The following is a 114,954-nucleotide window of genomic DNA, read 5'->3' as shown; positions in this document are numbered from 1 at the left end:
CATTCTCCGCCTGTCCGAAGGGTCCGGCAATTCCCGGCCTGATGGGGAAGGTTGAGGCCATCCGGTTCTGCGCGAGGCGCGGCAGCGATATCGGCCCTCGACGTGGGTGAGCCCCGCCTCCGTACGGTGCGGGGCGGGGCTCATGGGGTGGTTGGGGTCAGGCGTGTGTGGTGAGGGCCGGGTGGTCTTTGGTTGTTGTGGGGGTCGGGGTGTGGGGGTTTTGGGCGAGGATTCGGGTGGGGAGGCGGAGGCCCAGGACTCGGGTCAGGGGGAGGAGCGTGAGGACGGCGATGGCCGCGGCCAGGGGGCCCAGGACCGAGGTGGGGGCGAGGGCCAGGGACGCGCCGCCGAGCGCGCCGCCGCCCGCCATGCCGAGGTGCATCGCCGCCGTGTTCAGCGAGACGGCCACGGCCGTGGCGGACGTGGCGCGGGTGACCAGGTAGTGCTGGATGGCCGGGACGAAACCCCAGCCGCCGAGGCCCCAGATCGCCATCAGGACGTACAGCGCCGCCGGTTGGCCCGCCGCGAGAGGCAGCAGCGCCAGCCCCGTCGCGATGAACACGAGCGACACGGCGACGGGCTTCGCCGCACCCCACCGGTCGCTGGCCAGCGCGCTGAGCTGGCTGCCGAGCACCGCGGCGATGCCGTACGTGAGCAGCAGCGCGGTCACCGTGCCGGAGTCCGGGACGCCGGTGCCCTGCAGCAGCGGGACGACGTAGGCGTACGCCGTGTAGTCGGCCACCGAGGTGAGCAGGGAGACCAGCAGCATCCAGCGAATACCCGTGTCCCGCAGGGGAGTCGGGACCGTACGGAAGAAGGAGCGGGAGCCGGTGGGGGACCCGGCACCCTGCTCCCGCGCCGCCTCCGGCGCCTGCTCCGCGCCGCGCTCCCGCGGCAGCGTGCCCGCGACGGCCGCGAAGGACAGCAGCGTGATCGCGGCCACGGCCGCGAACAGCCCGCCGAAGCCCAGCACTTCCTGCAGCGCGAGCCCGGCCGGCGTGCCCACCGCGGTGGACAGGGTGACGCCCGCGGCGACCACTCCGACGGCGCGGCCCTTGCGTTCGGGCGGTGCGAGGTCGGCGACGGCGGCGACCGCGGTCGGCGTGAACAGCCCCGTACTGGCCGCCGCGAGCACCCGCGCGCCCGCGAGCAGCGTGTAGTCCAGCGCGAGCGCGGTGGTCACACTCGCGGCGGTGTAACAGAGCAGCGCCGTACACAACATGGCCCGCCGGCTCATGCGCCGGCCGGCGAGCGCGGTGAGGACGGGGGCGCTGACGGCGTACGCGACGGCCTGCAGGGTGACCAGCTGGCCGGCGCCGGAGACCGAGGTGCCGGTGCGTTCGGCGATGGCGGGCAGCAGGCCGTTCAGCAGGAAGCTGCCGGTGTTGATGACGAAGGCGGCGAAGGCGAGGAGAAGAACCCGTGCGGACAATTGAGCCGCTCCATGCATGACGGGCCACAGCGCGGGTAGGGACAGCGGCGTGCGGTGGGACGTGCTGTTCCCGTGCGCAGGGCAGGACTGGGTGAGGCGGGAAGAGGGCGCATCGCGCCGAAGTGGTGCAAGCGCACCGCGCCGAGGCGATGCAAGCGCACCGCGTCAGAGCGATGCGGCACCATGCCGGCCCGCGGACCGCGCAAGGCTCAAGTGCGGTCCGCCGTACGGGCAGTGCGGGGGAGAGGACGCCGGCTCAACGGAGCGGTGCCGGCAGCCGGTCTGTCAGCGCCTGGACCGGATGCCGCGGAGCGTCCAGGCGGTCAGCGGATCGTGTGTGGACCGGGAAGTCCGGAGAGTCCGTGCGGTCCGGGGAATCCGCGAGGCCTGGCCGGCGTCGCACAGTGCGGTACCTCCGGGACGGCGCATGCCGGTCGCCAGGAAGGGCAGTGAGAGCCGCGGGGGACCGCTGAGGCGCACTGCCCCGATGGACGAGTCACTGCAGAGCAGAGCCTGCAGCGCCGCTGTACGGCGCGGGAAGCTCCGGGGGGTCCGCATGCCCATCAGTCCTCGGGTACACAGGTGATTTCGGCGTGCACGCTAACAGCCGTCGAAAGCCGTACGCACCTCTCTTTGAAGCCCGGCGGATCCTGAAGCCCGGCGGATTGCTGTCACCGCGACCGCCGACGCGAGCCACCGGTGGCTCTCTGAGCAGCAACTCATCACATCGGGTGAAACTTTGGGCGGGTGTTGCGGCCAACAACAGCTGGTTGCCAAGCTGTTGCGCAGTGTCAACCAGAGGGCGGCGACGGGCGGACGGCCAGGCCCCTGTGCTGCATGGGAACTGAAACGGGGAGGGCGCACGTGCCATTCGGTGAGCAGCCCGCATATCTGCGCGTCGCGGGAGACCTGCGGCAGAGGATCGTCGACGGGGATCTCCCGCCGCGCACGCGCCTCCCCTCGCAGGCCCGGATCCGCCAGGAGTACGGCGTCTCGGACACCGTCGCGCTGGAGGCCCGCAAGGTGCTGATGGCGGAGGGCCTGGTCGAGGGCCGCTCCGGTTCCGGTACGTACGTCCGCGAGGTCCCGCTGCCGCGCCGCGTGGTGCGCACCGGATACCGCACGATCGGCGAGTCCACCCCGTTCCGTCAGGAGCAGTCCGACGAGGGAGTGAAGGGCACCTGGGAGTCGCACAGCGAGCAGGAGGCCGCGAGCCCGGCGACGGCCGCGCGGCTGCGGATCGAGCCCGGGGACCGGGTGATGCGGACGCGCTATCTGTACCGGGTGGAGGGTGACCCCTCGATGCTCTCCACCTCCTGGGAGCCGCTCGCCGTCACGGGGCGCACGCCGGTGATGCTGCCCGAGGAGGGGCCGCTGGGCGGCCGGGGCGTGGTGGAGCGGATGGCGGCGATCGACCTGATCGTGGACAACGTCATGGAAGAGGTCGCCTCCCGGCCGGGGCTGGCCGAGGAAACGTTCGCCCTGGGCGGCGTGCCCGGTCACGCGGTCCTCGCCATCACGCGGACCTTCCTCGCGGGCGGCCGGCCTGTGGAGACGGCGGATGTGGTGATCCCCGCGGACCGGTTCCGGATCTCGTACCACCTGCCGGTGAAGTAGCGCCCGCGGCGGTCCCACTCTCTGCGCGGCTCGGGGGAGGCGACCCGAGCCGACGGTCCGTCAGAAAGCGTCCCCACGTGCGCTCCCGTGTCCGAACGCGTGGCCGAAATGCGTGCCCCGTTGTGCCAACTTGAATGCGTTGAGTGAAGGTCGGGCGTACGCTCCGGCATATGCGAAGCATCCGCGGGGACGGGGACGGCAACGCGGTGCTGCCCTGGCACGTGATACGTCAGGACGGTGCCGAGAATCGCTACCGTGTCGGCAGCTACGCCACGCGCACCGAGGCGGAACACGTCGCCGAGCGGCTGGGAAAGAACGGCGACGGCAGTGCCGACAGCTATCTGGTCGAGCGGATGGATGGCGGAGTCGGGCGCCAGAGCTGATCGCGTGCAGAATCGGGTATACGGACGGTAAGTCCGGAATGCCGGAAAGTTCCGGCGAAGCGATACCCGATCAGGGGCGTGGGCGGTGTGAGCACAGGACCCTCCGAGCGCGACCGCGACGGCGGGCAGCCGCCGTACGGGACCGAGCAGTCCGAGCAGGCCCCCCGCTCCTCCCTCCTCGACACCCTGCGTATCGGCATCGTCATGCTCGACGAGACCGGATACATCCTCCTCTGGAGCCCCCTCACCGAGGACCTGCTCGGCTGGCAGGCCGACGAGACCGTGGGCCTTCACTTCCGCGACTTCCTCCCCGACGAGGACCCCGCCGCCGAGGCCGAGCGGAGCCGGGCCATGCGGCAGGACGGCCGCTGGCGCGGCACTCTCCGCATGCGGCACCGCTCGGGGCACTTCGTCGAGGCCGAGGTCCGCGCCTCGCTGCTGCACGACACCGAGCAGCACCCGTTCATTCTGGTCAGCCTCGTCGAGACCAGCAGGGTGCGCGCCGTCGAGCACGATCTCGCCGCGCTGGACGCGCTGTTCGACTCCTCGCCGCTCGGCATCGCGCTCTTCGACACGGAGAAGCGGTTCGTGCGCATCAACGACGCGCTCGCCCGGCTGCACGGGTCGGCTCCCGACGAGCACACCGGCAAGACCGTGTACGAGGTGCTGCCGCGCGACATGGCCGAGGAGGTCTCCCGGTTCCAGTCCGACGTCCTGCGCACCGGACGCCCCGTCGTCGACATGGTCACCGACGCGCCCGACGGCGTCGGCTCCCGCTCCGTCTCGTACGGCAGGCTCACCGACCGCAGCGGCCGGGTGCTCGGCGTCAGCTGCATCATCATGGACGTCACCGAACGCCGTGCGGCGCTGCGGAAGGTGGAGGCCGCGCGCCGGCGGCTCGCCCTGCTCGACGACGTCGGCGTAGCGCTCGGCGACCTCCTCGACGTACGCGCCGTGTCGCAGGCCCTCGCCTCCGCGCTCGTCCCCCGCTTCGCCGACTACTCCGGGGTCCTGCTGTTCGGCAACGTCGCACACGGCGGCGAGCTGTACGAGTACGAACCGCTGCACGGCACACCGCTGCTGCAGCTCGGCTCCGCCGCCCGCTACAGCGGTCCCGCCGTCGACCGGATGCTCTCCCTCGGGCAGCACGTCGTCTACGACCCCGGCTCCTTCATCGGCCGCACCCTCGCCTCCGGCTCGCCCCATCTGGCCGCCTCGCAGCGCGAGTTGCTCGCCGCCACCTACCCCGGCGACCCGAAGGTGCAGGCCGCGCTCGACCTCGGCATCCACTCGCTGGCCGCCGTGCCGCTGCGGGCCGGCGGCGTCGTGCTCGGCCTGCTCGTCATCAGCCGGGCCGGCCGGCGCGACCCCTTCGACCACGAGGACCTCGCGCTGGCCATGGAGATCGCCGACCGGGCCGGCACCTCACTCGACAACGCGCGGCTGTACGGCAGGGAACGCGAGGGCGCCCTCATGCTGCAGCGCAGCCTGCTGCCCCAGCGGGTGCCGCAGCCGCCCGGCGTACGGGTCGCGTACCGCTACGTGCCGAGCAGCAGCGGGGCCGAGGCGGGCGGCGACTGGTTCGACGTCATCCCGCTCGCCGGCGGACGGGTCGCCTTCGTCGTCGGGGACGTCATGGGGCACGGGCTGCGCGCCGCCGCCACGATGGGGCGGCTGCGCACCGCCGTCCGCACCCTCGCGGGGCTCGACCTGCCGCCCGACGAACTCCTGCGCCGCGTCAACGACTTGACGGACGACCTGGCCCCGACGCCGTCCGAACCGGTCATCTCCACGTGCGTGTACGCCGTGTACGACCCCTCCACGCGGCGCTGCGTGCTGTGCAGCGCGGGACACGTACCGCCGGTGCTGCTCACCGAGGACGGTGCGGAGCTGCTCGACCTGCCGGCGGGTGCGCCGCTGGGCGTGGGCGGCGTGCGCTTCGAGACGTACGAGAGGGAGGTGCCGGAGCGCGCCCTCCTGCTGCTCTACACGGACGGGCTGGTCGAACGGCGCGACGAGGACATCACCGACGGCCTGGAACGGCTCCGGGTGCGCCTTCTCTCCTGCGACGGGACCGACCGGCTGGAGGACACCTGCGACCACCTGATCAGCGAACTCGACCAGGCCCCCGACGGCACGACGGACACCGCGGACGATGTGGCGCTGCTGCTCGCCGAGCTCGGCGGACTGCCCGAAGGCAGCGCGGAATCCTGGACGTTCGAAGCGGAACGGATGGCCGTACGGCAGGCCCGCGAAGCCGTACGGGACACCCTGCGCGCATGGCACCTGGAACCGCTGGAGGACACGGCGGTGCTGCTCGTCAGCGAACTGGTCACCAACTCCCTGCGGTACGCGCACGGACCGATCGGCGTCCGGATGGTGCGCGGCAGCTCCCTGCTCGTGGAGATCTCCGACCCGCTGCCCGACCCGCCGCGCGAGCGGAACGCGACGGAGCACGACGAAGGGGGCCGCGGCATCCAGCTCGTCGCCCGCGAGTCCCGCCGCTGGGGTACGCGGCACGGTCCCATGGGCAAGACGGTCTGGTTCGAACTGCCGCTGCCCTGAGGGTTTCCGGGGGTAAGGGGCCTCGGGGAACGGGTTGTGTCGCGAAGCCCGCACGGTGCGTGAGGGGGCTCCGTGAAGGTTCAGAAGCGGTCCGACGGGTTAGGAGAGAAGAGGCACCGCGGACGTGACATCCGAGGTGCCGTGCAGCGGTGTGAGCAAACCGTCCCGCACAGATTTCAGTCGTATCCGACAGAAAGCGTGCAGCGATCGGGAAGAGCATGTTCCGTATAGCTCGTACCTGCGAGACTGCTCTGACCGGGGCACACACCGGTGACGGGAAGGGGAGGCGTTGAGCGATATCCCAGTGGAGGCGGCGGGAAAACCCGACGATGTGCGTCGTGCCCTCGCGCTCCTCAACGCGGCGGGTGCGCGCATCGGCAACAGCCTCGACCTCGAAACCACCGCGCGCGAACTGCTCGACGTCGCGGTGCCGCAGTTCTGCGACCTCGCCTCCGTCGACCTGTACCAGGACGTGCTGGCGGGCGATGAACCCCGGCCCGCGGGCCCCAGCGACGGCAGCGGCGAACTGCGGCGCGTTGCCTTCGCCAGCGCCGTGTCCGAGGCGCCGCCCGCGCTGCCCCGTACGGACGCCGACGCGGGTGACGACGACGAGGAGAACAGCCCCGTCGACGTCGGATCGACCCACTGTTACGCCGCCCAGTCCGCCTGCGCGACCGCCCTGCGCACTGCCCGCGTGCAGCACATCAACGGTCAGGACGGCACCGTGCCCGCCCAGTTCGGCGCGGTCGTCCAGTGCACGCTCGCCGTGCCGATGGTCGCGCGGGACCGGGTGCTGGGGCTCGTCCAGTTCTCCCGTACGAAGGGCAGCGAACCGTTCGGCGAACGGGACGCGGCACTCGCCGCCGAACTCGCCGCGCGCGCCGCGGTCTGTATCGACAACGCCCGGCTCTACCGCCGCGAGCACGAGCGCGCGCTGATACTGCAGCGCAGCCTGCTGCCGCCGGGCGACCCCGAGGCCGCCGGCATGGACATCGCCTGCCGCTACCTGCCGGGCAACCCGGCGACCGAGGTCGGCGGCGACTGGTTCGACGTCATCGAACTGCCCGGACACCGTACGGCGATAGTCGTCGGCGACGTGATGGGGCGCGGGCTGCGCGCCGCCGTCGCGATGGGCGAACTCCGCACGGCCGTCCGTACGTTGGCGCAGACGACCGACATGGAGCCCGCCGAGGTGATGGGCGCCCTCGACGAGATCGCCCGCGGGCTCGGCGGCAGCCCCAGCTCCCAGCGGGGCGGGCGCAACGGCCGCACCGGGCGGCCCGACGGCAGCGTCGACGACCTGTCCGAGGTCTACCTCGCCACCTGCATCTACGCCGTGTACGACCCGGCCTCCCGGCGCTGTACGTTCGCCAACGCGGGCCATCTGCCGCCCGTCCTGGTCGAACCCGACGACAGTGCGCTGCTGTTGGAGGTCCCCAAGGGCGTGCCGCTCGGCGTGGGCGGCGAACCCTTCGAGGAGATCGAGGTCGAGCTGCCGGACGGGGCGATGCTCGCGCTCTACACCGACGGCCTCGTCGAGTCCCGCGACCATCCGCTCGACGAGGGCCTCGACGCCTTCCGGTCCGTACTCACCGAGGCGGACGAGGAGTTGGAGGACGTCGCCGACCGGGTGCTGACCACGCTCAACGTGCACCACGGCGAGGACGACATCGCGCTGCTCGTGGCCCGCGTGCACGGTCTCGAGGAGTCCGCGGTGGGGGACTGGCGGCTGCCGCCCGACCCCCAGTCGGTCGCCCGGGCGCGGGAGCTGGCCCGCGATCAGCTCGCCGAGTGGTCCCTGGACGAACTCGCCGACACCACGGAGCTGTTGGTCAGCGAACTCGTCACGAACGCGCTGCGGCACGGGGAGGGGGAGATCCGGCTGCGGCTGCTGCTGGACCGGTCCGTGGTCTGCGAGGTGTGGGACGCGGGGCTGGTGCAGCCGCGGCGGCGCCGCGCCCACCACACCGACGAGGGCGGCCGCGGGCTCCAGCTCGTCGGCCTGCTGAGCACCGGCTGGGGCAGCCGGCGTACGCCGCGCGGCAAGGCGGTCTGGTGCGAACTCGCCCTCCCGGACGGCGACTCCAAGCCCTCCGACCCCACAGAAGCCCTCCTCAGCCTCTGGTAGCCCCCGGGGCGGGGCGCCGCGCGCTCGCCGCGCGGGCGCGAGCCCCCTCAACCCTTCCCGCCGCAGCGGGGCCGCCCGGCGGTCTGCGCGCGACCCGCGCTGTCACCGCCGGCCATTCCCGCCGGGGGCGCGCGCCGCTGCGGCGGAGGAGAGGGGCGGCCCCCTCACGCTGCGGCGGGGAAGAAGGGTGGCCCCTCATGTCGCGAGGGGAGAAGGGCCGATCCCTCCTGTGCGGGCGGGACCTTATGCCTCGGGGCGGCCCTCCGGGGGCTATTCGCGGCGGCGGATTTTGTTGCCGAGCCAGACCAGGGGGTCGTATTTGCGGTCCGCTGCCCGTTCCTTCATCGGGATCAGGGCGTTGTCCGTGATCTTGATGCCCTCCGGGCAGACCTCCGTGCAGCACTTGGTGATGTTGCAGAAGCCCAGCCCGTGCTCCTCCTGCGCCGTCGTCTTGCGGTCGAGGCCGTCCTCGGCCGCCGCGTCCAGCGGATGCATGTCCAGCTCGGCGACCCGCATGAGGAACCGCGGCCCCGCGAAGGAGGACTTGTTCTCCTCGTGGTCCCGCACCACATGACACGTGTCCTGGCACAGAAAGCACTCGATGCACTTGCGGAACTCCTGCGAGCGCCCCACGTCCTCCTGCTGCATCCGGTACTCACCGGGACCGAGGTCCGGCGGCGGCACGAACGCCGGAACCTCCCGCGCCTTGGTGTAGTTGTAGCCCACGTCCGTCACCAGGTCCCGGATGACCGGGAACGCCCGCAGCGGCGTGACCGTGATGACGTCCGTACGCGAGAACACCGACATCCGCGTCATGCACAGCAGCCGCGGCCTGCCGTTGATCTCCGCACTGCACGAACCGCACTTGCCCGCCTTGCAGTTCCACCGCACCGCGAGGTCCTGCACCTGCGTGGCCTGCAGCCGGTGGATGATGTCGAGGACGACCTCGCCCTCGTTGACCTCGACGGTGAAGTCCTCCAGCCCGCCGCCCTCGATGTCGCCGCGCCACACCCGGAAGTGCGCGTCGTAGCGGCCCGCGTCGGCCGTGCTGTCCGGCGCGCCCCCGCTGACGCTGCCGCCGATGTCCTCGGTGCCGGGGCCCGCGCCGTGGTGTGCTTCCGTACTCACTCGCTCGTCAGCTCCTCGTCCGTCAGGTACTTGACCAGCTCCTCCTTCTCGAAGAGCTGCAACAGGTCGGCGCGGATCGGCGGCATCTCGCGGCGGCGCAGGCTGATCCGCCCGGTGCCGTCGGCCTCGTCGGCGAAGGTGCAGACGAGGTTGGCGCGCCGCCACTCGCGGTCCATCTCCGGACAGTCGTCGCGGGTGTGCCCGCCGCGGGACTCCGTACGGTTCAGCGCGGCCCGTGCCACGCACTCGCTGACCAGCAGCATGTTCCGCAGGTCGATGGCGAGGTGCCAGCCGGGGTTGAACTGCCGGTGCCCCTCGACGCCCGCGCGCCGCGCCCGTACCCGCAGCTCGGCCAGCCGGTCCAGCGCCCGGGACATCTCCTCTTCTCTGCGGATGATGCCGACCAGGTCGTTCATGGCCTGCTGGAGCTCCTGATGGATGCTGTAAGGATTCTCCGCGGGCGCGTCGTCGGGCAACTCCTCGGCGCTGAACGGGCGGAGGGCCTCGGCGGCCGCCGCGTCGATCTGCGCGTCGTCGACGGCCGGCCGTGCCCCGCCGTCCAGCGAGGCCGCGTACCGGGCCGCGTGCAGACCGGCGCGCCGGCCGAACACCAGCAGGTCGGAAAGGGAGTTGCCGCCGAGCCTGTTGGAGCCGTGCATACCGCCGGCGACCTCGCCCGCCGCGTACAGCCCCGGTACGCCGGTGGCCTCGGCGGTGTCCGGGTCGACGTCGACGCCGCCCATCACGTAGTGGCAGGTGGGCCCGACCTCCATCGGCTCCGCCGTGATGTCGACGTCCGCGAGCTCCTTGAACTGGTGGTGCATGGACGGCAGCCGGCGCTTGATGACCTCGGCGGGCATCCGGGAGGACACGTCGAGGAAGACTCCGCCGTGCGGGGTGCCGCGGCCGGCCTTCACCTCGGCGTTGATGGCGCGCGCCACCTCGTCGCGGGGGAGCAGCTCGGGTGGGCGGCGGTGCTTCTCCGGGGTCTCGTACCAGCCGTCCGCCTCCTCCTCGGACTCGGCGTACTTCTCCTTGAAGACGTCCGGGACGTAGTCGAACATGAAGCGTTTGCCCTCGGAGTTGCGCAGCACACCGCCGTCGCCGCGGACCGACTCGGTGACGAGGATGCCCTTCACCGACGGCGGCCAGACCATCCCCGTCGGGTGGAACTGCACGAACTCCATGTTGATCAGGGAGGCGCCGGAGAGCAGCGCGAGCGCATGCCCGTCGCCGGTGTACTCCCACGAATTCGACGTCACCTTGAAGGACTTGCCGATGCCGCCGGTGGCGAGGATGACGGACGGCGCCTCGATGACGAAGAAGCGCCCGCTCTCCCGCTCGTAGCAGAACACGCCGGAGACGCGGCCCGTCTCGTCCTTGAGGATGCGGGTGACGGTGCACTCCTGGAAGACCTTCAGCCGCGACTCGTAGTCCCCGGACTCCTTGAAGTCCTCCTGCTGGAGGGCGACGGTCTTCTGCTGGAGCGTACGGATGAGTTCGAGGCCGGTACGGTCCCCGACGTGCGCGAGGCGCGGATACTCGTGGCCGCCGAAGTTGCGCTGGGAGATCCGCCCGTCGGCCGTACGGTCGAACAGCGCGCCCCAGGTCTCCAGTTCCCACACCCGGTCGGGGGCCTCCATGGCGTGCAGCTCGGCCATCCGCCACTGGTTGAGGAACTTGCCGCCGCGCATCGTGTCGCGGAAGTGGACCTGCCAGTTGTCGCTCTCGTTGGCGTTGCCCATGCTGGCGGCGATGCCGCCCTCGGCCATCACCGTATGGGCCTTGCCGAACAGGGACTTGCAGATCACGGCCGTGCGCAGGCCCTGCTCCCGCGCCTCGATCGCGGCCCGGAGTCCGGCGCCGCCGGCGCCGACCACCACCACGTCCCACTGCTGCCGTTCCACTTGCGTCATTTCTCTGTGTTCCCTCTCAGAACGATGTTCCTTCTCCGCACGGCGTTCGCCCTCACAGCGGCCCGGCCAGGCTGCGACCGGATCCGGCTGCGACCGGATCAGAAGAGCCGTGGGTCGGTGAAGGCCCCGGTCGCCAGCAGATAGACGTAGAAGTCCGCGACGGCCACGCTGATCAGCGAGGCCCAGGCGAGCTGTGCGTGGCGCCCGTTGAGCCGGCCGACGAGGTTCCACATGCGGTAGCGCACGGGGTGCTTGGAGAAGTGCTTGAGCCGTCCGCCGACGATGTGCCGGCAGGAGTGACACGAGAGGGTGTACGCCCAGATCAGCACCACGTTGACGAGCAGCACGAGAGTGCCGAGCCCCATGTGCCCCCACGCGTAGTGCTCGTCGCGGAACCCGAGCACCGCGTCGTACGTGAGGATCGCGGCGACGGGCACGGCCGCGTAGAAGAAGTAGCGGTGGATGTTCTGCAGGATCAGCGGGAACCGGGTCTCGCCGGAGTACCGTTTGTGCGGCTCGGCGACGGCGCAGGCCGGCGGGGAGGCCCAGAAGCCCCGGTAGTAGGCCTTGCGGTAGTAGTAGCAGGTGAGGCGGAAGCCGAGCGGGAAGATCAGGATGATCAGGGCGGGGGAGAGCCCCCACCAGTCCCCGAACAGCGCCCAGTTGGGACCGCCCTTCATCTCGTGGCAGTTCTCCGCGAGGCAGGGAGAGTAGAACGGGGAGACGTACGGCGCCGCGTAGTAGTCGTCGTTCGCGAAGGCACGCCACGTCGAGTAGACGATGAACGCGAACAGGCCGACGGCGGTGGCCGCGGGCGTCAGCCACCAGCGGTCCCCGCGCAGATGCTTCTGCGCGATCGCGGCTCGGGTCCTGTCGCGCACGCCGGTTTCCGGTGGCGTCGCCGGGCTGGTCGGACGGGGTTCGGTGCCAGTGGCCAACGGTTTCTCCGGGGAGGCTGGACAAGCTGTGTGGGGGGTGGGGGTCGGTGCGGTCGCGGCTAGGGGGCCCGCCGGTCCTTCGCGCCCACGCCCTCGTCGTCGACATCGCGCCACAGGCCCGTGTCGTACGGCTGGTCGGTGATGGTGACCATCTCCGGCCGGGTCGGGGGGACTTGGTCCGGCGTGGCGGCCTTCAGCAGCGCGAGCGATTCCCGCAGGTGCTCGGCGTCGCTGCGCACCCGCCGCATCTCCAGGCCGGTGCCCACGTGCTGTTCCAGCCGGGCGATGCTCCGGGCGAGTTCGTCGAGACAGTGCTGAGCGGCCGTCAGTTCGTCGTGCAGCGGCATCCGGGAGGACATGACGTGCCCACCTCCGCATGAGTGGTGGCAGCTGGTTTGGTCCCTGCGCGTGCAAACTTGCTCCCTGCGCGTGGCGAGTGTTGCGCGTCACACTCCCGCTTGGGAAGGGCGCTGCACGCCTTTACGTCCAACGGGTGCGCGTACGGCGCGGAGTTGCCGCCTGGAAGAATCGCGGCCGTGAGAGACCAGAGCTTCCCGAGTGACGTGAGTGGACAGCGCCCGGACGGCATACGGGTCGTCGCGGCGACCGTCGTCGAGCAGGGCCGGCTGCTGGTGGTCAGCAAGCGGGCCGCGCCCGACGTGTTCTATCTGCCGGGCGGGAAGCCGGAGCCGGGCGAGAGCGCGGAGGAGACCCTGCGCCGCGAACTGACCGAGGAGCTGGGCACCCCGCCCGTGCCGGACAGCGTCGTCCCGCTCGGAGAGGTCGAGGACATCGCCGCGCTGGAGGGCGTCCCGATGCGGATGACCCTGTTCCGCGCGGCCCTCGCCGCCCCGCCCCGGCCGGCCGCCGAGCTGGCAGAGCTGCGCTGGATCGACGGGGACGTGGGGGAGACAGCCGGCGTACGGCTGGCACCCGCCGTGACCGGCCACGTCCTGCCCCTGCTCATCCGTACCGGGGTCCTGGCGCCCGCGGCCGGCTGACTCGCGCGCCCCGGCTCACGCGTCCGCGACTCACGCGTCCTCCACGGGGGCGGGTGTGCTCCGCACGAGTGGCGTGTACGGGGAACGCCGCCGTGTCTCACAGCTGTACGGCGTGTCCTCCCCTTCAGTGGGGCGAGCGATATGACAAGCCGAAAAGCTGCCCGAAGGGGTTCCGCCATGCCAGCTGTGCCCGTCCCCCCATCCGTTCCGCGGCGGCGTTCCGCGCTGGCGCTCGCCCTCGCCGCCGGAGTGCTGCTGCCCCTCACCGGCTGCGGCTCAGCGCCGGAGGACGACGAGCCGGCCGGTGTCAGCGGAGCCGCGCAGGACGCCGCCGAGAGCGGACGCGACCAGGTCGCCGACGGCGGCACCGTACGGTGGGCCGTCGAGAGCCCGCCCGCCACGTTCAACGCCTTCGGTCCCGGCGCCGACGCCACCACCGACCGCGTCGCGGGGGCCGCTCTCCCCGCGCTGTTCACCCTCGACTCGCGGGCCCGCCCGCAGCTCAACGAGGACTATCTGAAGGCCGCCGACGTCACCGCCACCGAGCCGCGGCAGACCGTCGTCTACAAGCTGAACCCGAAGGCGCGCTGGAGCGACGGACGTTCCGTCTCCGCCGCGGACTTCAAGGCCCAGTGGCAGGCGCTGAACGGCAAGGACAGCGCCTACCGCAGCGCCCGTAACACCGGCTACGACCGCATCAGGCAGGTGTCCGCCGGGCCGAAGGCACACGAGGTGAAGGTGACTTTCGCCCGCCCGTACGCCGACTGGCAGTCCCTCTTCACCCCTCTCTACCCGAAGTCCGTCATGGGCGACGCGAAGGCGTTCAACGACACGTCCCGCACCGCGCTGCCCGTCTCGGCCGGCCCGTTCCGCGTCCAGCAGGACGGCGGCGACAAGGGAAAGAGCGGCAAGAAGGCGAAGGCCGCATCCGGTGAGGACACGGTGACGCTCCAGCGGAACCCCCACTGGTGGGGCGACCGCGCCAAGCTGGACAGCATCGAGCTGCGGGCCGTGCCCCGTACGGAGCGGGCCGGGCAGCTGGCCAAGGGCAAGCTGGACCTCGCCGAGATCGACGGCTCCACCGCGCGGCGCATCAACGCGACCGCCGGCGGCGACCAGGGCGGCCCCGCCGCTCCGGACCCGCGCGCCGGACAGGCCGGGGCCGCGGAGCCCGCCGCCATGCACCCGGCGGCCGCCGCCATGCGCGAGTGGGCCGAGGCCCATCTCCCGGACAAGGCGCGGAAGCAGGCCGAGAAGGCGGACCGGGCGGAGCGCCGCGCAGCGCGCGAGGCCCGCGCCGCGGCCCGGAAGCGGGCCGAGGAGAACCGGCAGCTGAAGAGCTACACCGTACGGAAGGCCCTCGGCCCGGCGTACACGCAGCTCGCGCTGAACGGGGAGAGCGGACCGCTGCAGGACGAGCGCGTACGCCGCGCCGTGGCCCGCGCCGTCGACCGGCCCGAACTGGCCAAGCAGGCCCTCGGCTCGTACGGGCTGCCCACCGACCCGCTGGGCAGCCATCTGCGAATGCCCGACCAGGAGGGCTACAGCGACAACAGCGGTGCGCTGGGCGGCGAGGACGTGCAGTCCGCGCAGCAACTGCTCGCCGACTCGGGCTGGAAGGGCGGCCGGTCCGGCTCCTCCGGCCAGGGCGCCGAGGCCCATTCCGCCAAGGACGGCAAGGCGCAGAAGGACGGCAAGGCACAGCAGGACGGCAAGGCCGAGGGCAAGACGGAGAAGGACGACAAGGCGGGCGGCAACGAGAACAGCGGCAGCGGCAAGGCCGCGGTCCCGCCGGTCCGGATGAAGGACGGCGAACCGCTCACGCTCCGCTTCGTGCTCCCCGAGGGCCCCGGCTCCGAGCAGGCCCGGGCCACCGGCGAGCGGATCTCCCGCATGCTGAACAACGTCGGCGTCCGGACGAAGGTGAAGAAGGTCGGCAGCGACGCCTATGTCAACGGGCCCGTCGCGTCCGGCGAGTACGACCTGGCGCTCTACTCCTGGCCCGGCTCCGCCTATCCGGCGACCGACGGCGGGCCGATCTTCGCCAAGCCGGAACCCGCCGAGGACGGCAGCCTCCAGGCCGGGCAGAACTACACCCGGGTCGGAACCGACCAGATCGACCAGCTTTTCGAGAAGGCCTCCGGCGAACTCGACCAGGAGGCGCGGGACGACCTCATCAAGCGTGCCGACGCCCGTATCTGGGCGGCGGCCGGATCCGTCCCCCTCTACCAGAAGCCGCAGCTCGTAGCGGTGGGGGACCGGCTCACGAACGCCGGCGCGTTCGGCTTCGGGACCCCGCGCTACCAGGACATCGGATACAGCAAGGCGTAGCGGAAAACCCGCACGCGAGAGCGTCCGCGGGGCCTCCGCGGGGCGTGATGGCGAGGGCCCGGGCAGGTGATCTCCTCCCGGGCCCTTACCATGGTTGACGAGGCCGCGGCGAGATGACCCGCCCCGGCAGGGCGCGGAGACCGCATCGAGGCACCGCGTGCCCCACCCACAACTTCGGGAGAAGCGCCGCAAGCCATGCCCACGCGCAATGACATCCGCAACGTCGCCATGGTCGCCCACGTCGACCACGGCAAGACCACCCTCGTCGACGCCATGCTCCGGCAGGGGGGCGCCTTCGGGGCGCACCAGCTGGAGTCGGTCGACGACCGCGTGATGGACTCCAACGACCTGGAGCGCGAGAAGGGCATCACCATTCTCGCCAAGAACACCGCGGTCAAGTACCACCCCAAGGACGGTGGTGACCCGATCACCATCAACATCATCGACACCCCCGGCCACGCCGACTTCGGCGGCGAGGTCGAGCGCGGGCTGTCGATGGTCGACGCCGTCGTGCTGCTCGTCGACGCGTCCGAGGGACCGCTGCCGCAGACCAGGTTCGTGCTGCGCAAGGCACTGGACGCCCGGCTGCCGGTCATTCTCTGCATCAACAAGACGGACCGTTCCGACGCCCGCATCGACGACGTCGTGAACGACACGTACGAGCTCTTCCTCGACCTGGACGCGGACGAGGACCAGATCGAGTTCCCGATCGTCTACGCCTGCGCGCGCGACGGCATCGCCTCGCTCACGCAGCCGGAGGACGGCACCGCGCCGACCGACAGCGACAGCGTGGAGCCGTTCTTCACCACCCTGCTGGAGACCGTCCCGGCCCCCACGTACGAGGAGGAGGCGCCGCTCCAGGCGCACGTCACCAACCTCGACGCGGACAACTTCCTGGGCCGTATCGCCCTGCTGCGTGTCAAGGCGGGCAAGCTCAAGAAGGGCCAGACCGTGGCCTGGATGAAGCGCGACGGCACGGTCCAGAACGTCCGGCTCACCGAGCTGCTGATGACGCAGGGCCTGGAGCGGAAGCCTGCCGAGGAGGCCGGTCCCGGCGACATCTGCGCCGTCGCGGGCATCCCCGACATCATGATCGGCGAGACGCTGGCCGACCCGGAGAACCCCGTCGCGCTGCCGCTGATCACGGTGGACGAGCCGGCGATCTCCATGACGATCGGTACGAACAACTCGCCGCTCGTCGGCAAGGGCGGCAAGGGCCACAAGGTCACCGCGCGCCTCGTCAAGGACCGGCTGGACCGCGAGCTCATCGGTAACGTCTCGCTGCGCGTGCTGCCCACCGAGCGCCCCGACACCTGGGAGGTGCAGGGCCGCGGTGAGCTGGCGCTGGCCATCCTCGTGGAGACCATGCGCCGGGAGGGCTTCGAGCTCACGGTCGGCAAGCCCGAGGTCGTCACCAAGGAGATCGACGGCAAGCTGCACGAGCCCGTCGAGCGGCTGACCATCGACGCGCCCGACGAGCACATGGGCGCGATCACGCAGGTGATGGCGACCCGCAAGGGCCGTATGGAGACGATGACCAACCACGGGTCCGGCTGGATCCGGATGGAGTGGATCATCCCGGCGCGCGGCCTGATCGGCTTCCGCACGGAGTTCCTCACGGAGACCCGCGGCACGGGCATCGCGCACTCCCTGTTCGAGGGCCACGAGCCGTGGTTCGGCGAGCTGCGCACCCGCAACAGCGGCTCGCTCGTCGCGGACCGCGCGGGCGCGGTGACGGCGTTCGCCATGACGAACCTGCAGGAGCGCGGCACGCTCTTCGTGGACCCGGGCACCGAGGTGTACGAGGGCATGATCGTCGGCGAGAACTCCCGCGCCGACGACATGGACGTCAACATCACCAAGGAGAAGAAGCTGACCAACATGCGGTCCGCGACCTCCGAGGTGACGGAGTCCATCGTGCCGCCGCGGAAGCTCTCGCTGGAGCAGTCGCTGGAGTTCTGCCGCGAGGACGAGTGCATGGAGGTCACGCCGGATGTCATCCGCATTCGGAAGGTGAATCTGGATCACAAGGAGCGGGCTCGCGCTGCCGCGCGGGCCAAGCGGTAACCGCTGACGCTTCGGCTTTTCGTGAAGGGGCGCCCCCTGGTGGGGGCGCCCCTTTTCGCTTGCGCGGGGCGCACGGGTGCGCCTGCTTTGGGTGCGGGGGAGGCGTTCCCTTCGCGGGTGCGGTCCGGTGTGCCCACCCGTTCCGCCCCTTGGGCGGACCAGCTGCCCACACCTTGGTGGGGCGATCGCCCACACCTTGTGCGGCGTGGCTTCGTGACGGTTTGGGGGGTTAGGGGCTTATCTGGGGGTCTGTTCGGGATCCGGGTGAGGGAGGCGCCGCATGTGGGGACGTGTCGCGTGCGCCGTTCTGCTCGCCGCGGTCGCCGGCTGCGGCGGGGGCAGCCAGTACGCGGAGACCCGGCCCGGCGTCGTACGCGCCTTCTGGACCGATCCGCAGAACCCCATCGAGCCGGCCAACACCAACGAGGTGCAGGGCGGCAAGGTCCTGGAGATGGCCTTCCGGGGCCTCAAGCGCTACAACCCGCGTACCGGCGAGGCGGAGAACGCCGTCGCGAAGGACATCAGCACCGACGACCAGCGGACCTTCAGGGTGACGCTGCACAAGGGGTGGAAGTTCTCCGACGGCAGCCCCGTCACCGCGCACTCCTTCGTGGACGCCTGGAACTACGGCGCGCTCGTCACCAACAAGCAGGTGAACTCCTACTTCTTCGAGTACATCGAGGGGTACGGGGAGGTGCACCCGGAGGCCGGGAAGCCGAAGGCGAAGACCATGTCGGGGCTGAAGGTGACGGGCCCGTACAGCTTCACCGTGAAGCTCAACCAGAAGTTCTCGCTGTGGCCGGAGACGCTCGGGTACAACGCCTACGCGCCGCTTCCGAGGGTGTTCTTCGAGGACCACGCGGCATGGATGAAGAAGCCCGTCGGGAACGGTCCGTACAAGGTCGACGCGTACGCCAAGGGGCAGGCCATGCAGCTGTCCCGAAACCCGTACTACGCGGGGCCCGACAAGCCGCGGAACAAGGGCGTCGAACTCCGCGTCTACACCGACCAGAACACCGCGTACACGGATCTGCAGGCCGGGAATCTCGACGTCATGGACGAACTCCCCGCCGCCCAGCTGAAGAACGCGCACAAGGACCTCGAAGGGCGGTACATCAACCAGCCCGCCGGGATTCTCCAGACCGTGTCCTTCCCGATGTACCGCAAGGAATGGCAGGGCCCGAAAGCGCTCATGGTGCGGCGCGGGCTGTCCATGGCCGTCAACCGGGACGAGGTCACCGAGCAGATCTACAACGGCACCCGGAAACCCGCCACCGACCTCACCTCGCCCGTCCTGCGCACCCGCGGCGGCTACCAGCCGGGAATGTGCGGGGAGTTCTGCGAATTCCACCCCGGGAAGGCCCGCAAGCTCATCGAGCGCGGCGGCGGACTGCCCGGCGGCAAGGTCACGTTGTCCTCGAACGTGGACACCGGCTCGCACCAGCAGTGGATGGAAGCCGTCTGCAACAGCATCAACGCGACGCTGCGGCGCAGCGACGCGTGCAGCGTGAACCCCGTGCCGACCTTCGGCGAGTTCCGCGGTGACGTGCAGAAGGAGAAGATGACGAGCCTGTTCCGGGCCGGCTGGCAGATGGACTACCCGCTCATCCAGAACTTCCTCCAGCCCATCTTCTACACCGGCGGCTCCTCCAACGACTCCGGCTATCACAGCAAAGCGGCCGACTCCCTGATGGACAAGGGGAATTCGGCCTCCGAGAAGGACGCCATCCGCTATTTCCAGCAGGCCGAGGAGCAGGTCTTCCGGGACTTCCCGTCGATTCCGCTCTGGTACCAGAACGGCAACGCGGGCTATGCGGACCGGGTGAGCGACGTCCGGCTCAACCCCTTCTCCGCGCCGGTCTTCACCGACATCAAGGTCCACTGAGGGGAGCGGGGGCACGGCACATGGGCCGCTATATCGCCAGACGGCTGCTGCAGATGATCCCGGTGTTCATCGGGACGACGTTCCTCATCTTCGTGATGGTGTACGCCGTCGGGGACCCGGTGAACGCGATGTTCGGCGACCGCGCCCCCGACCCGGCGACGGCAGCCCAACTGCGCGCGGAATTCAACCTCGACAAGCCGGTGTGGCTGCAGTACGTGCTCTATCTCGGGAAGATCTTCACCGGGGACTTCGGCAACTCCTTCAACGGGCAGCCCGTTTCGGAACTCATGGGGCTGTCGTTCCCGGTCACGGCCCGACTGGCGCTGGTGGCGCTGGTCTTCGAGATCGTCATCGGCATCACACTCGGCGTGGTGACGGGGCTGCGCCGCGGCCGGCCCGTCGACACCGGCGTGCTGATGCTGACGCTTCTCGTCATCTCGATTCCCACCTTTGTCACCGGCACGGTCGCGCAGTTCGTGCTCGGGGTGAAGCTCGGCTGGATCCGTCCCGCCGTGTCGCCCGAGGCGCCGCTGCCCGAACTGATCCTTCCCGGGCTGGTCTTGGCGCTGGTCTCCCTCGCGTACGTGACCCGGCTGACGCGTACGTCCATCGCCGAGAACGCCCGTGCCGACTACGTACGGACGGCCCAGGCGAAAGGACTGCCGCGGAGCCGTACGACTGTCCGGCACCTGCTGCGCAACTCGCTGATCCCGGTGGTCACCTTCCTCGGCACCGACGTGGGCCAGCTGATGGCCGGCGCGCTCGTCACCGAACGGATCTTCAACATCCGGGGCGTGGGCTTCCAGCTGTGGCAGGGCATCGTGCAGCAGAACTCCCCGACGGTGGTCGGGTTCGTGACCGTGCTCGTCGTGGTCTTCCTGCTGGCCAACCTGCTCGTCGATCTGCTGTACGCCGTGCTCGACCCGAGGATCCGCTATGCCTGACACGGTGACGACGACGAGTCCCCCCGCCCCGGAGTCCGGCACGGCGTCCCGGGCCCGGCCCGCGGAGAAGCCCCGCAGCCTCGGTTCGGACGCCTGGTACGACCTGCGGCGCAACCCGGTGTTCCTGTGCGCCGCGCTGGTCATCCTGTTCCTGGTGCTGATCTCCGTATGGCCCGGCCTGATCGCCACCCGGGACCCGCTGGCCTGCCGGTTGGGCCACGCGCTCGAACCGTCCGCTCCCGGCCACTGGTTCGGCTTCGACGCGCAGGGCTGCGACGTGTACACCCGCGTCGTGTACGGGGCCCGTACGTCCGTCGTCGTCGGTGTCGGCGCCACCGCCGGGGTCGCCGTGCTCGGGAGCGTACTGGGCGGCGTCGCGGGCTACTTCGGCGGCTGGTGGGACGCCGTCCTCTCGCGGATCACCGACATCTTCTTCGGCATCCCCATCGTGCTCGGCGGGCTGGTCTTCCTGTCCATGACGGGCAGCCGCTCCATCGCGACCGTCGTCGCGTTCATCGTGCTGCTCGGCTGGCCGCAGATCGCCCGCATCGCCCGCGGCTCCGTCCTCACCGCCAAACAGCACGACTACGTACAGGCCGCGCGGGTGCTCGGCGCGGGCGACGGACGGATGCTGCTGCGGCACATCCTGCCGAACGCCGTCGCCCCCGTCATCGTCACCGCGTCCGTCGCGCTCGGCACGTACATCGCGCTGGAGGCCACCCTCAGCTTCCTCGGCGTCGGCCTGCAGCCGCCCACCGTGTCCTGGGGCGCGGACATCTCCGCGGCCTCGCAGGGGATGCAGTTCCGCAACGCGCCCCACATCCTGCTCTACCCCGCGGCCGCGCTGAGCCTGACCGTGCTGGCCTTCATCATGCTGGGCGACGCCGTACGGGACGCCCTCGACCCGAAGCTGCGCTGACGGAGGCCGCCGTGACCGTACCGGAGACTCCCCCGGAAGCCCCGCTGCTCGAAGTCCGCGACCTGCACGTGGAGTTCCGCACCCGCGACGGCACGGCCCGCGCCGTGGACGGGGCCGGCTACAGCGTGGAGGCGGGGGAGACCCTCGCCGTGCTCGGCGAGTCCGGCTCCGGGAAGTCGGTGACCGCGCAGGCCGTGATGGGCATCCTCGACATGCCGCCCGGCCGTATCACCGGCGGCCAGGTGCTGTTCCGCGGCGAGGACCTGCTGCGGATGTCCGCCGAACAGCGGCGGAAGCTCCGCGGCGAGCGGATGGCGATGATCTTCCAGGACGCGCTGTCCTCCCTCAACCCCGTGCTCACCGTGGGATATCAGCTCGGCGAGCTCTTCCGCGTGCACCGCGGCGCCTCCCGCAAGGAGGCCAGGGCGCGGGCCGTGGAGCTGATGGACCGGGTACGGATCCCCGCCGCCCACGAGCGGGTCGACGACTACCCGCACCAGTTCAGCGGCGGCATGCGGCAGCGCATCATGATCGCCATGGCGCTGGCCCTGGAGCCGGAGCTGATCATCGCGGACGAGCCGACGACCGCGCTCGACGTCACCGTGCAGGCCCAGGTGATGGAGCTGCTCGCCGACCTGCGGCGCGAGTACCGGATGGGCCTGATCCTCATCACCCACGACCTCGGCGTGGTCGCCGACGTCGCCGACCGGATCGCCGTGATGTACGCGGGCCGCATCGTCGAGACGGCGCCCGTACGGGAGTTGTACCGGTCACCGGCCCACCCGTACACCAAGGGCCTGCTGGACTCCATCCCGCGGCTCGACCAGAAGGGGCAAGCCCTGCACGCCATCACCGGCATGCCGCCCAGCCCCCTCGCCGTACCGCCCGGCTGCTCCTTCCACCCGCGCTGCCCCATGGTCCGGGACCGCTGCCGTACGGATGATCCGCCGCTGTACGACGTGGGCCCGGGGCGGGCCAGCGCCTGTCACTTCTGGAGGGAGCTGCTCCATGGCACACCGTGATCAGGGCGGCCGGCGGGAGGCCCGCGAGGAGGGACGGATCGCACGCGGGCTGCTGGCGAAGGCGCGCGCGGAGACGGCGTACGCGGCGGGCGAGCCGATCCTCGAAGTGCGGGACCTGGTCAAGCACTTCCCGCTGACGCAGGGCGTCGTGCTGAAGCGCCAGGTGGGCGCCGTACAGGCCGTCGACGGCGTGTCCTTCGACCTGTGCCGCGGCGAGACCCTGGGCATCGTCGGCGAGTCGGGCTGCGGCAAGTCGACCGTCGCCAAGCTGCTCACCAGCCTGGAGGAGCCCACCTCGGGCGCGATCGTCTACAAGGGCGAGGACATCACCAAGCTGTCCCGCAAGGCGCTGAAGGAGGTGCGGCGGAACATCCAGATGGTGTTCCAGGACCCGTACACCTCGCTCAACCCGCGGATGACGGTGGGCGACATCGTCGGCGAGCCCTTCGACATCCACCCCGAGGCGGCCCCGAAGGGCGAACGGCGCACCCGCGTACGGGAGTTGCTGGAGACAGTCGGCCTCGACCCGGACGGCGCGAACCGCTACCCGCACCAGTTCAGCGGCGGCCAGCGGCAGCGCATCGGCATCGCGCGGGGCCTGGCGCTGCGCCCGGAGATCATCGTGGCGGACGAGCCGGTCTCCGCGCTCGACGTCTCCGTACAGGCCCAGGTGGTGAACCTGCTGGCCGAGCTGCAGGGCGAGTTCGGCCTGAGCTACGTGTTCATCGCGCACGACCTCTCGGTGGTGCGCCACATCTCGGACCGGGTCGCCGTGATGTATCTCGGCAAGCTCGTGGAGACCGGCACGGGCGAGCAGATCTACGAGCACGCCACGCACCCGTACACGCAGGCGCTGCTGTCCGCCGTCCCCGTACCGGAGCCGGGCGCCGAGGCGGCCCGCGGCCGGATCGTCCTGGAGGGCGACGTGCCCTCGCCGGCGCATCCGCCGTCCGGTTGCCGGTTCCGCACCCGTTGCTGGAAGGCGGCCGAACGCTGCGCCCGCGAGGAGCCGTTGCTCCAGATCCCGGAGGGGTTCGAGGCGGTGCCGGGCCCGGCCCGGCACCCCTCGGCCTGCCACTTCGCCTCCGAAGAAGCGGGCCGGGGGCGTACCGGGTCCGGCTAGGCCCTACTGCTCGCCCGACTCCATCGTGCGCAGCGCCGTGTCCAGGACGACGTCCTCTTCCCGGCCCGACGTGGTGCCCTCCTCCGGGAAGTGACAGGCCGTCATGTGGCCTGCCCTGTTGCCGGGGATCTGCACCAGCGGGGGCTCCTCCTCGGCGCACTTCTCCTGCGCCTTCCAGCACCGCGTACGGAAGCGGCAGCCGGACGGCGGGTTGATGGGGGAGGGCACGTCGCCCGCGAGCCGGATGCGCTCGCGGCGGTGTGAGGCCGCCTCGTCGTCCTCGTCGCGGAGCACCGCCTCCGGCACCGCGGAGAGCAGCGCGTGCGTGTACGGGTGGCGGGGCCGCGTGTAGATCGAGTCGCGGTCGCCCACCTCGACGATCTTGCCGAGGTACATCACGGCCAGCCGCGTCGAGAAGTGCCGGACGATCGCCAGGTCGTGCGCGATGAAGACGAAGGCGATGCCCATCTCCCGCTGCACGTGCTGGAGCAGGTTCACGACCTGCGCCTGGATGGACACGTCCAGCGCGGAGACCGGCTCGTCCGCCACGATCAGCTTCGGCTCCAGCGCCAGCGCGCGGGCCACGCCGATGCGCTGCCGCTGGCCGCCGCTGAACTCGTGCGGGAAGCGGTTGTAGTGCTCCGGGTTGAGGCCCACGGTCTCCAGCAGCTCGCGGATGCGGGCCTCCCGGCCGCCCGGCGGGTTGATGCCGTTGACCTCCATGGGGCCGCCGATGATGCTGCCGACCGTCTGCCGCGGGTTCAGCGACGAGTACGGGTCCTGGAAGATCATCTGGATCTCGGAGCGGACCGGCGCCAGCTGCTTGCGGTTGGCGTGCGTGATGTCCTTGCCCTGGTACGCGATGCTGCCGGCCGTCGGCTCCAGCAGCCGCGTCAGCAGCCGTCCGGTGGTCGACTTGCCGCAGCCCGACTCGCCCACGAGGCCGAAGGTCTCGCCCGGGTAGACGGACAGATCGATGCCGTCCACGGCCTGTACGGCGCCCACCTGCCGCCGGAACGGGAAGCCGCCCATGATCGGGAAGTGCTTGGTCAGACCCTCGGCCTTCAGCAGGGGCTCGCCGGATCGCGGCGCGGAGTCCTGCGGTTTGGTCAGAGTCAGCTCGTCGCTCATTTGTCCAAGTCTCCCTAGCCCAGCCGGGGCTTGATCTGCTCGATGAAGAACGTGTGTTTCTGTTCCGCCGTCAGATGGCACGCGGCGCCGCGCCCGTCGGGGAGCGGCGGCCTGTCGGAGGAGCAGGACAATCCGCCGGTGACTTCGTCCACGAAACCACAGCGGGGGTGGAACGGACAGCCGGGCGGCGGAGCCAGCAGGCTGGGCGGAGTGCCCTTGATGGGCGTCAGTTCCTCGTTGACGTCGCTGGAGAGCCGCGGCATGGAGCTCAACAGGCCCCAGGTGTACGGGTGCTGCGGCGCGCGCAGCACCTCGCGGACCGAGCCGCGCTCCACGGCACGGCCGCCGTACATGACCAGGATGTCGTCCGCGACGTTCGCGATCACACCGAGGTCGTGGGTGATGAAGATGATCGCCGAACCGAACTCCTGCTGAAGGTCCTTGAGCAGGTCGAGGATCTGCGCCTGGACGGTCACGTCCAGCGCGGTCGTCGGCTCGTCCGCGATCAGCAGGTCGGGGTTGCAGACCAGCGCCATCGCGATCATCGCGCGCTGCCGCATGCCGCCGCTGAACTGGTGCGGGTAGTCGTTCACGCGCATCTTCGCGTTCGGGATGCCGACCTTGTCGAGCATCTCCACGGCGCGCAGGTGCGCTTCCCGCCGGGAGACGCCCATGTGCTTGCGGTACGGCTCGGCGATCTGCCGGCCGACCGTGTAGTACGGGGAGAGCGCGGTCAGCGGATCCTGGAAGATCATGGCCATCTTGTTGCCGCGCAGCGATTCGAGCGTCTTCTGCCGAGCGCCGGTCAACTCCTGGCCGTCCAGCAGGATTTCGCCGGAGACGTCCGTCGTCCGCGGGTTGTGCAGCCCGAGGATCGACAGGTTGGTCACCGACTTGCCCGAGCCGGACTCGCCGACGATGCCGAGTGTGCTGCCCCGCTCCAGGTCGAAGGAGAGGCCGTCGACGGCCTTGACGGTGCCGTCCTCGGTGTCGAAGTGCACGAACAGGTCGCGCACGGAGAGGAACGTCTCGGCGGAGCCGCCCTCGCGCGGCGCGGGGACGTCCGCTTCCTTGGTGATCGTGGTCATGGGACGGTCCGTTCTCCTAGCCGAGGCGCACGCGCGGATCGATGAACGCGTACGCGGCGTCCACGACGATGTTGAAGAGGATGATGAAGGTCGCCGAGAAGAGCATCACGCCCATCACCATGGGCAGATCGGTCTTCTGCACGGACTCCACGGCGAGCCGCCCCAGACCGGGCAGCGAGAAGGTCCACTCGGTGATCATCGCGCCGCCCAGCAGCGACCCCATGTCCACGCCGAGGATGGTGATGATGGGGATGAGGGAGCCGCGCCAGGCGTAGCGGAAGAAGACCGTACGGCCCGACATGCCTTTGGCCCGCGCCGTCCGTACGTGGTCCTCCTGCAGCTGCTCGATCATCGAGGAGCGGGACAGACGCGTGTAGTTGGCGGTGAAGATGATCTGGATGACCATCCAGGGGATCAGCAGCCCCATGAACCAGCCGGCCGGATCCTCCGTCAGCGGTATGTATTCGGGCTGGTCCAGGATGTTCCAGTTGTAGACGAGCAGCGCCAGTGCCAGCGGACCGATGAAGTAGATCTGCATCGAACTCAGCACGAGGGAGCCGGTGCTGAAGAACTTGTCGGTCAGCGTCCCCTTCCGCCAGGCGGCGATCATGCCGGCGCCGAGGCCGACGCAGAGGAAGACGACGGCACCGCCGAGAGCGAGCGACACGGTGGTCGGGAAGCGGTCGAGGATGGTCTCCCAGACCGGGTCCTGGTTCGCGAAGGAGAAGCCGAAACAGGGCGCCGGGCAGTGCCCGACGGCGAAGTCCCGGCCGGCGAAGATGCCGACCATGAACTGCCAGTACTGCACGGGCACCGGCTTGTCCGTGCCCAGGTTCTTGCGGATGACCTCGAGCGCGTCAGGCGTGCAGTTCTTGCCGCAGGCCAGCATCGCCGGGTCCCGGGGGACGGCGTAGAAGAGGAAGAACGTGACCGCGCTGATGACCAGCAGGATCACCATGGCGCCGAGCGACCGGCGGATCAGGAAACGAAGCATGGCGTTGACGCAGCTCTCGTGGGGCGGCGGGATCGTGGAGCGGTACACCGGCCCCCGTGGTGCCCGCCCGGTGGGGCGGGCACCACGGGGCCCTCAGATGACGACCGGGTACGGTCGCGCGGTCACTTCTTGACGTACAGCTGGGTCGGGTCGATGGAGCTGATGACGTCGTTCATGACGACACCGCCGACCTTGGAGCCGTGCAGCTGCATCTGCTTGTAGTACATGAGCGGTGCGTCCGGGAGGTCCTTCTTGAGGATGTCGTCGGCGAGCTTCGCCCACTCCTTCGCCGACTCCTCCTTGTTGGTGATCTTGGAGATGCGGTCCATCTCCTTGTTCATCGCCGGGTTGTTGTAGTGCGCGTAGTTCGCCGCACCGTCCTGGATCTGCCGGCCGTCCAGCGTCGGCGGGACGACGGTGCTGGCGCTCGGCCAGTCGGCACCCCAGGACGCGTTGTACATGTCGTACTTGTTCTTGATCTTGCCGATCTGGTCGTAGTACGTGTCGGCGATGATGTCCTTGCGCTGGACGTTGAAGCCGGCCTTCTTCAGGTTGGCCGCCGCCGCGGACGAGAACTGCTGCCACTCGGGCGCGTTCTGGTAGGCGAAGGTCAGCTTCATGCCGGTCTTGCCGGACTCCTTCAGCAGCTTCTTGGCCTTGGCGACGTCGCCCTGCGGGTTCTTGATCTTGCCGTAGGGGTCGCTCGCGGTGTGGCCGCCGACTGTCGGGCTCACGTAGTTGCCGGCGAGCTCGCCGCCGCCGGAGCCGCCGAACGCCTGGATCAGGGCCTTGGCCGGCAGCGCGTAGGTGATGGCCTCACGGACCTTCTTGTCCTTGAGGCGGTCCATGTTGAAGGCGATCCGGCCGACGTACGGCTGGTAGCCGGCCACCGAGCGCTTCTTGACGTCCGGCTGGGTGCGCACGGTCTGGATGCTGGACGCGTCGACCTGGTTGGTGAAGGTCGTCGCGGTCTTGTTCTCCGCGCTGTCGGAGACCAGGCGCTTGGTGGAGTCCTCGAAGGAGACGCCGAACTTCACGTTGTACGCGTTCACGTACTGGTGCCGCACCGCGTCGGTCTTCGGGTCCCACTCGGGGTTCTTGACCAGCTGCATGCTCTTGCCGGACTTGAAGGAGGCGACCTTGTACGGGCCGGAGGCGACCGGCTTCTTGTCGTACTTCTCCTTGGTGTCGCCCTTCTCCTGGACCGCGCCGTAGCCGGCCATGCCGAGCGCGTACGGCAGGTCGGGCTGCGGGGACTTGAAGTGGAAGACGACGGTCTTGTCGTCCGGGGTGTCCAGGACGCTCTTCGGCAGGTGCTTGCCGTCGAAGCCGCCGTTCTTCAGCAGCTTGCGGTAGTCCGTGCCCTTGGTGTCGGCCATCCACTGCTGGACGTACGTCGGGCCCTCGGTGATGAAGGTCGCGAACTGCCGCTCAAAGGTGTGCCGGATGTCCTTGGAGGTGATCTTCGATCCGTCCTCCCACTTGACCCCGTCCTTGAGCTTGTACGTCCAGGTCTTGCCGCCGTCCGAGGACTTGCCGCTGTTGGTGGCGAGGTCGCCGACGACCGTGTACTTGCCGGCGTTGTCCCGCTTGTACGTGGTCAGCCTGCGGTGCAGGAGGGTCGACATGGCGCCCTCGTCGCTGACGTAGATCTGCGCGGGGTCCAGGTGCGAGAACGAGTCCCGCTGATACATCGTCAGGGAGCCGCCCTTGGTGGCGCCTTCGACGTCCTTGGCCGGCCCCGTCGACGCGGAGTCGTCGCCCATGGCGAACTGGAGCTGCTGTTTCTTGGCGTCGTCCTTGCCGACGTCGTCCCCGCCGCCGCCACCGCCGCCGGAGCTGCAGCCCGTGAGAACGAGCGCACCCGCGGCGAGCGCCACTATGGAAGCGCGCGCACTGCGCATACTGACTCTGCTCATGGTGATCCTTGCACCTGCCTGTCGGTTGTCTGTCGCTGCCTGACGCGTGCGGTGCCGGGGTGGCAGCACCCCCCTCCGCTCGGTCGTCACCGACCCGACTTCGGGTCGAATGCGTCCCTGACCGAGTCCCCGAGCAGGTTGAAGGCGACGATGAAGATGACCATCGCCCCGCCCGGGAAGAACATGTACGTGATGTCGCTCTGGTAGACCTCGGCGCCGGTGGCGAACATCCGTCCCCAGTCGGGCGTGGGGTCCTGCAGCCCGACGCCGAGGAAGGACAGGCCCGCGATCGACGTGACGAAGTTCGGCAGCATGTAGGTCGACTGCACGAGGATCGGGGTCACGACGTTCGGCAGCAGCTCCTTGCGGATGATCCGCCAGGGCGGGGTGCCGGTGACCTTGGCCGCCTCGATGAACTCCCGTTCGCGCAGGGAGAGAACCTGCCCGCGCAGCAGCCGGGCGAGCGTCATCCAGCCCAGCAGCCACATCACGAAGATCAGCACGCAGGCGCGCATCCAGGTGGGCATCTCGTCCTGCGGGCTGACGAACACGGCCATGACAACCGGAGTGAACGCGACGAAGAACAGCTGGTTCGGGAAGGACATCATCAGGTCCGTGAACCGGCCGAGGAAGTAGTCCGTCTTGCCGCCGAAATAGCCGGCGGACACACCGATCACGATGGCGGTGAGGACCGACAGGATCGCGATGGCCACCGCCAGCATGAGCGAGGACCGCATGCCGTAGACGAGCAGCGTGAGGACGTCCTTGCCGGTCTGCGGCTCGACGCCGAACCAGAACTCGCTGTCGATGCCGCCGTTCGGCTTCATCGGGTAGCCGTTCTCGTTCAGCAGTCCCGGCATGATCGCGTCGTAGCGGGTGTACGGATCCTTGCCGTACAGCCAGGAGATCACCGGCGCGAGGAGTGCGATCGCGAAGAAGCCGATGACGATGCAGGCGGAGATCACGCCCGTGCGGTCGCGCTTGAAGCGTATCCACATCAGCCGGCCGGGAGAGCGGCCGAGCATCGCCGGATCGGCTCCGCCTCCCGCCGGGGTCAGGCCGGTGTCCTCGGGACCTGGGGTGTCGGCCCCGGCAGTCGCAGCCTGGGATGGACTTGTCATCGCTGTTACGCCCCCGCGCTCAAATCTCGCCGGTTCCCGCTGAGTTGGCAGCGGTGCGTGCGGTGTGTGAATGGGTTGAGCGGACCTTTGCAAGCGAATTAGTGCCCAGTCAAGGGGTGTTGGACGCAGTGTGTCCTGCTGTCGCGCATCTTGAGCGAAGGTTTTGCAGATCGAGGTCCATACGTGCTTGACAGTGTCCCGGACAACTCGACATATCTGGATAATGGGGAAGTAAACGCGTTAACGAACCCGCAACGCAGTCGTCTCAGTACCGATATACGGACCCTGCACTCTGAACTCCGTACGGCCGTGCGGGTGCCGTAGAACCGGCCGGGAAGGTTCCGCCCTTCCCGGCCGGCCTGCATGTCCCACTCCGGCACACGGGCCCCTTTTCGCAACTCCCGCCCCGGAAAACTTGTTGTGTTCCGCCGGACCCGGGTAGGTCTGGGGGTATGGGCCAGGACAAGACACTCACCAGCGGCGCGCGCGCCCTCGGCACCGCCGTACTGTCCGTGCTCGCCCTGCTGAGCCTCGGCTGGATCGTCCGCGACTTCGTGGCCGCGAACAAGGTCGTCGACGTGTGGTGGACCTGGTCCGGCCTGCCGGCCCGGGCCACCGACGGCCTGTGGGCCACCTCCTTCGTCGAGCCGACGCTGCTGATCCTGTACGTGGTCTGCGCCGTGACCGCGGCCCGTACCGCCTCCGCCGCCGGAGTGCTCGGCTCGGCCGGCGTCCTCACGCTGCTGCTGCGCGCCCCCAGCCTGTGGAACCTGCACTCCGACTGGATGCAGGTCGTCGACGGCGAACTGAAGCGCTGGGCCTTCGTCTCGGCGATCACCATGGTCGTGCTCGGCGCGGTGCTCGTGCTGACCGCGGCCTTCGGGCGGCGCCCCGTCGCCTCGGGCGGCACCGGGCCGTACTACGCGTGGGAGGACGACACCCCGCCCGCCCGGCCCACCCGGGCCGGCGGTGTGACGGCCTTCCTGGCCCTGGGGACAGCGGCCGCCGGACTCGTCGCATGGGAGCTGCGCACCGCCGTCGACCAGGGCTGGACCCTCTACCAGCGGGCGCTGTCGGGAGAGGACGTACTGGTGGCGCTGCTCTCCGTACCGGGCAGCTGGTACGGATGGGTGACGGCGATACTGGCCCTGGTGGCGGCGTGCGCGGCGGTGGTACGCGCCCCGTACGCACGGCCGTTGGGGATGACGGCCGGCGGGGCACTGGTCGGACTCGGCCTCTTCTACACCTCGTACGCGCTGAAGATGAGCCTCTTCGAGCATCTCGGCGAGCACAGTGTGCTGGAGCAACTGCGGCTCGTCCTGGCCCTGTTCGAGATCGTCGCGGGCGTGCTCGCGCTGTGCGTGCTGGCGCCGCGCGGGGAGGCGGACGAGGACGACGGATTCCCGCGCCTCCTCGGCCGCGACTACGGGCCCGGGACGGGGCCCGGCTACTCGCCGCCCCCGCCCGCGAACCCGCCCGCCAACTGGTGACGGGCCCTCAGAGCGCCGCCCGGGCCGTTCCTCACATGCCCAGGGAGCGCTTGAGGAAGCCCGTCTGGAGCACCAGCAGGTTCTCCGCGACCTGCTCCTGCGGCGTCATGTGCGTCACCCCGGACAGCGGCAGCACCTCGTGCGGCCGCCCCTCGGCGAGCAGCGCGGAGGACAGCCGCAGCGTGTGCGCGGCCACCACGTTGTCGTCCGCGAGGCCGTGAACGATCATCAGCGGCCGGTGCTGCTCCGCGGCCCGGGACAGCCCCTCGTCGGTCACCAGGGACGTGTCCGCGTACACCGACGCGTCCTCGTCGGGCAGCCCGCAGTACCGCTCCGTGTAGTGCGTGTCGTACAGCCGCCAGTCCGTCACCGGCGCGCCCGCGACGCCCGCGTGGAACACGTCGGGCCGCCGCAGCACCGCCAGCGCCGCCAGGTAACCGCCGTACGACCAGCCCCTGATGGCCACCCGGCCGAGGTCCAGCGGGAAGTCGCGGGCCAGTGCCTGCAGCGCGTCCACCTGGTCCTGCAGCGTCACCGCCGCCATGTCCCGGGACACGGCCTTCTCCCAGCCGGGGGAGTGGCCCGGCGTACCGCGCCCGTCCGCGATCACCACGGCGAAGCCCTGGTCCGCGAACCACTGCGACGTCAGGTAGGCGTTGTGCGCGGCGACCACGCGCTGCCCGTGCGGCCCGCCGTACGGATCCATCAGCACCGGCAGCGGCCCGTCCTCCTCCCGGTACCCGTGCGGCAGCAGCACCGCGGAGGGGATGCCGCGCTCGCCCGCGCGCACCAGCCGGGGCTCCGCCGAGAGCAGCGGCTCCTGCGCGTACGAGGGCACCGTGCCGCACGGCCGCAGCCCGCCGTCCTCCGCGAGCCGCAGCACGGACACCCGCGCGCCGGGACGTCCCGTCGCGGCCGACGAGAGGACGACCACGTCGCCGCCGCGCGCCGCGGAGGCCACGTGCGGGCCGTCCTCGACGGACAGCCGCTCCCAGCCGCCCTTGTCGCCGCTGCCCGCGAAGTGCGCGCGGTAGACGCCGACATCGCCCACGGGCGCCCCGTCTGCCTCGCTCCCCGCGGACGCCGTGAACAGCACGTCGTCCTCGCCGATGTCGAGCACCGCGCGGACGTGCAGGGCCGGGCCCGTGAGGACGCGGTCGCCGACGACGAGCGCGCGGGCGCCCCCCTTGTCCTCCATCCGTACGAGCCGGCCGTCCGGCGTCCACGCCGGCACCCCGGTGAACAGCTCCAGCCAGTCCGGGTCGTCCTCCGCGTGCAGCGGACTCGTGGTGCCGCTGTCCCGGTCGACGGTGAGCACCAACTGGCTGCGCTGGTCGCGCGACTGGACGAGCAGCAGCGGCGGGCCCGACGGCGACCAGTGCACGCGCGCGAGGTACGGATAGCGGGCGCGGTCCCACAGGATGGCGGTGCGCGCCGTACGGCCGCCCTCCGCCGCGATCAGATGGAGCGTCACATCGGCGTTGGCCGTGCCGGCCGCCGGGTACGCCACCTCGTCCGGCTCGCGGTCCGGGTGCGCCGGATCGGCGATCCACCAGCGCTGTACGGCGGAGTCATCCGATCGTGCGACGAGAAGCTGTTCCCCGTCCGGTGACCACCAGAAACCCCGGCTGCGGGACATCTCCTCCGCTGCGATGAATTCAGCCAATCCGTAGGTCACGGTGGGGTCTTCGGGGGAGGCCAGCGCGCGGTCGCCGGTGCCGTCCGAGCCGACGACGCGGAGGGCGCCCTCACACACGTACGCGATCTTCGTGCCGTCCGGCGAGGGGCGCGGGTCCACGACGGGTGCCGGCACGGGGAGTTCACGTGTCGTCCCCGCCCGCAGCCCGGCGGTGAAGAGCCGTCCCGAGAGGGCGAACGCCGCGAGTTCCACGGCCGTGTCGGTGGCATATCCGACGATCCCCGCGGAACCTTCACGACTGCGTTCGCGGCGTGCGCGCTCCTCCGCGGAGAGCTCCTCCTCGGCCCCGCCGAGCAGCTCCCGCGGGTCCGCCGCGGCCGTCTCGCGGGCCGCCCCGCCGTCCGCCGACTCCCCCTCGGCGCCTTCCAGTTCGCGCACCCAGAGCGCGTGGGAACGGTCCTCACCACCGCGCGAGCGCAGGAACACCACCCGTGCGCCGTCGGGGGCAACGGTGAAGGCGCGGGGGGCGCCGAGAGTGAACCGCTGGGTGCGTGCATACTGCCGCGGGAAGGTCGTAGCCATGCGGCAGAGCGTAGGCCAGCAGGACGGCGTACGAGTGGCCGCGGGTCCGGTCACAGGGCGGACGAAAGCCGCACCTTGTGATGGCCGGAATCGAATATGCGCCCCTCCTCTGCACCCGTGCACCGAACCGTGCAGTCTCACGGATAGTTATGATCCGTTGCGCATGGTGGGTGCTGGGTATACAGCCCGTGGCTCGACCGTGCCATGGGCCGAGCTGTCCTGCTGAAGTGTGTTGCTGTGTACCTGTGCCCGACCGTGTGTACTTGGAGGTGAACCGCCGTGGCACTCTCGATTTCGGCGGTGGTGCTGCTGGCGATCGTCGTCTTCCTGCTGGTCAAGAAATCAGGACTGAAGGCCGGACACGCAGTCGTCTGCGTGCTGTTGGGCTTCTATCTCGCCAGCTCCTCCGTGGCGCCGACGATCAATGAGCTCACCACGAACGTTGCGGGAATGCTCGGCGACATCAAGTTCTAGGTCGCGGCGCCGCCCGGCGGCAGCGGGTTGCGGTCCGCGGTGTGCTCGGCGGCGTCAGGTTCGGGCCCGGCCCGTCGTAGGGTCGGGTCATGAGCAATGCCCCGGACCGCCGCCTGCTGCTGGTGCACGCGCACCCGGACGACGAGTCGATCAACAACGGCGCCACGATGGCCAAGTACGCGGCCGAGGGTGCCCACGTCGCCCTGGTGACGTGCACCCTGGGCGAGGAGGGCGAGGTGATCCCGCCCGCTCTCGCGCATCTCGCGCCGGACCGGGACGACGCGCTGGGCCCGCACCGCATCGGTGAACTCGACGCCGCCATGCGGGAACTGGGGGTGACCGACCACCGGTTCCTCGGCGGCCCGGGCCGCTACCGCGACTCGGGGATGATGGGCGCGCCCACCAACGACCGGCCGGAGAGCTTCTGGCAGGCACCGCTCGACGAGGCCGCCGGGGCACTCGTCGAAGTGATCCGCGACGTGCGCCCCCAGGTGCTCGTGACATACGACACGGAGGGCGGCTACGGCCACCCCGACCACATCAAGGCGCACCGTGTCGCCATGCGCGCCGCCGAACTCGCGGCCGACCCGGACTTCGGGCCCGCGCTGGGCGCCCCGCACGCGGTCGCGCGGATCTTCTGGAACTGCGTGCCCCGCTCGGCGGTCGAGGCCGGCTTCGCGCTGCTGGAGAAGCTGGGCGAGGAGAATCCGTTCCCCGGGGTCGCGCAGGTGGACGACGTGCCGGGGGTCGTGGACGACGCGGAGGTGGCCGTCGCCGTCGACGGCGGCGAGCGGTCCGCCACCGCCAAGGCCGCGGCCATGCGCGCACATGCGACGCAAATTGCCGTGGACGGTCCGTTTTTCGCTCTTTCGAACGACTTGGGGCAGCCTCTCTTCGCCACGGAGTATTACCGTCTTGCAGGCGGAGCCGACAGCAGAGCTGTGGAACAGTTCGGCGGCGGCTGCGACGACAGCGTGCAGGACGACCTCTTCGCGGGATTGGCGGGCGAGACGGCGTGAGCGGTGGAGCGAGCGGTGCTGTGGGCACCCCGGGAGACGCGCCCGCGAGCGAAGCGGAGCGGGACGCGATGCCGCCCGGCGGCCAGGGGCTCCGCTCGGTGCTCTATGTCGCGCTCGGCGTCCTCGGCGTACTGGTCGGCATGGCCGGTTCGCTGGTGCAGTCCGGCTGGTTCCCCGGCGGGCTGCTGCTCGCGCTGGCCGCGTCCGTCGGCGTCTTCTGGGGCGGTGCGAAGCTGTGCCGTACGAAGGTGGGAGCCGTCGCCCCCGGGGTCGGCTGGGCACTGGCCGTCATGCTGCTGACCGTGGCCCGTCCCGAGGGCGACTTCGTCTTCGGAGCCGGCGCCGGCTCGTACGTGTATCTGTTCGGCGGCATGCTCGCCGCTGTGATGTGTGCCACGATCGCCCTGCCCGCCCCGCCGGTGCCCGGGCGCAAGTACCGCTGATGAAGCCGCAGTCGGACCGATTCCGCGGTCCGGCGCCCCGTCGCTGTGCCCCGAAGTATGGTGGTGCGCGCCGGCGAGCCGCCCGTGGACAAGCACAATAGGGCGGCGAATCCAACCGGGAGTACCTGCTTTGAGCCGTGAAACTGACAGTTCGTCCTCCGGGCCCCAGGGCGGCCGTGGCGGTTCGGCGTACCCGCCGGGAACCGATCCGTACGGCAGCGCGGGAGATACCGCGGGCCCGGATGCGAACGCGAACCCGAGCGACAATCCGGACAGCAAGGCGCCCTCGGACGAGCCCAGGACCGAGACGACGCTGACCACCCGGATCCGGATCAACATCCCCGGATCGCGGCCCATTCCGCCTGTGGTGATGCGCAAGACCGTCACGGGGAACGAGGACGCGGACGCCGCGCCGGAGTCCCCCTCGGAGCGTACGGACGGCGCCGGCACCCTGCCGCCGCCCCCGCCCGTGACCCCCGCGTCGACCACGGGCCCCGCGGCCCCGGCGGCACCCGCCGGCGGCGCGGGCGAGCAGGGCGGCACGGACGGCGGCGAGCCCGCGCAGGAGACCAGCTCCTGGTTCGCGCCCCGCAAGTCGCCCAAGCCCACGCCCTCTTCGGGCGGCGCGGCGGGTCCGGCCGCGGGCGCGGCGGGTGTCGCGGGTACCGCCGGCGCTGCCGACGGCCTGTCGGCCGGTGACACCGCGGGCGGCCGCGGCGGTCTGCCGTACTTCTCCGACTCGCCTGCGGACAGCGGCACTCCGGGTGCGCGCCCCGACGCGTACGACTCCGGTGCGCCCGCCGCGGGGCACCCCGGCCACCCCGAGACCCCGGCCGACGGCTTTCCGCGCAGCGCGATCCACAACCTGATGGACGGTACGGACGGCGCCGGCGGCGCTCCGGGAACGGGCCCTGGCGGCGCGCCGGCGGGCCCGACGACCGGTCCGCACCACGGCGAAATGCCGTTCGGCACACCGCAGTCCGGCCCGCTCGGAGAGCCGCAGGGCGCCCCGGGAGCCGTTCCGCAGTCCGGCCTCCCGGCCATGGGCGCGGACGCGGGGACCGACACCGGGCCCCAGCAGCAGGTGGAGCCCCCGCCGTACGCCGGCCCGTACGCCCAGGAGCCGGCGGCGAGTTCGACCCTCGGCCTCGGTGCGGGCACGGCGCCCTTCGCCCCCGGCGGCGCCGGCGAGGACCTGCTCCAGGGCGGAGCCCCGGGCGGCCAGAGCGCCACCGGCGCGGACCGCGTGACGAGCGACACGCTGGGCGTGCCCCGCGTGCCGTCCCCCGGCGGCCCGGCCGGCTCCCCGGCGGGTACGCCGTCCGGTCCGGCGGACGGCGCCGGCGCACCCGCCGCCGCGTCCTCCTCCGGCCCGTCCAGAGGCGGTTCGGGAGGCGGCCGTTCGAAGCTCATGCTGGCCGGCGCCGGCCTGGTGGGCCTGATCGGCGTCGCGTACGGGGCGGGCCTGCTGCTCGACCACGCCGACGTCCCGGCCGGCACCAAGGTGCTCGGTGTGGACATCGGCAACACCACCCGGCACGAGGCCGTCAACAAGCTGGACACGGCGCTGGGCAGCAACAGGACGAAGGCGTTCACCGTCTCCGCGGCCGGCCACGAGACGCAGTTGAGGCCCAGCGTGGCCGGGCTGACCCTGGACACCGAGGAGACCGTGCGCAAGGCCGCGGGCCGGGACTACAACCCGGTGTCCGTCATCGGTTCGCTGTTCGGCTCGGAGCGGGAGGCACAGCCCGCCATCAAGGTCGACAAGGAGAAGATGAAGTCGGCCCTCACGCGCATCAGCCGGCAGAGCGGCGGATCCGCCCCGCAGGACGGCATGCTGAAGTTCGTCAGCGGCAAGGCCGTGCCCGTACCGGGCCGCCCCCACAAGGGCATCGACCCGGAACGGGGCGCCGCAGCGCTGGAGAAGGCGTACCGGGACCGCGCCGTCACCGGCCGCAACAGCCCCGTCGCGCTGCCCGTCAGCATGCAGCAGCCCGACGTCGGCAAGCCGGAACTGAACCGTGCCATCCAGGAGTTCGGCAAGCCGGCCATGTCGGGACTGGTCACGGTCAAGGCCGGAAACGCCTCGATCAAGTTCAGCCCGCAGAAGTCGCTGCCGAAATTCCTGTCCATGAAGCCGGTCAACGGCAAGCTGATCGATTCGTACAACCTGCCCGCACTGCAGCAGCTGTACGGCACGACGTTCGCGGGCGTGAAGATCACCCGCGGCACCGGCGCCCGCACCCCGGTCATGCCGCAGGACGTGGTGAGCGCCCTGCGCCCGGCGCTGAAGCAGACCGACCCCGCCAAGCGCGTGGCCGTCATCCCGCTCAACCCGTCCTGACAGCTCGACGGGCGCTGACCGCGCGGTGGGCCGGTCCCTTGCCGGCCCACCGCGCGGCGCCCCGGGCTCAGTTCAGCCGGGCGCGTGCCGCCCTGGCCTCCTTGCGCACCGCGTCGGCCGCCGAGGGCTCCATGGCGGAGATCACCTCCGCGTACGCCTCCATCTCGCGCGCCCCGCCCGTGAAGTCGCCGCGTTCCACGAGCAGTCGCGCGCGCTCGTGCCGCAGGCGTGCCGGATGGTGGGGGAGCAGCAGCGACAGTTCCAGCGCCCACAGCTGCACGGCGGAACGTTCCGGCCGGGCGACGGCCCAGGCGCGGATGTTGTTCAGCACCCGCAGCACGGTCTCCAGCGGCGAGGCGGGCTGCAGCTGTGCGCCGGAGACCCGCGTGTGCCGGCCCGTCGCGCCGGAGACCAGTACGTCCAGTTCGTCCGTCGCCAACAGCCGCCCGCCGGCGAACGGATCGGCCAGCACGTGCTCGCCCGCCGGATCGCCGAAACCGACGACATAGTGGCCGGGCAGCGCCACGCCGTACACCGGCGCACCAGCGCGCCGGGCCACCTCCGTCCACACCACCGACAGCAGGATGGGCAGCCCGCGGCGGCGTTCGAGGACGCGCTGCAGCAGGGACGACTCCAGCCGCTGGTAGTCGGCCTGCGCGCCGTGGAACCCGTGCTGTGCGCCCAGCAGTTCCTCCAGCACCGCCGCCCACTGTGCGGGGGTACGCCCCTTTTCGTACGGCAACAGGCCGGTCAGCCGGTCCAGTTCGACCTGTGCGCGGTCGACGGACCGTTCTGCCGCGTCCGCCAGCCTGTCGCCCGTGTCCCGTGAGTCACCGGGAGCGTCGCCGTGCGTGCCGCCCTGTGCGTCGCCCTGCACGCCCTTCTGCGCGCCGCCCGCGCCCTCCGGGTGCAGCGCCGCCTCGACGCCGATGAGGAGGCACAGCAGCGCGAGGTCCGGCCGTTCCTCGCGTGCGGCTTCGGCGAACCGCCGCCTGTTCTCCTGACTGCTCATGCTCATCCCCGGCTCCCGGGTGCCCGTCGGTAGTGGTACGCGTGGTGGTCCGTGAAGCCCATCCCGTCGTACAGCGCGCGTGCCCCCGTGTTCTCCGCCTCCACCTGGAGGTAGGCGGCCGAGGCGCCCTCCTCCAGCGCCCGCCGCGCCAGTTCGCCCATCACCGCGGTCGCCACGCCCGTACGGCGGTGCTCCGGCGCGACCTCGACCGCGGCGAACCCCGCCCACCGGCCGTCGACGACACACCGGCCGATCGCGGCCGGACTCCCCTCCTCGGCCCGTACCGTCGCGAACCAGACGGAGGGTCCGCCCGTCAGCACCCGCCGTGCCTCGTCGGCCTGTTCACCGGTGCGCCGGTACATCGCCAGCCATGCGGCGTCCGGCTCGCGGGACAGCTCCACCCGGGCGTCCTGCTCCCTGTCGGCGAGCGGCGCCAGCGCGCCGACCCGCAGCAGCGTGTGCCGCTCCGCGGTCCAGCCCCGCCGGTCCAGTTCGGCCGCGAGCAGCTCGGCCGAGTCGGCCCCGCCCGTGGTCACCTGCACCCGGGCCGGCAGCCCGCGCGCCGCGTACCACTCCTCGGCCCGCGCGAGCGCGTCCGCGACGGGCAGCCCCGGATCCCCGAGCGGCAGCACGGAGTTGGCGCGCGCGGTGAAGCCCCCGGCGCTGCGCAGCGTCCACTCCCCGAGCGGTTCCGTCTCGGTGGCCGGCCAGCCGCGCGCCGCGGCCCACTGCAGTTCGCGTACGGTCGCCGCGGGTGTCCCGCGCCGTCTGGCCGGCGCCGCCGGTACGACCTTGCCCGCGACCAGCGCCGCCTCGTCCAGACGTACCGTTTCGCCGCCGCGGCGCGTGATGATCAGCACACCGTCGGTCCACGATGTGAGAACGCCCACCGTGTCAGTGAACCGCCCGGCGCGTTCACCGGTCCCGGTCAAAGACCTGACCGATACGCGTTTGCCCACGTCAGACGGGGTAATTCGGACCTCAAGGCGTCCGCCCGTGGTGAATTCCACAGCTCTACCCGCCCCTCCTGTTCGTCTCGTGCCCGGGAACGGAGATACTAGGTGCGGGCATCGACGACGCCGCGCTCCCGCGCGCCCCGCGGCGGAGCCGCACATCGGTCCGCCAGCCCTATCGAGGAGGAACGACAGCGTGACCTACGTCATCGCGGAGCCTTGTGTCGACCTGAAGGACAAGGCCTGCATCGAGGAGTGCCCCGTCGACTGCATCTACGAGGGCCAGCGGTCCTTGTACATCCACCCGGACGAATGCGTCGACTGCGGGGCCTGCGAACCGGTCTGCCCGGTCGAGGCGATTTTCTACGAGGACGACACTCCCGAGGAGTGGAAGGACTACTACAAGGCCAATGTGGAGTTCTTCGACGAGCTCGGCTCGCCGGGTGGTGCCAGCAAGCTCGGTCTGATCGAGCGGGACCACCCTGTGATCCAGGCGCTGCCCCCGCAGAGCCACGACGAGTGACCTCGAGGTCCTGAGGGCCACGGTCCCGTACGGCACGGCGGTCTCCCGGACCGCCCGGTGCCGGACGGGACCGGCCTTTGTGTGCAGCAGAAAGCGAGTCAACCCGTGCCACCCGTCTCCGACCGGCTTCCCGCCTTCCCGTGGGACCGGCTCGAGCCGTACAAGACCACCGCGGCAGCGCACCCGGACGGCATCGTGGACCTGTCCGTCGGTACGCCCGTCGACCCGGTCCCCGACGTCGTCCGGCGCGCGCTGGCCGACGCCGCGGACAGCCCCGGCTATCCCACGGTGTGGGGCACGCCGGCGCTGCGCGACGCCCTCGCCGGATGGTGTGAGCGCCGGCTGGGTGCCGAAGCCGTCGAGCACCGCAACGTCCTGCCGGTCGTCGGCTCCAAGGAGCTGGTGGCCTGGCTGCCGACCCAGCTCGGTCTGGGCCCGGGCGACCGGGTGGCGTATCCGCGGCTGGCCTACCCGACGTACGAGGTGGGCGCGCGGCTGGCCGGCGCGGAGCCGGTGGTCTACGACGAGCCGTGGGAGCTGGACCCGGCCGGGCTGAAGCTGCTGTGGCTCAACTCGCCGTCCAATCCGACCGGCCGGGTGCTGAGCCGCGAGGAGCTCACCCGCGCGGTCGCCTGGGCGCGCGAGCACGGTGTGCTGATCGCCAGCGACGAGTGCTACCTGGAGCTCGGCTGGGAGGCGGAGCCGGTCTCGGTGCTGCACCCGGACGTGTGCGGCGGCGACTTCGGCGGACTGCTGGCGGTCCACTCGCTCTCCAAGCGCTCCAACCTCGCCGGTTACCGCGCCGCTTTCGTGGCCGGTGACGCGGACGTGCTGGGCGAGCTGCTCCAGATCCGCAAGCACGGGGGAATGATGGTGCCCGCCCCCGTACAGGCGGCGACGGTGGCGGCGCTCGGCGACGACGCGCACGTGGCGGCGCAGCGTGAGCGGTACGCGGCACGGCGCACCGCGCTGCGCGGGGCGCTGGAGGCCCGGGGCTTCCGCGTCGAACACAGCGAGGCCTCGCTGTACTTGTGGGCGACCCGGGACGAGCCCTGCTGGGACACCGTGGCCGAGCTGTCGAAGCACGGCGTGCTCGTCGCGCCGGGCGATTTCTACGGCACGGCGGGGGAGCGGTTCGTACGGGTCGCGTTCACGGCGACGGACGAGCGGGTCGCGGCGGCCGTCCAGCGGCTGCGCGAGGAGGCCTGAGCGGCGGACCCGCCGCCCGGGCCGGAGGGCCCGGACACCGCACCGAACGGCAGTACCGCGCCCGGCAGTTGACCCGCGGACAGCAGTGGGCCCCGGAGGACATGTCCTCCGGGGCCCACTGCGTGCGGGTCGCCGTGCGGTCAGCCGAGCAGGTCGCCGCCGGGAAGCCCGGCACCCGAGCCGGAGGCGCCCAGCTGACCCACGGGCAGCTGGTCGGTGGGCAGCTGGCCGGTCGCCTTGCCGGCGTCGCCGACCGTCTCGCCGGCGTGGCCCGCCGTGCTGCCCGCCAGGTTCTGCGCGGCGGGGGCCGCGACCCGGGCCGCGGAGCCGACGGCCTCGCCCACGGCCGGAACGGCGGACTCGACGGTCTGGCCGCCGGCCTTGCCCGCCATGCCGGTGCTGCCCTGTGCGGCGTTGTCTGCGGTCTTGCCGAGGCCGTCGCCGTCCAGCTGGCTCAGCCCGCCCACGTCGGGCGTCTTCGGCAGCTCCGCGGCGCTGGCGGAACCGGCCGCGCCGACGACGGAAGCGGCGCCCGCAGCGGAGAGCAGCGCGGTCTTGGCGATCCGGCGCGTGAGGGACATGTTGCTCCTTTGACGGAGAGAAAGACTTCTACGGAAGTTCTGCTGTGGTGGCGCTGTGCCGACGGGTCAGCAACCGGTCGGACGGTCTGCATATCGCGCCGGAGTGGCCGGAGGTTGCGGTCGGCGAAGGTAAAGGATTCGCAACGCAGGGCGGTGGCCCGGGAGGGCAAAACCGGGCAATTCAGAGCGCCGCGTCAAGCTCAGCAGAAACGTCAAACCTTCGTGTTCGCTGGGCAGTTGCGTGCCGTGGAAGCGGTGCGCCGGCGTGGGTGCCGTGCTCCTGCCCGCACCGGTCAGCGTCCCCCGTACGGGGCACCGCCCGTACTACTGCCCGGACGCGGTCCTGACGGTCACCCGGCCCTGTTCGCCGGTACGGTTCTCCCCGCCCGTACGGCGCCAGCCCTCGTCCGAACTCGCAGCCGTCCAGACCCTGTTGCCGGCCGTCACCCGGTCGATGCGCAGCTCGTCCGCGTGGGCCACCGCCCAGTGCGCGAGCTCCCACTCGCGCTGCTTCCCCTTCACGGGGACGACGACGTCCCGGCCCGCCACCGCCCTGCGGCCGCTGCCGCCGGACGCCACGGCGGTCCCGGACGGTTCGCCGTCGGGCAGCACGCCGGGGCCGAACTCCCGTACCAGCCGCTCGCGTACCTCCGCCGCGCTGCCCGCCCTGGCGTCGCCCGAGGCGCTGTCCGTGCCGCCCGAGCCCGTCGTGCAGCTGAACGAGGCCGCACGCCGTCCGGTCAGCGCCGCGGTCAGCAGGGCCGCGTCCGTCTCGTGCTTGGCGTACGCCTGCGGGAAGCCGCTGCGCTGCACACGCTGCGCGGCGACGGTCAGCGGCAGCCGCGAGTAGCCGGGGACCTTCGCGAGGTGGGAGTAGAACTCCTCGGACGCGTAGACCGGGTCCTGGATCTGCTCCGCCGTTCCCCAGCCCTGCGAGGGGCGCTGCTGGAACAGGCCGACCGAATCGCGGTCTCCGTGGCCGATGTTGCGCAGTCCCGACTCCTGCATGGCGGTCGCCAGCGCGATGGTCACCGCCCGCTCGGACAGGCCGCGCCGGGAGGCGACGGCCGTGATGGTGGCCGCGTTCGCCGCCTGTGCCGGTTCGAGCTCGTAGTCCTCCCCGCCGTGTCCCTCCCCGTCGGCCCGCACGGTGCAGCCCGGGGGGTCGAACCGGCCGGTGACGTACTCGAACACGGCGTAGCCGGCTATGCAGAGCAGCACGGCCAGCGCCATGGAGATCTTGACGATCCTGGCGCGGCGGCCGGAGGGAGAGGAGACGGAGCGGGGCACGCCGACAAAGGTAGCCCAGCCGTAGGGTTGCCCCATGACGCACACCGGACTCGACCTGCAGCAGGACGCCGCCGAGCTCACAGCGCGGCTGGTGGACTTCCCCTCCGTCAGCGGAAGCGAGAAAGAGCTCGCCGACGCGATCGAGGAGGCGCTGCGCGCCCTGCCCCACCTGACGGTCGACCGGTACGGCAACAACATCGTCGCCCGTACGAACCTGGGCCGGTCCGAACGCGTCATCCTGGCCGGTCACATCGACACCGTCCCGATCGCGGACAACGTCCCGTCCCGCTTGGACGACGACGGTGTCCTGTGGGGCTGCGGCACCAGCGACATGAAGGCCGGCGTCGCCGTCCAGCTGCGCATGGCCGCGACCCTCCCCGAGCCGAACCGCGACCTCACGTTCGTGTTCTACGACAACGAGGAGGTCGCAGCCCACCTCAACGGCCTCGGCCACGTCGCCGAAGCCCACCCGGACTGGCTGGAGGGCGACTTCGCCGTACTGCTGGAGCCCTCCAGCGGCCAGGTCGAGGGCGGCTGCCAGGGCACCCTCCGCGTGCTGCTGCGCACCAGCGGCCAGCGCGCGCACTCCGCGCGCAGCTGGATGGGCGAGAACGCCATCCACGCCGCCGCGCCGTTCCTGGAGCGCCTCGCCGCGTACGAGCCGCGGCGCAAGGTCATCGACGGACTGGAGTACCGCGAGGGCCTGAACGCCGTACGGGTCGAGGGCGGCGTCGCCGGAAACGTCATTCCGGACGAATGCGTCGTCACCGTCAACTACCGCTACGCACCGGACAAGAGCGAGGAGGACGCCCTCGCCCACGTCCGCGAGGTCTTCGCGGACTGCGGCGACTGGGAGCTCACCGTCGACGACAGCTCGGGCGGCGCCCTGCCCGGCCTCTCGCACCCGGCGGCCCGCGCCTTCATCGACGCGGTGGGCGGCGAGCCGCAGCCCAAGTACGGCTGGACCGACGTGTCCCGCTTCAGCGCCCTCGGCGTGCCCGCGGTCAACTACGGTCCGGGCGACCCGAATCTCGCCCACAAGCGGGACGAGCGGGTCGAGACGGCGAAGGTGCTGCACTGCGAGGAGCGGCTGCGCGCCTGGCTGTCCGCCTGACCGGGCCGTACGCCGGCCCGGGCGGGAGGCCGCCCGCCCGAATTTCGCTGTTCGTCATCTCCGTCTGCGTAGGCTGAGGCGGAAAGATCGAAGTCGGAGGGAGCACGGAATGAGCAGCCCCGAGCAGCGGCGGGAGCCGCAGGAGCAGTATCTGGGGCCGGTGGTGCGCCGCCGCGAGCAGGTGCAGTCCTCGACCACCGACCAGCGACTGCTGGACACCACGGGACCCTCCGACTGGGTGCACCAGGATCCGTGGCGGGTCATGCGGATCCAGGCCGAGTTCGTGGAGGGCTTCGGCGCCCTCGCCGAACTCGGCCCGGCGATCAGCGTGTTCGGATCGGCGCGTACGCCCGTGGACTCCCCGGAGTACGACGCGGGCGTCCGCATCGGCCGCGCCCTGGCCGAGGCCGGCTTCGCGGTCATCACCGGCGGCGGGCCCGGCGCCATGGAGGCCGCCAACAAGGGCGCCCTGGAGGCACGAGGCACCTCCGTCGGGCTCGGCATCGAGCTGCCCTTCGAACAGGGCCTCAACGACTACGTCGACATCGGGGTGAACTTCCGCTACTTCTTCGTACGGAAGACGATGTTCGTCAAGTACGCCCGCGGCTTCGTCGTCCTGCCGGGCGGACTCGGCACACTGGACGAGCTGTTCGAGGCGCTCACCCTCGTCCAGACGAAGAAGGTCACCCGCTTCCCGATCGTGCTGTACGGCACCGACTACTGGAAGGGCCTCGTCGACTGGGTGCGCGACACCCTCATCGGACAGGGCAAGGCCTCCCCGAAGGACCTCGAACTCTTCCACCTCACCGACGACATCGACGAGGCCGTCGAGCTGGTCACGAAGGAGACCGCCGGCTGAGCCGCCGCGCGACGGCGCGGCTCACGCGAGCCCGCGCCGCGCCACGGCCGGGTCCCGGTGCCCGGCGATGGCCGCCACCATGTCCACGACCTGCCGGGTTTCGGCCACTTCGTGCACGCGGTAGACCTGCGCGCCGAGCCACGCCGAGACGGCGGTCGTGGCGAGCGTGCCGGTCAGCCGCTCCTTCACGGGGCGGTCCAGGGTCTCGCCGACGAAGTCCTTGTTGGACAGCGACACCAGTACCGGCCAGCCCGTGTCGGCCAGTTCACCCAGCCGGCGCGTGGCCTCCAGTGAGTGCCGGGTGTTCTTGCCGAAGTCGTGGCCCGGGTCGATGAGGATCCCGTCCCGCGGCACCCCCAGTTCCAGGGCGCGCTCCGCCAGCCCCGTCGTCACGCGCAGGATGTCGCCCACGACGCCGTCCTCGCCGTCGTAGCTCACCCGGTGCGGCCGGGTACGCGGCTCCGCGCCGCCCGCGTGCGTGCACACCAGCCCCGCGCCGTACCGGGCCGCGACCTCGGCGAGCTTCGGATCCACCCCGCCCCAGGCGTCGTTGAGCAGGTCGGCGCCGGCCTCGCAGACCGCCTCGCCCACCTCGTGCCGCCAGGTGTCGACGCTGATGACCACGTCCGGCCAGCGCCTGCGCACCTCCGCGACGAAGCCCACCGTGCGGCGTGCCTCCTCCGCGGCGTCCACCTCGTCCCCCGGCCCCGCCTTCACCCCGCCGATGTCCACGATGGCGGCGCCCTCGGAGACGGCCTGCTCGACGCGGTCGAGGGCCGGTTCGTCCCGGAAGGTCGCCCCACGGTCGTAGAAGGAGTCCGGCGTCCGGTTCACGATCGCCATGATCACCGGTTCGTTCGCGCCGAACTCACGCGTTCCCAGGCGCAGCATCCGCCATCCTCTCCACAGCTTCACGGGCCGTCCGCATACATGCCCACCGCAACGGCCGTCGCAGACCATACTGCGTCATCCCGTGCCGCAACTCCCCGTACCCCGGCCGGACAAGCAGGCCACAGGTGGTGTGCGCATGGCACGATCGGGGGCGACAGGCAGTCGTGGCCCAGCCGTGGCCGTATGGCGATCCGGGGAGTTGTCCGTGTTCTGGTTTCTGCTGATCTCGCTCGTGGTGGTCATCGCGGCGGTGACCCTCGCCGTGGTGGGCAGCGGAGACGGGCCCCAGCAGACCGCGAGCGGCGGGCTCACCGAGGCGCCGCCCGACCTGCTCGACGAACCCCTGCCCGCCGGGCGCCCGGTGGCCCGCGCCGACGTGGACGGGCTGCGCCTCGCCGTCGCCGTCCGCGGCTACCGCATGGACCAGGTCGACGACATCCTCGACCGGCTCGGCGCCGAACTCGCCGAGCGCGACGCCCGGATCGCCGAACTGGAGTCCGCGCTGGCCGGCGCGCAGGCCGCCGCGATGGCACGGGACATCCGCACCGACACGGGGGAGGAACCCGATGCCCGCTGACACGCCGGAACCGCCCGCGAAGGCCTGGTCCGCGAAGGTCCGGACGGCAGCGGCGCAGTCCGGACAGGCGCCGTCCGCGCAGGAGACGCACGCCGCCGTTCCCGGCCCGGACGGCCGGCCGCGCTGCCCCTGGGGCGTGTCGCCCGAGGACTACGCCGCGTACCACGACACCGAGTGGGGCCGGCCGGTGCACGGCGACGACGCGCTGTACGAACGGCTGTGCCTGGAGGCGTTCCAGTCCGGCCTGTCCTGGCTGACGATCCTCCGCCGCCGCGAGGGATTCCGCGCCGCCTTCGCCGACTTCCGGATCAAGGAGGTCGCGGCCTTCACGGAGGCCGACGAGGAACGGCTGCTCGCCGACCCCGGCATCATCCGCAACCGCGCCAAGATCCGCGCGACCCTCGCCAACGCGCGGGTCCTCGCCGGCTGGTCCGAGGGCGATCTGGACGCGCTGGTCTGGTCGTACGCGCCGGAGGCCGAGGGCCGTCCCGCGCCGCGCGCGCACACCGAAATCCCCGCGACCACACCGGAGTCGACGGCGCTGGCGAAGGAACTGAAGCGCCGCGGCGTGCGGTTCGTCGGGCCGACCACGGCCTACGCCCTGATGCAGGCCTGCGGCCTGGTCAACGACCACCTCGCCGACTGCTGGGCCCGTCCGCTCCCCGACTGAGGGTCATCTGCCGATACTGCGGCTGTTCGGGGAGCGACCCCCGGACCCCCGGCGGGAAGTGTCATCTACCGATGAACTTCGGGGTCTCCTTCTTCAGGAAGGCCTCGACCGCGATGGTGTGGTCCTCCGACGCGCCCACGGCCGTCTGGAGTCCGGACTCCTTCTCCAGCGTCTCGGCCAGCGAGTGCGACGCGCCGTACGCCATCGCCTGCTTGATCGCCGCGTACGCCGCCGTCGGCCCCTGCGCCAGCTGCCGCGCCACGGCCTCCGCCTCGGCCGCCAGCTCCGCGGCCGGCACGACCTTGTTGGCCAGGCCCAGCTCCAGCGCCTCCTGGGCCTTCACCGGCCGCGGCATCAGCAGCAGTTCGGCCGCCCTGCCCGGGCCCACGAGCCGCGGCAGCGTCCAGGAGATCCCCGAGTCGGTGGACAGCGCCACGCCGGCGAAGGCCGTGTGGAACGCCGCGGTGTCCGCGACCACGCGGTAGTCCGCGGCGAAGGCGAAGCCCGCACCGGCCCCGGCCGCCGCCCCGTTCACCCCGGCGACGACCGGCTTCGGCATGCCCGCGAGGGCCAGCGTGATCGGGTTGTAGTGCTCGTCCACCGTGTTCAGCGCGGCGCCACCGTGCTCGCGCAACGCGCCGGTGTGCTCCTTCAGATCCTGTCCGACACAGAAGGCGCGCCCGCTGCCGGTCAGCAGTACGGCCCGTACCTCCGGGTCCTCCGCGGCCTCCCGCAGGGTGTCCCGCAGAGCCTCCTTGAGCTCCGTATTGAGGGAGTTCATCGCGTCGGGGCGGTTGAGGGTCACCGTCGCCAGGCCCTCGGATACGTCGTAGATCACGGTGTCCGTCATGGGGTTCAGCATGACCTGGATCTTCGGGCGCCGACAGGGGTCCTGCGGGCCGCGCGGGGGGAGCGGCCTGTGAGCTCGCTCAAACCGGATCAGGCACGGTCCGGGCACAAGCCGGACACGAAGCGGAGGAGTATCGCAGTTCGATCGCCGGATTGGGGGGTTTTGTGCGCGATCAGCGATGAAGAGATGCGGACTGATGTTGGTCATCGGGTCCTGCCATGCGGGATAATGACTGGGAAGCAATGTGTTCGATGCCGGTGACATGGCGCCCGCTGTGGGACCGCCGGCTGCGATCAGCTGGTTTCAGGAAGGGGAACGAGCATGGCGGCCATGAAGCCGCGGACGGGCGACGGCCCGCTCGAGGTGACCAAGGAGGGGCGGGGCATCATCATGCGCGTTCCGCTCGAAGGCGGTGGGCGACTCGTCGTCGAGCTGACCCCGGACGAGGCGACCGCGCTGGGCGAAGAGCTGAAGAAGGTCTGCGGCTGAGCTGCGACCGCGCAGCGCCCCTTCCGAGAACCTCCCGCTGCCCCGGAGCGAGTCCGCTCCGGGGCGGCGGCGTTTCCGTATGTCCGCGCGGGCCCGGACGTACGCCCCGCGCCGGACGCGCGCACCGTACGGCGGTCAGCCGCTCCGCTTGACCGCGCACAGCAGCCCGTCCCCGACGGGCAGCAGCGACGGCACGAGCGCGCCGTTCTCGCGTACGGCGCGCAGGAGTTCACGGAGCATCAGCACCTCGTCGGGCTGCGCGGCGGAGTCGACCGTACGGCCGTCGGCGAACACGCCCTCGAAGCACACCAGTCCGCCGGGGCGCAGCAGGCGCAACGATTCTCCGAGATAGTCCAGGCACTCCAGCCGGTCCCCGTCACAGAAGACCAGGTCGTATCCGCCGTCCGCGAGACGCGGCAGTACGTCCAGCGCGTGGCCGGGAATGAACCGCGCCCTGTTCCCGGCGAAGCCGGCCGTACGGAAGGCCTGCCGCGCGAACTGCTGCCGCTCCGGCTCGATGTCCACCGTCGTCAGCACCCCGTCGGCGCGCATCCCGTCGAGCAGGTGGATGCCGGACACGCCGGTGCCGGTGCCGATCTCGGCGATGGCCTTCGCGTCGACGGTCGCGGCCAGCAGCCGCAGCGCCGCTCCGGTGCCGGGGGACACCGCGCGCAGCCCTGCCTCCTGGGCCCGCTCCCGGGCCCAGTCCAGCGCCGAATGCTCGGCGTTGTCGACGTCTCCGACGAGCTCGGCGCCGTATGCGTCGGCGAACGCCCAGCTTGTGAGCCGGTTGCCGGTAATGGCCTTCTCCTGTCCCCGTCTTCCACGCAACGGTGACTGTATCCGCTGCCCCGGGAACCGGGAGATGGGACCGCACGTTGGGCAGGGGTGGAAGGTGCCCCGGGGGAGACGGGTGGCGTCAATGCAGCAAGTCCAGCGGCCGGCTCAAAAGCAGGTCAAAAATCCTTATCCGGAGCTAACGGTCGGTGTGGCTATGGTTGGTGGTCCACTGGACACCACCAGAGCCGACAGGGGAGGTGCGGCTGCGGCCCGGGTCCGCGGAATGCGAGAGCGTTTCCGCAGGCCGGCGGGCGAGCCGAAATCCGTGAGCAACACCGCTGACCAGGTCCACACCGCCGACTCCGCGCCCACGGCGACTTTCGACACCGACGCGGACGCCCAGGCGTGGACTCCTCCGTCCTGGGAGGAGATCGTCAGCACGCACAGCGCACGGGTGTACCGCCTCGCGTATCGCCTGTCGGGCAATCAGCACGACGCGGAGGACCTCACCCAGGAGGTCTTCGTCCGCGTCTTCCGTTCCCTCTCCACCTACACCCCGGGCACCTTCGAGGGCTGGCTGCACCGCATCACCACCAATCTGTTCCTGGACACGGTGCGGCGGAAGCAGCGGATCCGGTTCGACGCGCTGGCCGACGACGCGGCCGAGCGGCTGCCGAGCCGTGAGCCCACCCCGCAGCAGCACTTCAACGACACCCACTTCGACGCGGACGTCCAGCAGGCGCTGGACACCCTCGCGCCGGAGTTCCGGGCGGCGGTAGTGCTCTGTGACATCGAAGGGCTGTCGTACGAAGAGATCGCGGCCACTCTCGGCGTGAAGCTCGGCACCGTGCGCAGCCGTATCCACCGGGGACGCTCGCAACTGCGCAAGGCGCTGCAGCACCGCTCGCCCGAGGCCCGGGCAGAGCAGCAGCGCGCGCTGAGCGCGGCGGTCCCCGCTGCCCGGAGTGGGGAGGTCGGAGCCGAGTGAGCGGCACAGGCTGGGGTGCCCGGTCGCCGAAGGCGGCGGGTGACCCGACGTCAGCCGAGCATCATCTGGGAGACCGTCTCGCGGCGCTGGTCGACGGCGAGTTGGGGCACGACGCGCGCGAGCGCGTGCTCGCCCACCTGGCGACCTGCCGGAGCTGCAAGGCCGAGGCGGACGCCCAGCGGCGGCTGAAGAACGTCTTCGCGGACACGGCGCCCCCGGCGCCCTCGGACGGGCTGCTGGCGCGGCTCCAGGGGCTGCCCGCCGGCCCGCCGACCGGCCCGGACGGTGATGACGGTCCGGGCGACGGCAGCGGCGGCGCGGGCGGGTTCACCCCGGCGGCGGCCGTCGGGGCGCGCGGAGCGTCCCCGTGGGACTTCGAATATCTGCCGGGCGGCGGGGGACACAGCGCGCTGTCCCCGTCGCGCGGCTTCCGGATACACGAGACGGCGGAGCGGGACATCCGCCCGCCGGACCCCGCCACCTCTGTGACATCCGTCGCACCGCAGGGCTCCGCCTCGCGCGGGCGCCGGTTCGCCTTCGCCGCCGCGGGCGCCTTCTCGCTCGCGGCCCTCGCGCTGGGCGGCGGCGCGCTCGGCGGTGCCGGCAGCGGCACACAGGCCGCCGGCGACAACGCCTCGGCGAGTCCCGTCCGTTCGGCCAACTCGGGCGCCGCGTCCGACGGCAGGCGGCGCGGCGGCGAGAAGAACGTCCCGGGGCCGCGTGCGGGCAAGGCCGAGCGCGGCGGCCAGCGCGCTTCGGGGGCGTCCTCCACGGCCCCGCCCGCCTCGTCCCCGCAGCAGCAGCCCGGCAGCCTCTATCCGCTGCTGCACGCCGCCCGGTTCAGCGCGCCCTTCACCTCTCCGGTGCTGCGTCCCGCGCTGCCGACGGCGTCCGCCGGCGCCCGGAGCGCCGCCCCGTCCACGGCGCCCAGCGCGTCCGCGACGGGGCAGGAGACGTCGTGGACGGCGCCCGCGCCCTCCTACGGCTCCGCGGCGTACGGCACGACGATGGTCGGCGCCGTGCCGGGGCGGACGCCCGCCGGCAGCGCGCAGGGCGCGGCCTCCCCCGTGCCGCAGCAGCGCTGACGGGGTCCCCCGGCATACGGTGACCGGTGTCCGCCGGTCCGGGCCGCCCGGCCCGCGCGGAACACGTCGGGCGGCCGGGCTCCCACCCCGGGCCGGACTCCGGGTACCGTGACACCGGGCCGCTGGCCCCGGGAACGCACTGAGGGATGAGGAGCTGCAAGGTGTTCTTCGACATAGGACCCCTAGAGCTGGTCGCGCTCATCATTCTGGCCGTGCTGATCTTCGGCCCGGAAAAGCTCCCCAAGGTCATCCAGGACGTCGCCTCCTTCATCCGCAAGGTGCGGCAGTTCTCGGACAGCGCCAAGGAGGACATCCGCTCCGAACTGGGGCCGGAGTTCAAGGACTTCGACTTCGAGGACCTCAACCCGAAGAACTTCGCCCGCAAGCACCTGATGAACGGCGAGGACGAGTACGGCCTGAAGGAGATCCGGAACGGCTTCGATCTCCGCAAGGAGCTCGACGACGTCACCGACGCGGTGAACGGCACCGAGCGGGCCGGCGGCGCGGCCGCGGCGGGTGCCGCCGGTGCGGCGGCGACCGCGGGCGGGGCGAAGGCGAACCTCCGCAAGGACGGCGACGCCGGGACGGACCAGTCCGCGTCCGGCAGCCGGCTCACCAAGAGCGACCCGCCGCCCTTCGACGCCGACGCCACCTGACGCGGGCACGACCTTCAGGACACACCCGGGGGCGTGTCGCCGCCGGTTCGGCTGTCACCGGTTCGGACGTGCCTTCCGGCCTGCGACGGACGCCTCCGGAACCCTTCTGACCTCGGCCCGGGACCGGCCCGACCGGTCCGGCTCAGCCGTTCGCATCACACGCGGGCGGACGCCGAGTGAGGCCCATTTCACGCTTCTTGACGCCACCCGATCTCCTGTCATGCCCGACACAGCGGACCTGGATGGCTATCCTCCCTGTGTCCGGGGTGACCGCTCCGCGGGGCAGGCCGCCCATGGCACAGGGCAATGAGGAGGCGTCGCACTGATGGAGACGACGAGTCGGGTGGCCGGCACAGCGGTCCCGCCGGGGGCGATCCCCGGGGTCGCACCCGGGCACGCGGGCGTTCCCGGTGCACGGCGGACTGTGGACGGCTTTTTGATGGCTGCATTTCCGTGGTACGGCCTCGACGAGGCCTTCACCGGCCCACGCTGGCTGCTCCGGGCAGCGGCAGCCGCCGACGGCACCGTCGAGCACGGTTCGACAGGCCACGGGGAGGAGCCCTCGCTCAAGGTCGAGACGAGTCCCGACAAGCAGCGGTTCGCCGTCGTGGTGACGGTCGCCAGCCGCCCGGTCCGGCGCAGCGCGGACGGCACGGGCGTACTGGAGGCGACTTCCGTGTCAACTGCCGCCTGGCTGGCGGGTTCCGGCTTGCTGTCGTGCACGTGGCCGCAGGACATGGAGCGCGGGCTGCGGCAGGACTGGCTCGACCAGCAGACGGGTGTCGCCTGGGAGCTGGCCGACAACCTCGGCGGCCAGGGCTGGTCCCAGCTGTCACTGCCGGTCGACGGCGAGCCGGCCGACTTCCACTACCGCGAGTCCGAGTACGGCTGGGTGCTCGCCGGATCCGCACAGGAGGGCGTGCACATCGGCGCGTACGGCCGCGGGATGAGCGCCTACGGGCTGGGCTTCTCTGTGGTGAAGGACATCAACGGCTACGCGGAGGACGCCCGGGACTGAGTCCGGTGCGGCGCCTCCGGAGTATTTCCGGCAGCGTTTCCGTACGCGTATACGTAAGGGGCGCCCGCATTGGCGGGCGCCCCTTACGCGTGGGTCAGAACTTGTTGCTGGGCGTCAGGCCCAGGGACATGCCCTGGAGTCCCCGCTGCCGCTCGACCAGCTTGGCCGCGATCCCGCGGATCGCCGAACCGGCCGGCGAGTCCGGGTCGGACAGCACGATCGGCTTGCCCTCGTCGCCGCCCTCGCGCAGCCGCACGTCGATCGGGATGCCGCCGAGCACCGGCACCTCGGCGCCTGTCGTCTTCGTGAGGCCGTCGGCGACGCTCTTGCCGCCGCCGGTGCCGAACACGTCGATCAGCTCGTCGCAGTGCGGGCAGGGCATCCCCGACATGTTCTCGATGACGCCGACGATCTTCTGGTGCGTCTGCACGGCGATCGACCCGGCGCGCTCGGCGACCTCGGCGGCCGCCTGCTGCGGCGTGGTCACCACGAGGATCTCGGCGTTGGGGATCAACTGGGCGACGGAGATGGCGATGTCGCCCGTGCCGGGCGGCAGGTCGAGCAGCAGCACGTCCAGGTCGCCCCAGTAGACGTCCGCGAGGAACTGCTGCAGCGCACGGTGCAGCATCGGACCGCGCCACACCACGGGGGAGTTGCCCGGGGTGAACATGCCGATGGAGATGACCTTCACGCCGTTCGCCTGCGGCGGCATGATCATGTCCTCGACCTGGGTCGGCTTGCCGTCCGCTCCCAGCATCCTGGGCACCGAGTGCCCGTAGATGTCCGCGTCCACGACGCCGACCTTCAGCCCGTCGGCCGCCAGCGACGCCGCCAGGTTCACCGTCACCGAGGACTTGCCGACGCCGCCCTTGCCGGAGGCCACGCAGTACACCCGGGTCAGCGAGTTCGGCTGCGCGAAGGGAACCTCGCGCTCGGCCTGGCCGCCGCGCAGCGAGGTCGCCAGCTCGCGCCGCTGCTCGTCGCTCATCACGTCGAGTTCGACGGAGACCCGCGTGACTCCTGCCACAGCCTGCACGGCCTCGGTGACATTCGTGGTGATGGTCTCCCGAAGCGGACATCCTGCGACGGTCAGAAAGACCCCCACGTCGACGGCGCCGTCGGGTGCGATGTCGATGGATTTGACCATCCCCAGATCGGTGATCGGCCGGTGGATCTCCGGATCGTTCACCGTCGCGAGCGCGTCACGCACCGCATCTTCGGTCGGGGTGGTTTCGTACGCCTCGGTAGCCATGCCGAAATGGTACGGCTCCGCGTCCGCGAATCCGAAGGGCAGGGCTCCCCGTCAGCGTCCGGGACCGCCCTCCCCGGCGCGCTCCCTGCTCTCCATCTCCCTGACCAGGTCCTGGAGATGGTTCTGGAGCTCCGAGCGGATCCAGTCCCGGGTGGCGACCTCGCCGAGTCCCATCCGCAGTGCGGCGATCTCCCGGGTGAGGAACTCCGTGTCCGCGATGCTCCGTTCGTTCCGCTTCCGGTCCTGCTCCAGGTTGACCCGGTCCCGGTCGTCCTGCCGGTTCTGCGCCAGCAGGATCAGCGGCGCCGCGTACGAGGCCTGCAGCGACAGCGCCAGCGTCAGGAAGATGAAGGGGTATTCGTCGAACCGCAGGGACGGCGGCATCAGCACGTTCCAGCCGACCCAGACGATGATCACCACCGTCATCCAGACGATGAACCGCCCGGTGCCCAGGAAGCGCGCGATCTCCTCCGACAGCCGCCCGAACGCGTCCGGGTCGTACTCCGGCAGCAGCCTGCGCCGCGGCGCCCGCGGCAGATCGAGCCGCATCCGCGCGGGACGCTCGTCCCGCTCGCGTTCGCGCTCCCTCTCCTCCCGTTCATCGGGCACGGTGGGCACCTCCCTCCGTGTGCGGCTCGCCCAGCTCTTCCAGTCCGTGTGCCGCCGCCTCCCGCCAGTCCACCGGCAGCAGGTGGTCGAGCACGTCGTCGACCGTGACGGTGCCCAGCAGATGCCCCGCCTCGTCGACGACGGGCGCCGACACGATGTTGTACGTCGCCATGTAGCCGGTCAGCGCGGCCAGGGTGCTCTCCGGCGGCAGGGGCTGCAGGTCGGTGTCGATGAGCGAGCCGACGAGCGCGAAGGGCGGTTCGCGCAGCAGCCGTTGGAAGTGGATGACGCCCAGATAGCGGCCCGTCGGCGTCTCGTCCGGCGGCCGGCACACGTACACCTGCGCCGCCAGCGGAGTGGACAGCTCCTCGTTGCGCACCCGCGCCAGCGCCTCCGCCACCGTCGCGTCCGGGCGGAGCACGATCGGCTCGGACGTCATCAGCGCACCGGCCGTGCCCTCCTCGTACGACAGCAGCCGGCGCACCGGGGCCGCGTCCTGCGGGCGCATCAGCTCCAGCAGCCGTTCCTTGTCCATGTCCGGCAGGGCGGCGAGCAGGTCGGCCGCGTCGTCCGGGTCCATGGCCTCCAGGACGTCCGCCGCGCGCTCGTCCTTCAGCTTGTCGAGGATCTCCACCTGGTCGTCCTCCGGCAGTTCCCCCAGGACGTCGGCGAGCCGCTCGTCGTTCAGCGCCGCGGCGACCTCCTCGCGCCGCTTCTCGGTCAGATGGTGCAGCACGTTCGCGAGGTCGGCGGGGCGCATCGGTTCGAAGGTGGCCAGCAGCTGCGCCGCGCCCTGTCCCTTCTCCTCCAGGCCGAAGCCGGAGACGGCGCCCCACTCCACGGTCAGCGTGTCCCCGCGGCGCCGCAGTGCGCCGCCCTTCCCCTTGCGTACGAAGAGCTTGTCGAGCTCCCAGTCGCGCCGGGCGGGCAACTGCCGCATGCCGATGTCGAGAACGGTGACCTCCTCGCCCGTCTCCACGAGCGTCACCCGCCGGTCCAGCAGTTCGCCGAGCGCGAGGGTCTCGGCGGGACGCTGTTCGAACCGCCGCATGTTCACCACGCCGGTGGTGATGACCTGTCCGGACTCCACGCCGGTCACCCGGGTCATCGGCAGGAACACCCGGCGTCTGCCCGCCACCTCGACGACCAGGCCGAGCACCCCCGGCGGCCGGCCGCCCAGCCGCAGCATGACGACGACGTCGCGGACCCGGCCGACCTGATCGCCGTTCGGGTCGAAGACGGCGATGCCGGAGAGGTGCGAGACGAAGACCCGCGAGGCGCCTGCCGCCATGGTCGGGCCTCCTCGTGTCCGCGGGCTCCGGGCACGCACGGCAGCCGGGAAACCGACTGTTATGCGTGTTTTGCCGGAATCACACTAACCTGACCGGCCCTGCGGCGACCCCGTGGCATGCTCCGGACGACTGCCTTCCGCCGCACACCTGACGCCCCGGTAGGGTGCGGTCGAACCCGACGGCCTGGAGGAATCCGACGTGACTCGACGCGCCCGCATCCCCCGTAGCGCAGCACTGGCGGCAGTCGTCTGCGCAGGGCTCACGGTGACGTTGGCAGGATGCGGGAGCGAGGATCCCGACAAGGGCACCAACGGGGTCGGAAAACTCTCCCCGACCAAGATCGAGATGCAGGCGCGCAGCTCCGCGGAGCGCGCCCAGGCCGTGAAGCTCTCCGGCAACCTGGTCAGCAAGGGGCGTACGTACAAGCTGAACATGCGGCTCACCGAGGACGGCGGCGCCGGTCAGGTCGGCACCGTGGGCGGCCACACCTTCGAACTCCTGCGCAGCGGCCAGGATCTCTACCTGAAGGCCGACACCGGCTTCTGGGCCAACCAGGAGAAGAGCGGCAAGCAGCCCACCGCCGCGGACACGGCGGCGGCGAGCAAGCTCCAGGGCAAGTACGTGAAGGTGCCGCACGGCGACCCGGCGTACAAGCAGCTCAGCGGCTTCACCGACATGAAGGTGATGCTGGAGGCCGTCCTGGTGCTGGACGGCAAGCGCCAGGCCGGCGACCGCGGCCGGATCGAGGGGCAGCGCACCATCGAGGTGCGGGCGGGCCAGGGCGGCGGCGGCATCATGGACGTCTCGCTGAAGGGCCGGCCCTACCCCCTCAGGATGGAGCGCGGCGGCGACGCGGGGACGCTCCAACTCAAGGACTGGAACAAGCAGTTCGCCCTGCACGCGCCCGACAAGGACCAGGTCGTCGACTACGGCAAGCGCATCTCGGCCAGCGAGTAGGGGGCCGGCGGGCGCGCCTCTCCGTGCGCCGTGTCCCTGCGCCGTGCCACCGGGCCGGGCGTCCGCGCGTCAGCGCGAGGTGCCCCGCCCGCGCCGCCGGAACAGCAGCTTCGGCAGTCCGCCCGGCTGCGGCTGCCGCGTGGTGGCCTCCGTGGTGAGCGGGACCGCCGCGTGCGAGTCCTCCGGCATGTTGCCCGGCTTCTGCCCCGGCGCACCGTCCGGCACCAGGCGCAGCACCACGCACTCACGCGCCCAGCGCTCGCTGATCGTGTCGGCGTCGGGCGCGTTCAGCCGCTTGCCCTTCAACTCGCCGACGGCCGCCTCCCACTGCTCGCCGCCGGGCGTCAGCTCGTGCACCCGCGCGGGCCAGGCCACCAGCCGTCCGCCCTTGTCCTTGCTGCGGACGGTCACCGTCGCCGTCCCGCCGTCGGCCAGCGAGAGGCCGTCCAGGGGCTGTTCACCGGGCCCGCCGACCAGACAGACGGCACCCTCGTGCCATACGTGCCACAGGCCGCGTGACGGGCCCTCAGGGCCGCGCACCCACACGAGGCCGGACTTCTTGGTGGCCTCCTCGACGAGGGCCTGATCGAGCACACTGCCGGACGACTGATCCATACGCCGCAGGCTACAGCCAGCCGTTCCGCTTGAATCCGCGGTGGATGGCGAAACAGATGGCCACCGTCACGCACAGCACGGCCGGATAGCCGTACTTCCACTTGAGTTCGGGCATGTAGTCGAAGTTCATGCCGTAGATGCCCGCGATCATCGTGGGCACCGCGAAGATGGCCGCCCACGAAGTGATCTTCCGCATGTCCTCGTTCTGCGCGACGGTCGCCTGCGCGAGATTCGCCTGCAGGATGGAGTTCAGCAGATCGTCGAAGCCGAGCACCTGCTCGTTGACGCGGGCCAAGTGGTCGGCCACGTCCCGGAAGTACTTCTGGATGTCCGGGTCGATCACGCGCATCGGACGCTCGCTCAGCTGCTGCATTGGCCGCAGCAGCGGCGAGACGGCGCGCTTGAACTCCAGTACCTCGCGCTTCATCTGGTAGATCCGGCCGGCGTCCCCGCCGCGCCGCCCCTTGCCCGCGCTGTCCGAGAAGACCTCGATCTCGACCTCGTCGATGTCGTCCTGCACAGCGTCCGCGACCGCCATGTAACCGTCGACAGTCTGGTCGGCGATCGCGTGCAGAACAGCCGAGGGGCCCTTGGAGAGCAGCTCCGGGTCGTCCTCCAGCCGGTGCCGCAGCGCGCGCAGTGAGCCCTGTCCGCCGTGCCGCACGGTGATGATGTAGTGCGGCCCGGTGAAGCACATCACCTCGCCGGTCTCCACCACCTCGCTGTTGGAGGTGAGTTCGGCGTGCTCCACGTAGTGGATGGTCTTGAAGACCGTGAACACGCTGTCGTCGTACCGCTCCAGCTTGGGGCGCTGATGCGCGTGCACGGCGTCCTCGACGGCCAGCGGGTGCAGTCCGTACTCGGTGGCGATCCCGGAGAACTCCTGCTCCGTCGGCTCGTGCAGACCGATCCACACGAAGTCCCCGCCGTCGCCCGCGCGCACCGTCCGCAGCGCGTCGTCAGGGCTCAACTGCCGCCCCATCCGGCGCCCTTCGCGGTACACCGCGCAGTCGACGACGGCGCTGCTGGTGGTCGACGAGGAAGAGGAGTCGTAGGTGTACGGGTGGGTGCCCTTCCGCAGGGTGGGGCGTACGGCTTCGCGCAGGTCTCGGATCATCGACATGCCGGCTCCTTGAGAGATGCCAAGCCGTCGTGCGGTGGGCGCAGCGCTGCCCGGAATGGGGACCTACGGTGGGTGGGGGCCCGGGCCGGAGGTCTGCAAAGCGGGCACCACGCGTATTCGCGGTGACGGCGTTCGCTGACGGGACGGGATTGAGCGAACCTCAAGCGCTCTTCCGTTGTGCGAACCCGGCGGAAAGAGAGACCCAGTTGCAGGTTTCGCCGCGATGCGGCGGGGGATGTAGGGCCTCAGGAGCGGGGTCGCGGCTTCCGGACGGAAGAGCGGTTGGTACTGCACGGTCGACTCGGATCCATGTCAGTCCCACCTCCTCCGGCCGGTCCCCCGGAGGGGACGATCCACATATGCCTTGACCAGCAGCCAACGTTAACACCGGCAGAACTGTCCAACCCCCGCTTTCGGTCAAGCAGAAGGGGACTTTGCTTCTCCTTTCCACGCCCTGTACGCCTCTCCGGTTCCCGCCCGCGGCCCGCGGAGTGCCGCGACTTATGCTCGCCGCATGGCTCCTGACGTCACCCCCCTTGTCGAGTCCCGGCTGCGTACGGCGCTGGGCGAGCCCGATGCGCGTGCTTCCGTGACCTTCCTGGGCACGGACCGCATCGAGGTGCTGCGCTTCCTGGACGCGGAGCAGGGCCTTGTGCGGTACGCCACGCTCGGCATGTCGGCGGCCCCCATGACCGATCCCGCCGACGCGCTCGCCGACCCCGAACGCGGCCCGCGCGCCGAACTGGTGCTGTCCGTACGGGCGGGTGTGGCCGAAACCGACAAGGTGCTGCGCCCGTTGGCGGTGCTGGCGGCCTCGCCTCAGGTGGAGGGTGTGGTGGTGGCCCCCGGCGCGTCCCTCGACGTGGGCGACCCGCTGTGGCCCGGTGCGCCGTTCACCTCGGTGCTGGTGGCCGAATCGGGCGGCCTGGTCGAGGACTTGGAGCTGGACGACCCGCTGGAGCCGGTGCGCTTCCTGCCGCTGCTGCCCATGACGCCGAACGAGGCGGCGTGGAAGCGGGTGCACGGCGCGTCGGCCCTGGAGGAGCGCTGGCTGAAGGCCGGCACCGACCTCCGTGACCCGTCGCGCGGTTCCGTACCCCTGACGGACTGACAGCCCCCGAAAGATGCAAGGGGCATCTGAAATCCCCTGGTCGGCCGCCCCGCCCGGCCGGCGCACGGCCGGGTCCCGCCGCGCCCGGCACCCGGGCGGGTGATCGTCCTTGACGGGGCGCCGGGCGGGGAGCACCGTTGTGCTTCATGAGGGGCGAACCCAGTTGCCCGAAATGCGGTGGCCGGGTCCGGGCGCCCGGACTTTTCGCCGACACCTGGCAGTGCGACGTGCACGGCACCGTGCACCCGCTCCAGCCGGCCCTTCCGCCCAGCGTCGAAGCGCTCGCGGTGGTCGTCGGCCGCACTCAGGTACCGGTGTGGATGCCCTGGCCGCTGCCGGTCGGCTGGCTGTTCACCGGCGTCGCCTGCGCGGGCGACGACCGCAGCGGCGGCCGGGCGACCGCCGTCGCCTGCTCGGGGCCCGGGCCGCTCGGCGGCCCCGGTGAACTCCTGCTCGTGGCCGAGGAGCTGGGCATCGGACTCGGCGCCCGGTACGCGGGCCTGGACGGCCCCGACCCCGGCCCGCAGATGCGCACCGACCAGCCGCCGCACGTGAAGGTCCTGGCCGCGGGCCGGCCCACGCCGCTGTGGCACGTCGACGGACCGCCGGACGACCGCGCCGTGTTCGCCGGCGAGGCGTGCGGACTGTGGCTGTGGGCGATCGTCTGGCCGGAGACCTCGGGGCTGATGCTCTACGACGAGCTGGTGCTCACCGACCTGCGCGACGCGGGCGCCGAGGTCGACCTGCTGCCCTGCGGCGCGCTCTCCCCCCGCATCCTCGGCTGACGGGCCGGGCGTCCACAGACCGGAGGCCGGCGAGTCGGCAGGCTGACGGGCTGACAGGGGCACGGCGGCGTATGGCTATCCTGGGCCTGCCAGTTCCGCAGCGTCGTCCCGTTGGAGCCCCGCCCCGTGCGCATCGATCTGCACACCCACTCCACCGCCTCGGACGGCACGGACTCGCCCGCCGAACTGGTCCGCAACGCCCGCGCCGCGGGGATCGACGTCGTCGCCCTCACCGACCACGACACGGTCTCCGGGCACGCCGAGGCTCTCGCCGCGCTGCCCGCCGGGCTCACGCTCGTCACCGGCACCGAGTTCTCCTGCCGCCTCGATGGTGTCAGCCTGCACATGCTCGGCTACCTCTTCGACCCGGACGAGCCCGAACTGGCCCGGGAGCGCGAGCTGGTGCGCGACGACCGGATCCCGCGCGCCCGCGGCATGGTCGCCAAGCTGCGCGAGCTCGGCGTACCGGTCACCTGGGAACGCGTCGCCGAGATCGCGGGCGACGGCGCGGTCGGCCGCCCGCACATCGCGACCGCCCTGGTCGAGGCCGGTGTCGTGCCCACCGTGTCGGACGCGTTCACCACCGAGTGGCTCGCCAACGACGGCCGCGCGTACGTGGAGAAGCACGAGCTCGACCCCTTCGACGCGCTGCGGCTGATCAAGGGCGCGGGCGGCGTCGCCGTCTTCGCGCACCCGCTCGCCGCCAAGCGCGGGCAGACCGTACCGGAGAGCGCGATAGCCGAACTGGCCGCAGCGGGACTCGACGGCATCGAGGCCGACCACATGGACCACGAGCCCGCCGTACGCACCCGCCTGCACGGGCTCGCGGCCGACCTCGGCCTGCTGGCCACCGGATCCAGCGACTACCACGGCAGCCGGAAGACCTGTGTGCTCGGCGAGCACACCACCGACCCCGAGGTCTACGCGGAGATCGCGGCCCGCGGCTCAGGCGCCGCCCCCGTCACAGGCTGACCCAGCACACTCCGCGCGGTTTCCCGTCCCGGACGGCCGGGCAGCTGTCCCGCGCAGCGCCCCGGGCACGCCCGTCCCGCACGCCCCAGTGCCCCGACTCCCGTTCCCCTCCCGGCAAGGCGCCCCACTGTGATCGACTTCGCTCTCTTCGGATCCGTATTTGTCACGCTTTTCGTCATCATGGACCCGCCCGGCATCATGCCGATCTTCCTCGCCCTCACCTCGGGGCGGCCCGCGAAAGTGCAGCGCACGATGGCGTTGCAGGCGACCGTCGTGGCCTTCGGAGTCATCGCGGTCTTCGGCGTACTCGGCCAGCAGATCCTCGACTATCTGCACGTCTCCGTCCCGGCGCTGATGGTCGCGGGAGGACTGCTGCTGTTGCTGGTCGCGCTCGACCTGCTCACCGGCAAGACGGACGAGCCCACGCAGACGAAAGACGTCAACGCGGCACTCGTACCGCTCGGCATGCCGCTGCTCGCGGGCCCCGGCGCGATCGTCTCCGTCATCCTCGCCGTACAGCACGCCGGCAGCTGGAGCGGCCAACTCTCCGTATGGACCGCGATCGTGGCGATCCATCTGGTGCTGTGGCTGGTCATGCGCTACTCGCTGCTGATCATCCGCGTCATCAAGGACGGCGGAGTCGTCCTCGTCACCCGCCTCTCCGGCATGCTCCTCTCCGCCATCGCCGTCCAGCAGATCGCCAACGGCGTCATGCAGTTCATCGAGGGCAAGGGCTGATCATCGAGGGCACGGGCCGAGCGGGCCCGACTCCCGGCTCCGGCTCAGCTGTTGGCCGTCCAGAAGTCCGTCAGCGCGCGGGCCGTTTCCGCGGGGCGTTCGGCGTTGGGGGAGTGGCCCGCGCCCCGTACGACAGTGCGGCGTGCCCCCAGCCGTACGGCCATCTCGTCCAGCAGCGGCACCGGCCAGGCGTAGTCCACCTCGCCCGACAGCACGTGGCAGGGCAGCGGCACCTCCGCCAGCTCCGCGACCCTGTCGGGCTCGCCGACGAGCATCTGCCCTGCGGCCACGAGCTGTTCGGGCACATTGGCGGTCCACCGGCGGCGCAGGAAATCCGCGATGTCCGGCGGCGTCTCCCCGGACGCCGCCTCCGGCGGGTCCAACTCCTGCATGACGCCCCAGATCTGTTCCATCGTCATCATCGGCAGCGCGTCCAGCAGCATCGTCACCCGCTGCCGCTGCGAGTCCGACACGGCGGCCGGGCCGCTGCTCAGCAGCGTCAGCGACAGGAACGGCTCCGCGTCCCGCAGGACGGCGGCGCGGGACACCAGACCGCCCAGCGAGTGCCCCAGCAGATGGACGCGGCCCCCGTCGCGCACGGCGTCCGCCAGGGCCAGCACATCCCGGGCGAGCTCCGGCTGCGCGTACACCCCGCCGTCGGACGGCCCGCCCGTCTCGTACTGGCCCCGCCCGTCGACCGCGAGCACCCGGAACCCTTCGGCGGCGAGCGGCTCCAGCAGCGCGATGAAGTCCTCCTTGCTGCCGGTGAACCCGGGCACCAGCAGCGCCGTACCGCGCTCCGCCGTACCCGCGTCGTGTACGGCGAACTCCCCGCGCGCGGTGTGCAGACGGCGGGCACGGGCCGGGGACGGCAGACCCAGAAACGGCGGCTTGCTCATGCGCAGGACGCTACAGCCTGCCCGTGACGCACCGCGGCCCGGCTTCCGCGAGGGAAACCGGGCCGTCGGTACGGGGCCGTGGACGGTGCGCGCCGCCCGTGCGGCGTCAGCCCTCCTGGCTGTCCTGGGCCGGCGCGGAACCCGCGCCGCTCCGGGTACGGCGACGGCGGCGCGGCTTGCGCGCCTCACCCTCGCCCTCGGCACCGGCGCTCTTGCCGGTGCTCGCGCTCTTGCTCTCCGCCGCACTGCCGGACGCGCTGTCCGTACCGGCCGCGGCCGGGCCGGAGCCCGCACCGCCGCGCGTACGGCGGCGACGGCGCGGCTTGCGGGCGGCACCCTCTGCGGAGCCGTCCGCGTCCTGCGCGCCCTCGGCCGTGTCGGCCGCGGACTCGGCGGCCTTGCCGCCGGACTCCGCGTCGGAGCCGACGGGCTCACCGTTGCGCATGCGCCGCCGCTGACGCTGCGGACGCTCACGACGGGGGCGCTCCTCGCGCTGCTCCTTGGTGGCCGCGCCCGCGCTCTTCCGGCCGCGGCCGCCGGTCTCGCCGAGGTCCTCGACGTCCTCGGCCGCCAGCCCGGCGCGCTTGCGCTCGGCCCGCGGCAGGATGCCCTTGGTGCCCTCGGGGATGCTCAGCGCCTCGTACAGGTGCGCCGACGTGGAGTACGTCTCCTCCGGGTCGGACAGGCCGAGCTCCAGCGCCTTGTCGATCAGCTGCCAGCGCGGGATGTCGTCCCAGTCGACCAGCGTGACGGCCACACCGGACCTGCCCGCGCGGCCGGTACGGCCGATGCGGTGCAGATAGGTCTTCTCGTCCTCGGGCGTCTGGTAGTTGATGACATGTGTCACGTTCTCGACGTCGATGCCGCGGGCGGCGACGTCGGTGCACACCAGCACGTCGACCTTGCCGTTGCGGAACGCGCGCAGCGCCTGCTCGCGCGCGCCCTGCCCGAGGTCGCCGTGCACGGCGCCGGCCGCGAAGCCGCGCTTGGACAGCTGGTCCGAGACGTCGGCGGCGGTCCGCTTCGTACGGCAGAAGATCATCGCGAGTCCGCGGCCCTCAGCCTGGAGGATGCGGGAGACCATCTCGGGCTTGTCCATGCTGTGCGCGCGGAACACGTGCTGCTTGGTGTTCGCGACGGTCTGGCCCGCGTCGTCCGGCTCGGAGGCGCGGATGTGCGTGGGCTGGCTCATGTAGCGCCGCGCGAGCGAGATGACCTGGCCCGGCATGGTCGCGGAGAAGAGCATCGTCTGCCGCTTCACCGGCAGCATCTGGATGATCTTCTCGACGTCCGGCAGGAAGCCCAGGTCGAGCATCTCGTCGGCCTCGTCCAGGACGAGGGCCTTGACCTCGGAGAGCCGCAGCTTCTTCTGGCCGGCCAGGTCGAGCAGCCGCCCGGGCGTGCCGACGATCACGTCGACGCCCTTCTGCAGCGCCTCGACCTGCGGCTCGTACGCACGGCCGCCGTAGATGGAGAGGACCCGGACGTTACGGACCTTGCCCGCGGTGAGCAGGTCGTTGGTGACCTGCTGGCACAGCTCGCGGGTGGGGACGACGACCAGCGCCTGCGGCGCGTCGGTCAGCTGCTCGGGCTTCGCCCGGCCGAGCTCGACGTCCGCGGGGACGGTGACGGATTCCAGGAGCGGAAGGCCGAAGCCCAGCGTCTTGCCGGTGCCGGTCTTGGCCTGGCCGATGACGTCGCTGCCCGAGAGGGCGACCGGCAGGGTCATTTCCTGGATGGGGAACGGGGACATGATGCCGACGGCCTCGAGGGCCTCGGCGGTCTCGGAGAGGATTCCGAGTTCGCGGAAAGTCGTGGTGGACAGGATGCTTGCCTCTTCTGTGTGACGCGGAACGAGGCGGCGAGGAGGGTCGTACCGCACCGAGGCCGGGGCCTCGCGGCCCGCCGGTCGGTGCGGGACCACTGTCTCTCGCTCAAGCGCTCATCACGCGAGCGGTCCCTCTTGCCGCGGTACGTGTTCTTCACGGCCCACGCGGAGGGCTGTCGGGTCGGAGCCGATCGGGCCACCGACCGGGCATCCAAGTGCGTGTCCGAGGAGGCCCCCGGACAGTGCTGCATGCATGGAGCCCACCGTCTCCGGCGGGCGCCAATATCACTGTACCCCGGATCCGCGCATGTGTACCGGGGCGATTGTTGTGTACGAGTTCCATGAGCCGTCACGGGGCTGGGACTGGGGGCTCCCGTACCTGGTGAGGCGGGCTATGGTGCAGGGCATGGAGACGCCTGACACGACCCCTGACGACGGCAGCGAGCACACCGGGATCGCCACCCAGGACTGGGCACAGGCCTCTGCCGACCCGACGTACCGGGCGGCGGTCGTCGACCTGCTGGGGGCGCTCGCGTACGGCGAGCTGGCCGCGTTCGAGCGGCTGGCCGAGGACGCGAAGCTGGCCCCGACCCTGGCCGACAAGGCGGAGCTGGCCTCGATGGCGTCCGCCGAGTTCCAGCACTTCGAGCGGCTGCGGCAGCGGCTCGCGGAGATCGACACGGAGCCGACGGCAGCCATGGAGCCGTTCGCCGGGGCGCTCGACGAGTTCCACCGGCAGACCGCGCCCTCCGACTGGCTGGAGGGCCTGATCAAGGCCTACGTCGGCGATTCGATCGCGTCAGATTTCTACCGCGAGGTCGCCGCACGGCTCGACGCGGACTCGCGCGCGCTGGTGCTCGGTGTGCTGGATGACACAGGACACTCGAGCTTCGCCGTGGAGAAGGTGCGCGCCGCGATCGAGGCCGACCCGCGCGTGGGCGGCCGGCTCGCGCTCTGGGCGCGGCGGCTGATGGGCGAGGCGCTGTCGCAGGCGCAGCGCGTGGTCGCGGAGCGGGACTCGCTGTCCACCATGCTGGTCGGCGGCGTCGCGGACGGCTTCGACCTGGCGGAAGTCGGGAAGATGTTCTCCCGGATCACGGAGGCGCACACCAAGCGGATGGCGGCGCTGGGCCTCGCTGCCTGACGTCCCCTCAGACCCGGGGCGAGCCCGCGACGTTGGCGCGGAAGCCGGACGACGGGCGGCGCGTGTGCATCGAGTCGCCGAGCAGCAGCGACAGGATGGCGACACTCACCGCCGCCCCGACGAGCAGCGTCACCGGCGCGTACCCCGGGCCGAGCACGACCCTGCTGACGACGCCGCCGAGCACCGCGGAGACCGGTCCCGTCGCCAGCACCAGACGGCGGTTGGCGAAGCGCGCGGGCAGTCGTTTGGTGGCGGCGTAGGCGATGGCGAATCCGATGACGGCGGCGCCGAATGCCTCCAGGACCACAAGAACCTCCTCGGGGTGCGGCGTCGGAGCCGGTTGATGGTCAAATCGGTCGTATCCGGTCCTCCCCTGGTGGCGGGCATGTGAAACGGCGGCCCCCCGATGGATCGGGGAACCGCCGTTCGGTGTGAACCGGGGTGCTCAGATGGTGCCGAAGCCCACCTTGCGGCCGGAGTGCTCGCCGATCTCGACGTAGGCCACCCGGCCGGACGGCACCAGGATCTTCCGGCCGTGCTCGTCCTCCAGGCTGAGGACCTCCGAGCCGCCCCCGGCAAGTGCCGACGACACCGCGGTCTCGATCTCTTCAGGAGTCTGCTTGCTCTCGAAGACGATCTCGCGGGGCGCGTGCTGCACGCCGATCTTGACCTCCACGGCTATGTCCCTCCGACGGTCATTTGGGTACGCGGCCAGCCGCGCTGTACGGAGCACAGATTAGCCGGTTCCGGCCGATCTGCCGCATGGGGCAGCCGGTCTCCGCACGGGCGGCCGGTCTACTGCATCGGGAAGCCGGCGATGCCGCGCCAGGAGAGCGAGGAGATCAGCTTGGCTGCCGCGTCGCGCGGGATGGTCCGGCCGGAGCTGAGCCAGTAGCGCGCGGTGATCTGGGCCATTCCGCACAGGCCGACGGCCAGCAGCATCGACTGGTCCTGCGGCTGCTTGGTGTCCTCCGCGATGACTTCGCTGACCGCCTCGGCGCAGTCCAGGCTCACCTTGTCGACACGGTCGCGCACGGCCGGCTCGTTGGTGAGGTCGGACTCGAAGACCAGGCGGAACGCGCCGCCCTCGTCCTCGACGTACGCGAAGTAGGCGTCCATCGTCGCCGCGACCCGCTGCTTGTTGTCGGTCGTCGACGCGAGTGCCGCGCGGACCGCCTGGAGCAGCGACTCGCAGTGCTGGTCCAGCAGGGCCAGGTACAGGTCGAGCTTGCCCGGGAAGTGCTGGTAGAGCACCGGCTTGCTGACGCCCGCCCGGTCGGCGATGTCGTCCATGGCCGCCGCGTGATAGCCCTGCGCGACGAAGACTTCCTGGGCCGCGCCCAGGAGCTGGTTGCGTCGTGCCCGGCGCGGCAGGCGCGTGCCGCGTGGGCGCGCCTCTGACTGCTCGGTCGCTGTCACGCCGCCTCCCTCGTTCTCTGCGCGCGCTTCTGCGCTGCGCCGCCATCGTACTTTTGGGTAACAGCGGATGGCGCGTCGCGGGCCGAGAATTTCACCGGCCGGACAGTGGACGGGGTGCTTTATCGGTACTCGTCCTCGTTCAGCTCGACTTCCCGCTCCTGGTCCGCGGCGTCCGCGGGGTCCACCTCGTCGCTGCCGCCGCGCCCGGTGATCGGACGGTTCTGCTGGCGGAGCAGGCCCGCGTGCTGTTCGGCGGTGTCCTCCGTCGGGGCTTCCAGGCCGGTCTCCGTATCCGGCTCCTCCTCGTACACGTCCTCGAAGGTCTCCGGGTCCGTCGGGTCGACTGCCATGTGGCTCCCCTTTCCAGGGCGACTGTTCTCCACCCGAGGGTAGGAGGGGTGTTGCGGCTCTGTACTCATCCGGGTTCCTCCGGGCGCGGTGCCGAATCCCCGGGAAAAACAGTGAAGTCGGTGACGTCTGTGACCGCGAACACAAGAGCGGCCGCGTGATCGTCTCGTAACATTGCCCCCATGTCGTCGACCGAGCAACCGGGAATCAGCGCCGCTGCCGTCCCCGAAACGGTGCCGCCCTCGGGCGGTCCGCGGGTCGGGGAGGGCGAGCGGCTCCGTTCCGTTCCGCTGCCCGGAGTGACCCTGGCCGTGCGGTCCCGGCCACCTGAGCGTGCAGGACTGCCGCCCGCGGTGTACGTGCACGGGCTCGGCGGTTCCTCGCAGAACTGGACCGAGCTGATGCGGGAGTTGGCGGGTGTGGTCGACGGCGAGGCCGTCGACCTCCCGGGCTTCGGCGACTCCCCGCCGCCCGACGACGGCAACTACTCCGTCTCGGGCCACGCCCGCGCCGTCATCCGTTTCCTGGACGCGGCCGGACGTGGCCCGGTGCATCTGTTCGGCAACTCGCTCGGCGGCGCCGTGTCCACCAGGGTGGCCGCCGTCCGGCCCGATCTGGTCAGCACGCTGACGCTCGTGTCGCCCGCGCTGCCCGAGCTGCGGGTGCAGCGCAGCGCGTGGCCGACCGCTCTGCTGGCGGTGCCCGGTGTGGGCGAGCTGTTCGGCAGGATGACGAAGGACTGGCCGGCGGAGCGGCGTACGCGGGACGTGCTGTCGCTCTGTTACGGCGACCCCGGGCGTGTCACGCCGGAGGGTTTCGCCGCGGCCGTCGAGGAGTACCAACGCCGCGTCGCACTGCCGTACTTCTGGGACGCGCTGACCCGTTCGGCACGCGGCATCGTCGACGCCTACACTCTGGGCGGTCAGCACTCGCTGTGGCGGCAGGCCGAGCGGGTGCTCGCGCCCACGCTGCTGGTGTACGGGGGGCGGGACCAGCTGGTCGGGTTCCGGATGGCACGCCGCGCGGCGGCCGCCTTCCGCGACTCACGGCTGCTGACGCTGCCCGAGGCGGGGCATGTGGCGATGATGGAGTACCCGGATGTGGTCGCCGGTGCCTTCCGTGAACTGCTCGACGAGACGGCCGGGTTGCCGCAGCATGGCACGAGCCGGGAAGCCGGGCAGCAGATGCCCGGGCTGGGGGAAGGGGCCTAGTGGGACGTCACAGCCGGAAGGGACGCGGGGACACCCGCGACACCGCCGGGATACGCACGGCACACGGTGCGCCGCACGGCTCACAGCAGGCCGGGGGTCCGGAAGAGCCGTACGGAGAGCAGTACGACGGCGCGTACGGAGAGCCGCACGGCGACCCGTACGGCCGGTATGACGGTGCGTCGCACGAGCGGCGCGGCACACCGGGGCACGGCGTTCCGGGCAGCCGAATACCCGGGCGGGGGACAGGAATACCCGGCGCGGGCGCGACACCGCCCGGCGGGGTGCCGCAGGCGCACACCGCGCGCGGGGGGCACCCCGAGCAGCGTGAGTCCGGTGGCGCGTGGGGCGCGGCGTACGGCACGTCGTACGACACCGGAAGCGGGTACGGCACGGGATTCGCCGCGAGCGGTCCGGCGGCTCCGCCGGGACCCGCGGGCCCCGTGGTGGGGGCGCGCGGCGCCGGCGCACGGCGCGGGCCGCGACAGGACTATCTCGACGCGTTCGACGACGACGTCTTCGCCGCCGGCGCGCCGGAATGGGGCGGGCCGCCGCCGTACACGGGCGTACCCGCTCCGGCCGGGCCGCCGGAGGACGAGGGGCCGCCCCGCTCCGCGGACGGGGGCGAACCCCCGGAGGACGACGAGCCGTTCAGCCGCCGGCAGCAGGGCGGCGGCAAGGGGCGCACGCTCACCGGTATCACGGCGGCGGCCGTGACGACCGTGCTGGCGGTCGTCATCGCCGGGCACGTATCGGGCCAGGAGTCCGGCGCGGGCTCGGTCATCACGGGGGCCGGCAGCGACGAGGGGCAGACGGCCGGCGACAGTACGGCGCAGTCCGGCGACGCGGCGGGCAGCCGGGCGGAACGGAAGAGCGCCCCTCTGTCGTACGACGACAAGATGGCCAAGAGCTTCCCGGTCGGCAAGGACGCGAAGGGCTCGGGCGACTTCCGGACGATGGGCGGCCACGAGAAGGGGCCCGGCGGCGGACAGGTGCTGCGCTACCGCGTGGACGTCGAGAAGGGCCTGCCGCTGGAGGGCGGACTGTTCACACAGGCCGTGCACAAGACGCTGAACGACAAGCGCAGTTGGGCGCACGGTGGCGAGCGCAGCTTCGAACGCGTCTCGTCCGGGGACGCCGACTTCGTCATCACGCTGGCCAGTCCGAAGACGACCGACGTGTGGTGCGCCAAGTCCGGCCTGGACACCAGCGAGGAGCACGTCTCCTGCGACTCGGCCGCGACCGACCGCGTCATGATCAACGGCTACCGGTGGGCGCAGGGCGCGAAGACGTACGGCCCGAAGAAGATGCACGTCTACCGGCAGATGCTCATCAACCACGAGGTCGGCCACCGGCTCGGGCACGACCACGTCGGCTGCGAGAAGGAGGGGGCGCTCGCGCCGGTGATGATGCAGCAGACCAAGTACCTCTCCACTGACGGGCGCACCTGCAAGCCGAACGCCTGGCCGCACCCGCGGGACTGACCCCGCGGCAGAACCTGGTGCGGGCTGTCGGCGCGACGGCCGCCCGGGTGCCGGCGGGGCCGTGCCCTCCCGGCGTACGCGTGACGGTGGGGCCGTGCTCTCCCGGCGTACGCGTGCACACTCCCTAGCGCATACGAACGCCCGACTTCGCGGGAAGTCACGGTCGTTCACCCCTTCCGGTGGTGCGATGGACAACCGTCCATCGCGCACCGGGGGCGCGCGCATAGCGTCTTCTGCGTCACGTCACTGAACTTCTGTCAGCCGCCCGGCGGTTCGGCGGTCAGTGGCCCCATGCGGAGATCGATCGGGGGTGTGCTCGTGCGCATCGCACTGCTTACGGAGGGTGGTTATCCCTTTGCGCGCGGTGAGTCGGTGGTCTGGTGCGACCGCTTGCTGCGCGGGCTGGAGAGCCACGATTTCGAGATCTACGCGCTCAGCCGCAGCGCCCGCCAGGAGGAGACCGGCTGGTGCGAACTGCCGCGGAACGTCGGGCGGATCCGTACGGCCCCGCTGTGGGGCGCGACTCCCGAGTCCCCCCGCGCGCCGGGCGGCGGCGCGCCGTCCGGGTACGGGCGGCGGGAGCGGCGCCGGTTCGCCGAGCACTTCGGCATGCTGGCCGAAGCCGTCTGCACGCCTGACCCCGAGGGCGGCCCCACAGCCGGAAGGCACCTGGCGGACCGTTTCGCCTCCGGGCTGTACGGGCTCGCCGAGCTGGCGCACGAGCACCCCGGAACGCTGTCCGCCGCGCTCCGGTCCGAACTGGCGCTCCGCGTGCTGGAGTCCGCCTGCCGCGAGCCCGGCGCACTCCGCGCCGCCCACTCCGCGCGGGTCGCCGACCTGCTCGCGGTCGCCGACCGGCTGGAGCGCGCGCTGCGCCCGCTCTCCCTCGACTGGTACGGACACGGAGACGTCCACGAGCGCGCCGAGGACCGTGCGCAGTCCGGCCGGGAAGGGCTGGCGGCGGCGGACCTGTGCCACGTGGTCGGCAGCGGCGCCGCCGCGCTGCCCGCACTGCTCGCCAAGCGGCTGCACGGCACGCCGATGCTGGTCACGGAGTACGCGGTCCGGCTGCGCGAGCACTATCTGGCCAGCAGCGCCGACGCCGTCCCGCCCGCGGCCTCCCGCGCGCCCGTGCGCGCGCTGCTCGCGTCCTTCCAGGGACGGCTGGCCCACGAGACGTACCGCCAGGCCCAGTTGATCACCCCCGGCAATACGCACGTACGGCGCTGGCAGGAGCGCTGCGGCGCCCGCCGCGAGCAACTGCGCACTGTGTACCCGGGGATGGACGCCGCCCCTTTCGCGGAAGTCGGCGAGGAGGCGGGAGCGGCCCCACCGGCGCGGGGAGCGGACCCCGCGGACCGCACGGCGCCGACGCTGGTGTGGTCAGGCCGGGTTGAGCCCGCCAGGGACCTGATCGCGCTGCTGCACGCCTTCGACGGCGTACGCCGCAGGGTGCCCGGCGCGCGGCTGCGGATCGTGCAGTCGGCGCCCGGCCGCGGCCCCGGCGCCGAGGCGTACGCGGCGCACTGCCGGACGCTCGCGGCGCAGCTCTTCCCGGACGAGGCGGCCGACCCGCACGCGGTGGGGGAGAGCCCCGTCTCCTTCGAGGAGCTGGGCAGCCCCGAAGTGCCCACGCCCGCCGACGCGTACGCCGGCGGTTCCGTCGTGGTGCTCTCCAGCGTTGTCGAGGGCTTCCCCGTCTCTCTGGTGGAGGCCATGTTCTGCGGCAGAGCGACCGTCTCCACGGATGTCGGCGCGGTGTGCGAAGTCATCGGCGGCACGGGCCTGGTGGTGCCCTCGCGCAACCCGCGCGCGCTGGCGGACGCCTGTGTGGCCCTGCTCGACGATCCGGCACGGCGCGCGCGGCTGGGAGCGGCCGCGCGGGCGCGCGCGCTCGAACTGTTCACCGTGGAGCAGAACGTCGAGGCCTTCCACGCCGGCTATCTGGAGCTGATGTCGCGCCATCCGGTGCGCGCCGAAACGGCCGCCCTGTCGGAGGGCGGCGGGCCGCTGCCCTTCGCCCGGCCCGCCGAGTCCCATGTGCCGGGGCGCTGGGTGGGGAGCGCGCCCGAGCCGGCGGCTGCCGCCGCCTCGGGAGGCCGCCGGCCGGGCGGCCGGTTCACCCAGCTGCTGCCGGGAGTGCGCAAGCGTGCCCCGGTCGCCGTGGGGGCCGGAGCCGACGAGCGGGAGCCCGGCGGGCGGGAGTTCGACGTGCGGGAGGAGGAGCGCGGATGAGCAGCGAGCGGGGAAACAGCACGCCGTCGTACGCGACACCGTCGTCTGCGGACATGGAGCCCGGGGCGGCACGGACGGACACGACGGTGCACCCGGATACAGCGATCACGGACACGGCAGCGGATGGGGACGCAGGAGCCGGTGCGGCGCCGGACGGACCGGTGCTGCACGTGCCGCTGCCGCCCGAAGTGCCGGCGCCCGAGCGGCTGTCGGTGCCCGACGGGCTGTCGATGCCCGGTCCGGGGCCCGGGCCGATGCCGGAGCCCGTGCCCGTCGGCGGGGGCGCCGCCGAGAGTGAGGACGCCGTGGGCGAGGGCCGGGCCGCCGTACCGGCTGCCGCCCGGCGCGGCCCCGCCGACCCGGTGCGCACGCTGATGCACCGTCATCGCGAGCTGTGCGAACAGGCCGTGGACCCGCTGGAGATCGCCGCCGGGCTGGAGGCCCACGGCGTGACCGACAGGACCGCGGCGCGCTTCCGGCACCGCGACGTCTTCTCGCTGGCCGAGGAGCTGTACGTGCGGGTGCCCCGTGCCGAGCAGTCCGCCACCGAACTGCCGCAGCGGGAACGGGAGGACAGGTCCCCGTACGCCGCCGACAGGTTCGCGCGCCTCGTGCTGCCCCTGCTGCCCGCCGCGCTGTGCGCGGTGACACTCGCCGCCCTCGCACAGGCCCAGGACGCGTCGTCCCTCCTGCGCGTGGCGCTGGGAGCACTGGGCGCGCTGGCGGCCGGCGCCGCGGTGCGGCTGGCACTGCCCCGTGCCGCCAGGACGAGGACCGTCACGTTCGCCGCCTGCTGGCTGGTCGGCTTCGCCCTCTTCGGCGAAGTGCTGCTGCGGGAGGCCGTGCTGTGGGACGCCGCGGGTCCCGGCCAGTTCACCGGGAGCCGTGCCGACTCCGCGCGCGATGTGGCGCTCACGCTCGCGTGCGCGGTGGCGCCCGCCGTATGGGGGGCCCGCTGGTTCTCCGTACGGGCGCGGCGGATGCTGCGCGGCAGCCGCGGGCTCGACGAGTTCGCCGCCGGGGTGCGCCCGCTGCTCACCGGCACGGTCGCGCTGTTCGCGCTGACACTGCTCGCGGTGCAGGCCGCCACCCGTCTCGTCCTGGGCGGGCCGCAGCCCGGCCCCGGCACACCGGCCGGCACCACGGCGCTCGGTGTCCTGCTGTTCCTGGCGCTCCTGCTGTCCGCGCACGGACGTCCCCGCGCGGCGGCCGCGGGGCTCGGAGCGGCCTGTGTCACCGCGCTCCTCGCGCTCGCCGCCGCCCCCGCCTCCCGGCTGCCGGGCCCCGACCCGGCGCTCGTCCCCCTCGCCGTCTGCTGCTGCGCCGCCGCGGCCCTGCTGGTGTACGCGTTCCGCGCGCTCGCCCGCGCCTCGGCGCACCACCGCCGGACGGACGGCCGATGACCCGTCAGACCGCTTGCGCGGTGCGGCAGTCCGCGCCCCTCCCCCGGGGAGCCGCAGGACAGCCGTTAGCCACGCGATCGTGCACCACCGAGAAGGAGCAGCACCCGATGACCACCACACAGCCGTCACCACAGCTGTCACAGCAGCCGGTGCGCCGCACCGTCCGAGGCGGGGAGGAAGCACGATGAGAGTGCTGCTCCTCGGCGCCAACGGCTACCTCGGCCGGTTCGTCGCCGACCGGCTGCTGGCGGACCCCGCCGTACAGCTCACCGCGCTCGGCAGGAGCGACGACGCCGACGTCCGCTTCGACCTGTCGGCCGGCAGTCCGGGCGCGCTGACCCGCTTCCTCGACGCAGTGCACCCCGGCGTGGTCATCAACTGCGCCGGCGCGATCCGCGGCGGCGCGCGCGAGCTGACCCGGCACAACATCGTGTCCACGTCCACCGTGTGCGAGTCGCTGCGGCGCAGCGGCTGCGGCGCGCGCCTGGTGCACATCGGCTGCGCCGCCGAGTACGGCCCCTCGCCCGCGGGTTCCTCCACGAGCGAGGACGCCGTGCCGCGCCCCGGCGGGCCGTACGGGGTGAGCAAGCTCGCCTCCACCGAGCTGGTGCTCTCGTCCGGCCTGGACGCCGTGGTGCTGCGGGTCTTCTCGCCCACGGGGCCCGGCACCCCGGCAGGGTCGCCGCTCGGCCGGCTCGCGGAGGCGATGCGGCGCGCCATGCAGCAGGGCGACCACGAGCTGAAGCTGGGCGGCCTCGGCGTGCAGCGGGACTTCGTCGACGTACGGGACGTCGCGCGCGCCGTGCACGCCGCCTCGCTCTCCGCGGCGCAGGGCGTCGTCAACATCGGTACGGGGCGCGCCGTCCGGCTGCGCGACGCGGCCGCCGTCCTCGCCCGCGCCGCCGGATACGCCGGCGCGGTGCACGAGCTGGACGGGCCGACCGTGCCCGCCCCGTCGCCGGTGCCCGGCAGCGCCCCGTCCCCGCCGCCCCAGACGCCCTACCCCGACGGCTGCGGCAACTGGCAGCAGGCGGACGTCCGTACGGCACGCGACCGGCTCGGCTGGCGGCCCCGTATCGGACTGGAGGAGTCCCTGGCCGACATCTGGATGGAGGCGGCATGCCGGATCTGATGACGCCCGGCGGCCCGCGGCACTCGGCAGCGGGCACCGCACGGCAGCTCGCCTTCGGCGTGCCCGGCTGTGCGCATCCGATGCTCGCGCCCGCCGAGTGGGCCGAACTGGCCCGCCCCGGCGTCCCGTTGCACTGGGCGGTGCTCGACGTGGCCCGCGGCCCGGGCGCGCGGCCCGATCCGTACTGCCTGCAGGCGGCTGCCGGACTGCACGAGGCCGGCGCCGGTGTCCTCGGGCTTCTCGACATGTGGGACGGTACGCGGACATTCGGTGAGCTGGTGTCGGACGCGCACCGCTACCTCGACTGGTACCGCGTGGACGGCTTCTATCTGGCGAACTGTCCCGCGGGGGCCGCGCGCCTGGCAGAGGTCAGACGGCTGTCGATGACGCTGCGCGCCCTGTGTGAAGGAGGACACATCGTCCTCGGCCAGGACGTCCATCCGGATCCCGGATACGCCGAGGTCGGGGACCAGTTGGTGACCTTCAGGGGCAGCTGGGCGGAGTACCGCTGGGCGCAGGTGCCGGAGTGGACGGCGGACCATCCGCCATGGCGGTTCTGTCATCTGGTGCACAGCCTGCCCGGTACGCACCTGGAGGAGGCGCTGCGGCTGGCCCGCTGGCAGGGCGCCGGCACGGTCTGGTTCACCGACAGAACCGAGCGGCGGGGCCGTGACCCCTGGGAGTCGCTGCCCGGCTACTGGGACGAACTCGTCTCGCGTCTCGGACCGGGTGTCTCGGAATGAGACAGCGCGTGGCAGTGTTACGAGCAGAACAACCGTACGTTCCACCGACCATCGGAGACTCCGTGTCGCTGCCACCCCTGGTCGAGCCGGCCCCCGAGCTCACCGTCGACGAGGTCCGCAGGTACTCCCGCCACCTGATCATCCCGGACGTCGGGATGGACGGGCAGAAGCGGCTGAAGAACGCCAAGGTGCTCGCTGTCGGCGCCGGCGGGCTCGGCTCGCCCGCCCTGATGTATCTGGCCGCAGCCGGTGTGGGCACCCTCGGCATCGTCGAGTTCGACGAGGTCGACGAGTCGAACCTGCAGCGTCAGATCATCCACAGCCAGTCCGACATCGGCCGCCCCAAGGCCGAGTCCGCGAAGGACACGGTGCTCGGGATCAACCCGTACACCCAGGTCAACATCCACGAGGAGCGTCTCGACTCCTCGAACGTGATGGACATCTTCGCGCAGTACGACCTGATCGTGGACGGCACCGACAACTTCGCCACCCGCTATCTGGTCAACGACGCCTGCGTGCTGCTGAACAAGCCGTACGTATGGGGCTCGATCTACCGCTTCGACGGTCAGGCGTCGGTGTTCTGGAGCGAGCACGGTCCCTGCTACCGCTGCCTGTACCCGGAGCCCCCGCCGCCCGGCATGGTGCCCAGCTGCGCCGAGGGCGGCGTGCTCGGCGTGCTGTGCGCGTCGATCGGCTCGATCCAGGTGAACGAGGCCATCAAGCTGCTGGCCGGATTCGGTGAGCCGCTCGTCGGCCGCCTGATGATCTACGACGCCATGGAGATGAGCTACCGCACGGTGAAGGTCCGCAAGGACCCCGACTGCGCGGTGTGCGGCCCGAACGCCACGGTGACCGAGCTCATCGACTACGACGCGTTCTGCGGTGTCGTCTCCGACGAGGCCCAGGAGGCCGCGGCCGGTTCGACCATCACTCCGAAGCAGCTCAAGGAGTGGATGGACGACGGCGAGAGCATCGAGGTCATCGACGTCCGCGAGCAGAACGAGTACGAGATCGTGTCCATCCCGGGCGCGAAGCTGGTCCCGAAGAACGAGTTCCTCATGGGGAGCGCGCTCCAGGACCTGCCGCAGGACAAGAAGATCGTGCTGCACTGCAAGACCGGTGTGCGGTCGGCCGAGGTCCTCGCCGCCGTGAAGAGCGCCGGCTTCTCCAACGCCGTGCACGTCGGCGGCGGCGTGATCGGCTGGGTCAACCAGATCGAGCCGGACAAGCCCGTCTACTGAGCCGGACGGCCGGCCCCGCTGCGGGCCGGCCCGGAGAGCTACCGCACGGTGGGGCTGCGCGAACTGCGCGGCCCCACCGCGGCGTTGGGGCACTTGTGTCCACCTGTCGCCGCCGGGCCTGTTGCCGCTATGACGCGCGGGACTGCCCCTGCGACGCGCGGGACGTGCCGTGCGCGCTGTTGCCGTTCATGAGCGCCGTCACCTCGGCGGCCGACCAGTGCCCGGCGGCACCCGGCAGGCCCGCCAGATACGTACCGATCCGGTCGGCGTCCCACCCGTGGGACTCGGCGAGACCGGAGGCGAGGTGCCGCAGGTAGGTGGCGGACGGCCTGGTGTGCCGTACGTCGTCCATCCGCCACGGAGCGGTGAACGTCAGCACGGGGAAGCCGTCCAGCAGACCGGGGCACAGCAGTGTCTCGTACCGGCCGGGGCCGGTCTCCGCACGGCCCGTGCTCAGCACGGGGCCGAGGTCCAGCGTGCTGCCCGGCGGGCGGTGCATCTCCTGCGCGGCGATGTCCGCGAACTGTTCCGCGGTCACCAGGTGCGCGTGTGCGGCCGTTTCGCCCGGACCTTCGGGGTCGTGGAAGGCCATGCCGCCCGTCCACACCTCCGACTCGTGGGCGAAGTACAGCGAGCCGGGCAGCATGACGGGCACGGAGCGCACCGGCGGGCAGGCGTCCCGGCAGCCCGGATAGGTCCTCGACCCGCCCGGCGGCCGTCCGCCGGCCAGATAGAAGTCCAGCCGGAACCGGTGCATGTTCGACCCGAAGGATGCGTACCAGACGCGGTCCGTGCGTACGCCGGCCGCTCCGTCCGTGCCGAGCGGTACGAGGTCGTGCGGTGCGGACATGCGCTACAGCCAGCCCTTGCGGGTGAGTTGGGTGAAACAGAGCCAGCCCGGCAGGACGGGCAGCCAGAGCGTCATCAGCCGGAACAGCAGTACGGCCGGCGTCGCGACCTCCTTGGGCACGCCGAAGGCGATCAGGCCGGCGATCAGCGCCGCCTCGACCGCGCCCAGACCGCCCGGTGTCGGCGCCGCCGACCCCAGGGCGTTGCCCGCGAGGAAGACCACGGCGAGGCTCGCGAAGCTGGCCTCGTGCCCGAAGGCGCGGACGCAGGAGTCCAGGCAGAGCACGAACAGCAGCGTCAGCAGCAGCTGTCCGCCGATGCCGGTCAGCAGTTTCGACGGCCGCTGCACCACGTCCAGCATCCGCGGGACGACCCCGGCGAACAGCGACCGCAGCCGGTCGGAGGCGAAGCGGCGCAGCGCCGGGATGGCCGTCACGATCAGCACCAGCACCGCTGCCGTGAGCAGTCCGGCGATGACAGTGCGGGACGGCGACAGGGTCGGTGTGTGCTCCGTGCCGGTCAGATAGCCGAAGAACAGCAGCAGCACGATGTGGCTGCCGAGCCCGAAGAGCTGTGACGCGCCGACACTCGCGACGGCGTGCCCGGGCCGTACGCCACCGCGTTGCAGGAAGCGTGTGTTGAGCGCCACCCCGCCGACCGCCGCGGGGGCGACCAGTTTCACGAAGGAGCCCGCGACCTGCGCGATGGCCGTACGGATGAAGGGCATCTTCTCCGGCACGAAGCCCAGCAGGGACATCGCGGCGGCGATGTACGTCAGCGCGGAGAACAGTACGGCGCCGCCGACCCAGGCCCAGTTGGCGTCGACGACCGTGCGGAACGGCACCTGGCTGAGCTGGGTGAGCAGGAAGTACGCGGCCAGTGCGCCGGCGATGAACGTGACGAGGGTGCGCGGTTTGATGCGTTCGAGGCGGGCCGGTTCTATCGGCGCCTGCGGCCGGATCCGCAGCACCTGCTGGCGGATCTGCACGAGGAGGTCCTCCTCGCGGGCCTCCTCCAGCGCCTCGTCGATGGCCCGCTTCTCCGCGGACTTCTCCGCACGCAGGGACTTGCGGTCGGTCGCCCCGTGGTGCGCGTCCCTGGCCTCCTTGTCGGCGCGCGACGCCTCCAGGACGGCCTCGCGCTCGCGCTGCGCGCGCTCCTTGGCGAGCTTCCTGAGCGTGAAGCGCGTGCTGCGGCTGAGCGCGATCGGCTGCAGCAGCGGAAGGCTGTCGGCGACCGCGTCCGGGCCGAGCACGTCCACGGCGGCGGCGACGGCGCGCTCGGCACCCACGCGCAGGCCGAACGTGGTCATCAGCTGCGCCACGTCCATCCGCAGGACGAGGTCGCCGGCGGCGATCTCCCCGCCGCGCAGATCCGTGAGGAAGACGGTGCCGGAACGATCCACCAGAAGGGCGTCGCCGACGAGCCGCCGGTGTGCGATCCGCCGCGACTGCAGTGCCGCCACCTGCTGCCAGGAGGCGCGCATCAGGTCGTCGGTGATCTCTTCGTCGGGCAGCGCGTCCAGCTGACGGGCCTCGATGTGCTCGTAGACCAGGATCACCGCGTCCGGGCCGAGCTCGGACGTGGCGATCAGCCGGGGCGCGTTGGCGCCCGCCGCGATGGCCGCGTACGCGAGCAGGGCCTCCTGCTCCAGCGCCTGACGGAGCGTCTGGAGGCTCCGCCGCTGCGTGATGCCGCGCAGGGTCATGCGGCGCCAGAGCCGGTAGAAGAAGCCCTGAGCCTGCTGTTCGCGGTCGACGACCGTGACGTCGATGGGCGGGCCGTCCTCCAGCGTGACGCGGTAACGCCGCCCGCTGTCCCGGTAGCCGGGGTCGTGCTTGTCGGCCTCGCTCGGTGCGGGCTCCTCGACACGTACGGCGGCGACAGGCGTGAAGCCGACGTGCCGCAGCCCGGCCAGCAGGGTCTGTCCCGTGGGACGGACGTTCGGTGTGCCGACCGTGTACAGCGTGCCGTACGCGACCGTCCAGCCGATCAGCACCGTGACGATGATCGAGAAGGGCGTGGAGTACCCGGGGATCAGTACGGCGAAGGCGTTCAGCAGCAGTACCGCCCACAGCAGCACCCGCCAGCGCGGTCTGCGCGCCATTCCGACAGCCGTCATATAGGCGATGACGGGCGCCAGATAGCTGTGCACCGGGGTGGTCAGATCGGTGGTGGTGATCTGCTTGGTGAGCGCGTCCCGTACGGAGTCCGGCGCGGCCTCGGCGACCCACAGATCGGTCGCCAGCGACGCACCGTGCGCCAGTACGGCGGCGAGCACACCGTCCGCGATCCGCAGCCCGTCCCGTTTGATGAGCCGCTCGATGGCGAACGCCACAGGGACCAGCAGCACGGCGATGCTGGACGCCAGCCCGGTGAGGCTGATCAGCAGCGGCGGGGCCTGCTGGGTTCCCTTGTCGATGTCCTGCTCGAGGCCTGCCGTGGTGCCGTGCGCGTAGTTGGCGATGACGAGCACGATGGCGATGCCGAGCAGGCCGAGCACCGTACGCAGCAGGTCGGAGGGGCGGTGCACGCGCGCGGACAGCAGCGGTTCGTCACTCTCGATCCGGTCGTCCGCTCTGGACTCCTCGCGGACCGCCCCGTACGGCATGTCGTCCGTACCGGTGCCGCTCTCCTTCATCCGGGCAGCCCTGTCCGCGGCAGGAGGGCCTTCCGGAAGTGGCCGTTCATCCTGCTGCCGCCCGTCTGTCGTCTCGTCTTGGTCTCGTATCACTCGTCACCGCCCGGAAGATGGTGGCACGAGGGGGTGGCACATGGGGGCACGAGGGGGCATTCCGGCGACCCCCCATATCCGGCATACCAGGAGAAGGGCGCTTCGGCGGACGGGAGTTGTCGGTGGCGTACGGCACGATGTCCCGCATGCACGAGAACGGATCCGACGACGGGCCCGCGGAGCCCCCGCGGCTGCCGGACTACGCGGAGCGGGTGCTGGATGTCACAGAGCGCATCCCGCCGGGGCACGTGATGACGTACGGCGACATCGCCGAGTGGCTGGAGGAGGGCGGGCCGCGCCAGGTCGGACGGGTGATGGCGCTGTACGGCGGGGCGGTCCCGTGGTGGCGGGTCGTCCGCGCCGACGGACAGCTGCTGCCCGGCGCCGAGCTCCGTGCCCTGGAGCAGTACCGCGCGGAGGGCACTCCGCTGCGGGACGCGGCCGGCGCGGCCGACGGGCACATACCGCGGCTCGACATGCGCCGCGCCAGGTGGGACGGGGAGGGCGGCTGACCACCGGCTGCGGCTGCTCACACCCACCACCTTCCGCCATGGCCCTCCGCGGTATGCGCCGAGCGGTCCGTACGGAGTACAGGAGCAACGCGCTGCGACCCGTGTGCCCGCTGGCGTAGCGTCTGCACCGTTCAGCACAGACCCTCCCCAAGGCGATCCACGTGAGCTCCTCCCACCCGTCCGATGCGTACCCGCCGGCTGCTGGCGGGGGCGCCGCCGGTGCGTACCGGCTGGTGCGCACTCCTCCGGGCCCGGCGGATCTCCCTGCCTTGGACGCAGCACAGCGCGCTGTGGTTGACCACCCCGGCGGGCCCCTGCTCGTCCTCGCCGGACCCGGCACCGGCAAGACCACGACGCTCGTCGAGGCCGTCGCCGAACGGGTGCGGCAGGGCGGCGATCCGGAGCGCATCCTCGTCCTCACCTTCAGCCGCAAGGCCGCGGTGGAACTGCGCGACAGGATGGCCGCGCGGCTCGGCGGGCCCGGCGCGGCCGGAGCCCCGCAGGCGACCACGTTCCACTCGTACTGCTACGCGCTCGTGCGGGCGCACCAGGACGCGGAGCTCTTCGCCGAGCCGCTGCGCCTGCTGACCGGACCTGAGCAGGACCTCTACATCCGCGAACTCCTCCAGGGCGAGCTGGATCTGGAGCAGCAGGGCCGCGGCCGCGTCGGCTGGCCCGACGAGCTGCGCGACTGCCTCACCACGCGCGGCTTCGCCGACGAGGTGCGGGCCGTCGTCGCGCGCAGCAGGGAACTCGGCCTCGGCCCCGGCACGCTCGGCGACTTCGCGCGGCGCACGGGGCGGACCGACTGGCGCGCGGCGGCCGGATTCCTCGCCGAGTACCTGGACGTGCTGGACGCCCAGGGCGTGCTCGACTACGCGGAACTGGTGCACCGCGCCGTGCTGCTGGCCGGGCAGGAGGACGTGGCGGCACAGCTGCGCGGCGCGTACGACGCGGTGTTCGTCGACGAGTACCAGGACACCGACCCGGCGCAGGTGCGGCTGCTGCACTCGCTCGCCGGGGACGGCCGCACGCTCGTCGCGTTCGGCGACCCCGACCAGTCGATCTACGCCTTCCGCGGCGCGGACGTGAACGGCATCCTCGACTTCCCCGACGCCTTCCGGCAGCGCACCGGCGCCCCCGCGCCCGTGGAGGTGCTGCGGACGAACCGCCGCTCCGGCGGCCGGCTGCTGGGCGCCACCCGCGAGCTCGCCCGCCGGCTGCCCATGCCGCGGCTGCCCGCCGACGCCGTACGGGCGCACCGCGGGCTCGCTCCGGTGCGGGACGGCGGCACGGTGGACGTCTGTACGTACCCCACCTCGGGCGCCGAGCTCGACAACATCGCGGACGTGCTGCGCCGCGCGCACCTCGAAGACGGCGTCCCCTGGGGCGAGATGGCGGTCCTCGTCCGCGCGGGCGGGCGGAGCATCCCCGCGGTGCGCCGCGCGCTGACGTCCGCGGGGGTGCCGCTGGACATCGACGGAGCGGACGTGCCGCTGCGTCAGGAACCGGCCGTCGCCCCCCTGTTGACGGCGCTGCGCGCCGTGGCCCGGGCGGCGGCGGACGCGCCGCCGGAGCCGGGGGAGGCGGACACGGGGGCGGACGCCCCGGGCCCGGACCAGGCCGAGGACCAGGATCAGGCCCCGGACCAGGACCGGCCGCAGGGCGGACGGGGCTCCGAACGGGACGCCGGGCCGGCAGTCGGGCATGACGCCGACCCGGGTCCTGAGCACGATGCCGGCCCGGGCCCCGAGCAGGACGTATCGGCAGCCGGGCAGGAGCCGGGGGAGGACTCCGGCGCCGCGCGGAGCGGGGCCGCCGCGTGGCTGGACACCGACACCGCGCTCACCCTCCTCGCCTCGCCGCTCGGCGGCATGGACGCCGCCGATCTGCGCCGTCTCGGGCGGGCCCTGCGGGAGGAGGAGCGTGCCGCGGGCGAGGCCGTGCCGCGGCCGTCCGACGAGCTGCTGGCCGAGGCGCTGGCCGAGCCGCAGCGGCTCGTCGCGCACGACGTCGCGTACGCGCGCGGTGCCCAGCGGCTCGGACTGCTGCTGCGCAAGGCGCGCGAACTCCTCGCGGGCGGCGGCACCGCGGAGGAGGCGCTGTGGGAGCTGTGGGACGGCACCAGCTGGCCGCAGCGGCTGGAGCGTGCCGCGCTGCGCGGCGGCGCGGCGGGCCGTAACGCCGACCGCGATCTGGACGCCGTGTGCACGCTGTTCGCCGTGGCGGCTCGCGCGGAGGAGCGCAGCGGAGGCCGGGGCGCACTCAACTTCCTGGAGGAGCTGGACGCCCAGGACATCGCCGCCGACACTCTCGCCGGCCGCGCCGTACGCCCCGACGCCGTACGGCTGATGACCGCGCACCGGTCCAAGGGGCTGGAGTGGCGGCTGGTCGTGGTGGCCGGCGTACAGGAAGGACTGTGGCCCGATCTGCGGCGGCGCGGTTCGCTGCTGGAGGCCGACAGGATCGGCCGCGACGGACTGGCCGAACCCCTGCCGCCCGGCGCCCTGCTGGCCGAGGAACGCAGACTGTTCTACGTCGCCGCGACCCGCGCCAAGGAGCGGCTGGTCGTCACCGCCGTACAGGCGCAGGCCGACGACGGCGACCAGCCGTCACGTTTTCTGGCCGAACTGGGCGTCGAACAGCGGACCGTGACGAGCCGTCCGCGCCGTCCTCTCGCGGTGGCTGCGCTCGTCGCCGAACTGCGCGCCACCACCGTCGACCCGTCGGCCGCGCCAGCGCTGCGCGACGCCGCCGCGCAGCGGCTCGCACGCCTGGCGGCCCTCCGGGACGACGAGGGGCACGCCCTCGTGCCGGCGGCGCACCCGCACCGCTGGTGGGGCCTCGTCGAGCCGACCCGCTCCGAAGTGCCGCTGCGGGACCGGGAGTTGCCCGTCGCCCTGTCCGGCAGCGCGCTGGAGCAGCTCGCCAACACCTGCTCGCTGCAGTGGTTCCTGGGCCGCGAGGTGAAGGCGGACGAGCCGGCGAGTGCGGCGCAGGGCTTCGGCAACGTGCTGCACGTCCTGGCGGACGAGGTCGCCTCCGGCAGTACGCCCGCGGATCTGGCCGTCCTGATGGAGCGGCTGGACACCGTGTGGGACGGGCTGGCCTTCGACGCGCCCTGGAAGTCCCGGCAGGAGAAGCAGGACGCCCGCGCCGCGCTGGAGCGGTTCCTCAAATGGCACGTCATGGAGCGCGGAGAAGGGCGCGAAGTGGCGGGCAGCGAGCACGAGTTCGATGTGACGCTGAAGGCCGGTGAGTACGAGGTGCGGATCCGCGGCAGCATGGACCGCGTCGAAACGGACGCGCAGGGACGCGCGTATGTCGTCGATTTCAAGACCGGCAAGTCGGCCAAGCCGACCGCCAAGGAAGTCGCACAGCACCCGCAGCTCGCCGTCTACCAACTGGCCGTGCACGCCGGTGCCGCCGACGGACTGTTCGGCGGCCGGTCTCCGGCGGCGGGCGGTGCCGAACTGGTCCACCTGCGGCAGGGCGCGCCCGTACGGGACGGCGGCGACAGCCTCCCGGCAGTGCAGCGGCAGGAGCCGCACGAGACACAGGAGAGCACGCCGGGGGAGGGCGGCGAAGGGGAGTGGGTCGGCGACCTGCTGGCCCGCGCCGCGGGGCGTGTCCTGGACGAACGGTTCGCCCCTTCGCCCGGACAGCACTGCACGCACTGTGCGTTCCGCAGTGCGTGCTCGGCCCAGCCGGAGGGCCGGCAGATCGTCGAGTGAGCGCGCTCACGTACGCACCCGCGAGCAAGCACATGTACGCACCCGCGAGCAAGCACACGTACGCACCCGGCGGACGGGTCGTACGGTGCGCCGGGAACGGCAGAACAGTGTCGCGGTCCACCGGTACGGCGGGGCCCGCGGGGGCCGGAGCAGCCGGCGGGGCCCCGGATGTCGGCGGGGAGCGTTAGCGTCTCTGTCGTGCCCGCACGACTCACCGATCCCGAGCAGCTCAAGGAGCTCCTCGGCATCCCGTTCACCCCGGAGCAGACCGCCTGCATCACGGCGCCGCCCGCGCCGCAGGTGATCGTCGCCGGGGCGGGCTCGGGGAAGACCACCGTCATGGCGGCCCGGGTCGTCTGGCTGGTCGGCACCGGACAGGTGCCGCCGGAGGGCGTGCTCGGCCTGACGTTCACCAACAAGGCCGCGGGCGAGCTCACCGAGCGCGTCCGCAAGGCACTCGTGCGCGCCGGCGTCACCGACCCCGACCCCGTCCCCGCCGGCCCGGGAGTGGCCGGCCCGGACGGCGACCCGGGGGAGGACGCGGGCGAGCCGCAGATCTCCACGTACCACGCGTTTGCCGGACGGCTACTGACCGACCACGGACTGCGGCTCGGCATAGAGCCCGGCGCGCGGCTGCTCGCCGACGCCACCCGGTTCCAACTGGCAGCGCAGGTACTGCGGTCCGCGCCCGGACCGTACGAGGGGCTCACCAAATCCCTCGCCTCCCACGTGCGGGACCTGCTCGCGCTGGACGGCGAACTGTCGGAACACCTCGTACAGCCGGACGCACTGCGCGCGTACGACAGTGAGCTGCGCGACTCCCTGCAGACAGTCCGGCTCACCAACGAGGACCTGCGCAAGGTGCCCCGTGCCGCGGTCGGCCGGGGCGAACTGCTCGGCCTGGTCGAGGAGTACCGCCGGCGCAAACGTGAGCGCGATCTGCTGGACTTCGGCGACCAGATAGCGCTCGCCGCCCGGCTGGCACGGGACGTCCCGGAGGTCGGGCGGCTGCTGCGCGAGCAGTTCCCGGTCGTCCTGCTCGACGAGTACCAGGACACCTCCGTCGCCCAACGGGTGCTGCTGGCGGGCCTGTTCGGCGCCGGATCAGCCCGGGACGGGGAGCGCGGCGGAGGCGCCGGGCACGCGGTCACCGCCGTCGGCGACCCCTGTCAGGCCATCTACGGCTGGCGGGGCGCCTCCGTCGCCAACCTCGACGACTTCCCCCGGCACTTCCCGCAGCGGGACGGCACCCCGGCCGCCCGGCACGCCCTGGGGGAGAACCGGCGCAGCGGCGGCCGGCTGCTGTCCCTCGCGAACGGCCTCGCGGAGCCGCTGCGGGAGCGGCACGAGGGCGTCGAGGCGCTGCGCCCCGCACCGGGCGCGGAGCAGGACGGGCTGGTGCGGTGTGGGCTGTTCCGTACGCACGCCGAGGAGATCGAGTGGCTCGCCGACTCCGTCGCGCACCTCGTGCAGACGGGTACGCCGCCCGGTGAGATCGCCGTACTGTGCCGCGGCGCGGGCGACTTCGGGGAGATCCAGGGCGCCCTCGTGGCCCGCGACGTACCGGTCGAGGTCGTCGGACTGTCGGGCCTGCTGCACCTGCCGGAGGTCGCCGACCTGGTCGCCATGTGCGAGGTGCTGCAGGACCCCACGGCGAACGCGTCGCTGGTGCGGCTGCTCACAGGACCGCGCTGGCGCATCGGCCCCCGCGACCTCGCCCTGCTGGGACGGCGTGCACGACTGCTCGTCAGACACCACAGGGCGAGCGCGGACGACGACCCCGACGTGCGGCTCGCGGCCGCCGTCGAAGGGGTCGACCCCGCGGAGATCACCTCGCTCGCCGACGCCCTGGACACCTTCCTCGACCCGGACGGCCACGAGAGCGGCTACGAGGACGAGCTGCCCTTCTCGCCCGAGGCGCGCGTGCGTTTCGCACGGCTCGCGCAGGAGATCCGCGATCTGCGGCGCTCCCTTGCCGACCCGCTGATGGACGTGCTGCACAGGGTGCTCGCCGTGACCGGTCTGGAGGTCGAACTGTCCGCGTCCCCGCACGCGGTGGCGGCCCGCCGCCGCGAGACGCTGAGCAGTTTCCTCGACATCGCCGCCGGCTTCGCCTCGCTGGACGGCGAGGCGAACCTGCTCGCCTTTCTGGGCTTCCTGCGCACAGCCGAGCAGTACGAGAAGGGGCTGGACAGTTCACTGCCGGGCGGCGAGGACACGGTCAAAGTGCTCACCGCGCACAAGTCCAAGGGGCTGGAGTGGGACGTGGTCGCGGTGCCCGGCCTCGTAGCCGGGCGGTTCCCCAGCGACACGGCGCGCGAGTCCTGGCTCGCCCGCCCCGAGGTCGTACCGCACGCACTGCGGGGCGACGCGGCGACACTGCCGGACGTGCAGGACTGGAGCGCGAAGGGCCTCAAGCAGTACAAGACCGCGATGGCGGACCACCAGGCCACGGAGGAACTGCGCCTGGGATACGTCACGTTCACGCGCCCGCGCTCCCTGCTGCTCGGCTCCGGGCACTGGTGGGGGCCCGCGCAGAAGCGGCCGCGCGGACCGTCCTCCTTTCTGCGGGCGCTGTACGACCACTGTGCGGCGGGGCCCGCGTACGGCGAGGTCGAGGCGTGGGCCGAGCCGCCGGAGCAGGGCGAGGAGAACCCGGCGCTGGCGGAGGCGGCCGAGGAGCGGTCGTGGCCGCTGCCGCTGGACGAGGACGCGCTGACCCACCGCCGCGCAGCGGCCGAAGCGGTGCTGGGCCACCTGGCCGGACTGGACCACCCGGCGGACGTGCCCACTGACGTACCGGCCGATGCCGACGCGGAAGCCGACGCCTCCGTGCCCGCCTCCGACTCCGAGCTCAGCCCGGAGGAGGCCAGGACGGCCGCTTCCTGGGACCGGGACCTCGACGCCCTCGCCGGCGAACTGCGCCGCTCCCGCGCCACCGTGCGGGACGTCCCGCTGCCCCCGTCCCTGTCGGCCACCCAGCTGATGCGGCTGGCCGAGGACCCGGACGGTTTCGCCCGTGAACTGGCCCGTCCCATGCCGAAGCCGCCGCGCCCCGCGGCGGCCCGGCGCGGCACCCGGTTCCACGCGTGGGTGGAGTCCCGGTTCGAGGAGCTCACCCTGCCGATGCTCGGACCCGACGAACTGCCGGGCGCCGGGGACGAGACGGGTGCGGAGCCGCCCGAGATCGCGGACGAGCGCGATCTGACGGCGCTGAAGGAGGCGTTCGAGCGCACGCCGTACGCCCACCGCACTCCGTACCGCGCCGAGGCGCCCTTCCAGCTGTATCTGGCGGGCAGAACAGTGCGCGGCCGGATCGACGCCGTGTACCGCGACACCGCGCAGGACGGCACCGTGCGGTACGAGATCGTCGACTGGAAGACCAGCCGCGGCCGTACAGCAGACCCCCTCCAGCTCGCGGTCTACCGTCTGGCCTGGGCCGAGCAGCAGGGAGTACCGCCGGACTGCGTCGACGCGGCGTTCGTCTTCGTGCGCAGCGGCGAGGTCGTACGCCCCACCGGACTGCCCGGCCGCGAACAGCTCGAACGACTGCTGCTCGGCGAACAGCCCGCGGACGAGGAGGCCGAGGAGATCGAGTCACCCGGCGGGCACCCGGAGACCGGACCGCCCGGCGAACCCGAGCTGTCGCCGGAGGAAGAGGCCGAGCTGCCACCGGATGCGGAGGAGCAGCACGGTGCCGGATAGGGTCAATGGCATGAGCACCACCCCGGAAGCCCCGGACAGCGACGTTCGGGCCCATATCGCAGCCCGGCGCGCCACGTTCCTCGACGACCTCCGGGAATGGCTGCGCATTCCGTCCGTGTCCGCGGACCCGGGCCGTGCGGACGACGTCCGCCGCAGTGCCGAATGGCTGACGGGGAAGCTCACCGCCACCGGTTTCCCGGTGGCCGAGATCTGGGAGACGGACGGGGCGCCCGCCGTGTTCGCCGAATGGCCTTCCGACGACCCGGACGCACCGACAGTGCTCGTCTACGGACACCACGACGTACAGCCCGCCGCCACCGAGGACGGCTGGCACACCGACCCGTTCGAGCCCGTCGAAAAGGACGGCCGGCTGTACGCGCGCGGCGCGGCGGACGACAAGGGACAGGTCTTCTTCCACACGCTGGGCGTGGAGGCGCACCTGGCGGCCACCGGCCGTACGGCGCCCGCGGTCAGTCTGAAGCTGCTGATCGAGGGCGAGGAGGAGTCCGGTTCGCCGCACTTCCCCGCACTGATCGCAGAGCGCGCCGACAGGCTGGCCTGTGACACGGCGATCGTCTCCGACACGGGCATGTGGTCCGCCGATACGCCCACCGTGTGCACCGGCATGCGCGGCCTGACCGACTGTCAGATCGACCTGTACGGACCGGACCAGGACATCCACTCCGGCTCCTTCGGCGGCGCCGTGCCCAACCCGGCCACCGAAGCGGCCCGGCTCGCCGCGTCCCTGCACGACACCGACCGCCGAGTCGCCCTGCCCGGCTTCTACGACGGCGTGATCGAGCTGACCGACCGGGAGCGGGAGCTCTTCGCCGAGCTGCCCTTCGACGAGAACGCGTGGCTGGGCACCGCCCATTCGCACGCCGCACTGGGCGAGGCCGGCTACAGCACGCTGGAGCGCGTCTGGGCCCGTCCGACAGCCGAGGTGAACGGCATCGGCGGCGGCTATCAGGGCCCCGGCGGCAAGACCATCGTCCCCTCGTCCGCCCGGCTCAAGCTGTCCTTCCGGCTCGTGGCGGGACAGGACGCCGAAAAGGTCCAGCAGTCCGTACGCGAGTGGGCCGAGCGCAGTCTCCCGGACGGCATCCGGCACGAGATCACCTTCTGGGGCGCCACCCGGCCGTGCCTCACACCGCTCGACCATCCCGCACTGCAGTCGGTCGTACGGTCGATGGGGCGGGCCTTCGGGCAGCCGGTGCGGTTCACGCGCGAGGGCGGCTCGGGACCCGCTGCCGATCTCCAGGACGTGCTCGGTGTGCCGGTGCTCTTCCTGGGAATCTCCATCCCGTCGGACGGCTGGCACGCGCCGAACGAAAAAGTGGAGCTGGACTTGCTGATGAAAGGCGTCGAGACCGCCGCGTACCTGTGGGGCGACCTCGCCGCGCACTGGAGCACCGCACCGACACCGCTGACACAGGGGGAGTAGGAAGCAGAAGTGACCACCTGGACCGACCGCACCGCAGCCGACCGTCCCGTCACCCTCGCCGGCACCGGCGGCATCGACCGTGCCGCGCATCACCGGATGGACGAGGCCTGGCTGGCGGCCGCGTGGAGCCACCCGACGACGCGCGTCTTCGTGGTCTCCGGTGGGCAGGCCCTGATCGAGGACACCGAGGACGGCCGTACCGAACTGGTGATGATGCCGTCCTTCGACGCCCCGTTCACCGAGGCGCACCGCTACTTCCTCGGTATCGACGCGGAAGGCGTGCGCTACTTCGCACTGCAGAAGGACTCGCTGCCCGGCCGGATGGACGACATCGCGCGCCCCGCGGGACTGCGCGAAGCGGGCGTCCTGCTGTCCGACCGGGACGCCGAACTGATGACGCACGCGATCGGTCTGGAGAACTGGCAGCGCACCCACCGGTTCTGCTCGCGCTGCGGCGAACGGACCTCCATCGCCGCCGCGGGACACATCCGCCGCTGCCCTGCCTGCGGCGCCGAGCACTATCCGCGCACGGACCCGGCAGTGATCATGCTGGTCACCGACGAGAAGGACCGTGCGCTGCTGGGCCGTCAGGTGCACTGGCCGGAGGGGCGTTTCTCGACGCTGGCCGGCTTCGTGGAGCCCGGCGAGTCCATCGAGTGCGCGGTCGTACGGGAGGTCGCCGAGGAGGCGGGCGTCACCGTCGGCCCTGTGCAGTACGTCGCCAGTCAGCCGTGGCCGTTCCCGTCGAGCCTGATGCTCGGCTTCATGGCGCAGGCCACCTCACCGGAGATCCAGGTCGACGGGGACGAGATCGGCGAGGCTCGCTGGTTCTCCCGGGACGACCTGCGGGCCGCGATCGAGGCCGGGGAGGTCCTGCCTCCCGCCGGCATCTCCATCGCGGCCCGGCTGGTCGAGCTCTGGTACGGCGAGCCGCTGCCGAAGCCGCGGCCCTGACCACCCCGGGCGGCGCTCCGGCCCGAGGGCCGGGCGCCCGCCCGGTGCGGGGCCTTCGCCCCGCTGCCAGGCGCCGGTTCAGGCGCTGACCTTCTCCTTGACCTGGGCGATCGAGGGGTTGGGGAGCGCGGAACCGTCGGGGAAGAGCACCGTCGGCACCAGCTGGTTGCCGTTGTTCACCTTCTCCACGAAGGTCGCGGACTCCGGGTCGTGCTCGATGTTGACCTCGGTGTAGGCGATCCCCTCGCGGTCCATCTGGCCCTTCAGACGGCGGCAGTAGCCGCACCAGGTGGTGCTGTACATCGTCACGGTGCCTGCCATGGGTCTTCGCGCTCCTTCGTGTTCGGCGGTTGCTCAGAGGGAACGTCCGCCCCCCGCACGGCCATTCCCCGCACAGTATTCATTCGTCGCTGTGCTCACACGAAGCCGTATTCATACGACAAACATGACCCGGCTGTGGACAGCCGGCTCGGGAGCAACCGGGAACCTGGCAGCATGGCGGGGTGACAGCAGCAACGGACTCCACTCTCTTCCCGCAGACCTCCGTCCACGGGGAGTACGCACCGCCGCCGCGCGACGCCGACGCGGTGCTGGAGGGGCTGGACCCGGAGCAGCGCGAGGTCGCCACCTCGCTGCAGGGCCCGTTGTGCGTGCTGGCCGGCGCCGGCACCGGCAAGACCCGCGCCATCACGCACCGGATCGCGTACGGCGTGCGGGCCGGGATCCTGCCGCCCGCGAGCGTGCTCGCCGTCACGTTCACCAGCCGCGCAGCGGGGGAGATGCGCGGCCGGCTGCGCGCCCTGGGAGCCACCGGCGTACAGGCGCGCACGTTCCACTCGGCCGCGCTGCGGCAGCTGCAGTATTTCTGGCCGAAGGCCATCGGCGGTGAGCTGCCGCGGCTGCTGGACCGCAAGGTGCAGCTCGTCGCCGAGGCGGCCGCGCGCAGCGGCCTGCGGCTGGACCGCAACGAACTGCGGGACGTGACCGGCGAGATCGAGTGGTGCAAGGTCTCCCGGATCGTCCCGGAGGACTACCCGGGCGCGGTCGCCAAGTCGAGCCGCGCGGCGCCGCGCGACTCCGCCGAGATCAGCCGGGTCTACGAGCTGTACGAGCAGCTCAAGCGCGAGCGGACCGTGATCGACTTCGAGGACGTCCTGCTGCTGACCGTGGGCGTCCTCCAGGACCGCGCGGACATCGCGGAGACGGTCCGCGGCCAGTACCAGAACTTCGTCGTCGACGAGTACCAGGACGTCAACCCCCTCCAGCAGCGGCTGCTGGAGCTCTGGCTCGGCGACCGGGACAGCCTCTGCGTGGTCGGCGACGCCAGCCAGACCATCTACTCCTTCACCGGCGCCACCCCCGACCACCTGCTCGACTTCCGTACGCGGCACCCGGACGCCACCGTGGTGAAGCTGGTGCGGGACTACCGCTCGACGCCGCAGGTCGTCCACCTCGCCAACGGGCTGCTCTCGCAGGCCCGCGGCCGCGCCGCCGAGCACCGGCTGGAGCTGATCGCCCAGCGGGAGGCCGGCCCGGAGCCCGTCTACACCGAGTACGCGGACGAGCCCGCCGAGGCCGAGGGCACCGCCCGGCGCATCCGCGAGCTGCTCGACTCCGGCGTCTCCGCCGGCGAGATCGCCGTGCTCTACCGCATCAACGCCCAGTCCGAGGTGTACGAGCAGGCCCTGGCCGACGCCGGGGTGCCGTATCAACTCCGCGGCGCCGAGCGGTTCTTCGAGCGCCCCGAGGTGCGCGAGGCCGGCGTGAAGCTGCGCAGCGCCGCCCGCTTCGGCGAGAACGACTCCCTGCTGGACGACGCCGAAGGGCTGCCGGCCCAGGTGCGGGCTGTGCTCAGCGGCAGCGGCTGGACCCCGGAGCCGCCCGCGGGTTCCGGCGCGGTCCGCGACCGCTGGGAGTCCCTCGCCGCGCTCGTGCGGCTCGCCGAGGACTTCGCCCGGGCCAAGGAGGGGGCGACGCTCGGCGATCTGGTCGCGGAGCTCGACGAGCGGGCCAACGTCCAGCACGCGCCGACAGTGCAGGGCGTCACCCTCGCCTCGCTGCACGCGGCCAAGGGCCTGGAGTGGGACGCCGTCTTCCTGACGGGGCTCACCGAGGGCATGCTGCCCATCACCTACGCCAAGACCGACGAGCAGATCGAGGAGGAGCGGCGGCTGCTGTATGTCGGGGTGACCCGGGCCCGCCGCCATCTCGCCCTCTCCTGGTCGCTGGCCCGGTCGCCCGGCGGACGAGCGGGCCGCCGCCCGAGCCGCTTCCTGAACGGCCTGCGGCCCGGCTCCGCGGCCTCCGGCGCCCGTACGGCGGGCGGGGGCGGCGGCATCGACCGCGGCGCGGGCGGCGCCCCGTCCCGGCAGCGGAAGCTCCGCGGCCCGGTCCAGTGCCGGGTGTGCGGGCGCACGCTCACGGACCCCGGCGAGATGAAGCTGATGCGCTGTGAGGACTGCCCCTCCGAGCTCGACGAGGTGCTGTACGAACGGCTCCGCGACTGGCGTGCGGAACAGGCCACGCTGCTGGGCCAGCCCGCCTTCTGCGTCTTCACCGACAAGACCCTGCTGGCGATCGCCGAGGCCGTCCCGGACGACGAGCCCGCACTCGCCCGGATCTCCGGCGTGGGCGGCCGCAAGCTGCAGCGATACGGCGCCGACGTGCTGGCGCTGTGCGCGGGTGAGGAGCTGACCGGCGACGATGCGGACTCCGGAGCGGAAGATCCAGCTCCGGAAGATGTCACGGAAGCTGTTACGGATACGCCGGAAAAATAGTTTGCGCCCGCCGTCCGGACCCCCATAGCCTTCCGGACGTGGACAGGGCGGGGCTTCTTCTTCTGCCCCATCCATGCTGTACTGAATCCTGCACATCTTCGGGGCCGCACACGCGGTTCCACCGAGACGCCGAGAGGAGGCGAGACCAGTGATCGACTTCATTGCCACCAGCAAAATGACCGACCGCCAGGTCGTTGCCTCCTCCTGCCTGCTCGGATTCCGCCTTGGCAGCACCGGTCTGTCCGGCGTCTCCCTCGGCGCCAATGAGCGACCGGCCAAGGCACCCGCGGTAGTAGAGGCAGCAGCAGGACAGGCCTATGCCTTTGACTTCGCGGTCGCGGGTGCCGGCGCAGAACGCCAGAAGACGCAGATCCAGACGCAGACGCAGCACCAGCACCACATGTGGGCCTTCCGTGGGCTCTATCCCTGGAGAGATCCAGCCTGATCGGCGAAAGATCAGGTCGGCACCTTCCAGGGCCGCGGAACCCACACCGGGATCCGCGGCCCTTCTGTTTGCCACAACGCCCGGCCACCAGCCGGACCGACCCGACAACAGACACCGACAGACGAGGAAGAACCGACAGTGCACCTCGAGACGCACGAACACTCGGCGCGTACCGACCTGATCCCGCCCCACGAAACCGCCACGGAGGACTCCTTGACCGCCCCGCTGATCACTCTCACCGAGCTCGACGACGCCATCGAGCGTCTCGGCGTAACCGTTCCCTGTCGGTCCTACGACCCGGAGGTCTTCTTCGCCGAGGACCCCGCCGACGTGGAGTACGCCAAGTCGCTCTGTCAGACCTGTCCGCTGCGTGAGGCCTGTCTCGCCGGCGCCAAAGACCGCCGCGAGCCCTGGGGCGTCTGGGGCGGCGAGCTGTTCGTGCAGGGCGTCGTCGTGCCCCGGAAGCGTCCCCGTGGCCGTCCGCGCAAGAACCCGGTCACGGCATGACCACCCCCGGCACTATCGACCACCCGATGACGCACGGCCCTCTGCCGCGTCACCTTCCGAAGCAGGACCCCGCGATGGCACAGACCACAACCGACAGCATCAACACTCACGGCGCAGACGCCCGTTCCCGCCCGGCGGCGAACGGCTCGCGCCAGAACAGGAACCGCGAGATGCAACTCATGCCAGAAACCATGGCACGGGCCCATATGCGGCAACGGCTGCGCGATGCCGATCAGGAGAACCGCGCGCTGCGGGTCGCCTCGGCACGCCGGCTCCAGCGGCGCGCCGAGCGCGCGACGCTGCGTGCCCGGCGCGCGCTCGCCATGGCCGTCATGCAGTGACAAGCGATCCGGGAGCCGGGGCGTTGCGCCCCGGCTCCCGGCCGTTTCCGGGGCTACATTCGGACAGGTGGAAGAGAAAAAGGCAGACAGCACGATTTGCGCCAACTGCGGGAAAGCCGCCGACAAAGCGCCGGTGACCTGGGTCTGTTCCGTGGAGAACGGCACCCGCCGGTACTTCTGTGAGCGCTGCTCGCGGGCCAACATCCGCGCCATCGAGGGCCGTCTGGACTCGGCCTGGTGGTGACGGCCTGTCAGGCGGACGTCTCTTCGTCCGTGGTTTCCTCCTCCGCGGCCTCACCGCCGGCGGAGTCTTCGTCCGGGGCGTCCTCCGGGGAGCCTTCGGCGAAGCCGGGCACCCATGCCTCCATCTCCTCCAGCATGCGTACTGTCGCCCCCAGTTGGCACAGCACGCCTATGGTGCTCAGCGTCACCCGGTGGATGAGCAGATAGGAGGGCGGAAGGTTGAGCTGCCGTCCCAACTGGTGCGCGGGGGACCGCGGATCGCCCACCCGCGCCGCCTGCTCCCGCATCCACTCCCGGGTGAACTCGAAGGCCTCCACCCGGGCCGGCTCGATGATCGGCAGCAGATAGTCCAGCACTTCGTCCGGATCCAGCTCGACGGACTCGCCGACGAACCCCTCCGCGCAGAGCTTCTCGTAGACGGTCTCGGCCTCTCCCGCGAGCACCAGCCGCAGCGTGGAACCGATCATCTGAGGCAGCCCGCCCGGCAGCCGGTCCACGGTGCCGAAGTCCAGTACGCCCAGCCGCCGTCGGGTCCGGCCGTCCGGGCCCTCATCGGTGACGAGCCGGAAGTTCCCCGGGTGCGGATCGGCGTGCAGCAGACCCGTACGCGCCGTGCCGGAGAAGAGGAAACGGGCGAGGAGCTGCCCCACCCGGTCCCGGTCCTCCTGCTCGCCCTCCGCGATGACCGAGGCCAGCGGCTCCCCGTCCATCCAGTCGGTCACCAGGACCTGTTCGCCCTGGTGCACCACATCCGGGATCAGCACGTCCGGATCGTCGGCGAACTCCTCCGCGTACGTACGCTGCGCCTGCGCCTCCAGGCCGTAGTCCAGCTCCTCGGTGACCCGGTCGCGCAGCTCGGCTATGAGCGGCTTCACATCCATGCCCGGCACCAGCGGGCCCAGCAGCCGGGCGAACCTGCCCAGTTGGTTCAGATCCGAGATCAGGGCATCCCCGGCGCCCGGATACTGCACCTTCACCGCGACCTCGCGGCCGTCGTGCCACACCGCGCGGTGCACCTGGCCGATGGAGGCCGCCGCCGAGGGCTTGTCGTCGAACTCCGTGAAGAGTTCACGCCAGTCCTCGCCGAGCTGCTCGGCCAGCACTGTGTGCACCGTGCCGGCCGGCATCGGCGGCGCCGCCTCCTGAAGCTTCGTCAGAGTCGCCCGGTACGGCTTGGCCAGTTCCTCGGGGAGTGCCGACTCGAAGACCGAGAGCGCCTGGCCGAACTTCATGGCGCCCCCCTTCAACTCCCCGAGCACGCGGAAGAGCTGTTCGGCTGTGCGCTGCTGCAGTTCGTGCCCCACCAGATCGGCCGAGTATCCGCCGATCCGCTTGCCGATTCCCCAGGCGGAGCGTCCGGCGAACCCCAGTGGCAGTGCGGCCAGCTTGGCGGTGCGGGTGACCGCCTTACGGGGCAGATCCGACATGCGTCCTCCAACTCCCATACAGCTCAACCGGACAGCACCGGCAGTCGTCGACGACCGAGCGCGGGGGCTACCCGGCCATTGTGGCCCGTGAAGAGTGATCCGCCGAGGGCGGGCGCTCCGACGCCACGGAAGCGGCACCGCATGAACACTCGGGGTGCGGAGTCAACGGCTCGGTGTCCGGCAGCAGATGCGGCAGCGTGAACCGCACCCGGTAGCCCGCCGCGCAGCCGCCCTCACCGTCCAGGAAGCCCAGCGCGTACGAAGCCGTCACTCCCGCGACCACCGTCGCCAGTGCCAGGTCACAGGCCGGCACGCCCCCGCGGCGGCGCCCGCCGGTGCGCCACTGGCCCACCACCAGCGGCCATCCGGGCTCCTGCTCCGCGCGGGACCGCAGCATGCAGTCCGCACACGGCGTCCGCCCCGGCAGCACCAGCGGCCCCACCAGACCCGAACCCTCCACAACTCCCCCGTACAGATGCGGAGTTCCCGCTTCCACGAAGCCCTCCGCGGCGGACGGGTCCGGGGCGTACGCCTCCATCCCGTCGCGGGGCGTCAGCACCACCAGGGAGACACCCGGACGTGAACGGGCCCGCCACGGCCGGGCCTGCTGCACCACCTTGCGGGCTGCCGCGTCCCGGCGTTCGCCCGTACCGTCCGCCGGAATGCCGCCGGGCGCGGTGTCCCAGGGCTGCACCTCTCCTCCGTCGACGACATCGACCTGCCCCACTCCGGACGCCGACAGCGTCGCGGCGACCATGGCGCCCACCCGCCCCGCGCCCCGCACCTGCACACAGGCCTCCCGTCGCGCGGTCAGCCGGCGCAGACCCGCACCCGGCGCACGGTGTATGGCGGAGAGCGAGGCGAGGTCGGGGCGCAGCCGGTCACCGACCTGCGCGGAGGCCGCCCGGTCGGCCGTGGCGTCGTCCAGCACGCCGGCGGCGGTGAGCCGTGCCGTCAGCCGGTCGGCCGCTCCCTCGCCGAGCCCGAGCGCCGTCGCCTCCTCCCGCAGCTGCTCCAGGCTGCGGGTGCCGTCCAGCAGACCGAGGAAACACGCGGTCGCGTCGTCCACCGGGCCGAGCAGCACGGCGTGTTCGGGAGTCACACCGAACTGCACGTTCTGCCGGTCCTTCCAGGCCCGCCGCAGCGCGGTCTTGATCATCGGGTGCATCGTGTCCCTCATGGTGTCCCCCTGGGCCCGGTCCGCGGTCGTGCGCTCGTGAATCTCGTGACGGGAGACAGCATGGGGGCGATGCGGGTTCCCGTGGCGCGGGTTTTCCACAGGGTGGGGGTAATAGTCGTACAAGCGGATCACTCACCCGGGTATTTCCGGGGTTCGGCCAGGGACGCGGGACTTCCCGGGGCGCCAACGGGTAACGTCGTGACGTGTCCGCCGACCCGCTGAACACCACCGGCCAGAGCGCGGTCGAAGTGCGCCGCAGCGCGCGCCGACGGCGTACGGTCTCCGCCTATCGCGAAGGTGACCGCACCGTCGTGCTGATCCCCGCCCGGATGTCCGCCGCGGAGGAGAAACGCTGGATCGGCGTCATGCTGGACAAGCTCGCGGCGCAGGAGAGCAAGCGGATGCTGGGCGACAGCGAGCTCGCCGAGCGGGCCGCCTCGCTGTCCCGCCAGTATCTGGACGGCCGGGCCCGTCCCGCCTCGGTCCGCTGGGTCACCAACCAGAACACCAGGTGGGGTTCGTGCACTCCGGCCGAGGGCAGCATCCGGCTCTCGCACCGCCTCAAGGGCATGCCGGAGTACGTCGTCGACTATGTGCTCCTGCACGAGCTCGCCCATCTGCTGGTGCCGGGGCACGGCCCGCGCTTCTGGCGGCTGCTGGAGTCCTATCCGCGTACGGAGCGGGCGCGCGGCTATCTCGAGGGCGTCGTCGCGGCGGACCGGCTGCCGCACGTTCCCGCCACCCGCGAAGAGTGAATTCCCGCCCCCACCCGAGAGCCTGACGTGCCGGCGCGCACAGTCGCCCGAGGAGGCGTGCCCAACTGACCGGCGCCGTACGGATGTCCGGGCCCGCCGGCGGGCGGGCCCGGGTGCGTGCCCGCGCTCTCACACGAGGGCGCGGGCACGTTCCGTCAGGGCCACGACCGAGGCGTCGGCCACGGACGGCACCTCGTCGTACGCGAACCAGCGCACGTCCAGCGACTCCTCGCTGACCGCCTCCACCGCACCTTCCGGCGCGAGCGCCGCGTACTGCACGTCCAAGTGCCAGGCGCACGGCGTGTGATGCCGGTCCAGCCGGACCGGGCCGCCGGGCAGCAGCCGCAGACCCGTGATGCCGGACTCCTCGGTGGCCTCGCGCAGTGCGGCCTCCGCAAGCGTGCCGTCCTGCGGCTCACAGTGGCCGCCCATCTGCAGCCACATGCGCAGCTTCCTGTGCAGCGTCAGCAGCACCCGGCCGCGCGGCGGATCGAGCACAAGGGCGCTCGCCGTGACGTGCCCGTCGGCACACGCCTTCCACATGCCGTCGGAGTGCTCCGACAGATGCTCCCGATACGACTTCCGCAGGGCGTCCTGTCCGTCGTCGGGTGCGGGCCACTCGTCGAGCACCCGCACCGCGTCCTCGTACAGGCTCACTTCTTCCCGTCGTCCTCGCCGGTGTCGTCCTTGCCGCCGTCCTCGGCGCCGGCTGCGGGGCCTTCCCTGCCCGCGTTCCCGGCCGCGTCACCGAGCATCTTGTCCAGCTCGGAGAAGTCCGGCTGCTCGCGGTGCACGAAACCGTCCGGGTCGTCCAGGTCCTCGGCGGTCGGCAGCATGTCCGGGTGCTCCCACAGGCCGTCCCGGCCCTCGGCGCCCTTGGCGTCGGCCAGCGAGGCCCACAGCCGCGAGGCGTCCCGCAGCCGTCGCGGCCGCAGCTGCAGACCGATCAGCGTCGCGAAGGTCTGCTCGGCGGGGCCGCCGGTGGCGCGCCGCCTGCGCAGCGTCTCGCGCAGCGCGGAGGCCGACGGCAGGTGCGGCTCGGCGGCGGCGTGCACCACCGCGTCCACCCAGCCCTCGACCAGCGCGAGCGCCGTCTCCAGCCGGGCCAGCGCCGCCTTCTGCTCCGGGGTGTCCTCGGGCTGGAACATGCCCTGCTGAAGGGCCTCCTGCAGCTCCTCGGGCTTCTGCGGGTCGATCTGGCCGACCACGTCCTCCAGCTTGGAGGTGTCGACCTTGATACCCCGCGCGTACCCCTCGACCGCGCCGAAGAGGTGCGAACGCAGCCACGGCACGTGCATGAAGAGCCGCTGGTGCGCCGCCTCGCGCAGCGCGAGGTACAGCCGGACCTCCTCCTGCGGGACGCCCAGGCCCTCGCCCAGCGCGGACATGTTGCCCGGCAGCAGCGCCGCCTTGCCGGCGGGGCCGAGCGGCAGTCCGATGTCGGTCGAGCCGACCACCTCGCCGGCCAGCACGCCCAGCGCCTGCCCGATCTGCGTACCGAACATCGCGCCGCCCATGGAGCGCATCATGCCGAGCAGCGGGCCGGCCATGGCCTGCATCTCCTCGGGCAGTACGTCGCCCATGGCGGCGCCGACCCGCTCGGCGACCGGGTCGACCAGGTCCTTCCAGACGGGCAGCGTCTCCTCGACCCACTCGGCGCGGCTCCACGCCACGGCGGTGTTCGAGCCGGAGGGCAGCGAGGTCACTCCGTCCAGCCAGTGGTCGGCCAGGCGTACGGCCTCCTCGACGGCCGCGCGGTCGTTCGGCCCGACGCTGGCGTCCTTCGAGCCGTCCTGCGCACCGGCCGCGACGGTCTGCCGCGCGAGGTCCTTGGCCATGTCCCAGTTCACCGGGCCGCCCTCGTACGAGAGCATCTGGCCGAGCTTCTGGAAGGCGGCGCCCAGGTCGTTCGGGTCCATGCCGCCCGCGGCTCCGCCGCCCAGCGAACCGAACATCGCAGCGAGCGGGTTGTCGCCGCCCGCTCCGCCGCCGGGCAGGCCGCCGAAACCGAACGGGTCCGCCGGGTTCTGGCCCTTACCCTGGCCGCTCTCGTCGCCGCTGCCGCCCTGCTTCTTCTTGCCCTCGTCCCCGTCCTCGGGCTCCTCAGGAGGTACGCCGAATCCGAATGGGGTGTCACTCACGGGTTTCCCTCGGCTCTGTGTCGTCGGACGGTTCTATGGATCGACATCAACGGAAGATCCTGCATCTTCTGGTGGGCTCCGCCTCCAGCCTAGACACCTGTCAGGCAGGATGGAGCCTGCGCACCTCGTACCAGAAACAACCGCTGGAGACGCCCGGTGAGTTCCTCCGAGTCCCACGTTCGCGCAGCGCGAACCCCCACGGTCGCCGTCACGGGCGCCGCCTCCGGAGTGGGCGCCCTGCTCACCGAGCGACTTGCGGAATCGGAGCAGATCAAGCAAGTGATCGGCATCGACGAACGGCAGGGCGAGGTCACCGAGGCGCAGTGGCACACCATGGACGTCCGCGACCCGGCCATCGCCGACCGGCTCCGCGGTGACGGCGATCCTGTCGACGTCGTGGTGCACCTGGCGCTCGATCTCGACCTGGAGACCGACCCCGCGGCACGCACCGCGTACAACGTGCGCGGTGCGCAGACCGTTCTGACGGCGGCGGCAGCGGCCGGAGTGCGCCGGGTGGTGCTGTGCACCTCCGCGATGGTCTACGGGGCACTGTCCGACAACGACGTCCCGCTCGCCGAGGACGCCGAACTGCGCGCGACCGCCGACGGAACCGGCGTCGGCGACCTGCTGGAGATCGAGCGGCTGGCCCGCCGTGCGCCCCGCGCGCACCCCGGGCTCAACGTCACCGTCGTCCGTCCCGCCGTCCTCGTGGGCGCCGGGATGGACACCGCGCTCACCCGCTACTTCGAGTCCCCGCGGCTGCTCGTCGTCGCCGACTCGCGGCCCTGCTGGCAGTTCTGCCACGTCGAGGACCTGGTGAGCGCCCTGGAGTGCGCGGTCCTGGAGAAGGTGGAAGGCGAGCTGGCCGTCGGCTGCGACGGCTGGCTGGAGCAGGAGGAGGTCGAGGAGCTGACCGGCATCCGCAGGATGGAGCTGCCCTCCGCCGTGGCGCTGGGCGCCGCCTCCCGGCTGCACCGGCTCGGCATCACGCCGTCCCCGGCGGGCGACCTCGCGTACACGATGCACCCCTGGGTCGTCAGCGGCTCCCGGCTGCACGACGCCGGATGGCGCCCGCGCTGGACCAACGAGGAAGTCCTCGCCGAACTGCTGGAGGAGGTCGCCGGCCGGCACACCGTCGCGGGCCGCCGCCTCGGCCGTACGGAGGCGGCCACCGCGGCGGGTGCGGCCGGTGCGACCGTCGCGCTCCTCGGTACGGCGGCCCTGGTGCGCAGGGCCCGGAAACGCCGCGGACTGTGACGCCCCCCGCGCTGCGTTCCGGCCCGGCGACACGACCGGGAACAGTCAGGTGTTCCGTTGCCCCCGTCCGTACGGCAGCATGAACGCCATGGCACAGACGTACGACCATCCCGGCGAGCAGGCGGCGGCCGACCCGGTCCGGCTGCTCGGGATCCGCGAGGAGCCGCTCTCCCTGGACGAAGTGTTCGCGGCGGTCGGTGACGACGCCGCGGGCGGCACCGCGCTCTTCGTCGGCACGGTCCGCGACCACGACGGCGGCGCCGACGTGGCGGGGCTCGGATACTCCTCGCATCCCACGGCCGAGGCCGAACTGCGCCGTGTCGCCGAGAAAGTGGCCGCCGACTTCCCCGTCCGCGCGCTTGCCGCCGTGCACCGGGTGGGCGATCTGACGGTGGGGGATCTGGCCGTGGTCGTCGCCGTCTCGTGCCCGCACCGCGCGGAGGCGTTCGACGCCTGCCGGCGTCTCATCGACGATCTGAAGCACCAGGTTCCGATCTGGAAGCACCAGTCCTTCGCCGACGGCACAGAGGAATGGGTCGGCGCCTGTTGACCGTGGGACCGCACAGGCGGAACCCCCTCAACTCCTTGTGCCGGAGCGGGTAATTCGGCTTGCGTAACCGGCCCCCGGGCCAGACCGTTGACTCTCGGGTGGTTAATCTGCTCATCAGCCGGTTATCCGCATGGGTACGGCACACTCACGTGGAGTCAGGAGGTCTGCATGGCGTCTCTCGCCTGGTTGCTGATTCCGGTCGCTGCCGCGGTCGTGGCAGGTGTGTGGGGCAGTTGGGCCGGCCGACGACGCAGCTCCGTCCCCGATGTGGACGGCGTCGAAGGCTATGAGCGGTTCCGTGCAGCCATGGAGCGTCCGCGTCCCGACAGCGGCAAGGAGGCCGACGACGGCCACCGCTCCGAGAGCCCGTCAGAACGCGCTCCGGCGCTGGCCCCGGACGGACCGGCCCGGACGGCTGACTGACTGAGCCGTCCCGTACTGTCGGGGCATGCCACGCCGTACCGGGACGATACTCACGTCGACGCTGATCCTCATCGCGCTGCTCTGTGCCGCGGTGCTGATCCCGGTGCCGTACGCGAAGATGTCGCCCGGTCCGACGGTCAACACGCTCGGCGACCACGGTGGCGAGCCCGTGCTCGACATCAAGGGGCACAAGCAGTACGGCACCTCGGGGCATCTCAACATGACGACGGTCCGTGTGACCGCTGCCGACTACAGGATGAACGTGGCGGAGGCGGTCTACGGATGGCTGCGTCACGACAGCGCGGTGGTCCCGCACAAGACGCTCTATCCGGACGACAAGTCGGCCCAGGAGGTCGACGAGCAGAACGCCGAGGAGTTCAGCGCCTCGCAGGAGAGCGCGAAGGTGTCGGCGCTCAAGGAGCTTGGCATTCCCGTCAGTTCACACGTCATCGTCGCCTCGGTCGTCAAGGGCGGCCCCGCGGAGGGCACTCTGCACGCCGGTGACGTCATCCGTGCCGTCGACGGTACGGCGGTGAAGAAGCCGGAACAGGTGGCCAAGCTGGTCACGAAGCGCAAGCCGGGTCAGCGGGTCACGTTCACCGTCATCCCCGCGGCCAAGGCGGAGGCCGCGGGCAAGAAGGGCGAGCAGCCGCCCGTGCGGGACCAGAAGCGGGTCACGCTCACGACGAAGAAGGCCCCGGACGACAAGCGGGCCATCGTCGGCATCCAGCCGGGTACGGGGCACACGTTCCCGTTCGAGATCGACATCAGGCTGGCGGACGTGGGCGGGCCCAGCGCCGGCCTCATGTTCGCGCTCGGCATCGTCGACAAGCTGACGCCCCAGCAGCTGACGGGCGGCAAGTTCGTGGCCGGCACGGGGACCATCGACGACGACGGCAAGGTCGGCGCGATCGGCGGCATCCAGATGAAGACCGTCGCCGCGCGGGCCAAGGGCGCCCACTACTTCCTCACCCCGGCCGGCAACTGCGCGGCTGCGGCGAAGGACAAGCCGGAGGGGCTCACGCTGGTGAAGACCCGTTCCATGCACGACGCGACGGCCGCGCTCAAGAAGATCCGCAGCGGCGACACGTCCGGACTGCCGCTCTGCAAGGCGAGCTGACGGACCGTCGGCGGGCCCGCGGAGCGCGGGCCCGCCGAAGTGACGTCACCGGACGGCCGCCCCGGGCTCAGTCCTCCAGGGTGGCCGAGAGCGCCTGCGCCAGGCCGGGCACGAGGTCCGCGCCGGTCAGCACCTCCGTCGTCGCGTCCTTCTCGCGCAGCCGCACGGCGGACTCCCGGGTGCCGTCGCGCAGTACGGCCACCGTCATCCGTACTTCCTGGCGTTCGGGGTGGCCGGCGACCCATTCCGAGAGCTGCTCCTCGGCGCCCTCCTGCTGGAGGTCCTCCGGTACGGAGTCCTCGGCGGAGGGCGGCAGCATCAGCCGTTCCACCGTCATCGCGCAGCCGGCGACGGCGCCGGGCCAGGCGATGGTCGCGAGGAATTCGTCCAGCGGCGTGCCGCTGGGCAGTTCGTCCTGCTCCACCGGGGTGAGATTGGACTGCGGGGTGTCACTGTTCTCGCCGTCCTCGTCCAGGCCGAGCTGTCCGGCCAGAACGGGCTCCTGCGCGCGCAGTTGTGCGGTGTCGACCAGGGCGAAGAGCCTGGCGGGCTGGTCCCAGCCCAGGCCCGCCGCGTACTCGTCGATTTCGAGTACGGCGCGGGTGAGGGGAGGGGCAGCGAGGGGCGTGCCGTCATCAGGAAGGTTGTTCATGTCCTTATCGTGCCGCCTAAGACCCCGGAAACGGGAACTGAGTAAAGCTTGAGTAAGTTGCACAGGTGGGCTCTACGATGCGGGCTCTGCTGATCGACGTTCCAACCACTGCGAATCTTCGAGGTGCGCACCTTGGCTTTCCAGATGCCGGACCGGGGCTCAGGCGGTCCCTCCGGACCGCGGATCAGAGTGGGCCGGCCCTCCCGGCGCGCGCGGACACTGCTGCTGACAGTGGGTGTCCTCGCGGTCCTGGCCATGCTCTTCGTCATGTTTGCCGGGTTCTGGACCGACTGGTTGTGGTACCGATCGGTGAACTACAGCTCGGTCTTCACCAAGACCCTGCTGACAAAGGCCGGCATGTTCGTCGTGTTCGGCCTGCTGATGGCCGCCGCCGTCGGCTTCAACATCTGGCTGGCCCACCGGCTGCGTCCGCCGCTCAGCGCAATGTCGCTCGAACAGCAGAGCCTCGACCGGTACCGGATGGGCATCGCACCGTACAAGAAGTGGCTGCTGCTGGGCGTCACCGCGCTGGTCGGGCTGATCTCCGGCGCCTCCGCTGCCGGCCAGTGGCGCACCTGGCTGATGTGGGTGAACGGCACCTCCTTCGGCACCACCGACCCGCAGTTCCACAAGGACGTCTCGTTCTACGCCTTCGATCTGCCGTGGTACCGCTTCCTGCTGAGCTTCGGCTTCGCCGCCGCCGTGCTGGCGCTGCTCGCCGCCGCGCTGGTGCACTATCTGTACGGCGGCCTCCGCATCACCACTCCCAGCGCCCGGGCCACCTCGCAGGCGACCGGCCATCTCTCCGTACTGCTGGGCGTCTTCGTGGCGCTGAAGGCCGTGGCGTACTGGCTCGACCGGTACGGACTCGCGGTGAAGTCCGGTGACTTCAAGGCCACCGACAACTGGACGGGCCTGAAGTACGTCGACGCGAACGCCTATCTGCCCGCGAAGACGATCCTGTTCTGCATCGCCATCATCTGTGCCGTGCTGTTCTTCGCCACCATCTGGCGGCGCACCTGGCAGCTGCCGGTCATCGGTTTCGGTCTGATGGTGCTCTCGGCGATCCTGATCGGCGGTCTCTACCCGGCGATCGTGCAGAAGTTCCAGGTCTCGCCGAACGAGCAGGCCAAGGAATCGCCGTACATCAAGAAGAACATCGACGCGACGCGCGACGCGTACGACATCGACGACGCCGAGGTGTCGCCCTACTCGGGCACCAGCAAGGCGGACAACGAGACGCTGCGCACGGCCGCGGACAACACGGCCAGCATGCGGCTGCTCGACCCGAACGTCGTCTCGCCGGCGTTCCAGCAGATCCAGCAGGTGCGCGGGTACTACCAGTTCCCCGCCACGCTGGACGTCGACCGCTACAAGGACAGCAAGGGCAACGACCAGGACACGGTCATCGGCCTCCGGGAGATCAACACCAACGGCATCCCGGAGAAGAACTGGATCAACGAGCACTTCAAGTACACCCACGGCTTCGGCGTCGTCAGCGCCAAGGGCACCACGACCGACAAGGACGGCGCCCCGGCGTTCACCGAGAAGGACCTGCCGCCGCAGGGCTCGATGGGCAAGTACGAGGGCCGGATCTACTACGGCGAGAAGACCTCGCAGTACTCGATCGTCGGCGGCCCGCAGAAGGAGCTCGACTACGCGGACTCCAACGGCGAGAAGACGTACACCTACCAGGGCAAGAGCGGAGTGAACCTGGGCAACCCGGTCAACCGGGCCGCCTACGCCATCACCTTCGGCGAGCCGCAGATCCTGTACTCGGGTGCCATCGGCGACGGTTCGCGGATCCTCTACAACCGCACGCCGAAGGAGCGCCTGGAGTCCGTCGCGCCCTGGCTGAGCATCGACGGCGACCCCTATCCGGCGGTGGTCAACGGCCGGGTGAAGTGGATCGTCGACGCGTACACGACGTCCAACAGCTACCCGTACTCGTCGCGGACGACCCTGGGTTCCAGCACCGAGGACTCGCTCACCGACGCGCAGCGCTCGGCGATCACCCAGCAGAACCGGGTCAACTACATCCGCAACTCGGTCAAGGCGACGGTCGACGCCTACACCGGCAAGGTCGAGATGTACCAGTGGGACAAGAAGGACCCGGTGCTGAAGACCTGGATGAAGGCCTTCCCGGACACCGTGAAGCCGAAGAGCGAGATCAGCAGCCAGCTGATGGACCATCTGCGGTATCCCCAGGACCTGTTCAAGGTGCAGCGCGAGCTGCTGACCCGCTATCACGTCACGTCGCCCTCGCAGTTCTACAGCGGCAGTGAGCGCTGGCAGATCCCGAAGGACCCGACGCACACGGGCAGCGGCGCGGTCCCGCCGTACTACCTGAGCATGAAGATGCCGGACCAGCAGAGCCGGAAGTTCCAGCTCACCACCACGTTCAACCCGAATGGGCGGGACACGCTGGGCGCCTTCATGGCCACCGACGCGGACGCGCGCAGCAAGGACTACGGCAAGATCAGACTCCTGAAGCTGCCGTCCAACACGACGGTTCCCGGGCCGAAGCAGGTACAGAGCAAGTTCAACTCCGATCCGAAGATCGCCGAGTCGCTCAACCTCCTCAAGCGCGGCGACTCGCAGGTCGAGTACGGCAACTTGATGACCGTGCCCATGGAGGGCGGACTGCTCTACGCCGAGCCTGTCTACGTACGCGGTACCGGCAACAACTACCCGCGCATGCGGAAGGTGCTGGTGACGTACGGCGAGAAGATCGCCTTCGAGGACACCCTCGGCCAGGCGCTCGACAAGGTCTTCGGCGCCGACGGCGGGGCCGAGGAGACCGATCCCGGACAGGGAGACACCGGCACCAAGCCGCCCGCCTCCGGCAACGCCGGCGTGCAGAACGCCCTGGAGGACGCCCAAGAGGCGTACGACGCGGGCCAGAAGGCGCTGCAGAAGGGCGACTGGGAGGCGTACGGCAAGGCCCAGAAGGACCTGCAGAGCGCCCTGAAGGAAGCCGAGGACGCAGGCCAGGGAGCGAAGAAGCCGTAGTCGGAACCACCCCGTGACGTGGTGTAGAGTTGTGCACACAACGGCGCGGGGTGGAGCAGCTCGGTAGCTCGCTGGGCTCATAACCCAGAGGTCGCAGGTTCAAATCCTGTCCCCGCTACTGGAAAGGGGAAGGGCCCGGAGTCAACGGACTCCGGGCCCTTCTTCGTTGGCACGAGTGGTTCTCAAGGCCCGTTGTTGACAAGCGGTTTGAGGAGTCGCCGTGTCGGGAAGTCGACAAACCTCTGAAGTGACCTCACTGGCTGCGGTATACCAGGTGTACGCGGGTTGCAGGTGGTGCGACGATGGTGCTTATGGGGGACATGGTGAGGCTCAATGGTCCACCGGGGACCGGGACGGGCCGGACGGGAAACGCTGACGCCGGCGACACGGCGGCGCTGAGTCTGCTCGGCGCGCAGCTGCTGCGCCGGGGAGATCTCGACGGCGCCGAACCGCATCTGCGGGCGGCCACCGCCGGAGGCGACCGTGCCGCGGCCAACAACCTCGGTGTGCTGATGCATCAGCGCGGCTGCCCCGACGAGGCGGCCGGCTGGTGGCGCATCGCCGCCGTCGCCGGATCGGCCGCCGCGGCGCACGCGTTGGGCCGGCACCACCGTGAGCGCGGCGACGAGCCCGCCGCGTACTACTGGCTGCGCCAGTCCGCCGAGTCGGGGCACGCGCTGGGCGCTTACGCGCTCGCCGACCTGCTGGAGCACCACGGCGAGGACGGGGCCGAGGAGTGGTTCCGCGCCGCCGCCGAACACGGTCACCGCGAAGCGGCGTACCGCATCGGCCAGATCGTGGCGGACCGCGCCGGTCTCGACTGCAACAGCCCGCGCGACAGCGCCCGTTCGGATGTCCGTACGGACGCGTCCGCGGATGCGCCCGTGGACGCGCAGCCGGCCGGAGAGGCCGACGGGGAGGCCGAACGCGAGGCCGAGCAGTGGTACTTGCAGGCGGCGGCCCGCGGTCACCGCAGGGCCGCGCTGCGCCTCGGCACCATCCTGGAGCGGCGCGGCGAGCTGAAGGAAGCCGGCCGCTGGTACCTCACCGCGGCGAAGGACGGCGAGGCACGCGCCGCCTGCGCGCTCGCCTTCCTGCTGCGGGACGCCGGGGACGAGGAGAGCGCCGCGGTCTGGTGGCGCCGCGCGGCCGAGGACGGCGACGGCAACGCCGCCAACGCCCTGGGCGCGCTGCACGCCGAGCGCGGCGAACGCCAGGCGGCCGAGCGGTGGTACCGCGTGGCGCTCGAAGCGGGCTGCGACAACGGCGCGTTCAACCTCGGACTGCTGTGCGCGGCACAGGGCCGCATCGCGCAGGCCGAGCAATGGTACCGCCGTGCCGCGTACGCAGGTCACCGTGAGGCGGCCAACGCGCTCGCCGTGCTGCTGCTGCAGCGCGGCGACGCGGACGGCGCCGAGCCGTGGTTCTCCAAGGCGGCCGAAGCCGGCAGCGTGGACGCCGCGTTCAACCTCGGCATCCTGCACGTGGGCCGCGGCGACGACCGTACGGCGCGCACCTGGTACGAGCGTGCGGCCGCCTCCGGGCACGCCGAGGCCGCCCTGCAGGTCGGCATCGCGCTGCTGCGCGAGGGCGACGAGACGGCCGCTGAAGGGCAGTTGAGGTGCGCCGCGGACGGCGGCAGCGTCGAGGGCGCGTTCCGGCTGGGCACGCTGCTGGAGCGGCAGCACTCGCCGGCGCCGCAGGAGGCGGGCCGTCCGGCGGAGCCCCGCGCCGCGTTCGAGGAGTGGTACGAGCGGGCGGCCGAGCGCGGCCACCGCCGCGCCCAGGTGCGGCTCGGCATGTGCGCGGCGGCGCGCGGCGAGGTCGTCGACGCGGCGCGCTGGTACCGCGCGGCGGCCGAAGCGGGCAGCGCGCACGGCGCGTTCAACCTCGGCCTGCTGCTGGCCAGGGAGGGCGGCGAGCCGGAGGCGGCCCTCTGGTGGCGGCGTGCGGCCGAGGCGGGGCACGGCAGGGCCGCGCTGCGGCTGGCCCTGATCCACGCGCGGCGCGGCGAGTTGGCCGAGGGCCAGGAGTGGTGTGCGCGTGCGGTCGAGCTGGGCCCGGCCGAGGTGGCCGAGCGCGCGGCGCGGCTGCGCGAGGCGCTCGGCACGGAGCTGACGGCATAGGGGTCCGCCCGTACGGGACACACCGTGCGGGCGGGCCCCGCCGCCCGTCCGCACGGCCCACCGCGGCGTACCGCCGAGGTGAACGGGACGTGATTTGCGCTGGTCGCAGGCGTGTGGTTAAAGTAGTGCACACAACGGCGCGGGGTGGAGCAGCTCGGTAGCTCGCTGGGCTCATAACCCAGAGGTCGCAGGTTCAAATCCTGTCCCCGCTACTGAAGGATGAGGCCCGGATCCCAAGGATCCGGGCCTCATCTGTTGTGCCCGCCCCTTCAGGGCTTGTGGCCGACGGCCTCCGCGTACAGCTTCCGGTCCACGAGCTGTTCCTCCGGCAGGGCCTTGCCCTTGGTCACCCCGGCGTCGAGGTAGGCCTTCTGCAGCCGGGCCGCGGTGCCCTTGCGGATCTCCCAGTCCATGCGCAGCGACGGTACGGACTTCAGCACCTTCGGATCCTGCTTCAGCAGCCGCGCCAGTTCCGCGGCGAAGACGGGGTCCTTCTTGTAGTCCCCGGCGAAGTACGTGTTGACGGTGCGGATGTAGGCGCGGAGCAGCGCGACGCCCGCGTCGACGTCGTCGCCCAGCAGGTTCGGCCCGTAGAGGGCGCCGCCCAGCGGCTCCCCGACGGGCTGGCCGCCGAGGAACGCGTAGCGCCGGTCGCCGTCGACCTTGCGCCAGACCGGGTCGAGCAGCCACGCGGCGTCGGCGCCGCCGCCGGTCATGGCGGTGAGGACGTCGGCGGAGCCGAGCTGCTGGAAGGTGACGGAGTTCATGTCCGCGCCGTGCCGGGCGAAGATGCTGTCCATCGGGTACGCGATGACGGAGCCCTTGCCGATCATCGTGCCGATCTTCCGGCCCTTCATCCGGGCGGACTTCGCCGTCTCGCCCTGCTTCAGCTTCACCCACAGTCCGCTCTTCGAGGACGGGGCGGGGGAGAAGTTGCCGGCGACCCAGCGGATGTCGAAGCCGCCGTGGATGCCGTTCACGACTGCGGCCTCCGGGGCCGCCCAGAGCGCGTCGATCTCGCCCTTGGCCAGCAGGGGGAGGGCCTCGGGTGTGGGCAGCACCTTCAGGTCGACGTCGAGGCCCTCCTTCGCGAACTCGCCCTTGCGCAGGGCGAGTCGGAGCGGGGCCACGTACTCGGCGCTGAGGGTGCCGGTGGCGATGGTGAGCTTGCGCTTCTTCTGCAGGGGGCGCGGGGCGGGGGCGCCCTTCGCACAGCGGGCGGGGGAGCGGTCGCGGGCGAGGTCGCCGGGGTCGGTCCAGGCCCGGTCGCCGCATCCGCGCACGGGTCTCACCTCACGGGACGCGGTGCTGATGGAGCCGTTGTCCTGCGCGGCGCTGCAGCCCGCGGACAGCAGCAGCGCCGTGGCGAGGGCGGCCAGGGAACGAGGGCGCACGGGGACCTCCGTGGGACGGCGTGGGGTGCGGGCGGCGGCGTCACGACTGACCGCGGCCGCGGTCCCGTGGCGCCCAGGGGGTGAGGAACCGGCCGGTGAGGCGCACGACTTCGGAGAAGACGACGCCGAGCAGCGCGACGCAGACGATGCCGGTGAACATGACGTCGTTCTGGAACAGCGCGCGCGAGTCGAAGATCAGGTGGCCGAGCCCGTCGGTCGCGGCGATGGACTCCGAGGCGACGATCACCAGGACGGCGACGCCGGCGGCGATCCGCGCCCCGACCAGTACGGCGGGCAGCGAGGCGGGCAGCAGGACGTGCCGGAACATCTGCCAGGGGCTCGCCCCGAAGACCCGTCCGGCGTCCCTGTGGCCCGCCGGTACGGCCAGTACGGCGGCCATGGTCGAGATCCAGACGAAGAAGAACACGGTGGCTGCCACCAGGGCGATCTGCGGGCCCTCGCCGAGCCCGAACATGTTGAGGAAGACGGGCAGCAGGGCGAGCTTCGGCACCACGTACAGCGCGTCGAGCATCGGCTCCAGTGCGGCCCGTACGAGGGGCAGCGAGCCCATCAGCAGGCCGAGCAGATAGCCGGACACGGTGCCGATCAGATAGCCGGCCAGTACGCGCCGGAGGGTGGCCCACACGTCGGGCCACAGGGTGCCGTCGGCCGCGCGTTCCCAGCCGTCCGCGAGGATGGCGGACGGGGCGGGGTACACGCGGGAGTCGATCCACTGCTGTGTCGCGGCCAGTTGCCACAGCAGCACCAGGACGACGGGAACGGCCACCGCGAGACAGAGCTCGCCCGCGCGCCGCCGCCGGTACGTACGCTCGGGCGCCGCTTCACCGGGTCCGGGCCGGCGCAGCAGCAGTCCGTTGTGCTGCCCCTGCCGGCCCGTGGCCGGTACGGGACGCTTCGCTTTCCGGTCGATTGTGCTCACTGGGTGACCGCCTCCGTCCGGATCGCATCTCCCACCTCACCGCGCAGCAGGTCCCACAACTCGTCCTTGAGTGCCGTGAATTCGGGTGTGGAGCGCACGTCGCCGGTGCGCGGACGGTCGAAGGGCGGGCGGCGTTCGGCGATGATCCGGCCGGGCCGCGCCGACATCACCAGCACCCGGTCGCCGAGCACCAGGGCCTCTTCCAGGCTGTGGGTGATGAACAGTGTGGTGGTGCGGGTCGACTGGGTGAGGGCCAGCAGTTCGTCCTGCAGGATGGTGCGAAGCTGTGCGTCGAGAGCGGCGAACGGTTCGTCCATCAGCAGGATTTCGGGTTCGACGGCGAGCGCCCTGGCGATGGCCACACGCTGCCGCATGCCCCCGGAGAGCGCCGACGGGTAGGCGCCGGCGAAGTCGGCGAGTCCGAGCCGCGCCAGCCAGCGACGGGCGCGCTCGTCGGCCTCCGTGCGGGGCACACGCTGGATGTCGAGCCCGAAGCGGACGTTGGCGAGCACGGTCTTCCAGTCGTAGATGCCGTAGTCCTGGAAGATCATCGCCGCGGGGTCGCGTGCCTCCGTACGGATGGCCAGTTCGCCCGCGGAGGGGCGGAGCAGTCCCGCGGCGATGCGCAGGAGTGTCGACTTGCCGCAGCCGGAGGGCCCGACGAGGCAGACGAACTCACCCGCCGCCACGTCCAGTTCGAGCGGGCCCAGCGCGGCCAGCTGCCGGGAGCGCCGCCCGAAGGACCGGGTGAGCGCGGTGGCGCGGAGCTTCGGCGAACTCGCTGAGGTGTCCATTGCGGCGGACGATATGACGACCCGTCAGATAACGGAAGAGCCGTGCGCGCGGACGGTCGCGGGGCGGCGACAGCGGCCGGATCCGACACGGGAGCATGCGCGCATGCGAAGGGCCCGCCCTCCGTACGGAGTGCGGGCCCGTCTCTCCGTGCCGCCGGCGTGCGGCGTCAGGAGGAGGCGCAGTTGGGGCAGATGCCGCGGTAGGTGACCGTGGCGTCCGCGATGGTGAAGCCGAACCGCTCGCCCTCGGGGAGGCTGGCGACGGGGTCGCCCGTCGGGTGGACGTCCCGGATGGCGCCGCAGTTGGAGCACACCAGGTGCTGGTGCGCATGGCGGGCGTTCGGGTCGTACCGCTTCGCCCGGCCGTCCGTGCTGACCTCGATCACCTCGCCGATGGTGACGAGCTCGCTCAGCGTGTTGTAGACCGTCGCCCGCGCGATCTCCGGCAGCTTGTCCGCCGCCCGCGCGTGCACCTCGTCGGCCGTGTAGTGGACGTGTTCGCCATCGAGCACCTCGGCGACGACTCTCCGCTGCGCGGTGAGCCGCCAGCCGCGATCCCGGAGCCGTTCCAGCAGGTCACTCATGTCCACAGGGTACCAAAGCCCGGTCCATGGAAAGAACCCGTACGAGTTTCGGCTTCATCTTGACTTGGACAAAGTCCAATGTAGGATCGAGTCAGCGTTGGCCAAGGACAGGCATGAGGCACAGGAGGCGCACGTGACGGTGCAGAACGAGACCACCGGACCGCTGACGACGGAGTCCGGTGCTCCCGTGGCGGACAATCAGCAGACGCAGACCGCCGGCCCCGGCGGTCCCGCGCTCATTCAGGACCAGCTCCTGCTGGAGAAGCTCGCGCACTTCAACCGCGAGCGGATCCCGGAGCGCATCGTGCACGCCCGCGGCGCCGGTGCGTACGGCAAGTTCACGGTGACCGGGGACGTGACGAAGTACACCCGGGCGAAGTTCCTCTCGCAGATCGGCAAGGAGACCGAGGTCTTCCTCCGCTTCTCCACGGTCGCGGGGAACCTCGGCGCGGCGGACGCGGTGCGCGACCCGCGCGGCTTCTCGCTGAAGTTCTATACCGAAGAGGGCAATTACGACCTCGTCGGCAACAACACGCCGGTGTTCTTCATCAAGGACGCCATCAAGTTCCCGGACTTCATCCACACCCAGAAGCGCGACCCGTACACCGGCTCGCAGGAGCCGGACAAC

99 protein-coding genes and 2 tRNA genes (1 of these 101 cut by a window edge) are annotated in these 114,954 nt (G+C 71.6%); 60 read left to right on the top strand and 41 right to left on the bottom strand.

Annotated elements, in window-relative coordinates:
* Nucleotides 1-157: 157 nt before the first annotated feature.
* On the bottom strand, nt 158-1,432 hold the full coding sequence (locus tag AC3AGO_RS13605) for an MFS transporter (protein ID WP_487820444.1): 1,275 nt from the start codon (nt 1,430-1,432) through the stop codon (nt 158-160).
* 864 nt (nt 1,433-2,296) lie between these two features.
* On the opposite strand from AC3AGO_RS13605, the gene AC3AGO_RS13600 reads away from it, so the two are divergent.
* The 4 genes from AC3AGO_RS13600 to AC3AGO_RS13585 all read left to right on the top strand — a co-directional run bounded on the left by AC3AGO_RS13600 (nt 2,297) and on the right by AC3AGO_RS13585 (nt 8,125).
* Nucleotides 2,297-3,049 carry a GntR family transcriptional regulator gene (locus AC3AGO_RS13600; protein WP_487820443.1) on the top strand — a complete coding sequence of 251 codons (753 nt, stop codon included), beginning with the start codon at nt 2,297-2,299 and terminating at the stop codon, nt 3,047-3,049.
* Between the two features lie 170 nt (nt 3,050-3,219).
* Nucleotides 3,220-3,432 carry an SPOR domain-containing protein gene (locus AC3AGO_RS13595; protein ID WP_487820442.1) on the top strand — a complete coding sequence of 71 codons (213 nt, stop codon included), beginning with the start codon at nt 3,220-3,222 and terminating at the stop codon, nt 3,430-3,432.
* An 87-nt stretch (nt 3,433-3,519) separates the two neighbouring features.
* Complete coding sequence (locus AC3AGO_RS13590; RefSeq protein ID WP_487820441.1) at nt 3,520-5,997, top strand: SpoIIE family protein phosphatase; 2,478 nt, start codon at nt 3,520-3,522, stop codon at nt 5,995-5,997.
* A 289-nt stretch (nt 5,998-6,286) separates the two neighbouring features.
* Nucleotides 6,287-8,125: an ATP-binding SpoIIE family protein phosphatase gene (locus tag AC3AGO_RS13585; protein WP_487820440.1), complete on the top strand. Its 1,839-nt coding sequence runs from the start codon at nt 6,287-6,289 to the stop codon at nt 8,123-8,125.
* 270 nt (nt 8,126-8,395) lie between these two features.
* On the opposite strand, the gene AC3AGO_RS13580 is transcribed toward AC3AGO_RS13585, so the two are convergent.
* From AC3AGO_RS13580 to AC3AGO_RS13565, 4 genes are all read right to left on the bottom strand, one after another.
* The gene (locus tag AC3AGO_RS13580) at nt 8,396-9,208 is read right to left on the bottom strand and encodes a succinate dehydrogenase/fumarate reductase iron-sulfur subunit (protein ID WP_487824649.1); all 813 of its coding nucleotides are present in this window, start codon (nt 9,206-9,208) and stop codon (nt 8,396-8,398) included.
* A 41-nt stretch (nt 9,209-9,249) separates the two neighbouring features.
* Nucleotides 9,250-11,169, bottom strand: coding sequence for a fumarate reductase/succinate dehydrogenase flavoprotein subunit (locus AC3AGO_RS13575; RefSeq protein ID WP_487820439.1), 1,920 nt, complete (start codon nt 11,167-11,169; stop codon nt 9,250-9,252).
* A 98-nt stretch (nt 11,170-11,267) separates the two neighbouring features.
* Nucleotides 11,268-12,107: a hypothetical protein gene (locus AC3AGO_RS13570; RefSeq protein WP_487820438.1), complete on the bottom strand. Its 840-nt coding sequence runs from the start codon at nt 12,105-12,107 to the stop codon at nt 11,268-11,270.
* A gap of 59 nt (nt 12,108-12,166) precedes the next feature.
* Nucleotides 12,167-12,454, bottom strand: coding sequence for a hypothetical protein (locus AC3AGO_RS13565; RefSeq protein ID WP_487824648.1), 288 nt, complete (start codon nt 12,452-12,454; stop codon nt 12,167-12,169).
* A 189-nt stretch (nt 12,455-12,643) separates the two neighbouring features.
* On the opposite strand from AC3AGO_RS13565, the gene AC3AGO_RS13560 reads away from it, so the two are divergent.
* The 8 genes from AC3AGO_RS13560 (at nt 12,644) to AC3AGO_RS13525 (ending at nt 23,399) form a co-directional block, all read left to right on the top strand.
* Nucleotides 12,644-13,108 carry an NUDIX hydrolase gene (locus AC3AGO_RS13560; protein WP_487820437.1) on the top strand — a complete coding sequence of 155 codons (465 nt, stop codon included), beginning with the start codon at nt 12,644-12,646 and terminating at the stop codon, nt 13,106-13,108.
* Between the two features lie 177 nt (nt 13,109-13,285).
* Entirely contained in the window at nt 13,286-15,439 is a 2,154-nt protein-coding gene (locus tag AC3AGO_RS13555; RefSeq protein WP_487820436.1) for an ABC transporter family substrate-binding protein, read from the top strand.
* Between the two features lie 195 nt (nt 15,440-15,634).
* Nucleotides 15,635-17,506, top strand: coding sequence for a translational GTPase TypA (gene typA, locus AC3AGO_RS13550; RefSeq protein ID WP_487820435.1), 1,872 nt, complete (start codon nt 15,635-15,637; stop codon nt 17,504-17,506).
* Between the two features lie 280 nt (nt 17,507-17,786).
* A complete protein-coding gene (locus AC3AGO_RS13545) occupies nt 17,787-19,391 on the top strand; it encodes a peptide ABC transporter substrate-binding protein (protein WP_487820434.1) in 1,605 nt (534 codons plus the stop codon).
* A gap of 20 nt (nt 19,392-19,411) precedes the next feature.
* Entirely contained in the window at nt 19,412-20,335 is a 924-nt protein-coding gene (locus AC3AGO_RS13540; RefSeq protein ID WP_487820433.1) for an ABC transporter permease, read from the top strand.
* Complete coding sequence (locus tag AC3AGO_RS13535) at nt 20,328-21,254, top strand: ABC transporter permease (RefSeq protein ID WP_487820432.1); 927 nt, start codon at nt 20,328-20,330, stop codon at nt 21,252-21,254. Before AC3AGO_RS13540 ends, AC3AGO_RS13535 begins: the two co-directional genes overlap by 8 nt.
* Before the next feature lie 11 nt (nt 21,255-21,265).
* A complete protein-coding gene (locus AC3AGO_RS13530) occupies nt 21,266-22,276 on the top strand; it encodes an ABC transporter ATP-binding protein (protein WP_487820431.1) in 1,011 nt (336 codons plus the stop codon).
* The gene (locus AC3AGO_RS13525) at nt 22,263-23,399 is read left to right on the top strand and encodes an ABC transporter ATP-binding protein (RefSeq protein WP_487820430.1); all 1,137 of its coding nucleotides are present in this window, start codon (nt 22,263-22,265) and stop codon (nt 23,397-23,399) included. Before AC3AGO_RS13530 ends, AC3AGO_RS13525 begins: the two co-directional genes overlap by 14 nt.
* Before the next feature lie 3 nt (nt 23,400-23,402).
* On the opposite strand, the gene AC3AGO_RS13520 is transcribed toward AC3AGO_RS13525, so the two are convergent.
* From AC3AGO_RS13520 to AC3AGO_RS13500, 5 genes are all read right to left on the bottom strand, one after another.
* A complete protein-coding gene (locus AC3AGO_RS13520) occupies nt 23,403-24,530 on the bottom strand; it encodes an ABC transporter ATP-binding protein (protein ID WP_487820429.1) in 1,128 nt (375 codons plus the stop codon).
* Between the two features lie 14 nt (nt 24,531-24,544).
* The gene (locus AC3AGO_RS13515) at nt 24,545-25,618 is read right to left on the bottom strand and encodes an ABC transporter ATP-binding protein (protein ID WP_487820428.1); all 1,074 of its coding nucleotides are present in this window, start codon (nt 25,616-25,618) and stop codon (nt 24,545-24,547) included.
* A 16-nt stretch (nt 25,619-25,634) separates the two neighbouring features.
* Nucleotides 25,635-26,612, bottom strand: a complete 978-nt coding sequence (locus AC3AGO_RS13510) for an ABC transporter permease (protein ID WP_487820427.1) — start codon at nt 26,610-26,612, stop codon at nt 25,635-25,637.
* 122 nt (nt 26,613-26,734) lie between these two features.
* Entirely contained in the window at nt 26,735-28,531 is a 1,797-nt protein-coding gene (locus tag AC3AGO_RS13505) for an ABC transporter substrate-binding protein (protein ID WP_487820426.1), read from the bottom strand.
* Between the two features lie 86 nt (nt 28,532-28,617).
* Nucleotides 28,618-29,652 carry an ABC transporter permease gene (locus AC3AGO_RS13500; RefSeq protein ID WP_487820425.1) on the bottom strand — a complete coding sequence of 345 codons (1,035 nt, stop codon included), beginning with the start codon at nt 29,650-29,652 and terminating at the stop codon, nt 28,618-28,620.
* Between the two features lie 452 nt (nt 29,653-30,104).
* Here AC3AGO_RS13500 and AC3AGO_RS13495 point away from each other — a divergent pair, with 452 nt between their 5' ends.
* Nucleotides 30,105-31,142: a hypothetical protein gene (locus AC3AGO_RS13495; RefSeq protein WP_487820424.1), complete on the top strand. Its 1,038-nt coding sequence runs from the start codon at nt 30,105-30,107 to the stop codon at nt 31,140-31,142.
* A 31-nt stretch (nt 31,143-31,173) separates the two neighbouring features.
* Here the strand turns inward: AC3AGO_RS13495 and AC3AGO_RS13490 are convergent, their stop codons facing one another.
* Nucleotides 31,174-33,363: a S9 family peptidase gene (locus AC3AGO_RS13490; RefSeq protein WP_487820423.1), complete on the bottom strand. Its 2,190-nt coding sequence runs from the start codon at nt 33,361-33,363 to the stop codon at nt 31,174-31,176.
* 279 nt (nt 33,364-33,642) lie between these two features.
* Here AC3AGO_RS13490 and AC3AGO_RS13485 point away from each other — a divergent pair, with 279 nt between their 5' ends.
* The 4 genes from AC3AGO_RS13485 to AC3AGO_RS13470 all read left to right on the top strand — a co-directional run bounded on the left by AC3AGO_RS13485 (nt 33,643) and on the right by AC3AGO_RS13470 (nt 37,643).
* Nucleotides 33,643-33,837: a hypothetical protein gene (locus tag AC3AGO_RS13485; RefSeq protein WP_487820422.1), complete on the top strand. Its 195-nt coding sequence runs from the start codon at nt 33,643-33,645 to the stop codon at nt 33,835-33,837.
* A gap of 89 nt (nt 33,838-33,926) precedes the next feature.
* Nucleotides 33,927-34,856 (top strand): N-acetyl-1-D-myo-inositol-2-amino-2-deoxy-alpha-D-glucopyranoside deacetylase, encoded by a 930-nt coding sequence (mshB, locus tag AC3AGO_RS13480; protein WP_487820421.1) that lies wholly within the window; start codon nt 33,927-33,929, stop codon nt 34,854-34,856.
* A 68-nt stretch (nt 34,857-34,924) separates the two neighbouring features.
* Nucleotides 34,925-35,299 (top strand): DUF6113 family protein, encoded by a 375-nt coding sequence (locus AC3AGO_RS13475; protein ID WP_487824647.1) that lies wholly within the window; start codon nt 34,925-34,927, stop codon nt 35,297-35,299.
* Between the two features lie 130 nt (nt 35,300-35,429).
* A complete protein-coding gene (locus AC3AGO_RS13470) occupies nt 35,430-37,643 on the top strand; it encodes a peptidoglycan binding domain-containing protein (protein WP_487820420.1) in 2,214 nt (737 codons plus the stop codon).
* 67 nt (nt 37,644-37,710) lie between these two features.
* On the opposite strand, the gene AC3AGO_RS13465 is transcribed toward AC3AGO_RS13470, so the two are convergent.
* Together AC3AGO_RS13465 and AC3AGO_RS13460 are read right to left on the bottom strand one after the other, a co-directional pair.
* A complete protein-coding gene (locus AC3AGO_RS13465; protein ID WP_487824646.1) occupies nt 37,711-38,655 on the bottom strand; it encodes a transglutaminase-like domain-containing protein in 945 nt (314 codons plus the stop codon).
* 2 nt (nt 38,656-38,657) lie between these two features.
* Nucleotides 38,658-39,665 (bottom strand): GNAT family N-acetyltransferase, encoded by a 1,008-nt coding sequence (locus AC3AGO_RS13460; protein WP_487820419.1) that lies wholly within the window; start codon nt 39,663-39,665, stop codon nt 38,658-38,660.
* A gap of 139 nt (nt 39,666-39,804) precedes the next feature.
* Here AC3AGO_RS13460 and fdxA point away from each other — a divergent pair, with 139 nt between their 5' ends.
* Nucleotides 39,805-40,131, top strand: coding sequence for a ferredoxin (gene fdxA, locus AC3AGO_RS13455; RefSeq protein WP_487820418.1), 327 nt, complete (start codon nt 39,805-39,807; stop codon nt 40,129-40,131).
* A gap of 105 nt (nt 40,132-40,236) precedes the next feature.
* Nucleotides 40,237-41,340, top strand: coding sequence for a succinyldiaminopimelate transaminase (dapC, locus tag AC3AGO_RS13450; RefSeq protein ID WP_487820417.1), 1,104 nt, complete (start codon nt 40,237-40,239; stop codon nt 41,338-41,340).
* Nucleotides 41,341-41,480: 140 nt separating this feature from the next.
* Here the strand turns inward: dapC and AC3AGO_RS13445 are convergent, their stop codons facing one another.
* Nucleotides 41,481-41,921, bottom strand: coding sequence for an ATP-binding protein (locus AC3AGO_RS13445; RefSeq protein ID WP_487820416.1), 441 nt, complete (start codon nt 41,919-41,921; stop codon nt 41,481-41,483).
* 324 nt (nt 41,922-42,245) lie between these two features.
* A complete protein-coding gene (locus AC3AGO_RS13440) occupies nt 42,246-43,154 on the bottom strand; it encodes a heavy metal transporter (RefSeq protein ID WP_487824645.1) in 909 nt (302 codons plus the stop codon).
* Between the two features lie 91 nt (nt 43,155-43,245).
* Between AC3AGO_RS13440 and dapE the strand changes: the two genes are divergently transcribed.
* Together dapE and AC3AGO_RS13430 are read left to right on the top strand one after the other, a co-directional pair.
* Complete coding sequence (gene dapE / locus AC3AGO_RS13435) at nt 43,246-44,325, top strand: succinyl-diaminopimelate desuccinylase (RefSeq protein WP_487820415.1); 1,080 nt, start codon at nt 43,246-43,248, stop codon at nt 44,323-44,325.
* A 109-nt stretch (nt 44,326-44,434) separates the two neighbouring features.
* The gene (locus tag AC3AGO_RS13430; RefSeq protein WP_487820414.1) at nt 44,435-45,184 is read left to right on the top strand and encodes an LOG family protein; all 750 of its coding nucleotides are present in this window, start codon (nt 44,435-44,437) and stop codon (nt 45,182-45,184) included.
* 21 nt (nt 45,185-45,205) lie between these two features.
* On the opposite strand, the gene folP is transcribed toward AC3AGO_RS13430, so the two are convergent.
* The gene (gene folP, locus AC3AGO_RS13425) at nt 45,206-46,075 is read right to left on the bottom strand and encodes a dihydropteroate synthase (RefSeq protein WP_487820413.1); all 870 of its coding nucleotides are present in this window, start codon (nt 46,073-46,075) and stop codon (nt 45,206-45,208) included.
* Between the two features lie 205 nt (nt 46,076-46,280).
* Here folP and AC3AGO_RS13420 point away from each other — a divergent pair, with 205 nt between their 5' ends.
* Complete coding sequence (locus AC3AGO_RS13420; protein ID WP_487820412.1) at nt 46,281-46,652, top strand: hypothetical protein; 372 nt, start codon at nt 46,281-46,283, stop codon at nt 46,650-46,652.
* Complete coding sequence (locus AC3AGO_RS13415) at nt 46,642-47,322, top strand: DNA-3-methyladenine glycosylase I (protein ID WP_487820411.1); 681 nt, start codon at nt 46,642-46,644, stop codon at nt 47,320-47,322. The genes AC3AGO_RS13420 and AC3AGO_RS13415 overlap by 11 nt, the downstream gene beginning before the upstream one ends.
* A gap of 61 nt (nt 47,323-47,383) precedes the next feature.
* Here the strand turns inward: AC3AGO_RS13415 and AC3AGO_RS13410 are convergent, their stop codons facing one another.
* Nucleotides 47,384-48,172, bottom strand: coding sequence for an enoyl-CoA hydratase-related protein (locus tag AC3AGO_RS13410; RefSeq protein ID WP_487820410.1), 789 nt, complete (start codon nt 48,170-48,172; stop codon nt 47,384-47,386).
* Nucleotides 48,173-48,493: 321 nt separating this feature from the next.
* Here AC3AGO_RS13410 and AC3AGO_RS13405 point away from each other — a divergent pair, with 321 nt between their 5' ends.
* Nucleotides 48,494-48,661 carry a DUF3117 domain-containing protein gene (locus AC3AGO_RS13405; RefSeq protein ID WP_487820409.1) on the top strand — a complete coding sequence of 56 codons (168 nt, stop codon included), beginning with the start codon at nt 48,494-48,496 and terminating at the stop codon, nt 48,659-48,661.
* A 135-nt stretch (nt 48,662-48,796) separates the two neighbouring features.
* Here the strand turns inward: AC3AGO_RS13405 and AC3AGO_RS13400 are convergent, their stop codons facing one another.
* Complete coding sequence (locus tag AC3AGO_RS13400; RefSeq protein WP_487820408.1) at nt 48,797-49,492, bottom strand: O-methyltransferase; 696 nt, start codon at nt 49,490-49,492, stop codon at nt 48,797-48,799.
* Nucleotides 49,493-49,655: 163 nt separating this feature from the next.
* Between AC3AGO_RS13400 and sigE the strand changes: the two genes are divergently transcribed.
* From sigE to AC3AGO_RS13380, 4 genes are all read left to right on the top strand, one after another.
* A complete protein-coding gene (gene sigE / locus AC3AGO_RS13395; RefSeq protein ID WP_487820407.1) occupies nt 49,656-50,429 on the top strand; it encodes an RNA polymerase sigma factor SigE in 774 nt (257 codons plus the stop codon).
* Nucleotides 50,426-51,514 carry a zf-HC2 domain-containing protein gene (locus AC3AGO_RS13390; protein ID WP_487820406.1) on the top strand — a complete coding sequence of 363 codons (1,089 nt, stop codon included), beginning with the start codon at nt 50,426-50,428 and terminating at the stop codon, nt 51,512-51,514. The genes sigE and AC3AGO_RS13390 overlap by 4 nt, the downstream gene beginning before the upstream one ends.
* A gap of 161 nt (nt 51,515-51,675) precedes the next feature.
* Nucleotides 51,676-52,170 (top strand): sec-independent translocase, encoded by a 495-nt coding sequence (locus AC3AGO_RS13385; protein WP_487820405.1) that lies wholly within the window; start codon nt 51,676-51,678, stop codon nt 52,168-52,170.
* A gap of 325 nt (nt 52,171-52,495) precedes the next feature.
* On the top strand, nt 52,496-53,188 hold the full coding sequence (locus AC3AGO_RS13380; protein WP_487820404.1) for a hypothetical protein: 693 nt from the start codon (nt 52,496-52,498) through the stop codon (nt 53,186-53,188).
* A gap of 94 nt (nt 53,189-53,282) precedes the next feature.
* On the opposite strand, the gene AC3AGO_RS13375 is transcribed toward AC3AGO_RS13380, so the two are convergent.
* Genes AC3AGO_RS13375 through AC3AGO_RS13365 form a run of 3 tightly spaced genes read right to left on the bottom strand, consistent with a single transcriptional unit; the run spans nt 53,283 to nt 56,340 of the window.
* A complete protein-coding gene (locus AC3AGO_RS13375) occupies nt 53,283-54,440 on the bottom strand; it encodes an Mrp/NBP35 family ATP-binding protein (protein WP_487820403.1) in 1,158 nt (385 codons plus the stop codon).
* A 51-nt stretch (nt 54,441-54,491) separates the two neighbouring features.
* On the bottom strand, nt 54,492-54,989 hold the full coding sequence (locus AC3AGO_RS13370) for a DUF1003 domain-containing protein (protein ID WP_487824644.1): 498 nt from the start codon (nt 54,987-54,989) through the stop codon (nt 54,492-54,494).
* Nucleotides 54,990-55,038: 49 nt separating this feature from the next.
* Nucleotides 55,039-56,340 (bottom strand): magnesium transporter MgtE N-terminal domain-containing protein, encoded by a 1,302-nt coding sequence (locus tag AC3AGO_RS13365; RefSeq protein WP_487820402.1) that lies wholly within the window; start codon nt 56,338-56,340, stop codon nt 55,039-55,041.
* A gap of 199 nt (nt 56,341-56,539) precedes the next feature.
* Between AC3AGO_RS13365 and AC3AGO_RS13360 the strand changes: the two genes are divergently transcribed.
* A complete protein-coding gene (locus AC3AGO_RS13360) occupies nt 56,540-57,298 on the top strand; it encodes a hypothetical protein (RefSeq protein WP_487820401.1) in 759 nt (252 codons plus the stop codon).
* Nucleotides 57,299-57,367: 69 nt separating this feature from the next.
* Here the strand turns inward: AC3AGO_RS13360 and AC3AGO_RS13355 are convergent, their stop codons facing one another.
* Together AC3AGO_RS13355 and AC3AGO_RS13350 are read right to left on the bottom strand one after the other, a co-directional pair.
* Nucleotides 57,368-57,913 (bottom strand): hypothetical protein, encoded by a 546-nt coding sequence (locus AC3AGO_RS13355; RefSeq protein WP_487820400.1) that lies wholly within the window; start codon nt 57,911-57,913, stop codon nt 57,368-57,370.
* A gap of 10 nt (nt 57,914-57,923) precedes the next feature.
* Nucleotides 57,924-59,036, bottom strand: a complete 1,113-nt coding sequence (locus tag AC3AGO_RS13350; RefSeq protein WP_487820399.1) for a magnesium and cobalt transport protein CorA — start codon at nt 59,034-59,036, stop codon at nt 57,924-57,926.
* Between the two features lie 514 nt (nt 59,037-59,550).
* Here AC3AGO_RS13350 and AC3AGO_RS13345 point away from each other — a divergent pair.
* The 4 genes from AC3AGO_RS13345 (at nt 59,551) to AC3AGO_RS13330 (ending at nt 62,642) form a co-directional block, all read left to right on the top strand.
* Nucleotides 59,551-60,147, top strand: coding sequence for a suppressor of fused domain protein (locus tag AC3AGO_RS13345; RefSeq protein WP_487820398.1), 597 nt, complete (start codon nt 59,551-59,553; stop codon nt 60,145-60,147).
* A gap of 146 nt (nt 60,148-60,293) precedes the next feature.
* Nucleotides 60,294-60,932: a DUF6758 family protein gene (locus AC3AGO_RS13340; protein ID WP_487820397.1), complete on the top strand. Its 639-nt coding sequence runs from the start codon at nt 60,294-60,296 to the stop codon at nt 60,930-60,932.
* A 126-nt stretch (nt 60,933-61,058) separates the two neighbouring features.
* On the top strand, nt 61,059-61,904 hold the full coding sequence (locus AC3AGO_RS13335) for a PHP domain-containing protein (RefSeq protein WP_487820396.1): 846 nt from the start codon (nt 61,059-61,061) through the stop codon (nt 61,902-61,904).
* 129 nt (nt 61,905-62,033) lie between these two features.
* Nucleotides 62,034-62,642, top strand: coding sequence for a MarC family protein (locus tag AC3AGO_RS13330; protein WP_487820395.1), 609 nt, complete (start codon nt 62,034-62,036; stop codon nt 62,640-62,642).
* Nucleotides 62,643-62,686: 44 nt separating this feature from the next.
* Here AC3AGO_RS13330 and AC3AGO_RS13325 read toward each other — a convergent pair whose 3' ends face one another.
* Together AC3AGO_RS13325 and AC3AGO_RS13320 are read right to left on the bottom strand one after the other, a co-directional pair.
* Complete coding sequence (locus AC3AGO_RS13325; RefSeq protein ID WP_487820394.1) at nt 62,687-63,541, bottom strand: alpha/beta fold hydrolase; 855 nt, start codon at nt 63,539-63,541, stop codon at nt 62,687-62,689.
* A gap of 106 nt (nt 63,542-63,647) precedes the next feature.
* On the bottom strand, nt 63,648-65,465 hold the full coding sequence (locus AC3AGO_RS13320) for a DEAD/DEAH box helicase (protein ID WP_487820393.1): 1,818 nt from the start codon (nt 65,463-65,465) through the stop codon (nt 63,648-63,650).
* A gap of 310 nt (nt 65,466-65,775) precedes the next feature.
* Here AC3AGO_RS13320 and AC3AGO_RS13315 point away from each other — a divergent pair, with 310 nt between their 5' ends.
* Nucleotides 65,776-66,513 (top strand): ferritin-like fold-containing protein, encoded by a 738-nt coding sequence (locus AC3AGO_RS13315; protein WP_487820392.1) that lies wholly within the window; start codon nt 65,776-65,778, stop codon nt 66,511-66,513.
* Between the two features lie 7 nt (nt 66,514-66,520).
* Here AC3AGO_RS13315 and AC3AGO_RS13310 read toward each other — a convergent pair whose 3' ends face one another.
* The 4 genes from AC3AGO_RS13310 to AC3AGO_RS13295 all read right to left on the bottom strand — a co-directional run bounded on the left by AC3AGO_RS13310 (nt 66,521) and on the right by AC3AGO_RS13295 (nt 68,282).
* Nucleotides 66,521-66,820, bottom strand: coding sequence for a hypothetical protein (locus tag AC3AGO_RS13310; protein ID WP_487820391.1), 300 nt, complete (start codon nt 66,818-66,820; stop codon nt 66,521-66,523).
* Nucleotides 66,821-66,958: 138 nt separating this feature from the next.
* The gene (locus AC3AGO_RS13305) at nt 66,959-67,189 is read right to left on the bottom strand and encodes a DUF3107 domain-containing protein (RefSeq protein ID WP_487820390.1); all 231 of its coding nucleotides are present in this window, start codon (nt 67,187-67,189) and stop codon (nt 66,959-66,961) included.
* A 119-nt stretch (nt 67,190-67,308) separates the two neighbouring features.
* Nucleotides 67,309-67,932 carry a TetR/AcrR family transcriptional regulator gene (locus AC3AGO_RS13300; RefSeq protein WP_487820389.1) on the bottom strand — a complete coding sequence of 208 codons (624 nt, stop codon included), beginning with the start codon at nt 67,930-67,932 and terminating at the stop codon, nt 67,309-67,311.
* Between the two features lie 119 nt (nt 67,933-68,051).
* A complete protein-coding gene (locus tag AC3AGO_RS13295) occupies nt 68,052-68,282 on the bottom strand; it encodes a hypothetical protein (protein WP_487820388.1) in 231 nt (76 codons plus the stop codon).
* Between the two features lie 180 nt (nt 68,283-68,462).
* Between AC3AGO_RS13295 and AC3AGO_RS13290 the strand changes: the two genes are divergently transcribed.
* The 7 genes from AC3AGO_RS13290 to moeZ all read left to right on the top strand — a co-directional run bounded on the left by AC3AGO_RS13290 (nt 68,463) and on the right by moeZ (nt 77,726).
* On the top strand, nt 68,463-69,491 hold the full coding sequence (locus AC3AGO_RS13290; protein WP_487820387.1) for an alpha/beta fold hydrolase: 1,029 nt from the start codon (nt 68,463-68,465) through the stop codon (nt 69,489-69,491).
* Between the two features lie 281 nt (nt 69,492-69,772).
* On the top strand, nt 69,773-70,972 hold the full coding sequence (locus AC3AGO_RS13285; protein WP_487820386.1) for a DUF3152 domain-containing protein: 1,200 nt from the start codon (nt 69,773-69,775) through the stop codon (nt 70,970-70,972).
* A 318-nt stretch (nt 70,973-71,290) separates the two neighbouring features.
* On the top strand, nt 71,291-73,207 hold the full coding sequence (locus tag AC3AGO_RS13280) for a DUF3492 domain-containing protein (protein ID WP_487820385.1): 1,917 nt from the start codon (nt 71,291-71,293) through the stop codon (nt 73,205-73,207).
* Nucleotides 73,204-74,610 (top strand): hypothetical protein, encoded by a 1,407-nt coding sequence (locus tag AC3AGO_RS13275; protein ID WP_487820384.1) that lies wholly within the window; start codon nt 73,204-73,206, stop codon nt 74,608-74,610. The genes AC3AGO_RS13280 and AC3AGO_RS13275 overlap by 4 nt, the downstream gene beginning before the upstream one ends.
* Nucleotides 74,611-74,794: 184 nt before the next feature.
* A complete protein-coding gene (locus tag AC3AGO_RS13270; RefSeq protein WP_487820383.1) occupies nt 74,795-75,742 on the top strand; it encodes an NAD-dependent epimerase/dehydratase family protein in 948 nt (315 codons plus the stop codon).
* Nucleotides 75,730-76,485 (top strand): spherulation-specific family 4 protein, encoded by a 756-nt coding sequence (locus AC3AGO_RS13265; RefSeq protein ID WP_487820382.1) that lies wholly within the window; start codon nt 75,730-75,732, stop codon nt 76,483-76,485. Before AC3AGO_RS13270 ends, AC3AGO_RS13265 begins: the two co-directional genes overlap by 13 nt.
* A gap of 62 nt (nt 76,486-76,547) precedes the next feature.
* Nucleotides 76,548-77,726 (top strand): adenylyltransferase/sulfurtransferase MoeZ, encoded by a 1,179-nt coding sequence (gene moeZ, locus AC3AGO_RS13260; protein ID WP_487820381.1) that lies wholly within the window; start codon nt 76,548-76,550, stop codon nt 77,724-77,726.
* Nucleotides 77,727-77,853: 127 nt separating this feature from the next.
* On the opposite strand, the gene AC3AGO_RS13255 is transcribed toward moeZ, so the two are convergent.
* Nucleotides 77,854-78,576 (bottom strand): histone deacetylase, encoded by a 723-nt coding sequence (locus AC3AGO_RS13255; RefSeq protein WP_487820380.1) that lies wholly within the window; start codon nt 78,574-78,576, stop codon nt 77,854-77,856.
* A 3-nt stretch (nt 78,577-78,579) separates the two neighbouring features.
* Nucleotides 78,580-81,186: a lysylphosphatidylglycerol synthase transmembrane domain-containing protein gene (locus tag AC3AGO_RS13250; protein WP_487824643.1), complete on the bottom strand. Its 2,607-nt coding sequence runs from the start codon at nt 81,184-81,186 to the stop codon at nt 78,580-78,582.
* A gap of 269 nt (nt 81,187-81,455) precedes the next feature.
* Here AC3AGO_RS13250 and AC3AGO_RS13245 point away from each other — a divergent pair, with 269 nt between their 5' ends.
* The 5 genes from AC3AGO_RS13245 to nudC all read left to right on the top strand — a co-directional run bounded on the left by AC3AGO_RS13245 (nt 81,456) and on the right by nudC (nt 91,658).
* Nucleotides 81,456-81,821 (top strand): MGMT family protein, encoded by a 366-nt coding sequence (locus AC3AGO_RS13245; protein ID WP_487820379.1) that lies wholly within the window; start codon nt 81,456-81,458, stop codon nt 81,819-81,821.
* A gap of 161 nt (nt 81,822-81,982) precedes the next feature.
* Nucleotides 81,983-85,555: an ATP-dependent helicase gene (locus tag AC3AGO_RS13240; RefSeq protein ID WP_487820378.1), complete on the top strand. Its 3,573-nt coding sequence runs from the start codon at nt 81,983-81,985 to the stop codon at nt 85,553-85,555.
* A gap of 198 nt (nt 85,556-85,753) precedes the next feature.
* Nucleotides 85,754-89,260, top strand: a complete 3,507-nt coding sequence (locus AC3AGO_RS13235) for an ATP-dependent helicase (RefSeq protein WP_487820377.1) — start codon at nt 85,754-85,756, stop codon at nt 89,258-89,260.
* Nucleotides 89,261-89,270: 10 nt separating this feature from the next.
* Entirely contained in the window at nt 89,271-90,704 is a 1,434-nt protein-coding gene (locus AC3AGO_RS13230) for a dipeptidase (RefSeq protein ID WP_487820376.1), read from the top strand.
* Nucleotides 90,705-90,713: 9 nt separating this feature from the next.
* Entirely contained in the window at nt 90,714-91,658 is a 945-nt protein-coding gene (nudC, locus tag AC3AGO_RS13225; RefSeq protein ID WP_487820375.1) for an NAD(+) diphosphatase, read from the top strand.
* Nucleotides 91,659-91,736: 78 nt separating this feature from the next.
* On the opposite strand, the gene AC3AGO_RS13220 is transcribed toward nudC, so the two are convergent.
* Nucleotides 91,737-91,979, bottom strand: a complete 243-nt coding sequence (locus AC3AGO_RS13220; RefSeq protein WP_487820374.1) for a mycoredoxin — start codon at nt 91,977-91,979, stop codon at nt 91,737-91,739.
* Nucleotides 91,980-92,161: 182 nt separating this feature from the next.
* Here AC3AGO_RS13220 and AC3AGO_RS13215 point away from each other — a divergent pair, with 182 nt between their 5' ends.
* The 4 genes from AC3AGO_RS13215 (at nt 92,162) to AC3AGO_RS13200 (ending at nt 95,728) form a co-directional block, all read left to right on the top strand.
* Nucleotides 92,162-94,435 carry an ATP-dependent DNA helicase UvrD2 gene (locus AC3AGO_RS13215; RefSeq protein ID WP_487820373.1) on the top strand — a complete coding sequence of 758 codons (2,274 nt, stop codon included), beginning with the start codon at nt 92,162-92,164 and terminating at the stop codon, nt 94,433-94,435.
* A 148-nt stretch (nt 94,436-94,583) separates the two neighbouring features.
* Nucleotides 94,584-94,880 carry a hypothetical protein gene (locus tag AC3AGO_RS13210; RefSeq protein WP_487820372.1) on the top strand — a complete coding sequence of 99 codons (297 nt, stop codon included), beginning with the start codon at nt 94,584-94,586 and terminating at the stop codon, nt 94,878-94,880.
* Between the two features lie 138 nt (nt 94,881-95,018).
* The gene (locus AC3AGO_RS13205; protein WP_487820371.1) at nt 95,019-95,387 is read left to right on the top strand and encodes a WhiB family transcriptional regulator; all 369 of its coding nucleotides are present in this window, start codon (nt 95,019-95,021) and stop codon (nt 95,385-95,387) included.
* A complete protein-coding gene (locus tag AC3AGO_RS13200) occupies nt 95,384-95,728 on the top strand; it encodes a hypothetical protein (RefSeq protein ID WP_487820370.1) in 345 nt (114 codons plus the stop codon). Before AC3AGO_RS13205 ends, AC3AGO_RS13200 begins: the two co-directional genes overlap by 4 nt.
* A 251-nt stretch (nt 95,729-95,979) precedes the next feature.
* Here the strand turns inward: AC3AGO_RS13200 and AC3AGO_RS13195 are convergent, their stop codons facing one another.
* Nucleotides 95,980-97,398, bottom strand: a complete 1,419-nt coding sequence (locus tag AC3AGO_RS13195) for an ABC1 kinase family protein (RefSeq protein WP_487820369.1) — start codon at nt 97,396-97,398, stop codon at nt 95,980-95,982.
* Nucleotides 97,399-97,465: 67 nt separating this feature from the next.
* Nucleotides 97,466-98,566 (bottom strand): ThiF family adenylyltransferase, encoded by a 1,101-nt coding sequence (locus AC3AGO_RS13190; RefSeq protein WP_487824642.1) that lies wholly within the window; start codon nt 98,564-98,566, stop codon nt 97,466-97,468.
* Nucleotides 98,567-98,781: 215 nt separating this feature from the next.
* Between AC3AGO_RS13190 and AC3AGO_RS13185 the strand changes: the two genes are divergently transcribed.
* On the top strand, nt 98,782-99,333 hold the full coding sequence (locus AC3AGO_RS13185; RefSeq protein WP_487820368.1) for a M48 metallopeptidase family protein: 552 nt from the start codon (nt 98,782-98,784) through the stop codon (nt 99,331-99,333).
* Nucleotides 99,334-99,462: 129 nt separating this feature from the next.
* Here the strand turns inward: AC3AGO_RS13185 and AC3AGO_RS13180 are convergent, their stop codons facing one another.
* Nucleotides 99,463-99,990 (bottom strand): NUDIX hydrolase, encoded by a 528-nt coding sequence (locus AC3AGO_RS13180; protein WP_487820367.1) that lies wholly within the window; start codon nt 99,988-99,990, stop codon nt 99,463-99,465.
* Entirely contained in the window at nt 99,987-101,474 is a 1,488-nt protein-coding gene (locus tag AC3AGO_RS13175; protein ID WP_487820366.1) for a zinc-dependent metalloprotease, read from the bottom strand. The genes AC3AGO_RS13180 and AC3AGO_RS13175 overlap by 4 nt, the downstream gene beginning before the upstream one ends.
* A gap of 156 nt (nt 101,475-101,630) precedes the next feature.
* Between AC3AGO_RS13175 and AC3AGO_RS13170 the strand changes: the two genes are divergently transcribed.
* From AC3AGO_RS13170 to AC3AGO_RS13155, 4 genes are all read left to right on the top strand, one after another.
* Nucleotides 101,631-102,731, top strand: coding sequence for an SDR family oxidoreductase (locus AC3AGO_RS13170; RefSeq protein ID WP_487820365.1), 1,101 nt, complete (start codon nt 101,631-101,633; stop codon nt 102,729-102,731).
* An 88-nt stretch (nt 102,732-102,819) separates the two neighbouring features.
* Nucleotides 102,820-103,281: a molybdenum cofactor biosynthesis protein MoaE gene (locus AC3AGO_RS13165; RefSeq protein WP_487820364.1), complete on the top strand. Its 462-nt coding sequence runs from the start codon at nt 102,820-102,822 to the stop codon at nt 103,279-103,281.
* A gap of 168 nt (nt 103,282-103,449) precedes the next feature.
* Complete coding sequence (locus tag AC3AGO_RS13160; protein ID WP_487820363.1) at nt 103,450-103,704, top strand: hypothetical protein; 255 nt, start codon at nt 103,450-103,452, stop codon at nt 103,702-103,704.
* Nucleotides 103,705-103,729: 25 nt separating this feature from the next.
* The gene (locus AC3AGO_RS13155; protein WP_487820362.1) at nt 103,730-104,824 is read left to right on the top strand and encodes a YlbL family protein; all 1,095 of its coding nucleotides are present in this window, start codon (nt 103,730-103,732) and stop codon (nt 104,822-104,824) included.
* A gap of 67 nt (nt 104,825-104,891) precedes the next feature.
* On the opposite strand, the gene AC3AGO_RS13150 is transcribed toward AC3AGO_RS13155, so the two are convergent.
* The gene (locus tag AC3AGO_RS13150; RefSeq protein ID WP_487820361.1) at nt 104,892-105,476 is read right to left on the bottom strand and encodes a PPA1309 family protein; all 585 of its coding nucleotides are present in this window, start codon (nt 105,474-105,476) and stop codon (nt 104,892-104,894) included.
* A 123-nt stretch (nt 105,477-105,599) separates the two neighbouring features.
* Between AC3AGO_RS13150 and AC3AGO_RS13145 the strand changes: the two genes are divergently transcribed.
* The 4 genes from AC3AGO_RS13145 (at nt 105,600) to AC3AGO_RS13130 (ending at nt 110,826) form a co-directional block, all read left to right on the top strand.
* A complete protein-coding gene (locus AC3AGO_RS13145; protein WP_487820360.1) occupies nt 105,600-108,488 on the top strand; it encodes a UPF0182 family membrane protein in 2,889 nt (962 codons plus the stop codon).
* 44 nt (nt 108,489-108,532) lie between these two features.
* Nucleotides 108,533-108,606: transfer RNA gene (locus AC3AGO_RS13140), tRNA-Met, on the top strand.
* Nucleotides 108,607-108,799: 193 nt separating this feature from the next.
* Nucleotides 108,800-110,614, top strand: a complete 1,815-nt coding sequence (locus AC3AGO_RS13135; RefSeq protein WP_487820359.1) for a tetratricopeptide repeat protein — start codon at nt 108,800-108,802, stop codon at nt 110,612-110,614.
* A 138-nt stretch (nt 110,615-110,752) separates the two neighbouring features.
* Nucleotides 110,753-110,826 (top strand) — tRNA-Met (locus AC3AGO_RS13130).
* 57 nt (nt 110,827-110,883) lie between these two features.
* Here AC3AGO_RS13130 and AC3AGO_RS13125 read toward each other — a convergent pair.
* The 4 genes from AC3AGO_RS13125 to AC3AGO_RS13110 all read right to left on the bottom strand — a co-directional run bounded on the left by AC3AGO_RS13125 (nt 110,884) and on the right by AC3AGO_RS13110 (nt 114,326).
* A complete protein-coding gene (locus tag AC3AGO_RS13125) occupies nt 110,884-112,008 on the bottom strand; it encodes an ABC transporter substrate-binding protein (protein ID WP_487820358.1) in 1,125 nt (374 codons plus the stop codon).
* Between the two features lie 40 nt (nt 112,009-112,048).
* Nucleotides 112,049-112,879 (bottom strand): ABC transporter permease, encoded by an 831-nt coding sequence (locus AC3AGO_RS13120; protein ID WP_487824641.1) that lies wholly within the window; start codon nt 112,877-112,879, stop codon nt 112,049-112,051.
* A gap of 65 nt (nt 112,880-112,944) precedes the next feature.
* Nucleotides 112,945-113,742, bottom strand: coding sequence for an ABC transporter ATP-binding protein (locus tag AC3AGO_RS13115; protein WP_487820357.1), 798 nt, complete (start codon nt 113,740-113,742; stop codon nt 112,945-112,947).
* A 167-nt stretch (nt 113,743-113,909) separates the two neighbouring features.
* The gene (locus AC3AGO_RS13110; RefSeq protein ID WP_487820356.1) at nt 113,910-114,326 is read right to left on the bottom strand and encodes a Fur family transcriptional regulator; all 417 of its coding nucleotides are present in this window, start codon (nt 114,324-114,326) and stop codon (nt 113,910-113,912) included.
* Nucleotides 114,327-114,459: 133 nt separating this feature from the next.
* On the opposite strand from AC3AGO_RS13110, the gene AC3AGO_RS13105 reads away from it, so the two are divergent.
* Nucleotides 114,460-114,954 carry the start of a catalase gene (locus AC3AGO_RS13105; protein ID WP_487820355.1) on the top strand. 972 nt of this gene lie beyond the right edge of the window, so 495 of the gene's 1,467 nt are visible here — the first part of the coding sequence; the start codon lies at nt 114,460-114,462; the stop codon falls past the right edge of the window.

The sequence above is a fragment of the Streptomyces sp. BL1 genome, assembly GCF_057628045.1.
This window is presented reverse-complemented; position numbering and strand designations above follow the sequence as displayed.

Coding starts and splice junctions, on each gene's coding strand:
- AC3AGO_RS13595 (WP_487820442.1), top strand. CDS start 3,220: ATGCGAAGCATCCGCGGGGACGGGGACGGCAACGCGGTGCTGCCCTGG.
- AC3AGO_RS13575 (WP_487820439.1), bottom strand. CDS start 11,169: ATGACGCAAGTGGAACGGCAGCAGTGGGACGTGGTGGTGGTCGGCGCC.
- AC3AGO_RS13565 (WP_487824648.1), bottom strand. CDS start 12,454: ATGCCGCTGCACGACGAACTGACGGCCGCTCAGCACTGTCTCGACGAA.
- AC3AGO_RS13555 (WP_487820436.1), top strand. CDS start 13,286: ATGCCAGCTGTGCCCGTCCCCCCATCCGTTCCGCGGCGGCGTTCCGCG.
- typA (WP_487820435.1), top strand. CDS start 15,635: ATGCCCACGCGCAATGACATCCGCAACGTCGCCATGGTCGCCCACGTC.
- AC3AGO_RS13545 (WP_487820434.1), top strand. CDS start 17,787: ATGTGGGGACGTGTCGCGTGCGCCGTTCTGCTCGCCGCGGTCGCCGGC.
- AC3AGO_RS13540 (WP_487820433.1), top strand. CDS start 19,412: ATGGGCCGCTATATCGCCAGACGGCTGCTGCAGATGATCCCGGTGTTC.
- AC3AGO_RS13535 (WP_487820432.1), top strand. CDS start 20,328: ATGCCTGACACGGTGACGACGACGAGTCCCCCCGCCCCGGAGTCCGGC.
- AC3AGO_RS13525 (WP_487820430.1), top strand. CDS start 22,263: ATGGCACACCGTGATCAGGGCGGCCGGCGGGAGGCCCGCGAGGAGGGA.
- AC3AGO_RS13520 (WP_487820429.1), bottom strand. CDS start 24,530: ATGAGCGACGAGCTGACTCTGACCAAACCGCAGGACTCCGCGCCGCGA.
- AC3AGO_RS13515 (WP_487820428.1), bottom strand. CDS start 25,618: ATGACCACGATCACCAAGGAAGCGGACGTCCCCGCGCCGCGCGAGGGC.
- AC3AGO_RS13510 (WP_487820427.1), bottom strand. CDS start 26,612: ATGCTTCGTTTCCTGATCCGCCGGTCGCTCGGCGCCATGGTGATCCTG.
- AC3AGO_RS13505 (WP_487820426.1), bottom strand. CDS start 28,531: ATGAGCAGAGTCAGTATGCGCAGTGCGCGCGCTTCCATAGTGGCGCTC.
- AC3AGO_RS13500 (WP_487820425.1), bottom strand. CDS start 29,652: ATGACAAGTCCATCCCAGGCTGCGACTGCCGGGGCCGACACCCCAGGT.
- AC3AGO_RS13495 (WP_487820424.1), top strand. CDS start 30,105: ATGGGCCAGGACAAGACACTCACCAGCGGCGCGCGCGCCCTCGGCACC.
- AC3AGO_RS13490 (WP_487820423.1), bottom strand. CDS start 33,363: ATGGCTACGACCTTCCCGCGGCAGTATGCACGCACCCAGCGGTTCACT.
- mshB (WP_487820421.1), top strand. CDS start 33,927: ATGAGCAATGCCCCGGACCGCCGCCTGCTGCTGGTGCACGCGCACCCG.
- AC3AGO_RS13475 (WP_487824647.1), top strand. CDS start 34,925: ATGCCGCCCGGCGGCCAGGGGCTCCGCTCGGTGCTCTATGTCGCGCTC.
- AC3AGO_RS13465 (WP_487824646.1), bottom strand. CDS start 38,655: ATGAGCAGTCAGGAGAACAGGCGGCGGTTCGCCGAAGCCGCACGCGAG.
- AC3AGO_RS13445 (WP_487820416.1), bottom strand. CDS start 41,921: ATGTCCCTCACGCGCCGGATCGCCAAGACCGCGCTGCTCTCCGCTGCG.
- AC3AGO_RS13440 (WP_487824645.1), bottom strand. CDS start 43,154: ATGGCGCTGGCCGTGCTGCTCTGCATAGCCGGCTACGCCGTGTTCGAG.
- dapE (WP_487820415.1), top strand. CDS start 43,246: ATGACGCACACCGGACTCGACCTGCAGCAGGACGCCGCCGAGCTCACA.
- AC3AGO_RS13430 (WP_487820414.1), top strand. CDS start 44,435: ATGAGCAGCCCCGAGCAGCGGCGGGAGCCGCAGGAGCAGTATCTGGGG.
- folP (WP_487820413.1), bottom strand. CDS start 46,075: ATGCTGCGCCTGGGAACGCGTGAGTTCGGCGCGAACGAACCGGTGATC.
- AC3AGO_RS13415 (WP_487820411.1), top strand. CDS start 46,642: ATGCCCGCTGACACGCCGGAACCGCCCGCGAAGGCCTGGTCCGCGAAG.
- AC3AGO_RS13410 (WP_487820410.1), bottom strand. CDS start 48,172: ATGACGGACACCGTGATCTACGACGTATCCGAGGGCCTGGCGACGGTG.
- AC3AGO_RS13405 (WP_487820409.1), top strand. CDS start 48,494: ATGGCGGCCATGAAGCCGCGGACGGGCGACGGCCCGCTCGAGGTGACC.
- sigE (WP_487820407.1), top strand. CDS start 49,656: ATGGTTGGTGGTCCACTGGACACCACCAGAGCCGACAGGGGAGGTGCG.
- AC3AGO_RS13380 (WP_487820404.1), top strand. CDS start 52,496: ATGGAGACGACGAGTCGGGTGGCCGGCACAGCGGTCCCGCCGGGGGCG.
- AC3AGO_RS13375 (WP_487820403.1), bottom strand. CDS start 54,440: ATGGCTACCGAGGCGTACGAAACCACCCCGACCGAAGATGCGGTGCGT.
- AC3AGO_RS13370 (WP_487824644.1), bottom strand. CDS start 54,989: ATGCGGCTCGATCTGCCGCGGGCGCCGCGGCGCAGGCTGCTGCCGGAG.
- AC3AGO_RS13365 (WP_487820402.1), bottom strand. CDS start 56,340: ATGGCGGCAGGCGCCTCGCGGGTCTTCGTCTCGCACCTCTCCGGCATC.
- AC3AGO_RS13355 (WP_487820400.1), bottom strand. CDS start 57,913: ATGGATCAGTCGTCCGGCAGTGTGCTCGATCAGGCCCTCGTCGAGGAG.
- AC3AGO_RS13350 (WP_487820399.1), bottom strand. CDS start 59,036: ATGTCGATGATCCGAGACCTGCGCGAAGCCGTACGCCCCACCCTGCGG.
- AC3AGO_RS13345 (WP_487820398.1), top strand. CDS start 59,551: ATGGCTCCTGACGTCACCCCCCTTGTCGAGTCCCGGCTGCGTACGGCG.
- AC3AGO_RS13340 (WP_487820397.1), top strand. CDS start 60,294: ATGAGGGGCGAACCCAGTTGCCCGAAATGCGGTGGCCGGGTCCGGGCG.
- AC3AGO_RS13325 (WP_487820394.1), bottom strand. CDS start 63,541: ATGAGCAAGCCGCCGTTTCTGGGTCTGCCGTCCCCGGCCCGTGCCCGC.
- AC3AGO_RS13315 (WP_487820392.1), top strand. CDS start 65,776: ATGGAGACGCCTGACACGACCCCTGACGACGGCAGCGAGCACACCGGG.
- AC3AGO_RS13295 (WP_487820388.1), bottom strand. CDS start 68,282: ATGGCAGTCGACCCGACGGACCCGGAGACCTTCGAGGACGTGTACGAG.
- AC3AGO_RS13290 (WP_487820387.1), top strand. CDS start 68,463: ATGTCGTCGACCGAGCAACCGGGAATCAGCGCCGCTGCCGTCCCCGAA.
- AC3AGO_RS13275 (WP_487820384.1), top strand. CDS start 73,204: ATGAGCAGCGAGCGGGGAAACAGCACGCCGTCGTACGCGACACCGTCG.
- AC3AGO_RS13270 (WP_487820383.1), top strand. CDS start 74,795: ATGAGAGTGCTGCTCCTCGGCGCCAACGGCTACCTCGGCCGGTTCGTC.
- AC3AGO_RS13265 (WP_487820382.1), top strand. CDS start 75,730: ATGCCGGATCTGATGACGCCCGGCGGCCCGCGGCACTCGGCAGCGGGC.
- AC3AGO_RS13255 (WP_487820380.1), bottom strand. CDS start 78,576: ATGTCCGCACCGCACGACCTCGTACCGCTCGGCACGGACGGAGCGGCC.
- AC3AGO_RS13250 (WP_487824643.1), bottom strand. CDS start 81,186: ATGCCGTACGGGGCGGTCCGCGAGGAGTCCAGAGCGGACGACCGGATC.
- AC3AGO_RS13245 (WP_487820379.1), top strand. CDS start 81,456: ATGCACGAGAACGGATCCGACGACGGGCCCGCGGAGCCCCCGCGGCTG.
- AC3AGO_RS13230 (WP_487820376.1), top strand. CDS start 89,271: ATGAGCACCACCCCGGAAGCCCCGGACAGCGACGTTCGGGCCCATATC.
- AC3AGO_RS13220 (WP_487820374.1), bottom strand. CDS start 91,979: ATGGCAGGCACCGTGACGATGTACAGCACCACCTGGTGCGGCTACTGC.
- AC3AGO_RS13200 (WP_487820370.1), top strand. CDS start 95,384: ATGACCACCCCCGGCACTATCGACCACCCGATGACGCACGGCCCTCTG.
- AC3AGO_RS13195 (WP_487820369.1), bottom strand. CDS start 97,398: ATGTCGGATCTGCCCCGTAAGGCGGTCACCCGCACCGCCAAGCTGGCC.
- AC3AGO_RS13190 (WP_487824642.1), bottom strand. CDS start 98,566: ATGCACCCGATGATCAAGACCGCGCTGCGGCGGGCCTGGAAGGACCGG.
- AC3AGO_RS13165 (WP_487820364.1), top strand. CDS start 102,820: ATGGCACAGACGTACGACCATCCCGGCGAGCAGGCGGCGGCCGACCCG.
- AC3AGO_RS13160 (WP_487820363.1), top strand. CDS start 103,450: ATGGCGTCTCTCGCCTGGTTGCTGATTCCGGTCGCTGCCGCGGTCGTG.
- AC3AGO_RS13155 (WP_487820362.1), top strand. CDS start 103,730: ATGCCACGCCGTACCGGGACGATACTCACGTCGACGCTGATCCTCATC.
- AC3AGO_RS13150 (WP_487820361.1), bottom strand. CDS start 105,476: ATGAACAACCTTCCTGATGACGGCACGCCCCTCGCTGCCCCTCCCCTC.
- AC3AGO_RS13135 (WP_487820359.1), top strand. CDS start 108,800: ATGGGGGACATGGTGAGGCTCAATGGTCCACCGGGGACCGGGACGGGC.
- AC3AGO_RS13115 (WP_487820357.1), bottom strand. CDS start 113,742: ATGGACACCTCAGCGAGTTCGCCGAAGCTCCGCGCCACCGCGCTCACC.
- AC3AGO_RS13110 (WP_487820356.1), bottom strand. CDS start 114,326: ATGAGTGACCTGCTGGAACGGCTCCGGGATCGCGGCTGGCGGCTCACC.